Below are 85,714 nucleotides of genomic sequence, written 5' to 3'. Positions count from 1 at the left end.
TGCGGCGATTGCCTATGCCAAGGGCAAGAAGCGCACGCGGGCGATGGCCGTGACCTCGTCCATTGGGCCGGGGTCCACGAACGTGGTGACGGCTGCGGCGCTCGCGCATGTGAACCGGTTGCCGCTCTTGATTGTGGCGGGGGATGTGTTTGCGAACCGCAAGCCAGACCCTGTGTTGCAGCAGGTCGAGGATTTTGACGACGGCACCATCAGTGCTAATGACTGCTTCAAGCCGGTGAGCCGGTATTTTGACCGCATCACGCGGCCCGAGCATCTGCTGTCGGCGCTGCCCCGCGCCCTGCGGGTCATGACCGATCCGGCGAACTGTGGTCCGGCGACCATCGCATTCTGTCAGGACGTGCAGGCCGAGGCCTATGACTGGCCCGAAGAATTCTTTGAGCCCCGCGTGTGGTACATCCGCCGTCCGGCCCCCGATGCCGGCGAGCTGGCCCGTGTGGCCGAGGCGATCAAGGGCGCCAAGAACCCCGTGATCATCGCCGGCGGCGGTGTGATCTATAGTCAAGCCGAAGAGGTGCTGGCGGACTTCGCCGCCAAGCACAACATCCCCGTGGCCGAGACTCAGGCCGGTAAATCGGCGCTGCCCCAGAGCCATCCCATGAGCTTTGGGGCCAGTGGCGTGGACGGGTCGGCGGCGGCGAACGCTGTGTCGGCATCGGCCGATGTGGTGATCGGGGTTGGCACCCGGTTCCAGGACTTTACCACCGGCTCGCGGACCATGTTTGCAGAGGGCGCCAAGCTGGTCTCGGTGAACATCCACGGCTATGACGCGGCCAAGCACGGGGCAGAGGCCCTTGTGGCGGACGCGAAGGTCGCGCTGGAGCTGCTGACCGACCTGCTGGGGGAGTACCGCGCCGAAGCCTGTGATCCGGCGGCCCGCGAGGACTGGCTGCGGGCGGTGGATGCCTACTGTGCCCGTCCCGAGGATCAGGACGCGCTGCCCACCGACGGTCAGGTGATCGGTGCGGTTCAACGCGCCACCGGCGAAAGCGCGATTGCCATGTGTGCCGCGGGCACCATGCCCGGCGCGCTGAAGCTGCTGTGGCAGCCGAGCCAAGGCGGCTACCACATGGAATACGGCTATTCCTGCATGGGTTACGAGGTGGCGGGTGCCATGGGGCTGAAGCTGGCGCGTCCCGAGCGGGAAGTGATTTGCTTCGTGGGCGACGGTTCGTACATGATGGCGAACGCGGAACTGGCAAGCGCCGTGATGCGCCGCATTCCCTTCACCGTGGTGCTGACCGACAACCGCGGCTACGGCTGCATCAACCGCCTGCAGACCATGGGCTGCGGCGGCGAGCCCTTCAACAACATGTACGTGGATTGCAACATCGAGGTTCAGCCCGAGATCGATTACGTGGCCCACGCGGCCTCTATGGGCGTTCATGCGGTCAAAGCATCAGGCACTGACTCGCTGGAAGCCGAAATCAAAGCCGCCCGCGCGCGGAACATCCCCACAGTGATCGTCATCGACACCATCGCCAAGGACTTCCCCGGCACCGGCCTCGAAACCTCTGCAGGTGAGCACGGGTCCTTCTGGGATGTCGCCGTGCCAGAGGTCAGCGACCGCGAGAAACAGCGCAACCGCTATGCCCAGTACATCACCCAGATCGCAAAACAGACCGGAATGAACTGACGCGAACAAGGCGAAGGGGCAAGGACACCCCCCTTTTTGGCCCTCTAGCGGCTCTTGCTCCCCACAATTTTCTCGGGCGCACCTTAGCCCGAAGGAAGGATATCGAAATGGCTGATCTTTTGAAGAAACCCTTTGGCGACCACGGCAAGGTCCACCAGATTACACCGGAGTCGGCGGGCTGGCGGTATGTGGGCTTCTCACTGTATCGCCTGCGTGAGGGTGAAAGCGTGTCCGAGGTCACGGGTGATCGTGAGGTTATTCTAGTGATGGTCGAGGGCAAAGCGACCCTCTCTGCAGCAGGCAAAGACTGGGGCGAACTTGGCGAGCGTATGAGCGTGTTTGAAAAGACACCGCCCCATTGCCTTTATGTTCCCAACGACGATACATGGGCAGCGACAGCGACGACAGACTGTACTATCGCAGTCTGCTCGGCCCCCGGCATAGGCGCCCACGAAGCGCGTCGGATCGGGCCGGATGGGATAGAACTGACCCAGCGCGGCGAAGGCGTGAACACCCGCTACATCAACAACATCGCGATGGAAAACGAGGACTACTGCGACAGCCTCTTGGTGACCGAAGTGTTCACCCCAGCGGGTCACTGGTCATCTTTCCCCAGCCACCGCCATGACGAAGACGACTTCCCCCGCATCACCTACTTGGAAGAAACCTACTATCACCGCCTGAACCCTGCGGATGGCTTCGGCATCCAGCGCGTTTACACCGATGACGGGCAGCTGGATGAAACCATGGCCGTCAAAGATGGCGATGTGGTCTGCGTCCCTCGTGGCCACCACCCTTGCGGCGCGCCCTATGGGTTCGAGATGTATTACCTGAACGTCATGGCAGGCCCCCTGCGCAAATGGCGCTTTGTCCCAGCCCCCGAAGTCGAGCACATGTTTTGATACGACGCGCTCTGAACCAAAAAACGTGCCATGGGTTATCATTCGAGGCTTTCCTTGACGCGGCGCAAGCGCTTGGATGCGTTGGAGTGGAGCCTCGAAATGATTTAGGTCGCCCGTTCTTTGATGGGATCGGTGCTGCTGAGGCAGCCCGAATGGCTCAGGATCGCGGTCTGCGGCTTTTGGGACTTTCTGAAATCTATGGGTTTAACGTTTGGGACGATCATCGCGCTGCGCAAGTCATGTCCTTGGCAGATGTTGCAGAAGCAAGTGGTGCGGAAACGGTTAGCTTGATCCCCTGCGTTGATGATCGCTCAGTTACGCCTCTTCGGGATGTGCTGCGTGAGTTGGTTCCCCTATTCAAAGGGCGCAGTGTCATCCCCTTGCTTGAGCCGATCGGTTTCACGAGCTCTTCGATTCCGCATAAAGCCGAACTCGTTCGCGCCATTGACGCGTTGGATCCCGATCTGTTCCGAATGGTGCACGATACATTCCAGCATTGCATTTCCGGCGAAACGGAGCTGTTTCCAGAACTGACCGGCATGGTGCATATCTCCGGGATTTCCGCGGCTGATGCGAAGTTGGATCAAATACAGGATGCGCATCGTGTTTGGGTTGATGCCGATGATCGCTGCGGGAACGTCGATCAACTTCGGGATCTGTTGGGCGGCGGCTATCTTGGATCCATCTCGTTCGAGTGCACCGAAGATGGATTATGGGAAACTGATGGCCTGAACAAAGCACGTAGGTCATTCGAGTATATCGAGCGCGCTCTAGGCTGAATTCTTTTGGCTTTTCGTGCCTAGGACCTGCACTGACCGAGGCCAGTGACGGCAAACCGGCGGGTACGAGCCAAGGACTGATATACGCATGGTGGGGCACTGGGCCGCCTGATCGGCCGACATCTCAGTAGGCTGTATCAGGCTTCGCGCAAATTATACCCATCAAGCATCCGCACATTAATGGCTTTCAACAACGCCAATTAGACGAGGCCCGACGTGTAAAAGTAATCTGCGTCCGCTTTTTGATACACTAACGCTTTCCCCAAGATCGACGTTGCCCAAGTAAACAACATCACGCCTTTCCACACCCTGTGTTGGAGCCGCCAACTCTGCAATCTGGGAAAACGTAGGGAAGTACAGCAGTCCAACGGCATTGAAATCAAGCGTCGGGTTTGGAGTGTAGTCAAAGATTGGCGCGGCTCTTAGCTCAGCGCGCGCATCGCGAGCGATTTTTCTGGAAGCTTCGCTGAAAGCAAAAAATGTCTGAGGCGGTTTCGGTAGATCCTCCAAACCACGCAAGTTACTGCGCAAAAGCGAACGGTTTGACCCGCGTTCGTCGTGACGCAAGAAGCAGGTGATCATCTGAACGGTGGCTAGGACCCCATTTGCCCCGATCACCGTATGTGTTGATCCAACGCGTTGGGGTGCCACCTGAAAGATCGCTGAGGTCGTCAACGCTGTTTCACCCAGAACGGCAATGCCTTGGAAGCGAACAGAAGTCGCGCAAAAAGCTGCATAAACTGGATGCCCGTCATCGTCACGGAAGGCCATTGAACTACCGATAGCATCAGCGATCAGGCTCCAGTGCCTGTCACCACAGTGTCGCAACAGCCATTGTTCCGACACCCCAAAAGGCGTAAGCTGCGCCATGCCAAGGATGATCTGCTCCGAACAGGTCGGAGCAGAGCTTGCGCGGTCCAGTCTTACAACGTTCATGCAGAAACCTTGGTCATTTGAGCGGCAATCTGATCGGCCAAGTAGCGGCTGTCTTCCTCGATTCCCAAGAAGCGGCCAGAACCCCACGTGTTCAGCCACCCAAGACCGATAAAGTGCAAACCCGTTTGGGCCGTGACGCCGCGATCAAAGACGGGTTTGCCACGGTCGTCGAACACGTCTGCCTCGATCCAGCTGTAGTCCGGACGGAAGCCAATGGCCCACAGGACCGATGTGATCCCAGCATCCGCCAGATCCAGATCGGTGCGTTCGGCCTCCGGTTGCCAGACCTTTTCAAAGGGGGGCTCGGTTGGGGCATCGATCCCAATCTTCTCGATATAAGCGTCGATTTGGTTGCGGATGCCGACATAGGATTTGTCAGCGTCATCCAGATTTTTCGCCAGATCGGGCAGGAAAGACACCTGCGTCCCATTCATATTTGCCAGTGACCCGTACAGCTCGACCCCGTCGTCCAGATGCCAACGGCGCAAATCGATCTCTTTGCCGCCATCGCGCCCTGACATGTAGTGGTTCGTCTGGGTCATGGCTTTGTGCGGGTCGGGGTGGGTGTCGATCGTGATTGCGTAGTGCCCTGCGTCATAAAGCCAATCGGTCGCGTCACGCCCACGGTATTTACGGGGGCTGCGGGGTGCGGGGCCAACGGCCAAATGCACGTCGCGGCCGGCGCGGGTAAAGTCCTCCATCAACTGCACACCGGACTGACCGGTGCCGACGATCAGCACGCCGCCTTCGGGGAACTGGTCCACGTTGCGGTAGTCCACGGAGTGCATCTGGAAAATCTCGGGCGACAGGTTTTTTGCGTAATCCGGCTCGATCGGGGTGTCGTAGCCGCCCGTCGCGATCACTATCTGCTCGCACCGCCATGTCCCGACCGAGGTTTCGACAACATAGCCGTTATCCGCGGGGGTGACGCGGGTGACCTCGACACCTTCGCGCAGGTCGGGCTGGGTCATCTCGGCGAAGGCGTCCAGATAGTCGGTGATCTGATCTTTTAGCATGTAGCCGTCAGGGTCGGTGCCGCCGTACTCTCCGGAATAGTGAAAATCGGGCAGGCGACACTGCCAGTTCGGGGTCACAAGGCAAAAACTGTCCCAGCGGTTTTCGCGCCACGAATGGAACCGGGCGTGCCGTTCGAACACGACACTGCTGATGCCCTTTTGCTTCAGGCACCACGCTACGGACAGACCTGCCTGTCCGCCGCCCACAATCACCACAGGAACTTCGTTTGTTTGCGTATCTTTCATCGGGGGCCTCATTGGGTGATTTTCAAGCAAGTGACTTCGGGGGCCGCGTCCATGTCGAATTGGGCGACGCGGGCTTCGATCCGGTCCAGTTGCGCCATCGCGGACGAGCAGGCGAAGCCGTATTTTGCCGCGACGCGATTTGACGCCCGCTCCATCGCGATACGGGATCGGTGTAGGAAGTCCGGCAGCGGATAGGCGGTGCCGGGTGTGAACAGTTCGGCCACAACCGAGGAAGGGGAATAGAGCGCCTCTTCGGTGCCGTCAGGCCAGCGGACGGTCCAGTGGGTTTCAGGCATTTTGGCCTCCGAGATTGAGGTATGGGGTGACCGCGTGATCCCAGAACAGCGCAGCCTCTGACCCTTGGGTCAGGGTGAGAGCAGAGCCATTTGTGACCCGCCCAATGGGCGCTGCATGGATATCGCGATCGGTAAAGTGGGCGCAGACTTTAGCCACATCATCAGGGCGCACGCAGAGCAGATACCCAAAGCTGGGAAAGCTGTGCAGCCAGCGTTCTTTGGGGATGCCAACGGGCGGCGTGATGGCGGCGAGGTCAATGTCGATCCCCACGCCCGAGCATTCGGCCAGCATGAGCGCTGTGCCGACAATGCCCCCTTGGCTGATGTCTTTGCCCGCTTTGGTCAGGCCGTTTTCAGCGAGGGTTGGCAGGATCTCCAGATCACCGCGCAGGCACTCGGGCGGCGCCTCTAATGCCGCACAAAAGTTGTCAAAATTCCGATAAGCCCCGCGATGATCAATGGCGGTGATCAGAATGTCATCCGGCGCTGCGTCAAAGCTGGTGATCAAAGCGTTGGCGCGCCCAAAAACCGATGCAGACAGGCCCAGTTCTGCGGCGTCCAGATTAGTATGCCCCCCGACCAGCGGCACACCGTACGCTTCGGACGCGTCGCGCAGACCCTTTAACAAGGGCGCGGCGGCGTCGGCATTCGGGGCCCAGATATGATCGACCATCGCAACCGATCGCCCACCCATGGCGGCGATATCCGACAGGTTCACCATCATCGCGCACCAGCCTGCAAACCACGGATCGTCCTTGACGAACGCAGGGATAAAGCCTTCGCCCGCAAGCAAGTCATAACCGCCTGCGCGCGGCAACGGTGCAGCATCATCCCCAGGGCGCCCCAACGATTGAGCATTCAGGCCCAAAGCCAATGTCGCCTCAGCAATACCGGTTTTCGACCGGATTGCAGGATGTGTGTTCAGGCGCTGCGCGAGGTCTTGGAGGCTCATTTTCGGACCTGACGAAAGGATGGTCGGTGATACCAGCCCGCCACAGGATCGGCGCACGGCGGGTAGTGGTTCAGGTCAGCCTCCATTTTCATATGGGGCGTGCCGTGGATCATGACTTCGCCAAGGGGCTTCCAACGCAGGCGGCGGAACAGGATCACGTTTTGCATCTGGACATGCGCCAGAAACCGGTCGCATCCGCGGGCATTGGCGGTGCAAACGGCGAGCCGGATCAACTCGGCCCCTAGGCGTCCCACGTTGCGAAAGGTCTGATCAACGGCCAAACGTGACCCCCACCAAAGGCGCGGCGTCTCTTCGTGGATGCGTACGGTCCCGACAACCTGATCGGCTTCATGGGCATAGGTGGACAGTGCAACCAGATGGGTCGCGATTAGATCCGTTTCGTCGCGGTCGTGGTCGGGGAAAATACCTTGTTCCTCGACGAACACGCGATGGCGCAGGGATGCGGCGCCTGCGGCCTCGAACGGTTTGCTGGCCGCCCGAATGTAATAGCCGGGGCATTGAAACTGACGCGGTTCAAGCTCGATCATGCACTGGCCCTCGCGGGAACTTTCAGCTTTTCGTAGGTCGACAGGGCCGAACATGCCCCGCAGCGTCCGCAGCCTGCCTTCATGTCCGATGACAGGATGCCTGCCTCTGCGATCATCTGGCCAAGGGGTCTCAGGATAGAGGCCATGAATTCTGCACTCGGGGCAGGGTGGCTCTCCAGCGGCGTGCCCGAGATCGGCACGAAGGGCACAACAAAGGGATAGACCCCCATGCGGCACAGTTTCTCGCTCATCTCCAGAATGGCTTCGGGTGTATCGCCAAGACCCGCGAGGATGTAGGTCGAAACCTGACCGCGCCCGAACACCTTCACGGCAGCTTCGAAGCTCGAGAAGTACTTTTCCAACGACACGCTGGCTTTACCCGGCATGATCCGTTGACGGACCTCGGGGGTGACCGCCTCCAGGTGCATGCCCAAGGCGTCAATACCAGCGTCGAACATGCGCTGATGCCATGCGTCGTCTTCTGGCGGTTCGCACTGACCCTGCAGCGGCAGATCGACCACCGCCTTGATGGCACGGGCGCTGTCACACAGAACTTTCGCGCCGCGATCCTTGCCCGCAGGGGTGCCTGTGGTGAGGATCATGTGTTGCACGCCGTCCAGAACGACGGCGGCCTTGGCGACCTCGGCTAGTTGTTCGGGGGTTTTGTGCGCGATCGTGCGACCCGCCGCCAAACTTTGCCCGATGGAACAGAACTGGCAGGTCTTCTTGCGGCTCTCGTAGCGGATACAGGTTTGCAGGACAGTCGTGGCCAAAACGTCTTTGGAGTGCAGGGCAGCAATGTGGCTATAGGGAATGCCGTCTGCGGTGGACAGCTCATAGAACCGAGCCCGTTCGGGGAAACGGATATGCGCCACCTCGGCCCCGTCGCGCAGCAAGCGGGATGTGCCCGCGCTATCGGGTTGTTCCGCCAAAAACGGGCTGTCAAAGGACGGCGCGGTGTGGACGGGGATCATCACGGTGCGGTCGGCAATCATCACCGCCTTGTGGTCCGAGGGGCCCGCCCCGCCGCGGCGGCTTTGCTGCCCCGCGCGAGGATCGACAAGGCGCATCCCGTGGGTTTGCAGTTCGTTGATCAGGGTAGCGGTGTCATACATCTTCGTCTGCCTCCTCTGGGGTGGATAGGTCATCTGTCACGTGGCGTGTCAGCGCGGGCCTCATGTCGTGGTTCAGGCTCAGAAGTTCGGGGCGGGCATAGTGGCCGACGCTATCCATCATGCGTTTGCGCTTGGCGATCAGACGCATATCCAGATCGGCAATGGCGATGCCTTCGCCCTCGGTAATCGGGTCGGTAAGGTGGCGGCCTTCGGGACTTATGATGCAGGTCATACATCCGTCGCGCATGGCCTTTTGCAGTTTGGGATCAGGGTGCAGCGAGGTGATCTGATCCTCGGTTAGCCAACCAGTGGCGTTCACCACAAAACAGCCTGCCTCCAGCGCATGGTGGCGCATAGTCACTTCGATCTGTTCGCCAAATATCGGCCCGACCAGACTGCCGGGGAAATGGCCCGCGTGAATTTCCTCGTGCTGGGTCATCAGGGCGTAGCGGGCCAGTGGGTTATAATGCTCCCAACAGGCCAGTGCGCCCACGCGGCCCACGGCGGTGTCGACGACTTTCAGGCCTGCGCCGTCCCCTTGGCCCCAGACCATGCGTTCGTGATAGGTCGGCGTGATCTTGCGCCGTTTCAGCGCCAACGTACCGTCTGCGTCAAAGATCAGCTGTGTGTTGTAGAGCGAGCCATGATCCCACTCGTTCACCCCCAGAACCACCACAACACCGCGTTTGGCGGCGGCATCCGCCACAGCCTGCGTTTCCGGCGAGGGCACAACGACCGCCTCTTTCATGAGCTCCAGATGGGGGGCGCCCTGCTGCACGGGGGGTAAGACAAAGCTGAAATAGGGGTAGTAGGGCACGAAGGTTTCGGGAAAGACGATGAACTGCGCGCCTTTGTCTGCGGCCTCGGCGATGGCGTTCAACACGCGCTCGATGGTGCCGGCGCGGCCCGTCAGGTCGGGGGCAATCTGCACGGCGGCCGCGCGAATGGTGTCTGTTCTCATGGGCTTGGCTTTCAGGGCTGGGGTCAGCAGGGGCAAAGCGGTCGGAGCCGCTTTGCCGGTTCGCGGATCAGACGGTCCAAGTGTCGAGGATCACTGCGTTCGCCTTTTTGTGCAGCAGGATGCAATCCAGCACGTCTTGCGGCGCGATGGGCGTTATGCCGGGCAGCAGCGAAGGCTCGCCATGGCCATACAGAGCCTGAAGGGCAAAGCGGCAGGCGTAGACCTTGCCGCCTTCGCCCATGAACTTCTTCAGGTTAACAGCAAAGTTCTGATGGCCCGGGAATGCCTCGTCCCCCAAGGTCGGGAAACCGCGCTGGATGCCCAAGGTTACACCGGGGCCGTACAGCAGGATCGAGGTCTCGTACCCTTTGCGGTTCAGGCGGATGGCGTTCAGAATGTTGACCAGCCCGATCGAACCTTCGAAGGCGACGGTATGGAAGGTGACCAACGCCTTCTCGCCTTCGTCGGCTTTGACATCTTCAAAGACCTTTTCCTCGTAGTCGACGAAGAAATCGCCGTCTTTGTGCATTTCTTTGGTGACTTCGGGCATACCCTTGCTCCTGTCCTAGTATTGCGTTCGTAGGGACAGGCTGACGCGTCTGGATTGATGGAATCAAATTGCAGTCTATTTTACATACAATAATTTGGCGCCGATTTCGTAAAGACTCGGCCTATCTGCACATTTTCCCAGCAAAAGCGATCAATCTACATACATTGAAATTCCAACTTTCGAATGCATAAGCACAAATTCGGTCGCTCTCACGATCCAGACAATTTCCGCTTCATTGCCGAATCAATTTGATCTACAGAGAGGCACGTTCCAACCGAAGGGCCATCTGATGCACTGGACTCCGAACACCTTGGAAAGCGGCAAGCCCCGCTACCTCGCTATCGCCGACGCCATCGCGCAGGATATCAAAGAGGGCCGCCTCAAGGACGGGATGCGCTTGCCGCCACAACGCAAACTCGCCGATGCGCTGGGGATCGACTTTACCACTGTGTCGCGCGCCTATGCCGAAGCGCAGGCCCGCGGCCATGTGGAAAGCCACGTGGGGCGGGGCACGTTTGTCCGCGGCAGTGTGGTGTCGAACCGGCCTGATCCGGCGCGGGCCAGCGATGCGGATCTGTCGATGAACATGGCGCCCGAACCGACGGACCCCGAATTGCTGCGCAAGATGGAGGCGGGTTTGGGATATGTCTCGGCCAACCTGATTGACCTGCTGCGCTACCAGTCGCCCGTGGGGGCAGAAAGGGACAAGGTCGCGGCCTCAAGCTGGCTGTCGATGCGCGGCATGGTTCCGTCTTTGGAACGCGTCGCCGTGACGCCCGGCGCTCATGCAACGATGGCGGCGATCTTCTCGATCATCACCAAACCTGGCGATGTCGTCTTGTGCGAAGCGGTCACTTACCCCGGTGTCCGCAACGTCGCAGGCCGGTTCGGAGTGCGGTTGGTCGGGATCGAAATGGATGCGGATGGAGTGATCCCCGAAGCGCTGACTGCGGCCATTGCAGAGCATAAGCCCAAGGCGCTTTACCTGAATCCGACGTTGCAAAACCCGACCACGTTGACCACTCCCGCACAGCGGCGCGAGGCCATTGCGGGCATCATGCTGAAGCATAACCTCTTCCTGATCGAGGACGACGCCTACGGCTTCATCCCGTCCAAGGCGCCTGCGCCGATTGCATTGTCCGCACCGGAATTGACGTGGCATATTGGTGGCTTGGCTAAATGTATTGGGGCAGGTCTCCGGTTGGCGTACACGATCGCGCCGACGGCACGTTGCGCAATGCATCTGTCTCAAGCCATTCGGGCGCTTTCGGTCATGCCGTCGCCTTTGTCGATGGCGCTGACAACGCAGTGGATCGAGGATGGCACAGCGGATAGCATCCGCCGCTTCATCCGTTCCGAAAGCGCAGCACGGCAGGCGATCGCCGCCGAGGTTCTGAGTGGGTTCGAATATCTCTCTGCCGAGAACGCCTTCAATCTGTGGCTTACGCTGCCCGAGGGAGCTTCACGCGCCGATGTGGTTGCGCGTATGGCGCGGCGGCAGATCGGCCTTATGCCGTCTGACGCGTTCACGGTCCTTGGTGCGCCTAAAGAGAAACTTCGCGTTGGGCTTGGTGGCTCGATCACCAGAGATGGGCTAAAAGAGGCGCTGCACGGCCTCTCCAACGCTTTGGTTCCAAATACATTTATGGGTTAATCGGTTGATTTCACCTTTCCAAATCCGTGCATACCCTTTGCCCACTGAACAGCAACAAATCCCCCTTTTACGGGAGGAAGCATCGCCAAAGACAGCGCAATAGCACCCACGCTAATGATCAAAGCAAGCACTAAGGGAGCATCCACAAACGGTTTGTACATCAGGTGCATCTCCACGCCGGCAATGTGGCAAACGAGCAATATCACCACATATGCGGGTCCGTCATCCGCGCGCTGCGGTGTTAGGTCCAACGCGCACGACTCTCAGCTAGCTTTTACCTTCAGGTAGCCTCGAAACAATTTGCCATTCCCACATTTCGGGCAGCGCAAACGAAAGCCGTTCATGAGCGCTGTTCTGGTATCTCTACTTTCACACACGGAGTGTCTCCCTTGACTATGGCACGCAAGTGGCAAGAGCGAATGTCACTCGGACGCGACTTCTCAACACCATTACCTCGGTGAGCAAACCCAATCAATGCGACACATTAGTGCAATCAAACGTGCATACATTTTAATCCACTATTCGTCACCCAATGGAACTTGCTGCACATATCAGTGAAAGAAATTCACCTCGGGAATCCTGATGGCTAGAGCTTCTCGGCTTGAACCTGACTGGTTTAGCTTCCCCTTAGCGATCAGATGTGAGTCATCTCGTTTGGAAAGATGGATCAGGTCAGCGCCCTTTCTTTTATCCCTTCGGTCGCGGCTTCAGAGATACATTGAAGAAGAGTTGAGCGGGGCGCGGCGACGTTGCGCCGGAAATTATCATCATCAACAGGCGCACGGTGGGCGCGGCAGGCGCGGACCAAAGGACATGCGGAACCTACCCGCCAAGGACCGGCGCGCGGGGGGGGGCTCGCTCCGCATCAGGGATTTCTCAAGGGACTGGTCGCACAGGATCCTGACATCACTCTCTATAAGCTTCTCGAAATACTGGCCGATGCAGAGGGTAAGCTGGTGCGCCATTCTTCAATCGCAAAGCTGTTGTCCAGGCTGTTGGTCACTACGTCTGTGATGTTCTCGATATTTACGATGCCCATTGGGTTACCTCCTGCAAATCGGTGCAGTCGCGAACGTCTCCCGTCGTTCGTTGAGGGCGACCTTTGACGAAAACACGGATCAACCCAATGCGCCTGCGGGTATTAGGTGATACCGGAATGAAGCAATGACCCCGCTTCCAGCGGGATTTAGGGCACAGGGTATCAGCTGATACCTGCCAGATCATCGCCCACCCCATCCGCGCTGTGGCACTGCTCGTCCAGCTTATTGAATGGGAGGAAGTCATGCTTGAGAAGTTCACCCTCATGCAGTCCGAAATAGCGCAACGGCCCCATCTGTTGCGTCTGGGGGCCCTGTTTTCAGACACCGTGCTCGTCCAGATCGACGAAGAGGAGTTCTACCTGACCTTCGAAAAAGGGCATCTGTTCGACGTTACCCAAGGGCTCAGCCGAAAAACGCCGCGGACATTTGCGATGCGCACAGACGCCGAAGCGCTCTCCGAATTCTGGACTGCCCGGCCCAAGCCCGGCTTTCACGACATCTTCGGACTTGTGAAACTTGGCCGTGGCCGAATTGACGGCAATATCTTGGCATTAGTCAAAAATTTGCGGTTCTTCAAAGAAGTCATGGCATTGCCACGCGCCAATGAGGAGGCATTGGGATGACAATTGAACCCGTTTGCGGCCGCTACTTGACCGTTGATATCGACGGCACATCACAGCGCATCTATTTCGAAGAGGCAGGGCAAGGAAAACCCGTTCTGTGTCTCCACACAGCCGGAGCTGACACCCGCAGTGGCGTCATTTGATGAATACTTCGCAGGTGACGGACACGCACCGTCTCATCGCGTTCGACATGCCATGGCATGGAAAATCCCTGCCGCCCGAGGGCTACCAGACCCAAGAGTATCTGCTCGAGACCGACACATACATCAAAACTTTTCTGGCCGTCATCGAAGGGCTAGGGCGAGACAAACCGATTTTGGCTGGCTGCTCGATGGGGGGACGCATCGCTTTGCAGCTTGCCGCACTTCACGCAGAAAAATTCAGCGGCTTCATCGCGATTGAGGCGTCTGATTTCCAACCTGCGTAGTACGATATCGATTGGTTTCATCGCCCCGATGCGCACGGCGGGGAAATGGGTGCGGCCTTGGTCAGCGCGAATATTTCCCCGTTCGCGCCAGAGATCGAACGCTGGAATACCCTATGGATGTTCATGCAAGCGGGCCGGGCGTGTTCCGCGGTGACCTGAACTTCTATACCAAGGACGACAGTCTAATCGCGCGCCTGCCGATGATAGACACGGGTAAAACGCCCGTTCACATCATCGTCGGTGCCTACGATCTGACCTGCACTCCCGAAGATGCTCGACGCACGGCTGAACAGATCCAAGGGGCCACTTTGGCAGTCATGGACGAGTTGGGGCATTTCCCAATGAGCGAACATCCCGATGGCTTCTTGCCGTTCTTTCTGGAGGCTTTGGAGAAAGTTCACGAAGCGGCCTCATCGATCCCAGAAGTTGCTTGAGCGGAACAAAACTGAATGAGCGCCGCCATTATTTTGGCGGCCTCACTTTAGATGCGTGTCTCGGGTCGCGAGAAACCAAGGGACCGTAAACGCCGCAGCCCAGAACCAATCACCCCATGCGTTCGCCTAAGAAATCTATAAACACGCGCACCTTACTGGCGAGGTTTCTCCCGCTGGCATAGACGGCACTAATAGGGGTCTTTGACGGCAAAAGGGCATACTCAGTCAAAATCGGGACCAAGGCACCGTTCCCAAGGTCTTCCTCCATCATCCAGCGCGGCAACATCGCGATCCCCATGCCTGCCTTGGCCGCATTCTTCAAAACGAGCAGACTCGGCGCTTGGAGCCTAGGGGAGATGCCTATCTCCGCCTGCTCTCCAGCCGCCTCAAACCGCCAAACGGTCTGATCCACATCTGCCCGAAACGACAGACAGGCGTGACTTCTCAGGTCATCTGGCCTTTGGGGAACACCGCGCCGCTCTAAGTAGCTTGGGCTCGCAACGAGCACGGATCGGCTGGTTGTCAAACGCCGAGCGATCATAGTGGAGCTTTGTAGATGGCCCATGCGAATAGCCACGTCGATATTCCGGTCGACAAGATCCTCCATCGAGGCAGAGGGCAGAAGGCGCAATTTCAAATCCGGATATCGCTCTAGGAATTCCGGCAAAAGAGGCGCCAGAAACGTTGCGGCCAGATCCGCCTCTGCCGTAATCCTCAGGATCCCTCGTGGAGCGCTGTTCAAATTCGAAACGGCAAGCCGCGCAGCTTCCAGATCCTCGACAACCTGTCTGGCATGGACCAGCAGCACCTCTCCGGCTTCTGTCAGGTTTTGCCGCCGTGTTGACCGTTGAAGCAGCCGCGCCCCCAGATCCTGTTCCAAACGTGAAATCTGGCGCGATACTGCCGAGGGCGTGGTGTTCGTTACGCGTGCTGCGGCAGAAAAGCTCCCTACTTCGGCAACCAGAACGAACAGTTTCAGCAGGCTCAAGTCATCCATTCGTTCTTTCACGGCACATATCCTGTTCCAGTTGAGCGACTACCGCACCTATCCGCACAAATCATATCAGGGTCCAAGGCGAAAGATACGCCAGAAGATTACAAATCCAGAAAGGACCTCTTATGACCAAGACAATTCTCGTAACCGGCGCGTCTAGCGGCTTTGGGCGACGGATCAGTGAAACACTTGCGGCCTCTGACCACACTGTGGTCGCGACGATGCGCGCCACAGAAACCAAGAACCTTGAACACGCAAGATCCCTGCGCGATGCGGGCCTGTATGTGGTTGACCTAGACGTGACTGATACCAGATCGGTTGAGGCAGCAGTTGCCCACGTGATCGAAAACATCGGAAAAATTGACGTCGTCGTGAATAACGCGGGTGTAGCATCGGCGGGTGTGTCCGAAGCTTTTTCTGACGCGCAAATGGCCAAACTCTTTGATGTCAATGTGCTAGGACTGCAGCGCGTCACACGTGCGGTTTTGCCGTCCATGCGCGCTCAGGGCTCTGGGCTGATTGTGAACATCGGCTCCATTTTGGGTCGCGTAACCTTTCCGTTTTTTGGGATTTACGGGGCCAGCAAATTCGCAGTCGAAGCACTGAGCGAGAGCTATCGCTACGAGTTATCGCAACTTGGCATTGATGTGACTCTTGTTCAGCCCAGCGCCTATCCGACGCAGATGTATGCCAGCGCCGATCAACCGACGGATTTGGCGCGCGTGGAGTCTTATGGCGCGGTCGGCCAGATCCCTGCCGCCATGTTTGAGCAATTTATGTCAATGCTCTCGGGCGACGATGCCCCAAATCCGCAGGATATCGCAGATGCTGTCGCCAGCCTTGTCGACCAACCTGCAGGGCAAAGGGCCGCGCGTTTAGTGGTCGGCAACGGCTTTGGCGCGGATCAGATCAATGCCACAACCGAGCCGGTGCAGGCGCAAACGCTAGAGGCGCTTGGGCTATCTCACTTGGCCTTGGTCAAGGCCGCCTAAGGCGCCGGGTCGGGGCGTCTGCCCCGACCTGTGTCCACGCATCGCGCGCACAGTTCGAATTTCGGCATTGAAGGTGGGCGGTATTTCGGAGCGGTCTACAACCGTCTCCGCAGACCTTTTCGTGGGGCCATGTCAGCGGCCCCCAAAGCGTATAATTTTCTGTTTATAGACGTCGTTACAGTCGGACATGGTGGGCATACACACACATCACACGGGTTGCGCGTCAAAGACGCGCAAGAAGCTCGGTCTTTTTGGTAGAGAACTCTTCGTCCGTTAGAACACCCATCTCTTTCAACTGCCCTAGTTTTTCTAGCGCAGAGAAGATGGCCTCAACATCCTGCAGAGAGCCATGTACCGTTTGCGCCGAACTTGGCGCGGATTGGACAGGCTCTGCCTCCGCTCGCATAGAAGGTTCAGCCAAAACCTGCTCCGAAGTTGGCTGATCAAACTCCGACGAATGTGGCTCAACTCCGACCGGCTTTACCACGGGCAGATCCGCCAAACGCACCGTTCCGTACTGGCTCGTGAAAGTCCAACTCGCATCGCCCGATTGCTGCTGGCCCACACCGCCAATGCTGTGGTCAAGCGTGTCATAGACAGTGATCCGACCCTCTAAATTTGTCGCCAATCGGCGGCACGTAGGGAAGATCGCATAGCTTAGACCATTCTGACTCCCCGAAGAGGAGGGTTGCCCCAACTCAGCCGGCCACCAATTTCCGCCGGACCATGTCAGAGAGGCCCCGTTCCCTTGGGCCTGCCAGCTGCCAGTGTGTTGCAGACGTTCATATAGCGGCGATTGGGCATGCGCGTTCGAAATCTCGCCGCAGAGGTTGGACACTGTCGCTTGCAGGCCAGTGTTGAACATATCGCCTACCATGGTCATGCCGCCCAAGGACCATTGCCCCATGCCACCCAATTCGGGGATCGAAAATTGAGCCTGTGTCCCTCCGCCGCGGACAACTGCGTCGATCATCGCACGCACTGCTTGCTCCGAGAGGCCGTACCGATGGCTCAGATCGGTCAGAAGTGTAGTGCCCGCTGGTGTCAGTTGATCCATAAAACCTCGCCGATCACGCGGCGCCCCCAATAAAATATGGACCCGAGTAACATGCGCCGTGTCCCGCGAACACCCCGCGCGCACGTTATGTGAGCAGGCCGCCTCGGCGCACTCGACCAAAGGCTGCAAGGAGCGGAAAGTGCTCAGATCAATCCAAAAATATTTCAATTATCAAAATGCGATCAGCGCCAGACAGTCCGCACGCAATCCGCTGACTATTTGATCGAGAAATTCAGGCTTCCAGCCGTTGCTGTATCGGCACTCTCATCGCGTTCGCCAGTAGAGATCATCTCGCAATTTGCAACTAAATTTTGAACGTCTCGCAGCATGCCATGGCAACCTCTGCGAGAAATGCACAAAATTAATATACCTAAGCGAAATTAATCATTAGGATGGCTGACGTAACGAGTTTCGGGAAGTCAAATCATGCTCCAGCCAGTGCCATTGCGCCTTAGCCAGAGAAATCGGGCCAGCGAAGCTCAGATGCTTCGTACTCTCAACACTTTTGCGGTTGATCTGATGTCGATCCCCTCTGTGGATGACCTGTTTTGGTATGTCGCGCAGAATGTGGTGGGTAAGTTGGGGTTCGTCGACTGTGTGATCTATCAATCGAACGAGATGCAAACAGAGTTGACTCAAGTCGCGGCATGGGGCGAGAAGAATCCCTATGGCCGGAACATCATCAATCCACTGATTATCCCTTTTGGCCGTGGCATCACAGGGCAGGTAGCGCAAAGCCGCCAGCCTATTATCGTCGATGATCTGTTGAGCGATGTAGACTACATCGCAGACACCGAACCGGCCCGATCCGAAATTTGCGTCCCCTTGATTAGTGCAGGCCGCATAGCGGGCGTGATCGACAGCGAGCATCCCGATATCGCCGCCTTTGACGAGCGCGAGCTGGAAATCCTGAGCACTGTGGCCGCGATGACGAGCGCCAAGTTAGAGTTGCTGGCCGAAACCGAGCGCTCGCAGCGACGCTACGAAGATCTGGTGATCACTCACACCCAGCTAACCCGCGAGACGAAGAACAGGAAATCGCTGGAAGCCAAGCTGTTTGAGGCGCGCAAGCAAGAGGCAATTGGACGACTGGCGGGCCGGTTCGCTCACGAATTCAACAACTTGCTCACCGTGATTTCTGGGAACATCGAACTGCTCCAGTTGGATGCGCCAGAGGTGGGCGGGCACAACACCCTACATGATGCACGGATGGCGTCGGCGCGGGGCGAACAGTTGATTCGGGACATGCTCGCCTTTGCCCAGAAAACGCGGCTTGTGCCCGAAACCGCAGACTTGAACGCCTTGGTCTCGGCGTTCTGTTTCGAATGCGAGGACTCATTGGGGCGTCAGGTCGATCAAAATTTAGCGGCTGGCCTGTGGCCCGTATCCGTGGATCGATCAGCACTCGAGAACATGCTCCTCGCCCTTATTTTAAACGGGATCGAGGCGATGCCAGACGATGGTATTTTCGAGATAAAAACAGAGAACATTTTTTATACCCTGACAGAAGGGCGGAATAGCCCAGCCGATCTGACGCCGGGACGCTATGTGCGCCTTAGCGTTACAGATCAAGGTGTCGGAATTTCTCCCGACCTGTTAACTCAAATTTTTGATCCATTTTTTACAACCAAAACAGTTGGAGAAGGCACCGGTCTCGGTCTTTCGATGGTTTTAGGAGTCATGCGTCAGTCCGGCGGCACCGTCGCAGTACGCAGTGAGGTCGGCCAAGGCACGACCTTTGACCTCTACTTTCCAGCAGCCAGCGGTGTGAATGAATTTGTTACCTAGTATATTACATTGGAGGTTCGTTGCTTGTGGGAACTATAGTCGAAAAAAGGAATGCGAGCAGCGCAGGTACGGTTGGGGACCTGCCACTAATTGACATCAGCGGTATCAGAAGCGCGGACAACAGGCGGCTTCGGGAAATCGCAGATGAAATCGGGAATGCCGCACGGGAAATCGGCTTCTTCAGAATTATCGGACATGGGATCGATCTCGATCTGGTCGAAAGGACATACCAGCAGGCCCAGCAGTTCTTTGCCCTGCCAGAGGCATTCAAACGCCGCTATTACATCGGCCTGAGCACAAACCACCGTGGGTATGTCCCCTTTACCGAGAAAGGCGATTATCCAGATGAAGTGAACCGCAGCTACGAGGCGTTCGACCTTGGGGTAGATCTGCCCCATGACGATCCTGACTATTTGGCAGGAAACCGCTTGCTGGGTCCGAACGTGTGGCCAGGTGTCGTTGGCTTCAAGCAGACTGTGTCAGCTTATTACGCGCAAATTTCGGCGCTGGGTCGGATCATCAGCACCGCGCTGGAGCTGCACTTGGGACTGCCACCCGGTTCGATGACCGATCAGATGAGCAAACCCATCTCGCAGTTGCGTCTACTGCATTATGTGCGCCGCAACGCCGAGGTTGACACCAAGTCGGTCAACATGGGGGCGCACACCGATTATGAATGTCTCACCCTGCTACACACCCGGAACGCGGGCCTGCAGGTGATGACAGCCGAAGATGAATGGATCGATGTACCCGTCGATCGCCGTGTCTATGTCGTCAATATTGGTGATATGATGGAGGCATGGACCAACGGGCTCCTGCGCTCCACCCCGCACCGTGTTCTGAACCAAAGCCCAGAGCGGTTCTCGATGCCATATTTCGTTGCAGCAAACCATGGCACCGTGATCAGCCCTTTCCCCGAATTGGTCGGGCGAGGGGAAAAACCAAAGTACGCGCCCTTCAGGGCCGGAGATCATTTGGAGCGGATGCTGATCCGCGATTTTCCGTATTTAAGAAATCAAGTTCAGAAGGGTTCCACAGAAGGCAACCAGAGCGTCGAAAATCCCTTCGAAAAGAGAATGAACGGGAGTTCAGATTAAAATATGCCAAGTTTGGATGCGATGATTGCTGTAGCCCTAGCGGGCTTGGCCCTAAGTGCGACTCCGGGTCCATCAATGCTCTATGTCTTGTCTCGCACGGTCGGCCAAAGCCGTGCCGCGGGTCTGGCCTCTGCGCTTGGCCTGTGTTTGGGCGGAATTGTTCTGGCGATCGCGTCGGCCCTTGGGCTCGCGGCGGTGTTCCAACAGTCCGATTGGCTGGTCGTGGCCCTGCGCTACATCGGTTCGGCCTATCTGATCTGGTTGGGCTTGGACATGATCCGCAGCGCCAAAGCAGAGTCCCAAGTGACACTTGATGTCGACAGCGTTCAGAAAAGAAGCCTAGGCTCCATCATCTGGCAAGGTGTCGTCGTTGAGGTTCTAAACCCAAAAACGGTCTTGTTCTTTGCTCTATTCTTGCCCCCGTTCATCCATGCGGGGGATGCTCAGGGCGCCGTGTCCAGCGTGACATTGCAGTTGCTGGTCTTGGGGGCATTGGTCCCACTCACCGCCATCCCTTCGGATTTGGTGGTGGCTTACATGGGCGGCACGATGACACGTGTGCTGAACCGGCAAAAAGCGATGCGCGAACGGACCGCGTGGGCAGGGGGTCTGATCCTGATCGGGATCGCTCTGAACTTGCATCTACAACTTCTCTGACGCGATGAAACCGAACGCAGCGCTATAACCCCGCATGGCAATAGCGCTGCGTTTTTCTTCGTTTAAACCGACAGCTCTCCAGACCCGAAGGGCACGGCCTTTGCCCAATGCTCTGCAATCTCGCCAGCGCGGGTGAGCCAGATATTTTCCCGATTGTCGGCGATATGTGCCAAAGCGCGCCGCAGGTGACGCAGACGGAAAGGCTGCCCGACAATGTAGGGATGCAAAGCGATCCCCATCACGAGGCTCTGACCTTCCGACTGCTCCAACATCTCGTCGAACGTGTCGATAATCATGTCGGCAAAGTCGCTGCCCGACTCCTTGCGCGCCACGATGGCGGGGATATCGTTTACTTCTTGCGGGTAGGGCACGCTCAGCAGCGGGCCAGCGCGCGTGGTCATCCACATGGGCTGATCATCCATACACCAATTGAGCGTATAACGATATCCGGCCTCGACTAAGAGATCTGGGGTAACATTGCTTTCGGCGATCCATGGACTGAGCCAGCCCGATGGCACCACCCCTTCGGCCGCGCTCAGAATCTCGGTCGCTTGAGCAATCATCGCACGCTCTTCGTCCTCTGACATCGTGCTTTGGCGTTCGGAATTCGTGCGTCCGTGCCCCGCAATTTCATCCCCCCGTGCGCGAAATGCCTCCATCAATGCAGGCGCATATCCATACATCGCGCTGTTGGCCAAAACCGTTGTCGGTATCCCGAGGTTGTCCAACAGCTCCAGCATCCGCCAGGCCCCGACGCGATTGCCATAATCCCGCCATGCGTAATTCAGAACATCGGGCTGCGGACCACCTGGCGCCAGCTCTGCGCCAAGTCCTTCGCCAAACGCGAAATGTTCCAGATTGAGCCCGATATAGACCGCCAACCGCTTGTCCCCTGGCCATCGAACATCTGGCCTGTGCGTGATGGGCACATATCCAAATCGCCCGTGTCCAGCCAAGTTCATAGAGGCGCCTCTGCCAAGCCAGCACCGTCTAACAAAATCTCTGCGCTGTCGTTCCAGATCTGAGTTTCCAAAATGAGCCCATCGCGGACAGTGAAAATGTCGATGTAGCGATTGGTCTCGAAGGGTGTGCCGTCTGGCCATTCGCCGTAGAGATAGCCCGTGTTGAAGACCCGCACTTCTCCAGTCTCAGCATCCAATGCGGCATCTGTGCGCAAAAACCGCTTTTTCACCCACTTATACCGCTTTGCGTTAAAGGCCGCAGACTCCGCCGGTGACGTAAAATGTCGGCCACCTGTGAAAATCATCTGAAAGTCAGGCGCTATGAATCGCGAGGCGCCTTCAGGATCAGGCACCATAGAAAGCTCAAGGTAGCGTTCGACGATGGCTTTCGCCGCACTTACCGGATCACTGGACACAATTGGCCTCCCATCGATTGCTCTGAAACTCCTCACCACATGTAAGAGAGCATTCAAAACCGCGACCAGCGCATGTGATCAGAATACGCCAAAAGCGTCGCTATTTTTTCCAAACTGCCTTCGAAGTAGACGCTGCCCAACTGGCAACGCAGGACCACAGCCGAAGTTACCAGCTGCCAAAAATCGGCAGCCATCGCGAACAACTTGTGATGGGATGCACAAAGCAAAGGTACTTATTTACAAAGTATTAGCCTGCCATCCACAAGCATCGCTTTAACTCAACTGCAAGTATGGAGGGAAATCCGTCGGTGGCGGCAAAATTGCAGTGATCTTGAGCTGCGCGACAGTGCGGTGGCATGCCTTTTCCAGATGCATGGTGAGCATACTCGTCGCTGCAGGCAAAGAGCCAGACAGCGCGAGTTCGACGACCCTGCCTAGTTCGACAATTGATTGGGTGTCTGGCGGCAAACCCAGCGAAAACAGTGCCGATTGGCAGGCTTCTAACGCGACTCGGTTGGTAGCAGCATACTCGGTCAGATCCTCGTTCGCCGAGGTAAGAACCGTCATTTCAAAGAAACGGCGTTCAAGGGCAAACCAACGTTCCGGCGTCAGGGGCGCGCCAGCTGGCAGATCACGAACCTCTTGCGAAAATGCATTCAGCTTGTCCACCGGCAGCTTGGCCGAAGTCAGGGCCGCGACTTCGAGGATACTGCGCAGTTCGTACTTATCCTTGATCCGCTGTGACGTCAGCGGTGCAACGATCCAGCGGGATGTGCGGCTCTTTTGTACAAGCCCGCGTTCTTGCAGACGACCCAATACGTCGCGAATGATTGTGCGTGACACGCCATACTCTTCGGCCATTTGGGCCTCTAGCACGCGATAGCGCCCGAACACGGGGCAGCGAGTCACATGATACGCGACTTCGTCATACACACGCAGCCAGTTGGGCTTGCCCGACGACGCATCTAGGATTGAGGTATCAAGCTCCAGACTGCGCAGATCATCTCGCTTCACCTCTGCCGCAGGTCCCGCCACTAAAAATCCGCGGCCGCTGAACTTTCGGATCAATCCCTCGGCCTCGATCATTTCAAGAGCGCGCTTCACTGTGGCGCGCGACATTTCCAGCCGCTCGGACAGGGCACTCTCTTGCAGAACGAGCCCCTCATACAGATGCCCCTCAGCAATATTGTGACGGATGAAATCGGCCGCCACTTCGAACAGAGCAGCGCGCTTGTCCTGTTCATCTGCTTGGGGCGCTTTCTCTTTCACTGCGGTCATTTCGTGTCGTCCTACTGCTCTGTCGACAGCATACGCGGCGGCCACTGGCAGTGGAAGGTACTTTTAACAGCATGCAAAAATCATTTCCAACGGCCTTAAATTCAAGCGCACAGAAATAGCGCAAAACCACTTTTATCTTCATATAAACAGTTACTTAGAAGTCCTTGCCGCCTGCAAGCCGTGGATATTTTATGATTTTTGCATCATAAAAATCATTTTTTACTTTACGGCGAAGCGTGAATCGATGTTTGTATTTAAAAAATCGTTCAATGATAAAGCAGGGGATAGATGTGCTGACGTTAACGCGGGTTGGCCGCAGGTATGGCGACACGGTCGCGCTGGATGGCGTAGATTTCACAGTGCCCGAAAACACCTACATGTCGCTGCTTGGTGCATCGGGATCGGGCAAGACGACGCTCCTTAGGCTAATCGCCGGTTTCGAGGAGCCGGACGAAGGCGAGATCGCAATCCACGGCGAGCGGATCGACGGCAAACCCCCGCACCTGCGCGACATTGGATTTGTGTTCCAAAACTTTGCGCTGTTCCCACATTTGTCAGTTTCCGAAAACGTGGCCTTTGGCCTGCGCCACCGTGCACACGCGCCGCTGACCAACGAGACAGAGATCCGCGACCGGACAGAGGCCGCTCTGAAACTGGTTGGGCTAGATGGCTTTGGCCATCGTGGTGTTTCGGCGATATCTGGCGGGCAACGGCAACGCGTCGCCTTGGCACGGACACTGGTTTGCGAGCCCCGCATCGTGCTGCTGGACGAACCCCTTGGGGCGCTGGATGCCAATCTGCGCGCGCGGATGTGTGACGAACTCAAAGCCATCCGAGAACGTCTTGGCGTCAGCTTCCTGCACGTCACAGGCTCGGAAACCGAGGCTTTAACCATGGGCGACGAAGTTGCTGTGCTGGCGCAAGGGCGGATCATGCAGGCTGACGCGCCTGACACGCTCTTTGGTGCGCCGCGCAATGCCGAGTCTGCGCGTCACCTGAATGCTTGGAACATCTTCGACGCCGCCCTCTGCGGCAATGCGTTCGGTCACGGCCAGATCGCGGTGCGCTTTGATCAGATGGATGTGACTGCGATCGGCACTGCTCCGGACACCCGTCCTGCGCTGACGGCCACCTACCTAACCGGTGAATTCAATGGCCCAACGGCGCTGTCTTTCTTCCGCGCCGACGACGGCACTCTGCTGCAGATTGTAGATCACCTAAGCCAGCCACGCCTTCCCGATCTGGTCGAGGGCACGCGCTATGACCTTCATTTTGCATCCGATGCGGTGCGCCAATTCCACGGAGCCGCCTGATGTCCGCCATCTCGACGGAAACCGCCGTCCATTCCGCCCCATCCCCCGCTGAACTGCGAGAGAAGAAAGACCGCCGCCGCGCGATCACCTTGCTGACACCAGGCTTGCTTTGGATGACCCTTTTCATGGTCCTGCCGATGGCGATGGTCATCTATGTGTCGTTCTGGACGCAAACTACGTTTTCGGTGAACTCCACACTGACCACCGCCAGTTGGGAGCGGTTCCTGAGCTCATCGACCTACCTCGGGGCGATCTGGACCACCCTGCGGATCTGGCTGATCGTTCTGGTCGCGACCATTGTGGTTGGCTATCCGGTGGCGCTGTTCATCGGGCTCTTCGTTCGGAACAAGACGCTACAGACCGCGCTTCTGGTCGCCTGCGTCATCCCGTTCTGGACGTCTTTCCTGATCCGCGTGATTGCGTGGCGCCCGATGCTGGGGACCGAAGGCGCGATCAACATGATCCTGATGAAGCTTGGGATCATCTCGGAACCGCTGACGTTCCTGCTGTTCTCCGAATTCTCGGTGCTGGTCGGCATGACCCAGATTTACTGCGTGTTCATGGTCGGACCGATCACTTTCATGCTCGGGCGGATCGACGTCTCGGTGATCGAAGCGGCCCGTGACTTGGGCGCGTCCTTTGGCACCATTTTCCGCCGGATCATCCTGCCGCTGTCGATGCCGGGGGTCATGGTCGGATCGATCTTTGTCTCGGTCATGGTTCTAGGGGAGTTCGCGACCGCCGCATCCCTGTCGGGCCGCAAAACCAACCTCTTGGGCAACATTATCGTCAGCCAGGTTGGCTCCTTGAAATGGGCTTTTGCCGCTGTCGCTGGCGTCGTCCTCACCATCATCATCACCGCCGTGATCGCCCTCGCACTGCGTCTGGTCGATCTGCGAAAGGAAATGTGAGCCATGGAATCCCGTCTCCTGCGCCCAACTCTCGCCGCGTATACCGCCATCTTCCTGCTGTTCCTCTACGGTCCGATGATCGTGCTCGCGATCCTGTCGTTCCAGAGCATCGACGGCGGCCCGCAATTCCCGATCCGTGACTGGTCCATCTACTGGTACGAGCATCTTCTGGGGCTGGCCGAAACATCGCGCGTCTCGCAACTGCCCGTGGGCGATAGCCTGCTGCGCTCGATCGCACTGGCCTTTATGACCACGGTCGTCTCCACCACTCTTGGCGTCATGAGCGCCGAAGCCTTCCGCACACGGTTCAAAGGCTCGGGCCCTGCGTTCTACCTGATCATTCTTGGCATGATGGTGCCCGGTGTTCTGGTTGGCCTTGGCATGGCGCTCTTGTCGAACACGCTGGGGATCGCGCGGGCTTGGTGGGGCACATCCTTTGTCCTGCACGTGGTCTACACGTACCCCTTCGCCTTCCTCGTCATGCTGGCCGTCTTCAACCGCTTTGATCGCACCGTCGAAGAAGCCTCGCTGTCCCTTGGCGTCAGCCCGGCGCAAACGTTCCGCCGCGTGACCTTTCCAATCATCTTTCCGGGGGTGCTGTCGGCAATGCTCTTCAGTTTCACGCTCAGCTATGACGAATTCGCCCGAACCCTGTTCACGGCTGGCCGCGACCTGACCCTGCCGCTGGCGATCTACGGCACCTTCTCGGTCGAGATTTACCCCAACATCTTTGCCTTTGGCGTGCTCACCACGCTGTTTAGCTTCACCCTCTTGGTGATTTACGGCCTGCTGATGAAGCGCTTCACCGCCAAGGCATCCCGCTTTAGTGGACAGGAGGACGCATAATGATCGCGCTCGTCACAGGAGCTGGCAGCGGCATCGGAGCCGCCATCGCAGAACGCCTCGCCACTGATGGACATGTGGTTGCCGTGAACGATCTGTCACAGAAGGCCGCACAAGCGACAGTGGACCGGATCACCGCAGCGGGCGGCACGGCCACTCCATACGCCGCCGACGTCAGTGACGAGACCGCCGTGACCGACATGGTCGCCGCCATCACTGCAGACCACGGCGCGCCGGAAATCTTGGTGAACAATGCAGGCTTCGGCCATCAGGCGCTGTTCACCGACATCGAACCCGCCATGTTCGACAAGATTTTCGCGGTGCACGTGCGCGGCAACTATCTGTGCACACGGGCGTGCTTGCCTGCGATGTTAGAGGCAGGGCAGGGGCACATCGTCAACATCGCCTCGCAACTTGGGCAGATCGGCGGGGTAGAGCTGGTCCACTATGCAGGGGCCAAGGCTGCCATCATCGGCATGACGAAATCACTGGCACGCGAAGTTTCAGCCAAAGGGGTGCGCGTCAACGCGGTCGCTCCTGGCCCGATCAACACCCCGCTGGTCGAAGCCCTGTCCGAAGAGTGGAAAACCGCGAAACGCGCCGAACTGCCCTTGGGCCGGTTTGGCAGTCCGGCCGAGGTCGGCGGCGTCGTGTCCTTTCTCGTCTCTGACGATGCTGCGTTGTTCGTCGGGCAAACGCTCGGGCCGAACTCCGGCGACGTCATGCTCTGACCCCAGAAAATGAAAGTTTCCCAGATGGATAAACGTATTGTTTTGATCACCGGCGCTGGCATCGGCATTGGCCGCGCTGCCGCACTGACCTTTGGCGCGCAAGGGGATTATGTGATCGTCACCGACGTGCTAGACGACAAAGGCGCAGAGGTTGTCACCGAAATCGAAGCTGCTGGCGGGAGCGCCGAGTTTCACCACCTAGACGTCACCTCTACCGAGGCTGCAGACGCTCTGGTTGGCGATCTGAACACCCGCTTCGGCGGCGTCGATGTGATCGTCGCGAATGCGGGCATCGCCCTGCGCGTCCCCATGTCGGAAATGACCGACGAGACGTGGCACAAGACGATGGACGTCGATCTCTACGGTATGCTCCGCGTCATTCGTCCCGCCTTGCCCGCGATGAAAGAGGGCGCGTCGATCATCTGCCTGTCTTCGATCATGGGCACGAATTACGGCTGGGATGAACACGTCCACTACTCGACCGCCAAGTCCGGCGTCATCGGCCTGATCCGTGGTCTGGCCGTGGAATTCGCGGACAAAGGTATCCGCGTGAATGGTGTTGCGCCTGGTTACATCCGCACCGCGCAACTGCTGAACCCGGGCCACAGCCTTGGTCCGGACGCGGCAGAAATCGCATCACCTTACATCCCGATGAAGCGGCTGGGTGAACCCGCCGAGATCGCAAATGTCATCAAATTTCTCGCCTCGGACGATGCCTCTTACCTCACGGGTCAGGTCATCACCGTGGATGGGGGCCTGACTCCCGGCCGCTACTGAGAATGCAGCGGGCGAGGGGCGCCAAACGTCCCCGCCCATCCCAACCTCAACGTCAATTTCCATCAACAGGGAACGAGTAAATGACTTTGACTTCCAACCGACGCACCTTCTTGAAATACGGTGCCGCCGCTGGGGCAGCTGCCCTCGGCTCGGGTCTGCATCCGTGGACCCGCATGGCCTATGCCCAGAACCTGAGCGAACAGGAACTGCGCACCACTGGCCTTTCCACCACCGTGCAGGACCGCATCCTTGAGATGTTCAAAGCCCAGACCGGCGTTGCGTCCACCTCTGGCACCCCGTCGACCTATCCCGACGCACAGACCAAGATCCTGTCGGGCTCTTCGGATTATGACTGCTGGGAAATCATTGGCGAACGCCTCCCCGCCCTGATCGCAACCGATAACGTCGAAACCATCCCCGCCGCCGATCTGCCCAACTGGGCCTCGATCCGCGACACTTTTACCCAAACCAACCCCAAGTGGGACGCCCGCGCACAAATCTCGGGTCAAATCTGGGCTGATGAGGCGAAAACGCAGCTCTACATGGTGCCTGCCGTCTACAACTACGACTCGATCGGCTATAACCCCGAGGTTCTGTCCGACGAAGAGGCGAACACTTGGACTGCGCTCTTTGACGAGAAGTGGAAGGGCAAATCCGGCCTGAACGTCGACCCGCTGATCGCGATCGGCCAGGCGGTTCTGGCGATGAATTCGCTGGGTCTGCTAGAAGCTAAGAACCCCGGAAACCCGACCATGGCCGAGATCGACGAGGCCGCCAAGTTCCTGATCTCCAAGAAGAAAGACGGCCAGTTCCGTGCGCTCTGGGGTGATTTCGGCGAGCTCGTGAACCTGATGGCGTCGGGCGAAATGGTGGTGTGTGATGCGTGGCAGCCCGCTGTCATGGCAGTCAAAGCGCAGGGCAAGCCCGCGAAATACGCCAACCCCAAAGAGGGCTACCGTGGTTGGGCCATCGGCCCGTCGATGCTCAAGGGTACGCCAAACCGCGAAGCCGTGATCGCCTATGCCAATTTCTGGCTGTCGGGCGAGCCGGGTATCGCCGTGACCGAGCAGGGTTACTATTCGCCCTCCACCAACATCAAAGCGGCCATGGATCCCGACAAATACGCCTTCTGGTACGAAGGACAGCCGTGGAAAGGCGAGCCCGAGCGCGGCATCAATCCGGGCGACCTACGCGACGGCGGCTCGCTCGAAGAGCGCGCGTCGAACGTGGCCTACTGGCACCAGTGGCCGGACGAATACGACCACCTCATCATGCGCTGGGACGAGTTCCTGAACGCCTGATCCGGCGGCGGGCGCCTATACCTCATCCGGGCGCCCGCCCAACCCCCACGAATAACCTGAAAGTCGCGCGCCATGGTCTATGACCTCGAGCTGATTTCTGTCGGCAAAACCTATTCTGATGGCACTGTCGCCGTCTCTGACTTCGACCTCAAAGTGGAAAAGGGCGAGTTTGTCGCCTTTCTCGGGCCGTCGGGCTGCGGCAAGTCCACCACCCTGCGGATGATTGCGGGTTTCGAGAATATTACCAACGGCGAAGTCATGATGATGGGTCGCAACGTGACCCACGTGCCTCCTGAAAAGCGCCCGACCTCGATGATCTTTCAAAACTACGCGCTGTTCCCGCACATGAGCGTACGTGAGAACGTGGCTTTTGGTCTGGATGTCAAAGGCACGCCCAAGGCCGAACGCGACCGGAAAGTCGACCGCATCCTTGATATGTTCGACCTTGAGCCCTTTGCCGATCGCAAGGCCGATAAGCTGTCTGGCGGCCAGCGCCAGCGCATCGCCTTGGCGCGCGGCTTGGTGGTCGAGCCCGAAATTCTGCTGCTGGATGAACCCCTTGGCGCACTGGATGCAAACCTGCGACGCATCATCCAGAACGAACTCAAACTGCTCCAGCGCGAGCTTGGCATCACCTTTGTCTTTGTGACCCACGCGCAGTCAGAAGCGTTGGGCCTGTCGGACCGCGTGGTCGTCATGTCGAACGGCGTGGTCGAGCAAATCTCTCCGCCGCGCGAACTGTATCGACGCCCTGCCACCCCCTTTGTCGCGGACTTCATCGGCTCGAACACCGTGTTCGAAGGCACGCCCAAGGGCGCCGCTGGCACAGGATTTGGGCAGATCGACACGCCTTACGGCATAATGACGGGCTTGGGGCAAGGGAACGAGACGCTCGCCGTTGTTCCGGCCGAGGCTTTCCGTATCGTCCCAACGGGGACCCCGAACGAAATCCTGCTCCACGGCACGCTGGCAGAGCGACAGCTGGTGGGCGCTGTCGGCCATTTGAAAATCCGTCTGCCCGATGATCGCGACATCGCTGTCGAGGTTAGCGCAGACCGTCCAGAGGTGCGGACTTTGACACCCGGAGCACCTGTCACGCTCGGCGTTGATCCGGCGTCTGTCACCCTCATTCACGCTTAATACCCCAACAGGAGACTACCCCAATGGCAAAAGAAATTCTCGTCGGTTTCGGGATTGATGTGGACGCCGTCGCCGGCTGGCTCGGCTCGTACGGCGGCGAGGACAGCCCGGACGACATCTCGCGCGGCATGTTCGCAGGCGAGGTTGGGTCCATGCGTCTGCTGGACCTGTTCGACAAGCTGGACATCAAGACAACTTGGTTTATCCCCGGCCACTCGGCAGAGACCTTCCCAGAGCAGATGAAAGAGGTGGCCAAGCGCGGCCACGAGATCGGCATCCACGGCTACAGCCACGAAAACCCGATCGCCATGACCCCCGAGCAGGAAGAAGCTGTTCTGGACAAGTGTATCGACCTGATCACCGATATCTCGGGCAAGCGTCCGACCGGCTACGTGGCGCCTTGGTGGGAGTTCTCGAACGTCACAAACGAGCTGCTGCTGAAAAAGGGCATCAAGTACGACCACTCGCTGATGCACAAGGATTTCGAACCCTACCGCGTGCGTGTCGGCGACAGCTGGACCAAGATCGACTACACCGCCAAGCCCGAAGATTGGATGAAGCCGCTGGTCCGCGGCGAGGAAACCGACCTGATCGAGATCCCCGCGAACTGGTATCTCGATGACCTGCCGCCGATGATGTTCATCAAGAAATCGCCGAACTCTCATGGCTTTGTGAACCCCCGCGACATCGAACAGATGTGGCAGGATCAGTTCGATTGGGTCTACGAGAATATGGACTACGCGGTCTTCCCGATCACCATTCACCCCGACGTATCGGGCCGCCCCCAAGTGCTGATGATGCTGGAGCGTCTTTTCAAGCACATGGCCGCCCACGAAGGCGTAAAGTTTGTCACCATGGACGAGATGGCTGACAACTACGACAAGAAGTTCCCGCGGGGCTAATTATTGTCGTAGGTTTGGCGGGTGGCGGACCCTTCGCCGCCCGCCGTCTTCTGGAGGATAGGAGAGTGTCATGTGTTCACTTTGCGGAATTCTGGGATGTGACGATCACTGGACCAACGCTATCGCGCGACCCGGTGTCTACACGCGCAATCACGACAGTCAGTCGCGCCGCGCCGAAAGCGCGCGACGGATCAAAGCTGCGAACGAAATCCTTTCTTACAGGCGACTGAAACTCGATATCTGGCAGAGCCGGTCTTATGTCGTATCCTCGCCCACGGGGGCGTCCAGCGTGTTCGAAGCCCTGTCGCATCTGTGGCCAGAGGCCGAGGCACTCTCTGGCCGCGGGTTCGATCCTTTGGACGAAGGGCTGTTGTCGTGGATGGAAGAGAGGACCCGCTCATGACGCCGGTTGTTCTGCTGACAGGTTTCCTTGGGTCCGGAAAAACGACCCTGCTGCAACGGCTGCTGACGGATCCCTCGATGGCAGGCGCCGCCGTTCTGATTAATGAATTTGGCGAGGTGGGGCTCGACCACCACCTGCTCGACCGGATCGACGACAACGTCGTGCTGCTGAAATCCGGCTGTATCTGCTGTACCGTCCGAGGCGAAGTGGCCGACGCCTTGTCGAACCTGAATACCATGCGCGCCTCGGGTGAGATTGCTTTTGACCGTGTGGTGATCGAAACCACGGGCTTGGCAGATCCCTATCCTGTACTGCAAACCCTGACCGCCCATCCGGTCCTGCGCTCGCACTTCGTCAATGGCGGTGTCCTGACGACCGTCGATGCGGTAAACGCCAGCCTCCAAGTCGAACACCGCGCCGAGGCTGTGCGCCAGATTGCAGCCGCAGACCGGATCGTGCTGACCAAAACCGATTTGGCGACCCCAGAGCAGATCAGCAATATTCGCGCACGCCTTTTGCGCATCAATTCGGCGGCCCGCAGTGTCACGTCCGATCTGGATGTTCCCACGATCCTCGGGGGCTTTGGCCCTGCCACTTTTGCAGACACCCTGTCGTCCGACCATGTCTGCACACCGACCTGCGGTCACGATCATCACCACCATGGGCATCACCACCACGATGCTGATCTTGACGTCACCAGCTTCTCGCTCGTGATCGATGGCGCCATTGATTGGACTATGTTCGGAACGTGGCTTACGCTATTGCTGCACAAGCACGGCGACAGGATTTTCAGGGTGAAGGGCATTTTGGCACTCGAAGGCGAAGATAGGCCAATCGCGATTCACGGAGTGCAGCATCTGGTGCACGCACCGACGCATATGGACCATTGGCCCGCAGGCCCGCGCCAATCCCGTCTGGTGTTCATCATGGAAGGGATTTCTCCTGACGCGATCCGGCGCTCTTTCACTGCCTTTACCGGTCTCGCCGACGTGAGGGCCGCGGCGTGACCGGACCACTTCGCATTCTGACGACAGAAATTCAGCCTTGGCGGTTCCTCAAGGAGCGGGCCGAGGCGGATTTGGGGTTCCCGCTGGAATTCATCGAGACGGATTTCAACAGCGCCCAACGGATGGCTGCACTCGAGCCAGACAGCTACGACGTTTACGATCAATGCTTTCACAATCTGGACATCGTTTGGTACTGGCGTGCCGTCCAACCCATTGAGACGAAACGCATCTCCCAGTGGGACAATATCGATCCGTTCTCGCGCATCTCGCCCCCGAATGCCGGTCGCAATCTAGGGGACGTACCAGCATCGCGCCTGTATGTGCAGCAGGACCTGTCCCTGTCAGACGTGCCGTCGGCGCGGATTTCCATGCTGCCGACTTTCTATAACTTCGACAGCTTTGCGGTAAACGCCGCAGACATCGATATGGAGCGCGACATTCGCAGTTGGGCCGCGTTGCTCGACCCAAAATGGGCGGGGCAGGTGGCATTGGTTGACGAGCCCGCGATCGGACTTTTTGACTTGGCTCTTGCCTTGTCTGCCTCCGGGCAGATGACGTTCGAGAACATCGGAAACATGTCGGTCCAAGAGATTGACGGCGTCATCGACCGCGCCACGTCTTTGGTCCAGTCGGGCCACCTTAGCCCCTTCTGGCTGCGCGCCAGCGATCCGGTAGATCGTTTCCTGAGCGGCGAGTTAAAACTTGCCTCGATTTGGTCGCCAACCCTTGTTGAAATGAAGCGCCAAGGGCTGAATGTCCGGCAAGCTCATCCGACCGAAGGGTATCGCGCATGGCATGGCGGAATGTGTCTGTCGCGGTGTCTGTCGGGCGCGACACTGGATCGAGCCTATGACTGGTTGAACTGGTATCTGGACGGCCCTGCGGGCGCGATTGTAGCGCGCCAAGGCTATTACATGTCCGTGCCGGACCGCGTCAAAGAGTGCCTGCCCAAGGCGGACTGGGATTACTGGTACGAAGGCCTGCCTGCTGCCGAACCCCTGAACGACGTCGAAGGCCATATCGCCATTCCTAAGGGTCATGTGCGCTCGGGTGGATCGCGCACGGAACGCGCGCATCATATTGCCCTGTGGAACACCACGATGGACGAACACAACTACGTCGTGCGCCGCTGGAACGAGTTGGTGACCCTCGCATCTTCCAAAACACGGCCCAATCGCCGCGCAAGCTAAGAGAACTCCATGAAAAATGTGACACTGATCGCAACCGGCGGGACCATTGCCTCGTCGACCGACACCTCTGCGGGCGCGGTGAATGCCGGCCTCACCGGAGAGGCGCTGATGCGGAGCCTTCACGACCCCCTTGTCGGGATCTCCGTGACGGTCGAAAACTTCAAGGCCTCGGGCAGCTATGCTTTGGATTTGGCCACGATACACGCGCTATGCAAACGCATCGACGTGGTTCTGGCTGATCCCAAGGTCGACGGTGTTGTGGTGACCCACGGCACGGACACGATGGAAGAAAGCGCCTTTCTCGCGTGGCTTTTGGTGCAAAGCGAGAAGCCCGTCGTTTTCACAGGAGCACAGCGCCATGCAGGGCAACCCGACACCGATGGCCCGCGCAATATTTACGATGCGATCTGCACCGCAGCCTGCGCTGACATGGTAGGGGTCGGGCCCGTGATCCTGTTCGAGGGGGACATTCACGGCGCGCGCTACGTGACTAAGGCGCATACCTCGCGGGTCGATACCTTTCGCTCGGTTGGCCAGGGGAAGCTTGGCGAGATCGATCATGGAACTCTGCATATCTACGCCCGCCCTGCATTTGAACGCCGCATTTTGGCGCCGGCGAACTTGGACCCCGATGTCGAACTCATTGCTCTTGGGGTTGGCACGACGCCGCGTTTGATGGGACTTGCTGTACAAGCCGGCGCCTCGGGCATCATTTTGTCTGCTTTTGGTCGCGGCAATGCGCCCAAAGGGTTTGCAGCAGAGGCTGAAAACGCCATCGCTCGCGGGTGCCCAGTCATCGTCGCCTCGCGCTGCCACGAAGGACGCACCCGTGCAGTCTATGGCAAAGATAGCGGCGGCGTCACTCTAGAGCGTAGCGGCGCGGTATTGGCTGGGGATTTGTCAGGGATCAAAGCCCGTCTCTTGCTGTCCGCTTTGGTTGGCGCTGGGTTCAGCGGTGCGAAACTAACCGAGGTGTTTCAGGCATACACGTAGATCAGAGGAACCGGCCCAGAGGACTTAAACCTCTGGGCCGCCGCCTCACAAAGCCGTAGAGTATTCATTCAGATCAACCGCGCGCCCTTCGACCATAGAGCGCTGTGCCGCGAAGCCCATGAGCACGGCCCATTTCCCGTCCGCAAGCGTCACGTCTGGCGTCGCTTTGGCACCCCGCACCAATTCCAGAAAACCTTTGTGCTGGTAGAACGTCGACCCGTTGTGATCTCCTGCCTCCAAAAGCGTTGGATCGACGGGGATATCGCGCACTTCGGGGCCCTTGGGATCCCGAGGAGAGACGATCACTTGCGGTAGTGGCGCGGGACCTAGGCTCGCAGGCCAGAACCGCCCCGGTCCGGGAACCAGTGCCTCGATCTTGCCCTTTGGACCGACCGCCAATATTTCCTCTTGGTACCGCGAGCCTTCGGCGAACATGCACAGCTCGAGCATGGCGCGCACGCCGCTCTCGAATTCGACCATGACGTAGCCATGGTCAAACACATCGGGCCGCGCACCATCATAGCTCTCGTCCAAATGATTGGCCGCCTGTCCCCCATCGCCATAATGCGCACGGGGTCAGATCGCAGCGCAAGCCGCATCAAGTCAAAGAAATGGCAGCACTTTTCGACGAACGTTCCACCGGTGTAGCGGTTAAACCGGTTCCAAGCGCCGACTTTATCAAGAAAGGGAAACCGATGCTCGCGGATCGTCAGCATCTTGATCCCTCCGGTGACGGCCTCGACCTCTTCGAGGAATTTTGCGACGGGGGGCATGTAGCGATATTCCATCGCGACCCAAACCGGAGCCGGATAGCTCGCCGCGAACGCATCAATCGCCGCGACATGGGCAGGATCGGTGAACAGGGGCTTTTCGATAAGAACGGGCAGGGGGTTCTGAACGGCGATCTCCTGCAATTGCTCCACATGGCGAAAGTTCGGGCTTGCGATCAGGAGGCAATCGACTTCGGGGATATCGAGAAGGGCCTCAATGCTGTCGACGAACTGCGCGTCAGGCGCGAGTTGGCTCGCTTGCGCTCGCATTTTGGCGTCGGGCTCAAAGATCGCACCGACCGCCGTGTTGTCCAAGAGCGCGATATTGCGCAGATGTTCTTGGCCCATCATGCCACATCCGATGACGCCGTAAGTGATGGTACGGGTGCCACTATCGGGTAGCGTATCCGTGGTCATGGGGTCTCCTCCTCCCATATGTCAGATCAGGCGCTGCACGTAGAGCGCCTTGTTTGTGTCGTACCAAGTGCGGGAAAACTCGACCGCGGTAGACTCTTGTGCCCATGACAGGCGTTCGATGTAGGCAGTCGTCGCGCCGGGTTTCAGGGGAAATGCCTCTGGCGACCAATCGGGCACCTGACCGATTCCCACGCGGTCTTCGGCGCGGGTAATCCACAGCTGCAACGCGCGTTTGTAGGTCAGATAAAGCGAATCCTGCACCATCTCGCGCGGGACTTTTCCAGCCCCGCCATCAAGCCAAATCTCCTCGACCGCGATGATCTGATCGTCCAGAAATCTGAGACGCCGGAAGCGAGTGCCTTCGGTGGAAGTCCCGTAATTTGGCTGGTCTGGATCCTTCGGCAGGTAGTCCACGGACAGAATGTCAGCGGTCGGCAATCCGCCGCCGCCCTCTGCCAATTCCAGGCGAAACATTGAGTACACAGACTCGACTTGAGTGCTGGCTCGCACGTAGTTTCCCGACCCCTGTCGGCGTTCGAGCATTCCCTTTTTTTCTAGCTCTGCCAAGGCTTTGCGCAAGGTGCGAACTGTCGTGCCGTGGGCTTTGGCGAACTCGCGCTCGGGGGGCAATTTCTGTCCGTCTACCAACCGGCCTGCCGCGATGTCACGGATCACCAGCTCGCAAATCTGCATGTAAATGGGCAGCGCGTCCGCACGGCCTGCAGATTTTCTGCTTTTCTCCTGCATCTTTGCGGCTCCTCCACAGCATCAGCGTTCGAAAATAATTGATACACCATTGATCTACATCAAAGACAAAGCTATGCAAGTGGAAAGTTCGGAGGTTTTCAGGGAGGGAAACATGACGGTCGTACCCGTGACATCTGCCGATCTCGACGCTGTCGAGGTGGCCTGGTTTTCGGCGCTTTGCTCGGATGACTATCAGTTTCTGGGGGTGCCAGATGGCGACCTGCGTTCGTCGTGGGAGCATTGTTCGGACATCGTGAAAACGGCCGAGGCGCAGGGCTTTGGCAACATCCTGTGCCCGTCGTCGTATCAGGTGGGGCAAGACACCCTGAGCTTTGTCGCCGGATGCGCGCCGATTACCGACACCATGAACCTGCTGGCCGCCGTTCGCTGCGGCGAGATGCAGCCCATCATGCTGGCCCGCACGATCGCGACGCTGGATCACATGCTCAAGGGTCGTCTGACGGTCAACATCATCTCGTCCGACTTTCCGGGCGAAAAGGCTGACAGCGCGTTCCGCTACCAGCGCTCGCGTGAAGTCGTCGAGATCCTGAAGCAGGCGTGGACGCAGGACGAGATCAACTACCAAGGACAGGTCTACACCTTCGAAGGCCTGACCACCGATCCCGCCAGACCCTATCAGACTAACGGGCCGATGCTCTATTTTGGGGGCTATTCACCTGACGCGCTGGATCTGTGCGGCCAGCATTGCGATGTGTACCTGATGTGGCCCGAGAAATCCGAAGACATCGCGGACCGCATGAAGGCCGCGAACGCCGCCGCCGAGAAATATGGTCGCACACTGGATTACGGTTTCCGCAGCCATGTGATCGTGCGCGATACTGAGGCCGAGGCCAAAGAATACGCCCGCTACATCGCCAGCAAGCTGGACGATGAGTACGGCAAGGCGATCCGTGAACGGGCGCTGGATGCCACCAGCCTTGGGGTCAGTCATCAGGCGCGCAACCGCGAACTCGCCGATCTGGAAGGGTACATCGAACCCAACCTCTGGACCGGCATTGGCCGCGCTCGGTCGGGCTGCGGGGCGGCGATTGTCGGCTCGACCGATCAGGTTTTGACCAAGTTGGAAGAACTACAGAAAATGGGCATTCGCGCCTTTGTTCTGTCTGGCTACCCCCATATCGAAGAGGCAGAGCATTTCGGCACCCGTGTGCTGCCGCAGATGAAAACCTGCCAACTCAATCGGGTGTGGAACCGTGTGCCCTCGTCCACCCCCGCAACACCCCTCGGAGTAGGAGAGCGCCGCTAATGGACCGCGTTGAACTGGCCGAAGGCCTCAGCTTTTCCCGTCTAGTTTATGGCATGTGGCGGATCGGTGATGATCCCGATACCTCGGAAAAACATGTGCGCGCCAAGATTGATGCCTGTCTGGCCCAAGGGATCACCACGCTCGATCAGGCGGATATCTATGGTGATTACACCGCCGAAGCCGTGCTGGGACAGTCTCTGAAGGCCGATCCCAGCCTGCGCGGGCAGGTCGAGATTGTGACCAAATGCGATATCGTGGCGCCCTGCGGGAAATACGCTGATGTTGCGTGCAAGCACTACGACACCTCTAAGGCGCATATCGAAGCCTCGGTTGAGAATTCCCTGCGGGACATGGGCACCGATTACATCGATCTGCTGCTGATCCACCGACCCGATCCGCTGATGGACCATGACGAAACCGGCGCTGCGCTGGATAGTCTGATCGCAGCGGGCAAAATCCGCGCGGCGGGTGTCTCGAACTTTCGCCCTTGGGATGTAGAATTGCTGCAAAGCGCGATGAGAAACAAGCTGGTCACCAACCAGATCGAGATTTCGCTGGCACGGATTGATCCCTTTACCGACGGCGATCTTGCGTTCCACCAGCGCCAGCGCGATGCGGTTATGGCGTGGTCGCCCTTGGGCGGCGGCAGCCTGATGACGACCGACACTGCCTTGACCCGCTTGATGGATGGCTTCGGCAACGAATTCGGCGTGGACCGTGCGGCGATCGCCGTGGCGTTCCTGCTGCGTCATCCGGCGAAAATCTTGCCTGTTCTCGGCACCAATTCGCTGGAGCGGATCGCCAAAATCTCGGACGCGACCAAGGTCGACCTGACCCGCGTACAGTGGTTCCAACTTTACGAGGCAGCCTTGGGGCGGGAGGTTGCGTGATGCTGCAAAGCTTCGTTCCGGAACCCAGTAACGGTCGTGCGCTGCGTGATGCGTTCGGGCTGTTCGCGACAGAGGTGACCATCGTCACCACCTGCGGGCCAGAGGGGTGCGTTGCGATCACCGCGAACAGCTTTTCCTCGGTGTCCATAGACCCGCCGCTGGTTCTCTGGTCGCCCGCGCGGGCCTCGCGCCGCTATCCCCTGTTCGCAGAGGCAGAGCATTACGCGATCCACGTTTTGGCCGCAGATCAGCAGGAATTGGCGTGGGCGGTTGCCAAAGACGGCGGCGCGCTGCTCGCCACTGATCTGGACCAAAACGCGACAGGCGTACCGGTTCTGCCCCATTGCCTCGCGCGTTTTGACTGTCGGCGCAATGCAGTGCACGAAGCAGGCGACCACGCAATCATTGTCGGCGAGGTTCTTCAGGCTACGATGCAGCAAGGAGACCCGTTGGCATTCTTCAGCGGGCGCGTTGCACGACTCGATTTGAATTGATCGCAGCACCGCGCCTTTGGAGGAGGGCGCGGTGTACGAGTGCGATTGGGAGGAAAGTATGGTGCTATTCGACGGGTTGATCCGGCTGTCGTCGTGGATCAACGAACACCTGTTGAAGCTCGGCCGAGGCATCGGGGTCATCGCGATCGCTATCATGGTCGCTGTGACGCTGCTTCAAGTCTTTTGCCGTTATGTGCTGGGAAATGCCCTGCCGTGGCCGGACGAGGCGGCTCGGTTTTGCATGCTCTGGATGACAGGGCTGATGGCACCGACCGCATTTCGCCGTGGCGGGTTCGTGGCAATTGACGTTCTGCCATCGCTGCTACCGGGCCGAGTGGCCAACCTGCTAAATCTGCTTCTGCTTGGGATCAGCTTGGTGGTTTTGGTGATCGCTGTACAGATCGGGTGGAAAGAGGTCACAGGCCTTGGCGGACGCTTTGCGTCGGCCTCGCTTTATCTGCCCACCGCGCTTGATTTCAGCAGCTGGTACCGCATTCCTCGCAGCTGGATGATGATGTCGATCTTCGTCGGGGTCGCGCTTTTGGTTCTGGTGAACATTGAACTGATCCTGCGCAACTTTGTCCGGCTCGTGTCTGATCGCCCACTGCCCCCCATCCCGCTGGCCGAGACGCGAGGGGCGGAATGACATGCTGATCTGGTTCCTCCCTCTCTTCCTCGTGTTTCTGATGGTAGGCTTGCCGGTCTTTTTCGGCTTGCTCGCCGCACCAGGCATGTTGCTGTTCTTCAACGGCCAAGAGCGTGACTTGACGCTCCTGTATCGCAATCTTTACAACGGGATGGACAGCTTTCCTTTGATGGCGATCCCGTTCTTCATGTTAGCTGGCGAGATTATGAACCGCGGCGGCATCACCCATAGATTGGTCGAGTTCAGCCAAGCCTTCATGGGGCACCTGCGGGGTGGACTGGCCCACGTAAACGTCATGTCTTCGATGCTGTTTGCGGGCCTGTCTGGATCTGCTGTGGCTGACACCTCTGCGCTAGGATCGATGCTGATCCCCGCGATGGAGAAGCAAGGCTACACGCGCCGTTTTGCTGCTACGATCACGGCAGCCAGTTCGGTCATCGGGCCGATCATTCCACCGTCGGGCATCATGATCATCTACGCCTATGTCATGGGTGAAAGCGTTGCGGCGCTGTTCCTTGCAGGCATGGTACCGGGCCTGATGGTCGGCCTCGGACTTATGCTGCTGATAAAGGTCATGGCGAACCGCTACGATTTCCCCGTCGCCTCGCGCAAATACAGCTGGGGCGAAAGAGGCGATGCCAGCCTGAAGGCATTCTTTCCGCTGCTGACTCCGGTGATCATCCTTGGCGGGATATTGGCCGGTGTCTTCACCCCGACCGAAGCCGCCGCGGTCGCAGTCGCTTACGCGCTGTTCATCAGTATCTTTGTCCTGAAAACCCTGCGCCTGACAGAACTACCCGATGTGCTCGGACGGGCGGGGCTGACTTCGGCTGTGGTGCTCTTGCTGGTCGGTGCGGCCATGTCCTTCAAGACAGTGGTGTCTTTGTCCCACGCGCCGCAGATCATGGCTGATTACATCCTGACGCTGACCGAAAATCCGCTGCTTTTGCTGTTCCTGATCAACCTTTTACTCTTTGCGGTGGGGATGTTTCTGGACGCTGGCCCCGCGATTATCATTCTTGGCCCAATCCTTGGACCAGTGTTCACCAGCATGGGGGTCGACTCTGTGCATTTCGCGATCATTATGTGCGTGAACCTGACCGTGGGCTTGGCGACGCCGCCGATGGGATTGGTGCTGTTCGTCGCCTCGGCAGTGTCGGGCGAGCGGGTCACGACCATCGCCAAGGCTATTTTGCCATTTCTCGCGGTAGAGATCGTTGTGATCTTTTTGATCACCTATTTCCCCGCGCTATCCATGACGATCCCGCGTTTGACGGGCTTCGCGAACTAGAACAATTCAGAGCTATCAGGGAGGATATTATGCTCGGAACAACGAAAAAGGTGGCAGCGGCGCTGCTCATGACGGCAGCCCTTGCCAGTCCGGCTATGGCGCAGGACTACACGATCCGCGCCGTCGCCAACTCCAACGAAAATGACGAGGATTATGACGGCCTGCAGGTCTTTAAATCCTACGTCGAGAGCGCATCGAACGGTGCGATTGCGGTGGAAATCTACATGGGCACCCAGCTGTGCTCGAACGGGGCCGAGTGTCTGCAAGGCGTCGCAGATGGCTCGATTGATGTCTACATCTCTACCTCGGGCGGCGCGGCTGGCCTGTTCCCTTATGTTCAGGTGTTGGATCTCCCCTATGTCATGCAAGACGACCGCATCGCGGAAAAAGTGCTGTCGGGCGACTTCACCCGTACCATGCGTGACATGGCGCTCGAGGATTCCGGCGGCGCGATCCGTCTGATGACCATCGGCAACACCGGCGGCTGGCGCAACTTTGCCAACACCCAGAAGCGCGTGCAGACGCCCGCCGATCTGGAAGGGATGAAAATGCGGACCGTGGTCGCAGACCTGCCGCAGGAACTGGTCCGTGCATTGGGAGCAGCGCCCACCCCGATCCCGTGGCCAGAACTGTTCACCTCGCTGCAAACTGGCGTGGTCGAGGGCACCAAGAACGGCATTACCGACATCATGTCGATGAAGTTCCCAGACGCGGGGCTGCAATATGTGACACTTGATGGCCACGCCTACATGGGCGCGCTCTGGTGGATGTCCAACGAGACTTTCATGGGCATGCCCGAAGATCAGCGCCGCGTGGTGGTTGACGGCTTCTATGCGCTGCAGCAGGCGACCTTTGCTTCGCCCAAGCGCAAATCGATCCCCGCCTATGCGGAATTTGTCGAAGGCGGCGGTGACCTGTACGTGCCCACCCCCGAAGAAAAGCAAGCCTTTGCGGATGCCGTGCAGCCTGTGTACGACTGGTTCAGCGGCAATGTGACCGGCGGGGAAAAGATCTTTGACGCGCTGCAAACAGCAGTCGCCGAAGCCACTGAAGAGCTAGAAGCAGAGCGTTCGCGCGACATCCAGTAACGACACTCCGGTGCGTCTCGGATGGCCTGAGGCGCACTTTTTTGACCGGTTCGCGCACAGCGGTCGACCATGACCGCCCGATGGGCGGGACCAGGGAATTCTGTCTAGGACACCTCATGAACACCCTCATTTCTGCCCTGACCAACCCGCGCGACGCCCTCGCGCAGGGCAAGCTGCTTGGGCCCGGTGTGGCACTGACGGTCGTGCTGGCGATGGCTGCGCAGTTCCTGTCGAACCATTACGGCGCACCCGTCATGCTGATGGCGATCCTGCTCGGCATCCCGTTCCATTTCCTGTCAGAGCATGAAACCACTGGACCGGGGATCAGCTATGCGGCCAAGGGGCTTTTGCGGATCGGTGTCGCGCTCCTTGGGCTGCGGGTCTCGCTAGACATGGTGCGGCAGATCGGATGGAGCTTTGTTCTGGTGATCGCGCTATGTATTGCCGTTGTAATCCTAGCCTCCGTATTCCTTTCGCGCGTCGTGGGCAAAGACCGCGCGTTTGGCTTTCTCACTGGGGGCTCCGTCGCGATCTGCGGGGCCTCTGCCGCGATGGCCATCTCGTCGATCCTACCCCTGCGCGACACAGCAGAGCGGGATTTGTCCTTTACCGTGATTTCGGTGACGGCCTTTTCTACTCTGGCGATGATCCTCTATCCAATCGTTGCGGACGCGTTCGGGCTGAACGCGCACGAAGCCGGACTTTTCCTTGGCGGGACAATTCATGATGTCGCCCAAGTTGTCGGGGCAGGCTATTCCGTATCGGACGAAACCGGAGACATCGCGACTGTGGTGAAGTTGATCCGCGTGACGATGCTGGCCCCCGTTGTGCTGATCGGTGCACTTATGATGCGGCGCCACGCGCCAACTGGGACCAGCAGACCGCCCTTGCTGCCGGGCTTTGTCGGGGCGTTCCTGATTTTGGCCGCGCTGAACTCGTTTCATCTGGTGCCAGAGGCCGTCAGTGCACCCGCCGCAACACTGTCGCGCGCCTTGCTCGTGACCGCTGTCGCCGCCGTGGGCATGAAAACCTCGCTCGCGAAACTTGCGGATGTCGGCGGGACAGCCATCGCACTTCTCGCCGTTCAAACGGCCGTTCTTGCGGGTTTGGTGTTGGCGCCCCTGCTATTCGGGTGGCTCTGATGGCAGAGCAGAGACGCATAAGGGCAGCTAATGCCTAAAAAGTCGCCAACTTCCTAAGCTTTGATCTCATCACGTAAAATTCGGGGCCGCGGCAAGTCTTTTTGCACGCCGCGCCTATGAAGCAAGGCGTCCCAACGGTTTCTCTGGTCAGGCATAATAACAACAAACGATGAGAAAACTTATGACGACCAAGCATACGGGGGCCTCCCCCGTCCTGTCCGTGCGCGACCTTTCGGTGGCGCTGCCCGGGAAACACGACCGCGCCTATGCGGTCAAAGAGATCAGCTTTGATCTCATGCAAGGCGAGATCCTTTGTATTATTGGGGAATCCGGTTCTGGCAAATCGGTGACCGCAAACACGGTAATGGGCTTGTTGCCCGATGTTATGACCATCGAAAAGGGCTCGATTGAGTTCAAAGGCCGCGAACTGCTGAACCTGTCAGAGCCCGAACTGCGCAAACTGCGCGGTCGCGCGGTTTCGATCATCTTCCAAGACCCATTGTCTGCATTGAACCCCCTGATGACGGTCGGCGACCAGATCCGCGAGGTTTTGGACGCCCACGCCATCGGCACCAAGGAGAGCCGCGCCGACAAGGTGGTCGAGATGTTGACCGAGGTCGGCCTGCCTGATCCGCTGCTCATCCAGCATCAGTATCCTTTCCGCCTGTCCGGCGGTCAACGTCAGCGCGTGATGATTGCCATGGCCTTGGCGCTGGACCCTGACATCTTGATCGCGGACGAGCCGACAACGGCGCTGGATGTGACCACGCAGGCGCAAATCCTCGACCTGATCGCCCGCATTCAGAAGCGCAAAGGCATGAGCGTCATGTTCATCACCCACGATTTCGGCGTTGTCGCCGAGATTGCGGACCGCGTGATTGTGATGGAAAAGGGCAACTTGGTAGAACAAGGCCGCGCTGCCGAGGTTCTGACAGCGCCCCAGCACCGGTACACTCAAAAGCTGATCGCTGCCGTTCCCAAAATGCGCGAAGAGGACCGCGCCCGCGAAGAGATGCGCCCCGTCGCAATGGAAGTGCGCAATCTGCACAAAACCTACCGCACCCGCAGCGGATTTCTTGGCCGTATGCGCGAGGTCAAGGCCGTGGATGACATCAGCTTTACCCTTCACCGCGGCGAGACGATTGGGATCGTCGGCGAGTCCGGCTCCGGAAAATCGTCGATGGGGAAGGTCCTGATGAAGCTGATCTCAGCCGACAGCGGCGAAATCCGCTTTCAGGGCAAGAACACGCTGGACATGGACGAAGAGAACTTCCGCCACTTGCGCCCACGCATTCAGATGATCTTTCAGGATCCCTATGCCTCGCTCAACCCGCGCTTTACCATTGGCCAAGCGCTGACCGTTGGTCCCATCGCACATAGCCTACTAACCCGCGTGGATGCCCGCAAAAAAGCCGAAGGTCTGCTGGAACTGGTCGGCTTGGACGCGTCGGCCTTTGACCGCTATCCGCACGAGTTTTCGGGCGGTCAGCGCCAGCGCGTCGGCATCGCCCGTGCGCTCATGTTTGATCCCGAAGTCATCGTCGCTGACGAAGCCGTCTCTGCACTGGACGTGTCCATCCAAGCACAGGTTTTGGAGTTGCTTGATAAAATCCGGCGTGAACGCAAATTGGCCATGATTTTCATCACCCACGATCTGCGTGTGGCGAGCCAGATCAGCGACGAAATCATCGTGATGCATCGTGGCAAGATGGTCGAATATGGACCGCCAAGCCAAATTTTCCAGCGGCCAGAACACGAATACACACGTTCGCTAGTTGCTGCGATCCCGGGTTCGGCTGCGGCCTGAGACGCAGACCGTAAGGACATATGAAAAGGGGGCGATGTGTATCGCCCCCCTTTTGCATGTCGTGCCTAGGTTCATCTTCGACCGCAGTATGCCATGCTTGGGCAGTGATCTGTCCCATTTAGCAGCGACGGCCTTAGCAGCACTCACACGACCGAAACCGCATAACAAGGCCCCCCAAGTCGCTTGGGGGGTCAATCCATCACACTTGGGATGGTTCAGCCTGCTCTGGTTCAGGGCTGCCAAGACGTTTGTGAGTGCCTGTAAGCTTCATGACGAAGACAAAGAACACTGGCGCAAAGATCACGCCTAACACGGTGGCCGAGATCATTCCGCCAACCACATTGATGCCGATCGCGTTTTGGCTCGCGGCCGAGGGACCGGTGGCGATCGCCATCGGGATGACCCCCATGGTGAACGCCAGCGAAGTCATCAGGATCGGACGGAACCGCAAGCGGCAAGCCTCGACGGTGGCGTCGATCAGGCTGTAGCCCTCGGTGATCAAGTCCTTTGCGACCTCGACGATCAGGATGGCGTTCTTGGCCGACAGCCCAACGATAGTGATCAGCCCCACGGTGAAGAACACATCATTGGACAGTCCAGTCAGCGTCACCGCCGCCACTGCCCCAATTGCTCCCATCGGCACGATCAACATCACTGACAGCGGAATTGACCAGCTGCCGTAGAGGCCCGCAAGAAAGAGGAAGACAAAGAGCACCGACAGGCCGATCAGTATCGGCGCTTGGCTACCACTCTCGATCTCTTGCAGCGACTGCCCAGTCCATTGATAGCCAAAGCCCGGCGGTAGGTCTTCGGCAATACGCTGCATCTCGGCCAGAGCCTCGCCCGAGGAATAACCCGGCGCAGCTTCGCCGTTGATGCGGATCGACGGATATCCGTTGTAACCGACGATCTGAGACGGGCCGAACCCCCATTCAGCGGTGGCAAAGGAGGACAGCGGCACCATTCCACCCTGTACGTTGCGAACGTTGAGCTTTAGCACCTCTTCGATGTTGCTGCGCGCCTTGGCCTCGGCCTGAACGATCACGCTCTGCATCTTGCCATTGTTCGGGAAGTCGTTGACGTAACCTGATCCCAGTGCGACCGAGATGGTTCGATTGATTTCACCAAAGGTGACGCCAAAGGCATTCGCCTTTTCTCGGTCTACGTCGAGACGCAGCTGCGGCCCCGGTTGAAGCCCTTCGATATACATCTGACCGAGGATCGGACTTTCCGCGCCCGCGCCCATGATCTGCCCCGCTGCCTGTTGCAGCGCCGCGTTGCCCAGATTAGCGCGGTCCTGAAGCCGGAAGCTGAATCCGGAACCTGTGCCGAGTCCCTGGATCGGGGGCGGAGAAATCGCGAAGGCAAAGGTGTCGCGGATCGAGAAGAGCATACCTGACAACCGTCCCGCCAAAGAGGCAGCACTCAGTTCCGGACTTTCGCGCTCGGCCCAATCCTCCAGCGTGACAAAGCTGACAGCAGAATTCGGACCCTGACCAGAGAACGAGAACCCTTGGATCGTCACCACGTCGGCCACACCCTCGGTCCCCAATGCAAAGGCTTCGGCCTGTTTGGTGACTTCGCGCATCCGGAAGGATGTCGCCTCGGGCGGAGACTGCATTGAGGCGATCAGGTAACCTTGGTCCTCTTGCGGCAAGAAAGCCGCGGGGATCTGCACATAGACATATCCAAGCCCCGCAACCAGCGCGGCATAGATCACCATCATCCGCCCAGAGCGGCGTACCATGCTGCGGACGCCTCCGGCGTATCCCTTTGAAGCGCGGTCAAAGTTGCGGTTGAACCACCCCGCCGGGCCCCTGCGGGCATGGCCGTGGCCCTTGGGGATCGGCTTCAAAAATGTCGCGCAGAGCGCTGGGGTCAGCGAGAGCGCAAGGAATGCCGAGAAGAAAATCGAAACCACCATGGTCAGCGAGAACTGCTGGTAGATGATGCCAACCGATCCGGGAAAGAAGGCCAGCGGGATGAACACCGCCATCAGTGCCAGCGTGATGCCGACGATGGCGCCAGAAATCTGGCCCATGGCTTTCTTCGACGCGTCGCGGGGCGATAAGCCCTCTTCGGACATGATACGCTCGACGTTCTCGACCACAACAATGGCGTCGTCGACGAGAATACCAATGGCCAAAATCATCGCGAACATGGTCAGCACGTTGATCGAGAAGCCCGCCCCCAGCATCACCGCCAATGTACCCGCCAGTGCGATTGGAACGACCAACATCGGAATAAGGGTGTAGCGCAAGTTCTGTAGGAAGATGAGCATTACCACGAAGACCAGAGCCACCGCTTCGAGTAGGGTGTGCACAACCTTTTCGATGGAGGCCGACACAAAGGGCGTGGTGTCATAGGGAATGGACGCTTCGACCCCCGCAGGGAAACCCGCCGAAAGCTCGTCCAACAAGGTTCGAACCCCTTCGGCCGTCTCGAGCGCATTGCCAGTGGGCGACAGTTGAATGCCGATCTGTGCGGCTTCTTCGCCGTTCAAATAGGCTTTGAAGGAGTAGAACTCGGCGTCCATCTCGATGCGCGCTACGTCAGAAAGACGCACGATAGAGCCATCTTCGCCAGCGCGCAGGACGATCTGACCAAACTCTGCAGGGGTGCGCAATTGGCCAGTGACCTGAAGCGTCGCTTGGGTCTGTTGGCCCTCGGGCGCGGGATCGACACCAATAGCTCCTGCCGCAACCTGCGCGTTTTGCTCGGCAATCGCAGCCGTGATGTCAGTCACAGACAGATCTAGGCCCACAAGCTTGGCTGGATCGATCCAAACCCGCATCGCACGCTCCGCAGAAAAGAGCTGCGCTTTGCCGACACCATCGACCCGTCGGATCTCATTCAAGACAAAACGTGTTGCGTAATCCGCGAGCCCGACGGAGTCATACCCCGACCCCGGAGCTGCAGCGAGCGAGACGAACATCAGGTAGCTGCTGCCTGCCTCTTCGACCAGAAGCCCTTGTTGTTGCACCTGAGCGGGCAGGGCAGACTCCACGCGGCGCAATCTGTTTTGCGTGTCCACGACGGCCTGTGAAATACTGCTGCCAGACACAAAGGTGACTGTGATCGTCACCGCGCCCGTCGCCTCTGACGTGGACTCAAAGTAGAGCAGGTTTGGAATGCCGTTCAGCTCTTCTTCGATGGGTCGTGTAACCTGTTGATAGAGGTCCTCGGGCGAGGCTCCGGCAAAACGGGTTGAAATGGTGACCTGCGGCGGCGCGACATCAGGATATTGCGCAACGGGTAGCGACGGCAAGGAGAGCACCCCAGCCAGCGAAATGAAGATTGCGATCACCCACGCCAAAACAGGGTTGTCGATAAAGAAACGTGCCATCTATCGCGCCTCAGTTCGTGCCAGCGGGCGCGTCAATGGCGCGGGCACATGTTTCCGAAGGCGTGGTCTCATCCGCGGCGGGATCGCTCCAGCACACTGGCGTCACCGGCGCACCAGGTCCGATTTTCTGGAAGCCGTCGACAATGACGATGTCCCCAGGAGCTAAACCTTCTTCGATAATCAGGGTGTTGTCATCATTGGCTCGCCCCTCTGTAACGGGGCGCGGCGCGACAGTGCCGTCCTGTACCAGCATCAGCTGCGCCTGCCCCGACGCATCGCGGCGCAACGCCTGCGCGGGCACGACCAGCGCGGCCTCTCGCACTGCCTGCGCGACGCGCACACGAACATACATTCCGGGCAATAGAACGCCTTCCGGGTTCGGCACTTCGGCCCGTAAGGTCACCTGACCGCTAGACCGATCAACCGATGCCTCGGCAAAGAGTAGCTTTCCGGGATGAGGGTAGAGTGAACCATCATCGAGATACAGTTGCACCTCGGCAGCACCCGGAGCCAGTTCCGTGATCTCTCCTGCTTCCATCGCGCGACGCAAACGCAAGAGCTCCGAGACCGGCTGTTGCATGTCCGCATAAACCGTATCGAGTGCTTGGATCGTGGTCATGACCTCTCCTTGCGCGCTCACAAGTGCACCTTCTGTGGTCAGCGCGCGTCCGGTGCGACCGGCGATGGGGGCGCGAACGGCAGCATAACCAAGGTTGATCTCAGCAGCACGCAACTGGGCTTGTGCTTCGGCCAGCGCGGCGTTGGCCTGAAGCACGGCGGTCTCTGCGCTGTCCAGATCGGCACGGCTTGCGACATTCCGTGAGCGCAGGGATGCCAGCCGCGTCTCGGTCTGGCGGGCGTCGGCCAGCCCTGCCTCGGCCCGAGCAACAGTGGCACGTGCGGCATCGACAGCAACCTCGTAGGGCAGGGGATCTAATTCATATAGAACATCCCCCGCCTCGACAGTGCTCCCTTGGGTAAAGACACGCCGCTCAACAATTCCGCCGATGCGAGGCCGGACCTCAGCGACGCGTGTTGGGCTGATACGTCCGGGCAGCTCTTGGGCAACCTCGACGCGCTGCGGCTCGGCGATAACGACGCCGACAGAGGGCGGAGGATACCCCTGAGCACTGGCTGCAACAGGAAAGAGCGCGAGGAAAGACAAAACAGGTAGAGCGGCGCGGCGTTTGCGCCAAAGGGTCGGAAACATAGTAAAACTCCGGAGGAGGGGCCGCCGTTCGGCCCCCCGGGGGTCGAAGGGTGCCTGCGAGGCCATCGCTGGCGGGGAGGATTGTCAGAAAAGCAAGGGGCGTCAGCCGCCCGGGCGAAAGCCAGTAGAGAGCCGGTTCGCGCGCCATATCATGGCAGTCAGTAGCGATAGCGACATCACGATCAGCGGGGGCACTGCGTAACCAAATTCGCCGTGCAACAAAACCGTCAACGCCGCAGCGCCCATGAGCGCTGCGCCTAGCAGTCCACCAAGAAAGCGCGTGCGCCGCAGCAGGATGAGCAGTGCGGCCGACCATTCAAGCAGCCCAGTCACTAGATGAAAGCCCGCCGGATAGCCCCAGCGCGCGTAATCGGCCAATATCTCTGGCGAGGCAAAAACATTAAGCGTACCGCCAAGCAGAAAGAACGCAGCAAGCAACCACGTGATCAACGCCCGCCAAGGAAGAGATTTCATAGGCGTCTCCTATTGCGTGGAGCTGGCCCCCGAGATGGGGCCAGCCCACCAACGTTAGGCCAGATTGGATTCAGCGAATTCGTAGTTCGCGAGGTTGTCGAGGAAGTTGCTCACGTAGTCGGGCCGGCGGTTGCGGAAGTCGACGTAGTAGCTGTGCTCCCACACATCGAGGCCCAAAAGCGCAGTGCCTTCGCCGGTTGCCAAGGGGTTCACGCCATTCGCGGTCTTGGTCACGCCGAGGCTACCGTCTGCGTTTTGAACGAGCCAAGCCCAACCGGAGCCAAACTGTGTGGTCGCAGCGGTTTTAAAAGCTGCCTTGAAATCATCGACCGATCCAAATGACTCGACCAGCTTCGCCTCGAGCGCACTGGGGATGCCGCCACCGGTCGGGGACAGAGCATTCCAGAAATGGATGTGGTTCCAGTGCTGACCGGCTTGGTTGAAAACGCCTGCCAGCGCATCGTCCGCATAGCTCAGCGCAATGATCTCCTCGAGCGATTTGCCCTGCAATTCTACATTCTTTTCCACAAAACCGTTCAGCGCGGTGACGTATGCCTGATGGTGCTTGTCATGGTGCAATTCGAGCGTTTCTTGGCTCATTCCGCGCTCGGCGAGGGCGGCGTGAGAATAATTCAGCGCGGGAAGTTCAAAAGTCATTCGAGGCTCCTATGGACGCGACGCTTGCGTGATGGCGCGCGCTTGGTTATTTAAACAAGTAATGACTTTGAAAAACATTGAGGCGAATATGTCAAGCAATGACTTGGAAAAAGAAACGTGGTCGCCACGGGCTCCGTCCGAGCGGTTGCTGATGACGCTGAAAATGCAGGGCCCCCAAACCTCGGCAGAAATAGGCCGGAGGCATCGCATTACCGGAGAGGCGGCGCGCCAGCAGTTGATGAAGCTGCACGATGACGGGCTAGTAGAAGAAGAGCGCCGCAGTGCAGGACGGGGACGGCCCGCGACCTACTGGCACCTGACCGACAAGGCCCAAGCGCGCTTTCCCGACACCCACGCGGATCTGACCGTCGATATCCTGCGCAGTATTTCTGAAGTACTCGGCCCAGACGCCTTGGACCGCGTCATCAAAGAGCGAGAAGCAACCACGCTTGCGCGGTACCGACAGTCGCTGTCCGAATGCAGGACCACCCGAGAGCGATTAGAAAAACTCGCAGAGTTGCGCACCGCCGAAGGCTACATGGCAGAAGTTGTCGAAGAGGACGGCAACCTTCGCCTCATCGAGAACCACTGCCCGATCTGTGCAGCAGCCGCGTTCTGCCAAGGCTTCTGCCGCGCCGAGAAAGCCGTATTCCAAAACGCGCTCGGGCCGGATGTTGAGATCCAGCGTGACGAACACATCGTTGGCGGCGGTCGCCGCTGCACCTATCTTGTCCGCGAGTAGTATTCGTTTCCTCGTATCGACAACCTATAAAGCCCCGACACCGAGACCCTGTTTCTCTACCACTGCCGCCATGTTTGGCGCGCAAGCCGCTATGTAGTTTTCTGCCATTAGGCTAGGAGGGAGCATGCCTGAGTGGCCGCCACGCATGTACTGGCGGGGCCCGCGCTCAGTTCTCGCACAAACAACGGCTGACGCGCTCAGCTTACTGCAGTGCGGCCGGCGTTCTGAGCATACTTGGGTGCAAGTGCACGTAGCGGACGATACGTCAGCGCAAGAGCTATGCGGGGGCATGATATGGTCGCCCACATGGCCAAAGCCCCAAGACAAACATTCCCCATGAGCTGTCAGCGCCCAGACTGCCGAAAAATCGAGCATTGATTGTGTTTTACAATTATCTAGTTGTGAAACACAATCTTTTTGTTGCGCCGCATCCAATCCAACCAAAAGATGAATCTAAGACAACAGAGAGACACCATGACCAAACCACCAACCCCCTCAGAAAACGAGGCACAGCCCTTTACCGTCGCGGGCCTGCGCATGGACGTTCTGGAGGGCGCCTTCAGTTGGTACATCCGCGCAATTGATGCAGTCGTCTCTCGCGATCTGGATCAACGCACCGCTCATCTCGACGTGGCCAAAGGCAAGGGCAAGATTACAGCCTTGCTTTTGGTCGATGGGCATCCGGGAATCCGCCCCTCTCAGATCGCAGAAGTCCTGATGCGCGACCGGCCAGCAACGGGCAGGATCATCGACCATCTGGTCAAAGCCGGTGACATACGTCGCGAGAGCGATGCCGAGGATCAGCGCGCACAAGCCCTGTACATCACAGACAAAGGCAGCGCTTTGGCCCAAGAGGTCCGCGACATCATCCGCGAGCAACAGGATGATTTCTTTGACTTTATCCCCCCCGAGGATCGCGATGAATTTATGCGGATGCTTCAGAGGGCGTATATCAACATGAGGAACAAACTGAAATGAGCCGCAAGGTTGCCCTGATTTCCGGTGCCAGTCGCGGCATCGGCGCAGCGACAGCGCAGAGCCTATTCAATGCAGGATGGGCCGTGTCTCTGGGAATGCGCCAACCGGTCATGCCGGAATGGGCTGAAACCGACACAGATCGCGTCCACTTGTTCCCTTATGATGCGACCGACAAGAACGCAGCAGACAACTGGGCCAAGGCTGCATCAGGTCAGTTCGGCCAGATCGACGCGCTGATTGCGAGCGCCGGAATTATGATCCCCAAAACGCCGATCGAGATTAGCGACGCAGAAATGACCGAAATGCTCGAGATCAACGTGCACGCTCCGCGCCGTTTGGCAGCCGCGTGTTGGGAAGCGCTCGGCGCGTCGGGTCGCGGGCGCATTATTCTGCTCGCCTCTCTGTCCGGCAAACGGGTGAAATCTGCGATGGCCGGCTCTTATTCGATGTCGAAATTCGCTGTGGTCGGGTTGTCTCATGCCTTGCGCCAAGCGGGCTTTGATCAGGGCATCCGATGCACGGCTGTCTGTCCGGGATTTGTCGCGACCGATATGGCGGCGTCGATATCCGACCGCGCGGCCAACACCATGACCCAGCCAGAGGATCTGGCCCGCGTCATTCACATGCTGATCGACCTGCCCAACGAGGCCAGCGTCGCCGAATTCGCCGTAAATTGCCAGTTGGAGGAGCGTTACTAATGCCCGGCCCCTTTGTAGTACCTGTTCACGGCGATGTTGATCTGCCGAAACAAGTCGACGTGGTTGTCATAGGCGGCGGCATCATTGGTTGCTCGACCGCGCTCGAAATGGCCGAAAAGGGCCTGAAAGTCGCCCTCTGCGAAAAAGGTGGCATCGGTCACGAGCAGTCCAGCCGCAATTGGGGCTGGGTCCGGATCACCCGCCGCGACCCACGCGAAATCGCCTTGATGGCCGAGGCACTGCGCATCTGGCCCACGCTTGCCGAGCGCACGGGCCGCGATTTGGGCTACAAACGTTCCGGCATCGCCTTTGCCTGCGGCACGGCAAAAGATTACGCCGAGCACGAGCGCTGGCTCGAACACCTCAAGGACTACCAGTTCGACAGCAAAATGCTGTCCCGCGAAGAATTCGAAGCCATGACGCCGGGCTTCAACTTGCCCATCGAGGGCGCGCTCTACACCTCCGCCGACGGGCGGGCAGAGCCGCAAAAGGCCGCGCCTGCGATCGCCGAAGCTGCTCGTGATCGCGGCGCCCACGTGCTGACCGAATGCGCGGTACGCGGGATCGAGACCAAGGGCGGTGCGGTCTGCAGCGTGGTTACCGAACGTGGCGAGATTAAATGCGAACAGGTCGTTCTAGCGGGCGGCGCATGGTCCAGTTTGTTTGCACGGAACACCGGCCTGCGCCTGCCGCAACTGAAAGTGAAAAACTCGGTCATCCGCACCAAGCCACTAGAGGGCGGACCCGAACACGCCATCTGGTACGACGGCTTCGCTGTCCGCAAACGTCAGGATGGCGGCTACACCATCGCGGATGGCTTTCGGAATATCGTCGATATCGTCCCCGACAATTTCCGTTACATGATGGACTTTTTGCCAGCTTTGGGCGTGCAGTGGAAAGCGCTCATGCTGCGCTTTGGTGGGCGCTTTTACGACGAGGCGCGGCTGCCAAACAAATGGTCCCTGAACGAGGCCAGCCCCTTTGAATATAACCGCGTTCTGGACCCCAAACCCGCGTTTTCATTACAGGACCAAGCGCTTGCCAACCTGCGCAAAGCGTTTCCCGTCTTCGAAAAGGCCGAGATCGCGCAGCGGTGGGCAGGGGCGATTGACGTGACCCCCGATGCGATCCCCGTGATCTCTGGCGTCGATGACATTCCGGGCTTTTACATCGCAACTGGTTTCTCCGGCCACGGCTTTGGTATCGGCCCCGCGGCTGGCCGCCTCATGTCTGATCTGGTGCGCGGTGCGACCCCCTTGGTCGACCCGACGGCCTTCCGCTTCTCCCGTTTCTCCGACGGCTCGAAGATCGAGATCATCAGCGGCTTTTGACCCCTTTCGCGCGGCACTGGTGTGCCCGCGTCCCAGAGAACGTGCGCTCTGCGCCGGCGGCGTTCTCTCCTCCTCCTTTTGTGCGCAACAGGGAAATCAAGATGACTGACGAGAAGAAAAATTCCGCACATCTCAATCGCCGTCAGGCGCTGATGATGATGGGGGCTGCTGGTGCGGCCTTGATGACGCCTATGGCAATTGGTCGTGACAAGGCCTTTGCCGCAAACGCAGATGCGACCGGACAGCTGGTTCTGGCATTTTCCCAAGAGCCGACCGTCTTCAACCCGTTGATGCCTCACATCGAAGTGGACGAAGGCCTGTATTACGCGGTCTACGACACGCTGTTTGACTTTGATCCCGATGGCGAATTCTTTCCCATTCTTGCCGCCGAAGTCCCCACAGTTGCCAATGGCGGTATTTCGGCGGACGGTCTGAACTGGACGCTGAAGCTCAAGGAGGGTGTCACTTGGCATGACGGTACGCCCTTTACGGCCGAGGATGTAAAATTTTCGCTCGAATTGACCGTAGACCCCGATTTCCGCTCGTTCCGCTCGACCGGCTATAAGCTGATGCAGGACATCACCGTCGTTTCGGACACCGAACTGACATGGACCATGAGCGAACCCTTCGCCCCCATGGCGGCCATTCTGGCGTCGACCTACATCGTGCCCAAGCACGTGTTCGACGGGGTTGAGGACAAGAACGCCACCATCCTGAACACCGCGCCGATCGGAACCGGTCCGTTCAAGTTCAAAAACCGCATGGCGGGCGATCACATCGAGCTGGAAGCAAACGCCGACTACCACATGGATGGCCCGTTCCTGAAGACGCTGATCATCAAATACGTGCCTGACCTGAACGTTATGTACACCCAGTTTAAATCCGGCGACATTGACGTCATTGGCCTGCAGTACATCACCCCCGATCATTTGGCCGAAGCCGAAGGACTAGAAGGCAAAGAGGTCACAGTCGCTGGCACCGCGACCTTTGAATCCATCGGCCTGAACATGACCCGCCCGCAGTTTCAGGACAAAGCCGTGCGTCAGGCGCTGTATCTGGCGATCGACAAAACCTCGATCATCGACGCGCTCTATTACGGCGTGCCCACCCCGACCGAGACCTACATGCCCCAGCAGTCGTTCTACTATAACGACAGCCTGCCCAAGCACGAGTTCAACATCGAAAAAGCAAACGCGATGCTGGACGAAGCGGGCTGGGAAAAGGGTTCGGACGGCATCCGCGCCAAGGACGGCGTTCGCCTGTCCTTCTCGAACTCGACCACCGCTGGCAACCACCTGCGGGAACAGGCACAGCAGTTCATCCAGCAGACCTTTGCGATGATCGGCGTTGAAATGACGATCAAGAACTTCCCACCCGCGGTCATGTGGGGTGACTACTGGATGAATTCCGAGTTCGACACAGTGGTCGTTGGCCTGAACACGCTGGCTGGCGCGGACCCTGACACCTCGGACTATTTCATGTCCACCATGTCGCCCGCGCTGGGTGGGTCGGGGCAGAACACCTTTGCCTACCAGAACCCAAAGGTCGACGAACTGCTGACCGCCGGTGCACAAAACTTCGTCCCCGAAGAGCGCAAAGCGATCTACGAAGAAATGCAGGCTGTAATCCGCGAAGACCTGCCTTTCCTTCCGATGTTCCAATACGCGGTGGTCAAAGGCTGGAAAGACGACGTGACCGGCCCAACCCCCAACGTGAACAACCGGATCGACTCGTGGAACGTGCGCGACTGGAAACGCACCTAAGCGATCGTTCATGGGTCAGCCGCCTCTTGCGCGGCTGACCACCTAGACCTTGCGTACATTAAGGGGACGTCATGGCCCGCTATCTTCTGTCACGGCTCGGACAGAGCCTTATCCTATTGTTTATTGTGTCCTTTATCGGGTTTGCGGTTCTGACGCTGGCCCCCGGTGGCCCCTTGTCGCAATTCGCGCTCAGTCCGGGCATGACACAAGAACAGATCGACAAGATCGCGAGCCAAATGGGTCTGGATCGCCCTGTCGTCGTCCAATACTTTGACTGGCTCAGCCATCTGCTGATAGGCGATTGGGGCACGTCCTATCGCGACGGCCAGTCGGTGCTGCATGTGATCGGCAGCCACCTGTTTGCGACCCTGCTCTTGATGGGCACGGCGACCGTGATTTCCGTCACCCTTGGCAGCAGCATCGGCATCTATAGTGCCCTGCGCCGGGGCGGAGCGTTCGACTATACCATGACGGTTTTTGCGATGGTTGCGCTGTCGATCCCGACGTTCTGGTTCGGTCTGATCGCGATCTACATCTTTTCCCTGAACCTAGGCTGGCTGCCCGCAGGCAACATGTACACCGTCGGCGATGGGTCGGTTCTGGACTACATCAGCCACCTCATCATGCCCGCCACCGTTCTGGCGCTCGTCGATGTGGCAATCTGGAGCCGCTACATGCGGACCTCGACCCTGAACGTGGTGAACCAAGATTTCGTCCGCACCGCCAAAGCCAAAGGGCTGACCGGTCGCCGTGTCCTCTTCAAGCACATCGTCGGCAACTCGCTGGTTCCGATGATCACACTGGCTGGCCTGCAACTGCCGATGGTCCTTGGCGGTGCGCTGGTGACGGAAACCGTGTTCACGTGGCCCGGCATGGGGCGGCTGTTCCTCGATAGCCTTGGTTATTCGGATTACCCCGTGGTCATGGGGCTCTTGATGGCCTCTGCCATGCTGGTTCTGGTCGGCAACCTGCTGGCTGACATCACTGTTGCGCTCATCGATCCGCGCATCCGTCTTGATTGAGGAGCTGCCCATGACAACCCTTTCTACCAACTCTGACGAACGCAAACCCTTGATCAAATCGCGCGCCCTGCGCCGGTTCCTGAGCCACAAGTTGGCCCTGATTGGCACGGTCATGGTGCTGACGTTAACTTTTGCCTGTTTCGTCGGCCCATACCTGCTGCCCTACGACGAACTCTACATCGACCTGATGTCGCGCTTTGCCCCGCCGGGTACGAACGGTCACTTGTTTGGTACAGACCCGTTGGGTCGTGATATTGCAGCGCGCCTGTTCCATGCGGGGCAGATTTCCATGGCGGTCGGGTTCGCCGTGATGATCATTGCGACGTGCATCGGATCTGTGATCGGCGTGATCTCGGGATACTACGGCGGTGCTGTGTCTGCCGTACTGATGCGCGTCGTCGATGCCTTTCTTTCATTTCCGTCGGTCTTCCTGCTGCTGGCGCTGGCAGCGTTCATCCAGCCCGGCCCTGTGATGATCGCACTGATTATCTCTGCCACCAGCTGGATGGAAGTCGCCCGCATCGTCGAAGCCGAAGTCAAATCCCTGCGCAATCAGGACTTTGTCCAAGCCGCCCACATGCTGGGGCTGTCCAACCGCTGGATCATGTTCCGCGAGCTGCTACCCAATGCCATTGGCCCCATCATCGTCGCCGCGACCCTGACAGTGGCCCGCGCGATCCTGCTAGAAGCGTACATCTCTTTCCTTGGCTATGGCATCCAGCCGCCGCTTCCCAGCTGGGGCAACATGCTGAACGGCGCACAGCAGTATCTGGCCACTGCACCTTGGCTGGCCATCGTACCGGGTGTTGCCATCACGATCGCGGTCGCTGGCTTCAACTTCATCGGGGACGGCCTACGCGACGCCTTTGACAGCCGCAGTGATTTGGGCTGAGCCACACCATGCCCAAGTTCTCGGAGTTCAAGGACACCCTTTGGTACGCGACCGCGCCCGATGCGCCAAAGACGACGGCGCTGAAGGGGCCGGTCAAAGCAGATGTCTGCATCGTCGGGGCGGGGTATTCCGGGCTGACCACCGCGCTGGAACTGGCACGGGCAGGGGTCTCGGTCGTGGTTTTAGAGCGCGAAGAGATCGGCTTTGGCGGATCGGGCCGCAACGCCGGACACTGCACACCGACTTTCACCCACTTCAGCCTACCGCAATTGCGCAATCACTTGGGTACCCCATGGGCGGACCGCCTGATCCAACGCCAGACCCGCGCCAATGACAAAGTGGCAGCGATGATCAATCGATACGGCATCGACTGCGAGTGGGAGCAGAACGGCTATGTCCAAGGGGCGCTCTTCCCCTCGCACCTCAAAACCCTGCGCGGCCATATGGAGAGTTACAATGCCGTCGGGGCCCGCACGCGTATGCTGGACCGTGAAGAAGCCCAAGAGATCACTGGATCGCCGCGCTTTTACGGTGGCTGGTTCCACGAAGAGGCGGGCGGCATGAACGCTTTGGCGTATTCACGTGGGCTTGGCCGCGCCGTGCAGCAAGAGGGCGGTGTGATCTACACGAAAACCTCCGCCGAAAGCTGTGACCGTCAGGGCCAAGCTTGGGTCGTCAAAACGCCCCAAGGGGCTGTCCGCGCCGAAAAAGTGATCTACACCACAGGCGCCTACACCGTCGCGGGTTGGCCGAAACTGGATCAAACATTCAGGATCATGCGGGTCTTCGTTGCCGCAACGCAGCCCTTGTCTGCCGAAGCGCAGCGGATCGTTCTGCCCAAACGGACCACGATCCAAGACGGGCGCGGCGACATCTATGTCTACAAGTACAATCACGAAAACCGGATCGTGGCCTCCATGTTCCCGATGGGGGCCCGCGGCAGCGACCCCGCTTTGACTCGAAAGATCCTTTCAGAGCGTCTGAAATGGCTGCACCCTGATCTACGCGAAGAGCCGCGCTGGGAGTTCTTCTGGTTCGGCGAGTTGGACATGCAGCGCCGAACCGTGCCGCGGCTTTACGGTTTAGCGCCTGGTGTGATCGCGATGACAGGCCTTTCGGGGCGAGGAGTGCCAACGGGGTCCATGATCGGCGGCATTCTTGCAGATTGGGCCAATGGTACGCCAGAAGCTGATCTGGACCTGAAACTCGAACCCCTGAGCCGGCAACCGCTCTACATGAGCGTGGCGCCGCAGGCCGCCCTGCGCAGTTATCGGATCCGCGACAATCTGCGAGCGAAAAGCCAGAACGCGCCGCTCCCCCCTTTTGCATGAGATAGGAGAAACTTCATGCCCGGACCGAAAGTCGAACCGGTCGAAAGTAGCACCACATTGCCGGATCAAGTCGACGTGGTGGTCATAGGCGGCGGCATAGCAGGAGTCTCTGCCGCATTGGAATTGGTCGAGCGGGGCAAGACTGTCGCCCTCTGCGAAAAGGGCCAGATCGGGGCCGAGCAATCTAGCCGGAACTGGGGCTGGGTCCGGCTAACACACCGCGATCCGCGCGAGATGCCCCTGATGATTGAGGCCGTGCGACTGTGGAAACAGATGGACGAGCGCACAGGGCAAAAGACCGGCTATGTACAATGCGGCGCGACATACACAGTGACCTCTGAGGCCGCGCTCGAGACCGAACGCCGAAGTGCAGACGACTTGCAGGCCTACCAGATTCCCGCAAGGATCCTAAGCGCAGACGAGGTCAAAGAGGCTTTTCCCGGATTGGGATTGTCGATCAAGGGCGCCCTGCATAACCCGCAGGATGGGCGCGCAGAGCCTCAGGCCGCGGCCCCTGCAATCGCACGCGCGATCATGGCCAACGGCGGCACGGTTCATCAAAACTGCGCAGTCCGGACTCTGGAGACAAAAGACGGCAAGATCTCTGGCGTCGTCACCGAGCATGGCACCATCAAGTGTGATGCTGTGCTTGTAGCAGGCGGTGTCTGGTCGCGGCTTTTCCTCGGCAACCACGGAATTGATCTGCCCGCACTCTGGACCAAGGGCAACGTTCAGCGCACCGAACCTATCCCTGATGGGCCCGAAGGCACGCTGAAGCACCCCGATTTCACGATGCGGAAGCGCCGCGATGGCGGCTACACCATCGCCTCGGCCATCCCTAGCCGATATCAACTGACCCCCGACAGCTTCCGACTGCTAGGGAAATTTCTACCCACATTGATGAACGAATGGAGACGCTTGAGCCTTGGCATCGGGACCGCGTTTTTCGAGGCGCTGCGCATGCCGAAACGCTGGAGCGCCACTGATATCACCCCGTTCGAGAAGACGCGCATCTTGGATCCAGAACCCGACACCAAACTACTGGACAAAGCGTTGGCGACGCTCACTGGATTTTACGCACCCTTCAAAAACGCTAAAATTGCCCAGCGGTGGGCAGGTTATATCGACGTGATGCCTGACGTGATTCCCGTGATTTCCGATACCAAAGACGTGAAAAATGGAATTCCCGGTCTCTATGTCGTGGCCGGATTCTCTGGTCATGGCTTCGGGCTCGGGACAGGCGCAGGGCGGCTGGCGGCCGATCTGATCACGGGGCAGGGCCCATGTGTAGATCCCACGCCATTTCGGCTCAGTCGGTTCTCGGACGGTTCCAAGATCGTGCCGATGGGGGGCATTCTACAACGCTAGCGCGTAGAAACAGCCTGCACGGCCACTCTAAGGGCCCGAGTTCCGTCAAGTCCGGAAGCCGCTCGGCAAAACGGGGTTTGCGTCAATCCGTCGCGTCATGCATGCTCGGTGCATGACGTTTATCGACTACGGACATAACCTCTGGCTCGTTGCAATTTCGTTCGTCGTCGCACTGGTGGCGGGCGCGACCGGCCTTTGGCTCACCAAAGACCTTTCGAAAAAGACCGTGCTGCAGCGCAAACTCTCGGTGGCCTTGGCTGCGATTGCGCTGGGGGGCGGAATTTGGTCGATGCACTTTGTCGCGATGCTCGGGCTGCGGATGCCGATGCTGTTCTACTACGACGCCGCAATAACGCTGGTGTCTGCACTGATCGCCATCCTGATCGTCACTTCGGCGCTTCTGCTGCTGCATTTCCGTAAGCGGACCAAAACAACAATCTTGATCGCGGGCACACTGGTTGGCGCAGGCGTGCTGGCCATGCACTACGTCGGCATGGCGGGGATGCAGTTGTGCCAACCAGTCTATACCCCGAGCGGCGTTATAGGATCTTCGATTTTAGCGATTGGCCTATGCATTCTTGCCTTTGCGGTGGCCTATGGGCGGCGGTCCAACCGGAATATCCTGATTGGGACACTGTGCTTTGGCGTAGCTGTGACCGCTGTGCACTTTCTCGCGATGTCGAGCACAAACTTTGTCGCGCTCGAGCGGACCCAAGAGATCGGTCCCCTGATCAGCAAAGAAGTTATGGCGATCGGTGTGATCCTAAGCAGCTTTGTGATCTTTGGCATGTTTCTGTGGGTAGGCTCGACCGTCTTGGTTCCGGTTGACCCAAACTCCGCTGACCCGGTCGCCACCGACCTTGCGGACCAGCCTACCGAGACCACCCCAGCCAGCCCTGAAATATGGGTGCCCTGCGAACGCGAGGGCGCCAAGGTCCGCGTGGCGGCAGGGGAGGTGGCCTTTGTCCGCGCGGACGGGCACTACACCCAGATTTACACCGCCGAAGGGCGCTACTATTGCGCGTGGCCCATCACCGAGGCGACCAAACGCCTCGTCCCTGAGGGGCTGATGAAGGTGCACCGCAGTTATCTGGTGAACCCCTCCAAAGTCGTCCACTTCGAGCGCAAGAAAGACAAAGGCCGCGTCTCCTTTGGTCCTTCGAATTTGCCCGAGGTGCCCGTCAGCAGGTCCCACTTGAAAGAAGCTGAAACCGCCTTTTCCTGAGGGCGAGCCTTCGCGCACCCTATCCTCTTGCCAACCATCTCGTGCCCCGACCGCTGGGGCCCGCTGTCGTTCGCTCAGCTCGGCGCATTTCGTGCAGCAAGCAGCGCATTTCGTGCAAAATGCTCGGAAATAAAGCGTTTTCAGAAGCCATAGACCCTTCCGGCCGCCAGCCTTCTCCTCGCCAGAATGATTGCTCAGGGAGGAGTGACGATGATTCCAGCGGCGTTCGAATACTACCGGCCAAAGGACATGGAGGGGGTTCTCGCGGTGCTTACAGAGCATGGTGATGACGCACGTGTCCTTGCCGGCGGACACAGCCTGATACCGATGATGAAGCTTCGCATGGCCGAGGTCCCACACCTGATCGACCTGCAAGAAGTCGCGGGCCTTGGTGGGATTTCCGTCAGCGATGGCACCGTGCGCCTTGGTGCGATGGTGACCCAGTCAGACATCATCTCTGACGCGGTTCTCGCCGACGCAGCGCCCATCATGCGCGAGGCGTCTCTTCAGATTGCCGACCCGCAGGTGCGCTACATGGGGACCGTTGGCGGTAACGTGGCCAATGGGGATCCGGGCAACGATATGCCGGGTCTGATGCAATGTCTTGATGCGGTCTTTAGCTTGGTCGGTCCTGACGGAGAACGCGACGTCGCGGCCCGCGAGTTCTACGAGTCCGCCTACATGACTGCCCGCGAGGACGATGAAGTTCTGACGGCTGTCTCCTTCAAGGTGCCTGAGGGCGGCTACGCCTATCAGAAGCAGAAACGTAAGATTGGCGACTACGCGACCGCCGCTGCCGCCGTCCAGATCGTCAAAGAGGGCGGCACCTGCGCACGCGCCTCCATCGCCATGACCAACCTGAGCGACACGCCAGTCTATTCAGAAGCCGCTGGCGCCGCGTTGGTAGGCACGACTGTGAGTGACAGCGACATCGACGCGGCCGTGCAGGCGATGCTGGGAGACATCGATCCTGCCGAAGACAACCGCGGCCCCGTCGAATTCAAACGCCATGCAGCCGCTGTGATCCTGCGCCGTGCCATCGCACGCGCTTGGTCGCGCGCCTGATCGGGAGGAAACCATGTCCAAGAAAATGCACATCCAGCTGACCGTGAATGGCGAGGTGCAGGAATTTCTGGCCGAACCACGAGAGCTGTTGATCCACACCCTGCGGGAACGCCTGAACATCACCGGCCCCCATATCGGGTGCGAAACCTCTCATTGCGGGGCCTGCACCGTCACCCTGAACGGTAAATCCGTGAAGTCCTGCACTGTGTTCGTGGCGCAAGCCGACGGCGCAGACATCACCACCATCGAAGGGCTCGGCAATCCGGACAAACTGCACGTGCTGCAAGAGGCATTCAAAGAGCACCACGGCTTGCAGTGCGGGTTCTGCACACCCGGCATGATCACCCGCGCGTCCAAACTGCTCGAGGAAAACCCCAGCCCCACCGAAGAAGAAGTGCGGTTCGGCATGGCGGGCAACATCTGCCGCTGCACAGGCTACCAGAACATCGTGAAATCCATCCTCGCTGCTGCGGCAGAGATGAGCGCATCCAAGGAGGCCGCGGAATGAAGGACGAAGCAGAAGTCACACGCGAAGACCGCGTCGAAGCGCTGGGTGGCATGGGCTGCAAGCGCAAGCGTGTCGAGGATGCTCGGTTTACACAGGGCAAAGGCAACTATGTCGATGACATCAAACTGCCTGGCATGCTGTTCGGAGATTTTGTTCGGTCGCCCTATGCTCATGCACGGATCAAGTCGATTGACACATCCGCAGCATTGGCTTTGGACGGGGTTGTTGCGGTCCTGACGGCGGATGATCTGCGGCCCTTGGGTCTGCACTGGATGCCGACTTTGGCAGGCGACAAGCAGATGGTTCTGGCCGACGGTAAGGTTCTGTTCCAAGGTCAAGAGGTCGCCTATGTGGTCGCCAAGGACCGCTACATCGCCGCCGACGCGGTCGAACTGATCGACGTGGACTACGAAGAACTGCCCGTGATTGTCGATCCGTTTGAATCGATGAAATCGGACACCGTTCTGCGCGAGGATCTGGTGGCCGAGGACGGATCGCTGCCTGATGGCGCTCACGGCCCGCGCAAGCATCACAACCACATCTTCACATGGGAAGTCGGCGAGAAAGAAGCCACCAGCCAAGTCATCGACAGCGCTCAGGTCGTCGCCGAAGAGACCATGTACTACCACCGCACGCACCCGTGCCCACTGGAAACCTGCGGCTGCGTGGCCTCGATGGACAAGGTGAACGGCAAGCTGACGCTCTATGGCACGTTTCAGGCGCCCCACGCGATCCGGACGGTGGTCAGCCTGATCTCCGGTATCGAAGAGCACAACATCCGCGTCATCTCGCCTGATATCGGGGGCGGCTTTGGCAACAAGGTCGGTGCTTATCCCGGCTATGTCTGCTCCGTCGTGGCTTCGATCGTCACCGGCGTTCCGGTGAAATGGGTCGAAGACCGCATGGAAAACCTGATGACCACCGCCTTTGCCCGCGACTACTGGATGAAGGGCAAAATCTCGGCTACGCCCGAAGGCAAGATCACCGGCCTTTGGTGCGAAGTGACCGCGGACCACGGCGGTTTTGACGCCTGCGCGGACCCGACCAAGTTCCCCGCAGGTTTCATGAATATCTGCACCGGCTCGTATGACATCCCGACCGCGTATCTGGCCGTTGACGGTGTCTACACCAACAAAGCGCCGGGCGGGGTCAGCTACCGCTGTTCCTTCCGCGTGACAGAGGCGGTGTACTTCATCGAGCGGATGATAGAGGTACTGGCGATCGAGATGAACATGGACGCCGCCGAGCTGCGCCGGATCAACTTCATCAAGAAAGAACAATTCCCCTACCAGTCCGCACTCGGCTGGGAATACGACAGCGGCGACTACCACACCGCGTGGGACAAAGCGTTGAAGGCCGTCGATTACGAGGGGCTCCGCGCGGAGCAGGCCCAACGGGTCGAGGACTTCAAAGCTGGAAAAACACGCAAGCTGATGGGTGTCGGCCTGTCCTTCTTTACCGAAATCGTCGGAGCAGGTCCGGTCAAGAATTGCGATATCCTGGGCCTCGGTATGTTCGACAGCTGCGAAATCCGCATCCATCCCACTGGATCGGCGATCGCACGTCTAGGCACCATCTCGCAGGGTCAGGGGCATGCGACGACCTTTGCGCAGATCCTCGCCAGCGAGATCGGCCTACCAGCGGACAGCATCACCATCGAAGAGGGCGACACAGACACCGCGCCCTATGGTCTGGGAACCTATGGTTCGCGCTCGACCCCTGTGGCTGGGGCGGCGACCGCCATGGCTGGCCGGAAAATCCGCACCAAAGCCCAGATGATCGCGGCCTACCTTCTCGAAGTGCATGACGACGACGTGGAATTCGACGTGGACCGCTTTGTCGTCAAAGGTGCCCCCGAGAAGTTCAAGACCATGAAGGAGATCGCTTTTGCGGCCTACAATCAGACCATTCCGGGGATCGAACCGGGTCTGGAGGCGGTCAGCTACTACGATCCGCCCAACATGACCTACCCCTTTGGGGCCTACATCTGCGTGATGGACATCGACGTGGACACGGGTGAGGTCGACATCCGCCGCTTCTATGCGCTGGATGACTGTGGCACCCGCATCAACCCGATGATCATCGAAGGGCAAGTCCACGGTGGTCTGACCGAGGCGCTTGCCGTCGCTCTGGGCCAAGAGATTGCCTATGACGACATGGGTAATGTCAAAACGGGCACGTTGATGGACTTCTTCCTGCCCACCGCATGGGAGGTCCCGAACTACGAGACCGACCACACGGTCACCCCGTCGCCCCATCACCCGATCGGTGCCAAGGGCGTTGGCGAAAGCCCCCACGTGGGCGGTGTTCCCTGCTTCTCGAATGCGGTGAACGATGCCTTCCGCGCCTTTGGCCTGCGGCATACGCACATGCCCCACGACCATTGGCGGATTTGGAAAACCGCCAACAAGCTAGGGCTGCACGGGTAACAGAGCTTCGGTGCGTATGGCTGAGCGGCCTGTGCGCACCGACCGCCCGGGGGAGGCATGGCCTCCCCCACACCCCCGCACTCAAATCTCGCATTGCGAACGGCAAGAGGCTCTGATGAAGGACTATCGTGCACTACAAGCGTGTCTGCAGACATTGGGCTATGTCGCATCCGACGATCTGTCTGTCGCGCTGCATCTGGCCCTGCAGCTTCAGCGTCCGCTTCTGCTCGAAGGCGCAGCGGGTGTCGGCAAGACCGAGGTTGCCCGTGTGCTTTCACAGGCTCGCGAGACCCAGTTGATCCGTCTGCAGTGCTACGAAGGGTTGGACGCCGCGCAAGCCATCTACGAATGGAACTACCAGCGCCAGCTCTTGGCCATTCGCGCCGCTGCGGAGCGGGGCGAAGACACCAAAGGCATCGAAGAGCGCATCTTCTCTCGCGATTACTTGCTTGAACGCCCGCTGCTGCAGGCGATTACACAAGAGGTCTCGCCCGTTCTGCTGATTGACGAAATCGACCGCGCAGACGAGGAATTCGAAGCATTCCTGCTGGAGATGCTGGCGGAATATCAGATCACCGTGCCCGAACTCGGCACCATTCAGGCGGTCAGCAAACCGATTGTCATCCTGACTTCGAACGGCACCCGCGATTTGTCCGATGCCCTGCGCCGCCGCTGTCTGTTTGCCTACGTGGACTATCCCGACCGCACTACAGAGCTGGCGATCCTGAAGGCACGTTGCGCAGGCATCGAGGACCGCTTGGCCGAGCAGATCGTCGGCTTTGTCCAAACCCTGCGCAAAGAGGATTTGGAAAAGGTCCCCGGCATCGCAGAGACACTGGACTTTGCGGCAGCGCTCATGGGCCTCGGGATCGGGGATTTGACCCGCGATCCGGCCATCCTGCAGAACACACTGACAACATTGCTCAAAACCCAATCGGATCGCGCCGCGATCCCGACCGAGGTGGCGCAACGCATCGCGGGGAAAGCTGCATGAGCCGCGTGACCCGCTTTGCCGCCCGCGATCCGGGCCCGACTGCGCGGGTCGCGGGATTTCTGGCGCACCTGCGCGACAACGGCCTGCGCCTTGGGGCCCAAGAGACCCAAGTCGCGCTGACCGCGCTCACCCATGTCGAGTCCACACAGCCGATGCTCGCCCGCGCGGCGCTCAAGGCGGTCTGCACAGGGACCAAAGACGAAGCCCAAAGATTTGACGCGCTGTTTGACTCCTACTGGATGGATATGGGCCGCGTTCGGCAAAAAGTCGTGCCCAGTGCGACTCCGCAGAAGTCGCAGGACTCCCTGCACTCCTCTCGGGATGGGGTGGGCGAGGATATGGGCGGCACAGGCCAATCCACCGCACCGGACGGCGGCGACGAGGAGGCGGATCGCGATGGCGAGGGTAAGCTGATCGCAAGCCAGATGCGCAATCTGTCCCGCCGCGACCTGCGCGATCTGGTCCGCCCCGAAGATATTGCTGAAGCCGAGGCTGTGGCCCGCCGTCTGGGCCTTGCCTTGCGGGACAAACGATCACGTCGCCGGATCGCAGCGCGGCGCGGCGACAGGCTTCACTTCCGCAAAACCATCCGCCGGAGCCTATCGACCGGTGGCGAACCCTTGCGCCTGTTCCGCAAACAACGGCCCGACCGCAGCCGGAAGATCGTCGCGCTCTGCGATGTATCAGGCTCTATGGGCGTCTATGCGCAGGTCTTCCTCGCGTTTCTGGCTGGCCTGATGCGCGGGGACAGCACAGCCGACGCCTATCTGTTTCACACCCGCCTCGTGCGTATCACCGAAGCACTGCGCGACAAGGACGCCATGCGCGCCATTGGCCGTATGTCCCTGATGGCCGACGGGTTCGGAGGCGGATCGAAAATCGGCGAGAGCCTGAACCGTTTCGCCGAGACCTATGCCCGCCGGTTTGTCGATGGTCGCAGCGTCGTCCTTATCCTGTCCGATGGGTATGACACCTCGACGCCGGACCACATTGAACAAGCCCTCGCGCGACTGAGCAAACGGGGCTGCCGCATCATCTGGCTCAACCCTTTGAAAGGCTGGAAAGATTACCAGCCCATCGCCGCCGGCATGGCCGCTGCGATGCCCTATCTCGATCTTTTTCAACCTGCAAACACGCTAGCCGATCTGGCTGCGCTCGAACCGGAGTTGACCCGCCTATGACCCCCGCAGAGATCATTCGATCCGACCTTGCTGACGTGGCGCAGAACCTCAGGTCCCGTCAGGAACCCTTTGTTTTCGCGACGATTGTAAGGACGGCTGGCACCACTGCCGCCAAACCGGGCGCCAAAGCCATTCTAGACGCCCAAGGCACGATCCTGCACGGTTTTCTCGGCGGTGGATGCACGCGCGGAGCCGTCAAACGCGCGGCGCTCGCTGCAATCAAAAGCGGTGTGCCCCGATTGATTTCGGTCACCCCAGAAGAGCAGCTGACCCAGCGCGGCGTCACCGCCGGGGCCGAGGTGGACGGGGTCACTTTTGCCCGCAATGGCTGCCCGTCTCGGGGGACGATCGACATCTTCATCGAGCCCATTCTGCCCATGCCTGAACTCGTTGTCCTTGGCGGGTCGCCCGTCGCACAGGCATTAGCCGCACTGGCGCCTCAGTTTCACTGGTCCGTCGAAGGCGCCTTGTCAGAGCCCCTGACCGTGCCGCGCATGCGCGCGATCGTTGTGGCCACCCAAGGCCAAGGCGATCTGGATGCGCTCACCGCGGCACTGAAGTCGGGGGCGAAACATGTGTCGTTCGTGGGCAGTCACAAGAAATTCGCCAGTCTCGCTGCCAAACTGATCGACGCCGGTGTGTCATCATCAATGGTGGAGCAAGTCTCGGCCCCGGCTGGCCTCGATATCGGAGCCGTCACACCCGAGGAAATCGCGCTCTCTATCCTGGCAGAACTGATCCAAGTGCGCCGCAAGCCTATAGGGGATCAAGCCGATGCCTAAGACTGACATCTGTGCCACGTCGCAGCCCCAAACAACAGAGCGGCCAAAGCCCGAAGCGCTCGGATTGCTCGCGCGCCTTCGGAAAGTCTTTTCGATGACTGACGCGCAGGCCCAAACGCTGGCGCAGATCAAATTCCCATGCTGTTAACCAAGAGGACGATTTATGGAACTCAAAGATGAAATCAGGATCTCGGCCCCCAAGCGCGTGGTCTACGACGCCCTGCAAGACCCTGAAATCCTGAAGCAATGCATCCCCGGCTGCGAAGAGCTGATCAAGAAGTCCGATAACGAACTCGAGGCCAAGGTCGTGCTGAAAGTCGGGCCGGTCAAGGCCAAGTTCAGCGGGGATGTGACGCTGGACACCACAGGCGCGCCGGACTCGTTCTCTTTGACTGGCCAAGGCAATGGCGGCGCAGCGGGACACGCCAAGGGCGGCGCCGACGTCACATTGACGGAAGACGGAGATGAAACGATCCTGACTTACAACGCCAAGGCAGAGATCGGCGGCAAGCTCGCTCAACTCGGAAGCCGATTGATCCAAGGGACAGCCCAGAAGCTGGCGGGCAAGTTTTTCAAATCCTTCGGCGAAGCGGTCGAAGAAGAAAAAGTCTCCTAAGCCTATGGTCCTGACTTAGTCTCGCCGGATTGCCCTGCCACTTTCAACAGCGTGGCTCGGCACTTCGGAGAAGGGTTCATTGTGGCGGACCAGCATGTCACAGACTTGGAAGGGTGGCTGCGGCAATCTCTTCGAACCCCGTTTGTTTGTCTAAGGGTGCTCGCGCTAAAGCGAGTTGCGAGGTTTGATCGGGCGATTGACGAAAGAGCTAGAGCGCCTTGCTCTTCGTGGCATGGTATTAGCGCGGGCAAGAGGCAAAGCGAGAATACTCTCAGCCGGCGCTCTCAATTTCGGTTTTTCAAATATTTGCGTGCTCTGACTCCGATAGAGAGCACAAAGCGCACAGTTGCTCGAAGGACCGCAGCGCCAAGGTTCTTTCTCAGTGCTCCTGTAACGACAGCGCAATCCTCGGGTGGGTAGTCGAAAATCAACGGGCTTCAGACCCGCACCTCGCCTTCGGAAAGGTTGCTCACAGAGTACTTTCTTCGACGGAATGCCAGCTGTGCCGCGTGTAAAGTGCGAACACAGGACTTCACATGACACTTACACGTTTTCAAAAATTCGGCCTTCTTGGCATCGCCGCAGCAGCTTCACTCGGCGGCTTCTATCTTTCTGAAATGTCGGCGCAGGGGCGTAATTTGCAGACGCCAGCGGCCCAAATCGACGTTAAACGGGACTTCGATGTGCCTATGGCCGAGGCGCAAACAGATGCGATTGTCACGGTGGCGAACGCGTTTTTAGATACGCTAAACACAGAACAACGCGCAGCGGCAGTTTTCGACTTTGCGGACAACACTCAGCGCGCAAACTGGTCTAATTTTCCGGACGGGCCAGTCGTGCGTCAGGGGGTAATGCGCGGCAATATGAGCGAAACGCAACTTGATGCCCTCAACACCCTGCTGCGCACCGCCCTGAGCGAAGAGGGCTACCAAAACGTCTTGTACCAGTTGGCCGCAGAGGAGAGTTTGGAGAACAGCCCGAGTGAGCCGAATTTTGGAGACGACTTCTAATACGTCTCCTTTCTTGGCGAACCTGCTTTGGACGCGCCTTGGATGTTCCAGTTTGGCGGTCACCACCTTGCAATCAATGTCACAGTGTTTGGGCCGGACCTCAGCTTTTCTCCGATGCTGACAGGCGGTGAGCCGCTGCGCATCAACATGAACGACGAAACCGTCTTTATCACGGCACAGGAAACCACAGCCGCAGCCGCTCTGATCCACAGCTTGAGCGAAGCCCAGAAGAAAGAGGCGGTCCGCAGCGACAAAGCGATCAACCTGTTGCTGGGGCCAGGCGAGTTTGGATCAACCCTCGCCCCCGAGGGTGTCAAAGGGAGCGATCTAACCGATTCACAACGGGCGCTCCTCATGGATGTGATCAAGGCCCGATTGGGGTTCATCAACGCAGATGACTTTGCAGCCAAGATGGCTGTAGTTGGGTCACAATTAGATGACACCTACTTTAGCTGGAGGGGACCAGAAGCCCCCCCTTGGCGCAGCATATTTTCGAGTGACGGGGCCGTCAGTCGTGATGGAATACGCCCCGCAAGACTTGGACGCGGACCCGACCAACCATGCACACAACATGTATCGTGACCCGCAGAATGACTACGGGACCATGTGGATTGCGACAGAATGAAGTGGCTCTGTTTCGTCGCTGCAGCGGGCCTAAGCGGCCCACTTGCAGCCCATCCGCACAGTAGCGTGGACCAGCAGGTGCATCTTGCGGTCGGGACCGATCATACAGAAGTCACCATCCGCATCATCCCAGCGGCAACCGAGGGCGACCTGACGCGCGAGGTTCTGGATCTGGACCAAGACGGCGAGTTGGACAGCGCCGAAGCACGAGTGTTTCAAGACACGGTGCTCGCAGCTCTGGAAATTTCATGGAACACCCAGCCGATCACTCTTGTCGATCCAAAGATCAGCGCCGCCCCGTTGGAGCGATTGGAGGCAGGGCAGGGGCAAATCGAGATAACGGCCACCTTGTCAGTAACAGCGGCAATGGAAACCGTTCACTTGACCATGACGTATGATGGGCCTGGGGCGGACTGGCTCATCCAACCCTATTATTTTGAAGACTTGCGAGATGGGCCTTTGCCCCGCATCCTGCGGTTCGAGGATAGCAACCGGATCGAGTTGCGCTCCACCCATTAGGCAGAGCGCGGGACCGCAGGACCATCTACGATCATCATAGGACACCCGCGAGAGCACCGTTCGACACGGCTTTCAATCCCGTAGATCTGGCTGATCAAGGCTGGTGTTAGAACCTCGAGCGCGGGGCCGCTGGCCAGAATGCGTCCTTGAGACAGGGCGATCGCCGTCTCGCATGCCCGCATGACTTGGTTCAGGTCGTGGAGCGCGAGGATCATCACCGCGCCTGTTTCGGCAGCATAACTGCGCAGGGCCTCCAGAACCTCGTACTGACGATAAAGGTCCAGCGCCGAGGTTGGTTCATCCATGAGCACCACCTTGGGGCGTGTCACCAGAGTTTGTGCGATGGACACGGCCTGCCGCTGCCCGCCGGACAGTTCTGGCAACTGACGCTCGGCCAGATGAGCGATCCCAAAACGCTGAAGGACATTGTCCACCGATGCCAATTCAGAGGCCGACAGACGCCACCCGCCCGCACCTTGCTTCAAGGCCAGAATAATTGACTCGTAAACAGTCAGCGCCGCCGTCATAGCCGTATCTTGGGGCATATATCGCAGATCATCCTTGGTCGCGCCCGTCAGCCGGACGGCGCCCGTCCCGCGCATTTGCCCTGAAATCCGGCGAAACAGGGTTGATTTCCCCGCGGCGTTGGCACCGACCAAGGCGGTCAGAACGCCGCCCTTCAATGCGGGCGTCGACGCATCCTCTAGGATAGTGCGGCGGCCGTAGCGCGCCCCGATCTGATCAAGCGTCAGAGTTACCATGATTTGCGTCCTTTGGTCAGGGTAAGCGCCGCAAAGAACGGAACGCCGACAAGTGCAGTGATAATCCCGATCGGCAGAACAGCACCGGGCAGGATAGCCTTGGACAAGACAGAGGTCGCTGACAGGATCGCGGCGCCCGAGAGCATGGCACCCGGAAGGAAGAAACGCTGATCCTCTCCGAGCAAAAGACGCGCCACGTGCGGCCCAACAATGCCAATGAACCCGATTGTCCCGACAAAGCTTACAGGGACTGCGGCCAGCAAAGAGACCAGAAACAGTGTTTCTAGACGCAATCGTTTGACCGGAACGCCCATCGCGGCAGCGCGCGTCTCGCCTAAGCGTACAGCGGTCAAGGCCCATGCGCGTCGGGCAAAAAGCGGAGCGCAAACCGCAAGAATTATGGCGGTGACAGCCACTTTGCCCCAAGTGGCCTTGGTCAAGCTGCCCATGGTCCAGAAAACCACCGCAGACAGCGCTTGCTCGGACGCAAAATACTGCAACAACGCCAACGCCGCGTTGAAACTAAAGACCAGCGCGATACCAAGCAGGATGATCGTTTCGACCGTAACGCCCCGTAGGGTGCTGAGCCCAAAAATCAGTAGCGACGCGGCCATTGCCATGGCAAAGGCATTGATCGGCACCATCAGCGCAATTGCGGCGGGAAAGAGGGCAACCCCTAGTACCATCGCAATCGCCGCCCCAAAACTGGCCGCCGCAGACAGACCCAAAGTAAACGGGCTGGCCAAAGGGTTCGCCAAAATAGTCTGCATCTGGGCCCCCGCCAACGACAGGCTCGCTCCGACGGTAACAGCCAGCAAGGCCATGGGCATGCGGATATCCCAGATGACCACACGCATTTGCAGGTCAGCCGATGACGGCATGAAAAGCGTGCGCAGTACATCCGGCAAAGGATAACGGGCGGGCCCCAGTGAGACGTCCACAGCTACGGACAACACCAGCAAAGCCAAGAGCCCGCCAAGGACGGCAATCCTACGGGCTGTCAAAGTGCGGTAGCTCTTGGCGTTCTCGGAAGAAGACATGAGGCTCAGAGCGGTCATTCAGACCTCCAGAAAAAGAGGGCGGCTCGCAAGCCGCCCTTTGAGATTAGTTGGTTGCAGCGGTGGGCAGCGAGACCCAGTAACCGGGGTGGTAATCCACCGGCAGAAAGCGCTCGTGCAGCTCGACCAGCGTGGCTTCGGGGTCGAGATCCGCGAACAGCTCTGGCTGGATCCAAGTGGCCAGACGCTGAACCGCTACAAAGCTGTAGGGGTTGTTGTAGAATTGATGCCAAATGGCGTGAACATCGCCAGTCTCGACCGCTTTGACGCCGGTGAAGGCGGGGCGCTCCATCAGTTTGGCCAGTTTGGTCTGCGCAACTTCGATGTCAGAACCGGGCCCTACGCCAATCCAGTTACCACCGGGCACATAGGCATCCCAGTTACCACCGGTCACGACAATCTGATCAGGGTTCGACGCGATCACCTGCTCGGCGTTCACGGTGCCAAAGGTGCCAGGGACAAAGGGCTTGGCCATATTCTCGCCGCCCGCCAGCTCAACAAAGGTACCGAAGTTGCCGTTGCCAAAGGACATGCAGCAGTCTTCGGAATAGCCGCCAGCGCGTTCAACAAACACAACAGGGCGTTCCAGATCAGACTGCGCCTCGATCACGTCAGTCACGCGGGCCAGTTGCTCGGCGTAAAAGTCGTTGAACTCCGCGGCGCGCTCGTCTTTTCCAAAGAGCTTGCCAATGATCTCCATTGAGGACGCGGTATGCTCGAACGGCTTCTCGCGGAAATCGACATAGACAATCGGAATACCGACTTTGGCTAGCTTCTCCTCATAGCCCGCCTCGTCGGTCGCGGCCTTGGCTTCGAGGTTCATGATCATCACGTCGGGGTTCAAAGAAACCGCCTGCTCGATGTCAAAGGTACCATCTTTGAACCCACCAAAGGACGGAATATCAACCAGTTCAGGGAACTTCGCAGCGTAAAGATCGTAGCTCTCGGGCGAGGCTTGGCGGAAATCATCGCGCCAGCCCACCACACGCTCGAACGGGTTTTCCCCGTCCAGAACAGCAGCAAAGAAAATCTGGCGGCCTTCACCAAGGATGACCCGTTCAACCGGACCATCAACAGTTACATCGCGGCCTGCGATATCAGTCACCGTGATCGGCTCGGCCAGAGCAAAACCTGCGGAAACAAGGGTCAGCGCACCTGCGCCAAGCATCAATCGGAACGTCATGTCAGCATCCTTGGAAATCGAAACTCATGACCGGATAAAAAAACCTACTATTTTAGTCAAGATAAAGTTGACAAAAATAGTCACATTACGGATTTGACATACAAAACAGATTTGAGACGGACAAAGACATGGTAGCTTCGAACCGCGACATTCGGGATGACATCAAGGAATACTGGTCTGACCGTGCCGCCACCTTTGATCAAGATCCGGGGCATCGCATTCAAGACGGCGCAGAGATGCAGGCGTGGCGCGGCCTGTTCACGCGCCATCTAGGTCCCGCACATGGACGCCGGTTGCTGGATCTGGCATCCGGCACAGGAGAAATCGCGCGGCTGTGCTGCGATATGGGGTTTAATGTCACCGGCCTTGATTGGGCAGAGCCAATGCTTGCACTGGCGCGCACCAAATTGCCCGATGTCACTTTTATTCAAGCGGATGCAGAGCGCACGATGCTGCCCACGGCCAGCTTTGATGTGATCGTCACGCGGCATCTGATCTGGACGCTGGTTGATCCAGCTGCCGCATTCACTGAATGGCATAGACTGCTTGTGCCCGGCGGGCAGCTCGTGGTGGTCGACGGCGACTTTGTGTCACGAAACTGGTGGACGCGCTGGCTATCACAAGCCAAGGCGGTCACCCCCAGCACCACGCGGCATCAGTCGATCCTACGCCGCGTGCACTTCTCTGATGGTGCCCGGTCCGATGCCGTTGCGGACCTCATACGCGACACAGGCTTCGAGAAAATCGAGATTGATACAAACCTGAGCGCGATACACTTGGCCCAAGCCCGTCAATTGGGATGGCGCAAGGCGCTTCTGCGGCAATCGGAACATCGATACGCGATAGCAGCGCGCAAGCCCTGAGCCCTTCGAAACCAAAGTGTTTTGCTTACCTTTGGCTCACTTCGCGCCCAGTTTGACAGCGTTTCACCGATTTATCTAAGGCGAACTGGGAAAATTATTGACTACATGGTCAAAAAGCGGCGTCCTAGACACAAGGTCTACCGAGGAAACGCCATGTCAGAGAAGCTCAAAACACACTTCACAGGGCTCGAGTTCGTCAATCCGTTCATCTTGGCCTCTGCGCCACCGACGGAAAGCAAACGTAAAATCCTGAAGGCGTTCGAGGCCGGATGGGGCGGCGTTGTGACAAAAACCATCGGCCTGCATCCGGTCGAAAATGTAGCCGGCCCCAAGACGATCTACCAGCGTGCAAGCGACGAGAAACCTTATGTGTCGCGCTACAAACGCCCTGATACCGTCTCGCACTCGTCTTGGAATTGGGAACTGATTTCCGACCAGCCGCTAGAGCAGTGGCTGCCCGACCTCGAAGAAATCAAAAGCACGTATCCCGACCGTATGCTGATTGGCTCGATCATGGCAGGCGCGGGCAGTGACGAAGAAATGGCGAACTGGCAGAAACTGGCCAGAGCCTGCGTGGACGCGGGTTGCGACGCGCTAGAGCTTAACATGTCGTGCCCCCACATGGACCGCAAAGACATGGGCGCGAACATCGCCAACGATGAGGACATCATCCGCTCGGTCCTCAAGGCCGTGACATCCGCCGTGAGCGTACCGATCTGGGTAAAGCTGACACCATCGACTTCGACCCTCGTCGATGCGGCGGGTGCAGCCTACGAGGCGGGCGCATCGTCAATTTCCTTGTGCAACACCTTCCCGTCCTTGCCGCTGATGGACCCTGAAACCATGAAGTTTGAGGTCGAGGTTGACGGCTTGGTGACATCAGGGGGCCTTGGAGGTCTCGCCATTTTGCACCAAGCGCTGCAGCGCGTGTCCGACATCTCTCGCGCCTATCCTGATGGGGCGATTTCGGGCATCGGTGGCATCAAAGGATTCCGAGAAGCATTTAACTTCATCGTTCACGGTGCGGGCAATCTACAGGTCTGCACCGCCGCGATGGAAGAAAAGGGAAGCGGCGGTGTTGGGGTTCAGTTGATCAAAGAGCTAACCACTGATCTGACAGACTACCTGGATCGCAAGGGGTATTCCTCGATCGAGGAATTCCGCGGCATTGCCCGCGAGCGGATCGTCGAACATGCTCAAGTCCGCCGCAAAAGCGAGACTTACAACGGCGGCTACGCTCAGTCGGCCTAACTTGGATAAACCTAAACGGCAGAGCCTTCAGGTGATCCTGCGGCTCTGTCACGCAAAATTTCACAAAATTCCAAGGCCACTGGCTGCAAAGGTTCTTTGCGCCGCGTGACGAGCCCAAAGCCCGAGAGCCGGATTTCCGGCCTGATGTCGATCACGGTAAATAGGCCTGCTTTTTGGTGCGCCTGAACCACGGCTTCGGGCAAGAGTGCAACGGCATTCGACTCTTGTACCAGGTTCAAGATGAGCAGGATCGAAGAGCACTCGATGAAATCCGCAGGGCGTTGCAGGCCGGCTCGGTCGAATGCCGTATCCAGCACCTGCCGCGAAGGGTTGCTGGCGGGTTGCAGAGCCCACACGCAATTCTGTAAATCGCGCAGCCGCCGCGCACCGGTCGCCGTTTTGTGACCTGCACGGGCCACCACGACCAAACGCTCTTCGGCCAAGGGCTCAAAGGCAAAAACGGTCTTGTGGCGGTCGGCGCTAAAGCGCCCAACAGCGAGGTCCAGCCGTCCTGCCTCTAACTCTGCTAGAATACCGTCGCTGGTCTCTCCGTGCAGTTCCACTAAGAGTTGAGGACGGCGAGCTTTGATTTCCGCGACGGCGCGGGCGACCAGATCCGGCGCTGCGCCTGTGATCGCTCCGACGGAGAGACGGCCGTAGCCACCTTCGCGGCGGGCCGAGAATTCGTCGGAAAACCGTTTAAGGCGAGAGAGTTGCATCCGTGCATTGGCCACAGCGAACTGTCCCAAGGGCGTTGGCGTCAGACCTCGGGGGCCACGCTCGAACAAACTGGCCTGAAAAATCTCTTCGACGTCGCGCAGCATTTTGGAAGCTGTCGATTGCGTCATGTTCAGAGCCTCGGCGGCGCTGTGGGTCGTACCGTGATCAGACAGTGTCACGATTAACGAAAGATGTCGGACCTTTAGGCTGGCGGTGATGTCCCGATCCAGATCGAAACTCCTCCTTACAGAGCGGCCAGAGCAATCGCGTTTCGCGGTCGCAGAGCCGGATTTATTCATTGGAACGTTATCACCGCGCTAGATAGCGTCAACGGCGGAGGAGGTCCGGAGAGGGCCTTGGACATAGGTGACGCCACGCAACCTGTTGGTTTCAGGCCGAACCATTCCAGCTTTCACTGGCATTTCACTGAGCAGGCACAATCGCCCCTCAGTTGATCCAGAAAATTTGAGGAGGAGATTCATGAAATTCCCTAGAACCGTCATGGCGTCGGCCATGGCGATTGCAACTTTTGCTAGTGCCGCATGGGCCGAGTTTCCCGAGCGCCCGATTCAAATGGTTGTCCCGTGGGGGGCAGGGGGCGGCACAGACGCCGTTGGACGTCTGCTTGGCGCCGAGATCCAGAAAGAGTTGGGGGTTCCGGTCAACGTCGTAAATCGCACCGGCGGGTCTGGCGTGGTCGGCCACAGCGCAATCGCAAACGCTGACCCAGATGGCTACACTATCGGGATCATGACGATCGAGATTGATATGATGCATTGGCAGGGCCTAACGGACCTGACCTACGAGGACTACGATATCCTCGCCATTGTTAACTCTGATCCAGGTGGCGTGATGGTGTCTGCGGATGCAGGCTACGACAGCGTCGAAGCGCTGCTAGAGGACATCAAATCCCAACCCGCAGGCACGTTCAAAGCGTCAGGCACCGGCCAAGGTGGCATCTGGCATGTGGGTCTGGCCGGCTGGCTCTTGTCCGAAGATTTGGCTCCCGACTACGTAACCTTTGTCCCCAGCCAAGGGGCAGCACCCGGCCTGACCGATATGGTCGCGGGCGGGGTGGACATTGTACCGTCGTCGCTGGCCGAGGGTCGCTCCATGATCGACGCAAACCGCGTGGTTCCTTTGGCGAGCATGTCTGCAGAGCGTCAGAACGCCTTTCCCGATGTTCCGACCCTGGCGGAAACCACAGGATCGGACTGGACCGTCGCCGTGTGGCGTGCGGTTGCGGCGCCTGACGGGCTCCCTGATGACGTCAAAACCAAGCTGATGGATGCCGTCGAGACTGCCTACAATTCTGAAGAGTACCAGACCTTTATGAAGGACCGCGGATTTGGCCTGCGGTGGGCGCGCGGCGATGAGGCCACTCAGATTGTTGCCGACGACGATGCCGCCTTTGGCGAGGTGATGAAGGCCGCTGGATTGGCTGCGGAATAACCTTTCACGAAAACACATCGCGGCCGGAGGGTTAGACAGCCCTTCGGCCCCTTGCCCGGGTTACGGGGCCGCACATGAGGACAGCAGAATGCGCGTAACGGACTTGACCCTAGGGCTATTGACCCTGCTCGGGGGCATCGCGATCTATCTTTCGGCACTGGGGTTCAAGGCCATCCCCGGACAGGCCTATGGGGCGGGCACCATGCCCCGTGCAATAGCCCTGGTGACCGTACTGACTGGGATATTCCTGATCTTCAAAGCCGTAGTCGCTGGCGAGCGGATCCCCGGCCTCGTGCTGGCCGACTGGACAGGCCAGCGCGGCCCCATGGCACGCGCAGCGTCTGTCTTGGTCCTGATTGTGGTCTATATCCTGATCTCGCCAATAGTCGGCTTTCTGCCCACGGCCTTTGCGGTGATGGTGCTGGCAATGCTGATCCTTCGGGTGCGCCTACTGATTGCCGCGCCCGTCGCATTGGTGGCCGCCATCGCTATTCAGCAGAGCTTTGGCAAGCTGCTGCTTGTGCCACTGCCGCGAAGCCCTTTTCTGACATTCCTTTGGTGACGCCACCATGTCCATGATCTTTGAGGCCGCTGGCCTCGTTTTCCAACCATATGTTTTACTGGTGATCTTCGCCTCAGCGGCCTTTGGCATGTTTGTCGGAGCGATCCCCGGGCTGACCGCGACGATGGCGACTGCGCTCTTGGTGCCTGTGACGTTCTTTATGGAGCCTGTGCCCGCGATCGCCGCGATCGTGACGGCGACCGCTATGGCCATTTTCGCAGGCGACATTCCCGGCACTTTGCTGCGCATGCCGGGTACGCCTGCCAGTGCGGCCTATGTCCAAGACGCCTACGCCCTGACACGCAAGGGACGGCCTGAATCTGCCTTAGGCGCATCGCTAGTCTTTTCCTCCCTCGGCGGCATTTTCGGGACGCTCGTTTTAATCACGGCCTCGCCTGTCTTGGCCGAAGTGGCGCTGAAGTTTTCTTCTTTCGAGTATTTCTGGCTGGTTGTGCTAGGCCTGTCCTGTGCGGTTTTCATCTCACCGGGCTCTCCGGCGCGGGGCCTGATTTCGCTGTTTATTGGGCTCTTTGCGGCCACGATCGGCCTAGAAAACCCCGCAGGAGAGCCGCGTTACACCTTTGGCAACGTCGAACTCATGGGCGGTGTGCAGTTCATTCCCGCGATGATCGGCTTATTCGCGGTTTCCGAGGTGATCCGCGCCTTTATTCATCGCGGCACAGACGAAAAGCCCCCGCCAACAGGCAAGCCTGGCATATTCAGAGAGCAAGCGCGCAATCTCACCCGCTATCCAGTGCAGGCCCTGCGCGGCAGCGTTTTGGGCACCGCCATTGGTGCCTTGCCAGGCGCAGGAGCGGATATCGCCGCTTGGATCAGCTATGCGGTATCCAAGAAATTCTCGAAAACGCCAGAAAAGTTCGGCAGCGGCCATGTCGAAGGCTTGGTCGAGTCTGGGTCATCCAATAACGGCGCGATGTCAGGCGCTTGGATCCCTGCACTCGTTTTTGGCATTCCCGGGGACTCGATTACGGCGATTGTCATTGGTGTCTTGTACATCAAAGGTATCAACCCCGGACCGATGGTTTTCATCACGCAACCGCAGATGATTTACGCGGTGTTCATCGTGTTTCTGGTGGCGAACCTGATGATGCTGCCGCTGGGGTGGCTCGCGATCAAGGGCGCACGCCAAGTGCTCTCGATCCCGCAGCGTGTACTGATGCCACTGATCCTCATGTTCTGCATGGTTGGATCGTTCGCTATCAACAATTCCGTCTTTGGTATTTGGCTGATGTTTGTTTTTGGCATCATCGGATTCCTGATGGAGGAGAACGACATACCAATTGCCCCTGCGATCCTTGGTCTCGTCCTTGGACCGATGCTGGAGCAGAACTTTGTCACGTCGATGATCAAATCGGACGGCAGCTTCATCGCGTTCTTCGAACGACCCATTGCAGCGGGATTGGGACTTTTCACCATCGCGGTTTGGTTCCTGCCGCTGATCTTGGCGCTCGTTCGCCGGAAAGCTCAGCCAAGTGGAACCCAAAGCACTCAGGGCAACTGATCGAAACCACAAGCCCGTTGGGTCCGTCCTACCCCCAACGGTGTCTTTCCAGTTTGATCAGTGAGCAACGTTGGCGCTGCAATGTGTCGTGCAGCGCCAACGTTCAATTTACCTTCAGGCAGCCGGCGCCTTGAGCAAGACTTTCAGCGCGCCTTCTTCTGCTGCGTTCCCAAATACCTCATAGGCTTCGACAATCTCGTCCAGATCAAAGCGGTGGGTGATCAGGGCTGATGGGTCGATCTGCCCGTCTCAACCGACCGCATCAATTGCTGCATCGTGTCGGTGTTCACCAGACCCATCGAGATGCTGATGTTCTGAATCCACATCCGTTCTAAAGCGAGATCCACTTTTGTCCCATGAACGCCGATATTCGCGATCCGGCCGCCGGGCGCGATAATATCCTGACAAAGCTCAAAGGTCTTTGGGATGCCCACGGCCTCCATCGCGACGTCGACGCCAACACCATCCGTCATCGCCATGATTGCTTCGGCGGCATTGCCTTCGGACACGTCAACCGCATCGGTCGCCCCGAACTGGCGGGCTAGGGACAGACGTTTTTTGTCCATATCCACCATGATGATTTTGGCCGGAGAATAGAATCCAGCGGTGAGCAGCGCCGCCATTCCGACAGGGCCAGCGCCCACAATCGCAACCGTATCGCCGGGCGAAACTTTGCCAGCCAGCACACCAATTTCGAAACCAGTGGGCAGGATGTCTGACAGCATCACCAAGGCCTCTTCGCCCATACCTTCGGGGATGCGGTGCAGACTGAAGTCACCATGGGGTATGCGGACATACTCTGCTTAGGTGCCATCGATCAGATGACCCAACTGCCACCCCCCGCCGTCCAGACAATGGGAATGCATGCCCTTGCGGCAGTTTCGGCAGGATCCGCAGGCGGTGATGCACGCGATCAGCACGCGATCGCCGGGTTTGAAGCCGCGAATGCCAGCACCGACTTCCTCGACCACGCCGACTCCTTCGTGGCCCAGTGTTGTGCCCGGCGCGATTGTAGGCACGTCCCCCTTGAGGATATGCAGATCCGTCCCGCAAATCGTGGTCGCGGTGACTCTGACGATCACGTCCGTCGCCGATTGGATCGAGGGTTTTGGCTTCTCGACCCATTCCTTTTGGCCGACACCATTATAAACCAAAGCCTTCATTCATCCGTCCTCCCTTGGATTGTGTCGAAGCAGGGTAGGCAAACCGTGACGGGCGGTATTGAACGTTCACGCGCCTGCTTTTGAAGGTTTCTGGCAGATGTCTGTTTCGTTCAAAGCGCCACTCAGGATCGTTCAATACCTCGTTTTGCGGCCCGATTAGCCTTGGTGATCAGCACCGGCGCCGCGGCAGAGGAGGCCGCACCGGTCGCGATGACATTCGAAGGGAGGAAGACATGACAAACAAGATTGATGCCCTGATTATTGGTGCAGGCGTTGCGGGCCTGTATCAGCTTCACCAGCTGCGCGAACTGGGCCTGACTGTTCATGGGGTCAAGGCCGGCTCTGACGTAGGCGGCACGTGGCACTGGAACCGCTATCCCGGCGCCAAGTTCGACAGCGAGAGCTACATCTATCAGTACCTGTTTGACGAAAAGCTGTACAAAGACTGGACATGGTCCGAGCGTTTCCCCGCACAGCCTGAAATCGAGCGCTGGATGCACTACGTGACGGACAGGCTCGACCTGCGCAAGGATATCACTTTTTCATCCAAGGTCACCAAAGCGGTCTACCGCGAGGATGATGGACGTTGGACAGTCGAAACAGACACTGGCGAAACCTATGACACTCAATTCTTGATCGGATGCACAGGTATGCTGTCTGCCCCGCTGACGGACCGGTTCAAGGGTCGGGACACATTCACAGGCCAGATTGTCCATACGGGCCGCTACCCCAAAGAAGGGCTTGATCTAGAGGGCAAGCGCGTTGGCGTGATCGGCATTGGCGCCACTGGCATTCAAGTGATCCAGACCATCGCGCCGGTCGTTGGGTCGATGACGGTCTTTGTCCGCACCCCGCAATATGTCCTGCCCATGAAGAACCCAAAATACGGCCCCGCCGAGGCCAAAGCTTATAAAGCGCGCTGGGATGAGCTGACCTCGAACCTGCCCAAGACATTCACGGGTTTCGAATATGACTTCGAACACACTTGGGCCGACTGCACCCCAGAACAGCGGCGCGCGATCCTCGAGGAAATTCATGCAGACGGGTCGCTCAAGCTCTGGCTCGCCAGCTTTGCCGAGATGTTCTTTGATGAGGCCGTCTCCGAAGAGATTAGTCAGTTTGTTCGCGAAAAGATGGAAGCTCGCCTCAAGGACCCAAAACTGATCGATATTCTCGTTCCGAAAAAGGGCGATTACGGGTTCGGCACACACCGCGTCCCGCTCGAGACAAACTATCTGGAGGTCTACCTGCAGGACAACGTCCAAGCGGTGTCCGTCAAGGAAAACCCCATCGCCGAGATCGTGCCAGAAGGCGTGAAGCTAGAAGACGGCACGGTGCACGCTTTGGACGTGATCATCATGGCCGTCGGCTTTGATGCGGGATCAGGTGCGCTGGCGCGGATCGACATTCAGGGTCGGAACGGCATGACGCTAAAGGGAGAGTGGGACAAAGACATTCGGACAACCTTGGGGCTCCAGAAATATGGATTTCCCAACCTCTTTATGACCGGTGCCCCGCTCGCGCCGTCGGCGGCTCTGTGCAACATGACCACTTGCCTGCAACAGCAGACAGAATGGATCACGGACTGCATCAGGGCAATGCGTGACAAAGGCGCCGCTGTGATCGAACCCACCGCCGAGGGCGAAGACGCATGGGTCAAGCACCATGACGAAACCGCAAACGCGACCCTGATTGCCAAGACAAACAGCTGGTACACTGGCTCTAACGTGCCCGGAAAACCCCGCCGCGTTCTGTCCTACACTGGCGGCGTTGGCACCTACCGCGCCAAGTGCCAAGAGATCGCAGACAAGGGCTACGAAGGCTTTGCCATGAGCGGCGCCCCCGAGATGGCGGAACCGGCGGAATGATCTAGCATCTGGGGGTTCGGCGCGCCGTGACCCCCAGCCAACACTAGAGCGCTTGCCGTCGAAAGACGGCGGGCGTTTTGCCATAGGCCGCACGGAACATTCGCGTCAGGTGCGCTTGATCTGAAAATCCGCAGTCTACGGCGATCGTCTTGATTGGATTGTGTGTGGTTGCCAGCATCTCGCGTGCCTTCTGCAGTCGGCGCGCTGTAACAAACGCATAGGGCGGCTTGCCAAAACTGCGGCGGAACTGCCGCGCAAACAGGCAAGGTGTCAAACCCAGCGCATTCGCCATAGTTTTCAGGTCTAACCCGGAGCCCAGGTGCGCCTCGATATAGGCGATGATCGTGCGCATCTGCGCCGTGGTCAGAGCGCCTTCGTTTCGACGTTCGGGCGTGCGGACCTCGGCATATTGGCGCAAAAGATGCACGCAGAGCCCCCTCGCGATGCTATCGACATAAAGCGCGCCGCCGATCCCTTGAGCCGCTGCTTCTCGGGCGATCATCTCCATCGCGTGGGTCATCACAGGATCATCAGTGCGTAAAATGTCCGCAAGAGACACTTCGGCCACGTTGCAATCCAGAACTTCGCTCGCCACCTCTGCCACGAGGGCTCCGGATAGGTAGACATGTGTGACGTCGATGGGCTCTTTCCAGTTCCACGACACTTGCTGCGCCCGTGTCAGCAAAGAGGCCGCGCCAGGCCCCAAGGTTTCCTTGGTCCACCGTCCGTCAAAGCGCCGCTGCATTGGCGTCACACCGCCGCGATATCCCACCAGCATAAAGTCCTTCATCTGCGGGACGATCACGTCCTGACCCGCGTAATGATAGGCACGGCAGGCCACATTCTTCCATCCCAGCCCGTCGCTGGCCAGCAGCACGCGGCCAGGCACCCAGTTGGGCAGTTCTTCGTAACTTATGTACTCGCGCAACACGCATCCTCCTCCCAAAGACATGCGAGACAGGGCGGGGGCAAGTACGCCGCCCCCGCCAACGAGCGATCAACTGTTCCGGATCGCCTTGTAGACCGCGCTTTCGAAATCGAGATAGCCCACGAAGGAGGTCGGGTCGCCAAACGGGAGGATTTGCGTCGCCCAATAGCCGCC

At 58.8% G+C, this 85,714-nt stretch carries 82 protein-coding genes and 3 pseudogenes (1 of these 85 running past the window's edge); 57 read left to right on the top strand and 28 right to left on the bottom strand.

The window, feature by feature from the left end:
• The 3 genes from iolD to N4A58_RS16665 all read left to right on the top strand — a co-directional run.
• The coding region (iolD, locus tag N4A58_RS16675) for a 3D-(3,5/4)-trihydroxycyclohexane-1,2-dione acylhydrolase (decyclizing) (protein ID WP_293711569.1) at positions 1–1,654 on the top strand (1,654 nt) is incomplete at its 5' end.
• Between the two features lie 107 nt (positions 1,655–1,761).
• On the top strand, positions 1,762–2,556 hold the full coding sequence (gene iolB, locus N4A58_RS16670) for a 5-deoxy-glucuronate isomerase (RefSeq protein WP_293711566.1): 795 nt from the start codon (positions 1,762–1,764) through the stop codon (positions 2,554–2,556).
• Complete coding sequence (locus N4A58_RS16665) at positions 2,514–3,335, top strand: TIM barrel protein (protein ID WP_293711563.1); 822 nt, start codon at positions 2,514–2,516, stop codon at positions 3,333–3,335. The genes iolB and N4A58_RS16665 overlap by 43 nt, the downstream gene beginning before the upstream one ends.
• Positions 3,336–3,512: 177 nt before the next feature.
• Here the strand turns inward: N4A58_RS16665 and N4A58_RS16660 are convergent, their stop codons facing one another.
• The 8 genes from N4A58_RS16660 to N4A58_RS16625 form a co-directional block, all read right to left on the bottom strand.
• The gene (locus N4A58_RS16660) at positions 3,513–4,205 is read right to left on the bottom strand and encodes a Pnap_2097 family protein (protein ID WP_293711561.1); all 693 of its coding nucleotides are present in this window, start codon (positions 4,203–4,205) and stop codon (positions 3,513–3,515) included.
• Between the two features lie 62 nt (positions 4,206–4,267).
• A complete protein-coding gene (locus N4A58_RS16655) occupies positions 4,268–5,533 on the bottom strand; it encodes an MSMEG_0569 family flavin-dependent oxidoreductase (protein ID WP_293711558.1) in 1,266 nt (421 codons plus the stop codon).
• 8 nt (positions 5,534–5,541) lie between these two features.
• The gene (locus N4A58_RS16650) at positions 5,542–5,829 is read right to left on the bottom strand and encodes an MSMEG_0570 family nitrogen starvation response protein (protein ID WP_293711555.1); all 288 of its coding nucleotides are present in this window, start codon (positions 5,827–5,829) and stop codon (positions 5,542–5,544) included.
• Positions 5,822–6,781 carry a sll0787 family AIR synthase-like protein gene (locus tag N4A58_RS16645; RefSeq protein WP_293711552.1) on the bottom strand — a complete coding sequence of 320 codons (960 nt, stop codon included), beginning with the start codon at positions 6,779–6,781 and terminating at the stop codon, positions 5,822–5,824. Before N4A58_RS16645 ends, N4A58_RS16650 begins: the two co-directional genes overlap by 8 nt.
• Positions 6,778–7,329 (bottom strand): MSMEG_0567/Sll0786 family nitrogen starvation N-acetyltransferase, encoded by a 552-nt coding sequence (locus tag N4A58_RS16640; RefSeq protein WP_072703813.1) that lies wholly within the window; start codon positions 7,327–7,329, stop codon positions 6,778–6,780. The genes N4A58_RS16645 and N4A58_RS16640 overlap by 4 nt, the downstream gene beginning before the upstream one ends.
• On the bottom strand, positions 7,326–8,444 hold the full coding sequence (locus N4A58_RS16635; RefSeq protein ID WP_293711547.1) for an MSMEG_0568 family radical SAM protein: 1,119 nt from the start codon (positions 8,442–8,444) through the stop codon (positions 7,326–7,328). Before N4A58_RS16635 ends, N4A58_RS16640 begins: the two co-directional genes overlap by 4 nt.
• On the bottom strand, positions 8,437–9,405 hold the full coding sequence (locus tag N4A58_RS16630) for a Nit6803 family nitrilase (protein WP_293711544.1): 969 nt from the start codon (positions 9,403–9,405) through the stop codon (positions 8,437–8,439). The genes N4A58_RS16635 and N4A58_RS16630 overlap by 8 nt, the downstream gene beginning before the upstream one ends.
• Before the next feature lie 67 nt (positions 9,406–9,472).
• On the bottom strand, positions 9,473–9,955 hold the full coding sequence (locus N4A58_RS16625; RefSeq protein ID WP_293711541.1) for an MSMEG_0572/Sll0783 family nitrogen starvation response protein: 483 nt from the start codon (positions 9,953–9,955) through the stop codon (positions 9,473–9,475).
• A 286-nt stretch (positions 9,956–10,241) separates the two neighbouring features.
• Between N4A58_RS16625 and N4A58_RS16620 the strand changes: the two genes are divergently transcribed.
• A complete protein-coding gene (locus N4A58_RS16620; protein ID WP_293711580.1) occupies positions 10,242–11,609 on the top strand; it encodes a PLP-dependent aminotransferase family protein in 1,368 nt (455 codons plus the stop codon).
• On the opposite strand, the gene N4A58_RS16615 is transcribed toward N4A58_RS16620, so the two are convergent.
• Positions 11,606–11,860 (bottom strand): DUF983 domain-containing protein, encoded by a 255-nt coding sequence (locus N4A58_RS16615; protein ID WP_367177041.1) that lies wholly within the window; start codon positions 11,858–11,860, stop codon positions 11,606–11,608. The genes N4A58_RS16620 and N4A58_RS16615 overlap by 4 nt on opposite strands.
• Before the next feature lie 992 nt (positions 11,861–12,852).
• Between N4A58_RS16615 and N4A58_RS16610 the strand changes: the two genes are divergently transcribed.
• Both N4A58_RS16610 and N4A58_RS16605 read left to right on the top strand, forming a co-directional pair.
• A complete protein-coding gene (locus N4A58_RS16610; protein ID WP_367177040.1) occupies positions 12,853–13,272 on the top strand; it encodes a hypothetical protein in 420 nt (139 codons plus the stop codon).
• Positions 13,269–14,133: pseudogene (locus tag N4A58_RS16605) on the top strand (alpha/beta fold hydrolase). The gene N4A58_RS16610 and the pseudogene N4A58_RS16605 overlap by 4 nt, the downstream one beginning before the upstream one ends.
• Before the next feature lie 109 nt (positions 14,134–14,242).
• Here N4A58_RS16605 and N4A58_RS16600 read toward each other — a convergent pair.
• A complete protein-coding gene (locus N4A58_RS16600) occupies positions 14,243–15,142 on the bottom strand; it encodes a LysR family transcriptional regulator (RefSeq protein WP_293711538.1) in 900 nt (299 codons plus the stop codon).
• Between the two features lie 110 nt (positions 15,143–15,252).
• Here N4A58_RS16600 and N4A58_RS16595 point away from each other — a divergent pair, with 110 nt between their 5' ends.
• Entirely contained in the window at positions 15,253–16,119 is an 867-nt protein-coding gene (locus tag N4A58_RS16595; protein ID WP_293711535.1) for an SDR family oxidoreductase, read from the top strand.
• A gap of 223 nt (positions 16,120–16,342) precedes the next feature.
• On the opposite strand, the gene N4A58_RS16590 is transcribed toward N4A58_RS16595, so the two are convergent.
• Positions 16,343–17,176, bottom strand: coding sequence for an SHOCT domain-containing protein (locus N4A58_RS16590; RefSeq protein WP_293711532.1), 834 nt, complete (start codon positions 17,174–17,176; stop codon positions 16,343–16,345).
• 483 nt (positions 17,177–17,659) lie between these two features.
• Between N4A58_RS16590 and N4A58_RS16585 the strand changes: the two genes are divergently transcribed.
• From N4A58_RS16585 to N4A58_RS16575, 3 genes are read left to right on the top strand one after another with little or no spacing between them, the layout of a single operon-like run.
• Complete coding sequence (locus N4A58_RS16585; protein WP_293711529.1) at positions 17,660–18,964, top strand: ATP-binding protein; 1,305 nt, start codon at positions 17,660–17,662, stop codon at positions 18,962–18,964.
• 26 nt (positions 18,965–18,990) lie between these two features.
• Positions 18,991–20,061: a 2-oxoglutarate and iron-dependent oxygenase domain-containing protein gene (locus N4A58_RS16580; RefSeq protein WP_293711526.1), complete on the top strand. Its 1,071-nt coding sequence runs from the start codon at positions 18,991–18,993 to the stop codon at positions 20,059–20,061.
• 3 nt (positions 20,062–20,064) lie between these two features.
• Positions 20,065–20,718, top strand: a complete 654-nt coding sequence (locus N4A58_RS16575; protein ID WP_072703707.1) for a LysE family translocator — start codon at positions 20,065–20,067, stop codon at positions 20,716–20,718.
• Positions 20,719–20,780: 62 nt separating this feature from the next.
• On the opposite strand, the gene N4A58_RS16570 is transcribed toward N4A58_RS16575, so the two are convergent.
• From N4A58_RS16570 to N4A58_RS16560, 3 genes are all read right to left on the bottom strand, one after another.
• Complete coding sequence (locus N4A58_RS16570) at positions 20,781–21,599, bottom strand: polysaccharide deacetylase family protein (RefSeq protein ID WP_293711522.1); 819 nt, start codon at positions 21,597–21,599, stop codon at positions 20,781–20,783.
• A 77-nt stretch (positions 21,600–21,676) separates the two neighbouring features.
• Positions 21,677–22,096 (bottom strand): nuclear transport factor 2 family protein, encoded by a 420-nt coding sequence (locus tag N4A58_RS16565; protein ID WP_245780510.1) that lies wholly within the window; start codon positions 22,094–22,096, stop codon positions 21,677–21,679.
• Between the two features lie 273 nt (positions 22,097–22,369).
• Positions 22,370–23,374 (bottom strand): GntR family transcriptional regulator, encoded by a 1,005-nt coding sequence (locus N4A58_RS16560; RefSeq protein ID WP_293711517.1) that lies wholly within the window; start codon positions 23,372–23,374, stop codon positions 22,370–22,372.
• Between the two features lie 290 nt (positions 23,375–23,664).
• On the opposite strand from N4A58_RS16560, the gene N4A58_RS16555 reads away from it, so the two are divergent.
• The 12 genes from N4A58_RS16555 (at position 23,665) to N4A58_RS16500 (ending at position 34,885) form a co-directional block, all read left to right on the top strand.
• Complete coding sequence (locus N4A58_RS16555; RefSeq protein WP_293711514.1) at positions 23,665–24,687, top strand: ABC transporter ATP-binding protein; 1,023 nt, start codon at positions 23,665–23,667, stop codon at positions 24,685–24,687.
• Entirely contained in the window at positions 24,687–25,598 is a 912-nt protein-coding gene (locus tag N4A58_RS16550; protein WP_293711511.1) for an ABC transporter permease, read from the top strand. The genes N4A58_RS16555 and N4A58_RS16550 overlap by 1 nt, the downstream gene beginning before the upstream one ends.
• A gap of 3 nt (positions 25,599–25,601) precedes the next feature.
• Positions 25,602–26,444, top strand: a complete 843-nt coding sequence (locus N4A58_RS16545; protein ID WP_293711508.1) for an ABC transporter permease — start codon at positions 25,602–25,604, stop codon at positions 26,442–26,444.
• Positions 26,444–27,172: an SDR family oxidoreductase gene (locus N4A58_RS16540; RefSeq protein ID WP_293711505.1), complete on the top strand. Its 729-nt coding sequence runs from the start codon at positions 26,444–26,446 to the stop codon at positions 27,170–27,172. The genes N4A58_RS16545 and N4A58_RS16540 overlap by 1 nt, the downstream gene beginning before the upstream one ends.
• 24 nt (positions 27,173–27,196) lie before the next feature.
• Entirely contained in the window at positions 27,197–27,949 is a 753-nt protein-coding gene (locus tag N4A58_RS16535) for an SDR family NAD(P)-dependent oxidoreductase (RefSeq protein ID WP_293711502.1), read from the top strand.
• Positions 27,950–28,029: 80 nt separating this feature from the next.
• Entirely contained in the window at positions 28,030–29,250 is a 1,221-nt protein-coding gene (locus N4A58_RS16530) for an extracellular solute-binding protein (RefSeq protein ID WP_293711499.1), read from the top strand.
• A gap of 72 nt (positions 29,251–29,322) precedes the next feature.
• A complete protein-coding gene (locus tag N4A58_RS16525; RefSeq protein WP_293711496.1) occupies positions 29,323–30,390 on the top strand; it encodes an ABC transporter ATP-binding protein in 1,068 nt (355 codons plus the stop codon).
• 23 nt (positions 30,391–30,413) lie between these two features.
• The gene (locus N4A58_RS16520; protein ID WP_293711493.1) at positions 30,414–31,292 is read left to right on the top strand and encodes a polysaccharide deacetylase; all 879 of its coding nucleotides are present in this window, start codon (positions 30,414–30,416) and stop codon (positions 31,290–31,292) included.
• A 70-nt stretch (positions 31,293–31,362) separates the two neighbouring features.
• Positions 31,363–31,695 carry a hypothetical protein gene (locus N4A58_RS16515; protein ID WP_293711490.1) on the top strand — a complete coding sequence of 111 codons (333 nt, stop codon included), beginning with the start codon at positions 31,363–31,365 and terminating at the stop codon, positions 31,693–31,695.
• A complete protein-coding gene (locus N4A58_RS16510) occupies positions 31,692–32,702 on the top strand; it encodes a GTP-binding protein (RefSeq protein ID WP_293711487.1) in 1,011 nt (336 codons plus the stop codon). Before N4A58_RS16515 ends, N4A58_RS16510 begins: the two co-directional genes overlap by 4 nt.
• Positions 32,699–33,892 (top strand): extracellular solute-binding protein, encoded by a 1,194-nt coding sequence (locus tag N4A58_RS16505; protein WP_293711485.1) that lies wholly within the window; start codon positions 32,699–32,701, stop codon positions 33,890–33,892. Before N4A58_RS16510 ends, N4A58_RS16505 begins: the two co-directional genes overlap by 4 nt.
• A gap of 9 nt (positions 33,893–33,901) precedes the next feature.
• Positions 33,902–34,885, top strand: a complete 984-nt coding sequence (locus N4A58_RS16500) for an asparaginase (protein ID WP_293711483.1) — start codon at positions 33,902–33,904, stop codon at positions 34,883–34,885.
• A gap of 45 nt (positions 34,886–34,930) precedes the next feature.
• On the opposite strand, the pseudogene N4A58_RS16495 reads toward N4A58_RS16500, so the two are convergent.
• Both N4A58_RS16495 and N4A58_RS16490 read right to left on the bottom strand, forming a co-directional pair.
• A pseudogene (locus N4A58_RS16495) lies at positions 34,931–36,072 on the bottom strand (Gfo/Idh/MocA family protein).
• Positions 36,073–36,093: 21 nt separating this feature from the next.
• Positions 36,094–36,819 carry a GntR family transcriptional regulator gene (locus tag N4A58_RS16490; protein WP_293711481.1) on the bottom strand — a complete coding sequence of 242 codons (726 nt, stop codon included), beginning with the start codon at positions 36,817–36,819 and terminating at the stop codon, positions 36,094–36,096.
• 112 nt (positions 36,820–36,931) lie between these two features.
• Between N4A58_RS16490 and N4A58_RS16485 the strand changes: the two genes are divergently transcribed.
• The 8 genes from N4A58_RS16485 to N4A58_RS16450 all read left to right on the top strand — a co-directional run bounded on the left by N4A58_RS16485 (position 36,932) and on the right by N4A58_RS16450 (position 45,444).
• Positions 36,932–38,086: an LLM class flavin-dependent oxidoreductase gene (locus tag N4A58_RS16485; protein ID WP_293711479.1), complete on the top strand. Its 1,155-nt coding sequence runs from the start codon at positions 36,932–36,934 to the stop codon at positions 38,084–38,086.
• Entirely contained in the window at positions 38,086–38,976 is an 891-nt protein-coding gene (locus N4A58_RS16480) for an aldo/keto reductase family oxidoreductase (protein ID WP_293711477.1), read from the top strand. The genes N4A58_RS16485 and N4A58_RS16480 overlap by 1 nt, the downstream gene beginning before the upstream one ends.
• Entirely contained in the window at positions 38,976–39,470 is a 495-nt protein-coding gene (locus tag N4A58_RS16475; RefSeq protein WP_293711474.1) for a flavin reductase family protein, read from the top strand. Before N4A58_RS16480 ends, N4A58_RS16475 begins: the two co-directional genes overlap by 1 nt.
• Positions 39,471–39,528: 58 nt before the next feature.
• Positions 39,529–40,116 (top strand): TRAP transporter small permease, encoded by a 588-nt coding sequence (locus N4A58_RS16470; RefSeq protein ID WP_293711472.1) that lies wholly within the window; start codon positions 39,529–39,531, stop codon positions 40,114–40,116.
• A 1-nt stretch (position 40,117) separates the two neighbouring features.
• Entirely contained in the window at positions 40,118–41,407 is a 1,290-nt protein-coding gene (locus tag N4A58_RS16465) for a TRAP transporter large permease (RefSeq protein WP_293711469.1), read from the top strand.
• 68 nt (positions 41,408–41,475) lie between these two features.
• A complete protein-coding gene (gene dctP / locus N4A58_RS16460; protein WP_293711574.1) occupies positions 41,476–42,495 on the top strand; it encodes a TRAP transporter substrate-binding protein DctP in 1,020 nt (339 codons plus the stop codon).
• 116 nt (positions 42,496–42,611) lie between these two features.
• Positions 42,612–43,637: a YeiH family protein gene (locus N4A58_RS16455; RefSeq protein ID WP_293711466.1), complete on the top strand. Its 1,026-nt coding sequence runs from the start codon at positions 42,612–42,614 to the stop codon at positions 43,635–43,637.
• A gap of 181 nt (positions 43,638–43,818) precedes the next feature.
• The gene (locus tag N4A58_RS16450; protein WP_293711463.1) at positions 43,819–45,444 is read left to right on the top strand and encodes an ABC transporter ATP-binding protein; all 1,626 of its coding nucleotides are present in this window, start codon (positions 43,819–43,821) and stop codon (positions 45,442–45,444) included.
• Between the two features lie 199 nt (positions 45,445–45,643).
• Here the strand turns inward: N4A58_RS16450 and N4A58_RS16445 are convergent, their stop codons facing one another.
• From N4A58_RS16445 to N4A58_RS16430, 4 genes are all read right to left on the bottom strand, one after another.
• Positions 45,644–48,790 (bottom strand): efflux RND transporter permease subunit, encoded by a 3,147-nt coding sequence (locus N4A58_RS16445; RefSeq protein WP_293711460.1) that lies wholly within the window; start codon positions 48,788–48,790, stop codon positions 45,644–45,646.
• Between the two features lie 10 nt (positions 48,791–48,800).
• On the bottom strand, positions 48,801–50,000 hold the full coding sequence (locus N4A58_RS16440; RefSeq protein WP_293711457.1) for an efflux RND transporter periplasmic adaptor subunit: 1,200 nt from the start codon (positions 49,998–50,000) through the stop codon (positions 48,801–48,803).
• Positions 50,001–50,102: 102 nt separating this feature from the next.
• Entirely contained in the window at positions 50,103–50,474 is a 372-nt protein-coding gene (locus N4A58_RS16435; protein WP_293711455.1) for a DoxX family protein, read from the bottom strand.
• A gap of 54 nt (positions 50,475–50,528) precedes the next feature.
• Positions 50,529–51,131 (bottom strand): superoxide dismutase, encoded by a 603-nt coding sequence (locus N4A58_RS16430; RefSeq protein ID WP_293711453.1) that lies wholly within the window; start codon positions 51,129–51,131, stop codon positions 50,529–50,531.
• A gap of 88 nt (positions 51,132–51,219) precedes the next feature.
• On the opposite strand from N4A58_RS16430, the gene N4A58_RS16425 reads away from it, so the two are divergent.
• The 21 genes and pseudogenes from N4A58_RS16425 (at position 51,220) to N4A58_RS16330 (ending at position 72,209) form a co-directional block, all read left to right on the top strand.
• The gene (locus N4A58_RS16425) at positions 51,220–51,873 is read left to right on the top strand and encodes a metalloregulator ArsR/SmtB family transcription factor (protein ID WP_293711451.1); all 654 of its coding nucleotides are present in this window, start codon (positions 51,220–51,222) and stop codon (positions 51,871–51,873) included.
• A 474-nt stretch (positions 51,874–52,347) separates the two neighbouring features.
• Positions 52,348–52,851, top strand: coding sequence for a MarR family transcriptional regulator (locus N4A58_RS16420; protein WP_092464884.1), 504 nt, complete (start codon positions 52,348–52,350; stop codon positions 52,849–52,851).
• Positions 52,848–53,549, top strand: coding sequence for an SDR family NAD(P)-dependent oxidoreductase (locus N4A58_RS16415; protein ID WP_293711440.1), 702 nt, complete (start codon positions 52,848–52,850; stop codon positions 53,547–53,549). The genes N4A58_RS16420 and N4A58_RS16415 overlap by 4 nt, the downstream gene beginning before the upstream one ends.
• Positions 53,549–54,880, top strand: coding sequence for an FAD-binding oxidoreductase (locus N4A58_RS16410; protein WP_293711437.1), 1,332 nt, complete (start codon positions 53,549–53,551; stop codon positions 54,878–54,880). Before N4A58_RS16415 ends, N4A58_RS16410 begins: the two co-directional genes overlap by 1 nt.
• A gap of 101 nt (positions 54,881–54,981) precedes the next feature.
• On the top strand, positions 54,982–56,643 hold the full coding sequence (locus N4A58_RS16405) for a peptide ABC transporter substrate-binding protein (RefSeq protein WP_293711435.1): 1,662 nt from the start codon (positions 54,982–54,984) through the stop codon (positions 56,641–56,643).
• A 71-nt stretch (positions 56,644–56,714) separates the two neighbouring features.
• Positions 56,715–57,665 carry an ABC transporter permease gene (locus tag N4A58_RS16400; RefSeq protein ID WP_293711432.1) on the top strand — a complete coding sequence of 317 codons (951 nt, stop codon included), beginning with the start codon at positions 56,715–56,717 and terminating at the stop codon, positions 57,663–57,665.
• Positions 57,666–57,675: 10 nt separating this feature from the next.
• Positions 57,676–58,557: an ABC transporter permease gene (locus tag N4A58_RS16395; protein WP_293711429.1), complete on the top strand. Its 882-nt coding sequence runs from the start codon at positions 57,676–57,678 to the stop codon at positions 58,555–58,557.
• 8 nt (positions 58,558–58,565) lie between these two features.
• On the top strand, positions 58,566–59,888 hold the full coding sequence (locus N4A58_RS16390) for an FAD-binding oxidoreductase (RefSeq protein ID WP_293711426.1): 1,323 nt from the start codon (positions 58,566–58,568) through the stop codon (positions 59,886–59,888).
• A 15-nt stretch (positions 59,889–59,903) separates the two neighbouring features.
• Entirely contained in the window at positions 59,904–61,256 is a 1,353-nt protein-coding gene (locus tag N4A58_RS16385; protein ID WP_293711424.1) for an FAD-binding oxidoreductase, read from the top strand.
• Between the two features lie 112 nt (positions 61,257–61,368).
• On the top strand, positions 61,369–62,481 hold the full coding sequence (locus tag N4A58_RS16380) for an MHYT domain-containing protein (RefSeq protein WP_293711421.1): 1,113 nt from the start codon (positions 61,369–61,371) through the stop codon (positions 62,479–62,481).
• A gap of 210 nt (positions 62,482–62,691) precedes the next feature.
• Positions 62,692–63,546, top strand: coding sequence for a xanthine dehydrogenase family protein subunit M (locus N4A58_RS16375; RefSeq protein ID WP_293711571.1), 855 nt, complete (start codon positions 62,692–62,694; stop codon positions 63,544–63,546).
• 13 nt (positions 63,547–63,559) lie between these two features.
• Entirely contained in the window at positions 63,560–64,054 is a 495-nt protein-coding gene (locus N4A58_RS16370) for a (2Fe-2S)-binding protein (protein WP_293711418.1), read from the top strand.
• A complete protein-coding gene (locus N4A58_RS16365; RefSeq protein WP_293711415.1) occupies positions 64,051–66,483 on the top strand; it encodes an aerobic carbon-monoxide dehydrogenase large subunit in 2,433 nt (810 codons plus the stop codon). Before N4A58_RS16370 ends, N4A58_RS16365 begins: the two co-directional genes overlap by 4 nt.
• 115 nt (positions 66,484–66,598) lie before the next feature.
• Positions 66,599–67,477: a MoxR family ATPase gene (locus N4A58_RS16360; RefSeq protein ID WP_293711412.1), complete on the top strand. Its 879-nt coding sequence runs from the start codon at positions 66,599–66,601 to the stop codon at positions 67,475–67,477.
• Entirely contained in the window at positions 67,474–68,658 is a 1,185-nt protein-coding gene (locus tag N4A58_RS16355) for a VWA domain-containing protein (RefSeq protein ID WP_293711409.1), read from the top strand. Before N4A58_RS16360 ends, N4A58_RS16355 begins: the two co-directional genes overlap by 4 nt.
• Positions 68,655–69,440: an XdhC family protein gene (locus N4A58_RS16350; RefSeq protein WP_293711406.1), complete on the top strand. Its 786-nt coding sequence runs from the start codon at positions 68,655–68,657 to the stop codon at positions 69,438–69,440. Before N4A58_RS16355 ends, N4A58_RS16350 begins: the two co-directional genes overlap by 4 nt.
• Positions 69,433–69,588: a hypothetical protein gene (locus tag N4A58_RS16345; RefSeq protein WP_293711403.1), complete on the top strand. Its 156-nt coding sequence runs from the start codon at positions 69,433–69,435 to the stop codon at positions 69,586–69,588. The genes N4A58_RS16350 and N4A58_RS16345 overlap by 8 nt, the downstream gene beginning before the upstream one ends.
• 15 nt (positions 69,589–69,603) lie before the next feature.
• On the top strand, positions 69,604–70,056 hold the full coding sequence (locus N4A58_RS16340) for a CoxG family protein (protein ID WP_293711400.1): 453 nt from the start codon (positions 69,604–69,606) through the stop codon (positions 70,054–70,056).
• 536 nt (positions 70,057–70,592) lie between these two features.
• Positions 70,593–71,525: pseudogene (locus tag N4A58_RS16335) on the top strand (DUF3500 domain-containing protein); the annotation flags it as partial.
• Positions 71,503–71,691, top strand: a complete 189-nt coding sequence (locus N4A58_RS20950; protein ID WP_367177037.1) for a DUF3500 domain-containing protein — start codon at positions 71,503–71,505, stop codon at positions 71,689–71,691. The pseudogene N4A58_RS16335 and the gene N4A58_RS20950, both read left to right, overlap by 23 nt.
• Positions 71,688–72,209 carry a hypothetical protein gene (locus N4A58_RS16330; RefSeq protein ID WP_293711397.1) on the top strand — a complete coding sequence of 174 codons (522 nt, stop codon included), beginning with the start codon at positions 71,688–71,690 and terminating at the stop codon, positions 72,207–72,209. The genes N4A58_RS20950 and N4A58_RS16330 overlap by 4 nt, the downstream gene beginning before the upstream one ends.
• Here the strand turns inward: N4A58_RS16330 and N4A58_RS16325 are convergent.
• From N4A58_RS16325 to N4A58_RS16315, 3 genes are read right to left on the bottom strand one after another with little or no spacing between them, the layout of a single operon-like run.
• Positions 72,206–72,970, bottom strand: coding sequence for an ABC transporter ATP-binding protein (locus N4A58_RS16325; RefSeq protein ID WP_293711394.1), 765 nt, complete (start codon positions 72,968–72,970; stop codon positions 72,206–72,208). The genes N4A58_RS16330 and N4A58_RS16325 overlap by 4 nt on opposite strands.
• Positions 72,964–74,028, bottom strand: coding sequence for an iron ABC transporter permease (locus N4A58_RS16320; protein WP_293711391.1), 1,065 nt, complete (start codon positions 74,026–74,028; stop codon positions 72,964–72,966). Before N4A58_RS16320 ends, N4A58_RS16325 begins: the two co-directional genes overlap by 7 nt.
• 46 nt (positions 74,029–74,074) lie before the next feature.
• Positions 74,075–75,211, bottom strand: a complete 1,137-nt coding sequence (locus N4A58_RS16315; RefSeq protein WP_293711388.1) for an ABC transporter substrate-binding protein — start codon at positions 75,209–75,211, stop codon at positions 74,075–74,077.
• A 128-nt stretch (positions 75,212–75,339) separates the two neighbouring features.
• Between N4A58_RS16315 and N4A58_RS16310 the strand changes: the two genes are divergently transcribed.
• Complete coding sequence (locus tag N4A58_RS16310; RefSeq protein WP_293711385.1) at positions 75,340–76,074, top strand: class I SAM-dependent methyltransferase; 735 nt, start codon at positions 75,340–75,342, stop codon at positions 76,072–76,074.
• 153 nt (positions 76,075–76,227) lie between these two features.
• A complete protein-coding gene (locus N4A58_RS16305; protein ID WP_072703555.1) occupies positions 76,228–77,325 on the top strand; it encodes a tRNA-dihydrouridine synthase in 1,098 nt (365 codons plus the stop codon).
• Between the two features lie 11 nt (positions 77,326–77,336).
• On the opposite strand, the gene N4A58_RS16300 is transcribed toward N4A58_RS16305, so the two are convergent.
• A complete protein-coding gene (locus N4A58_RS16300) occupies positions 77,337–78,344 on the bottom strand; it encodes a LysR family transcriptional regulator (RefSeq protein WP_293711382.1) in 1,008 nt (335 codons plus the stop codon).
• Positions 78,345–78,525: 181 nt separating this feature from the next.
• Here N4A58_RS16300 and N4A58_RS16295 point away from each other — a divergent pair, with 181 nt between their 5' ends.
• The 3 genes from N4A58_RS16295 to N4A58_RS16285 all read left to right on the top strand — a co-directional run bounded on the left by N4A58_RS16295 (position 78,526) and on the right by N4A58_RS16285 (position 81,581).
• Positions 78,526–79,497, top strand: coding sequence for a tripartite tricarboxylate transporter substrate binding protein (locus N4A58_RS16295; protein WP_293711379.1), 972 nt, complete (start codon positions 78,526–78,528; stop codon positions 79,495–79,497).
• A gap of 88 nt (positions 79,498–79,585) precedes the next feature.
• Positions 79,586–80,059 (top strand): tripartite tricarboxylate transporter TctB family protein, encoded by a 474-nt coding sequence (locus N4A58_RS16290; RefSeq protein WP_293711377.1) that lies wholly within the window; start codon positions 79,586–79,588, stop codon positions 80,057–80,059.
• A 7-nt stretch (positions 80,060–80,066) separates the two neighbouring features.
• Complete coding sequence (locus N4A58_RS16285; protein ID WP_293711374.1) at positions 80,067–81,581, top strand: tripartite tricarboxylate transporter permease; 1,515 nt, start codon at positions 80,067–80,069, stop codon at positions 81,579–81,581.
• Between the two features lie 221 nt (positions 81,582–81,802).
• Here N4A58_RS16285 and N4A58_RS16280 read toward each other — a convergent pair whose 3' ends face one another.
• A complete protein-coding gene (locus N4A58_RS16280; protein WP_293711371.1) occupies positions 81,803–82,306 on the bottom strand; it encodes a zinc-binding dehydrogenase in 504 nt (167 codons plus the stop codon).
• 78 nt (positions 82,307–82,384) lie between these two features.
• Positions 82,385–82,744 (bottom strand): alcohol dehydrogenase catalytic domain-containing protein, encoded by a 360-nt coding sequence (locus N4A58_RS16275; RefSeq protein ID WP_293711368.1) that lies wholly within the window; start codon positions 82,742–82,744, stop codon positions 82,385–82,387.
• A 233-nt stretch (positions 82,745–82,977) separates the two neighbouring features.
• Here N4A58_RS16275 and N4A58_RS16270 point away from each other — a divergent pair, with 233 nt between their 5' ends.
• Entirely contained in the window at positions 82,978–84,612 is a 1,635-nt protein-coding gene (locus N4A58_RS16270; protein WP_293711366.1) for an NAD(P)/FAD-dependent oxidoreductase, read from the top strand.
• 43 nt (positions 84,613–84,655) lie between these two features.
• Here N4A58_RS16270 and N4A58_RS16265 read toward each other — a convergent pair whose 3' ends face one another.
• Both N4A58_RS16265 and N4A58_RS16260 read right to left on the bottom strand, forming a co-directional pair.
• Positions 84,656–85,540, bottom strand: coding sequence for a helix-turn-helix domain-containing protein (locus N4A58_RS16265; protein ID WP_293711363.1), 885 nt, complete (start codon positions 85,538–85,540; stop codon positions 84,656–84,658).
• A gap of 69 nt (positions 85,541–85,609) precedes the next feature.
• Positions 85,610–85,714 carry the 3' end of a serine hydrolase gene (locus N4A58_RS16260; protein ID WP_293711360.1) on the bottom strand. Its footprint extends 1,095 nt past the window's final position, so only the last 105 of its 1,200 coding nucleotides appear in the window; the start codon falls outside the window, past its right edge; the stop codon is at positions 85,610–85,612.

Origin of the sequence: Donghicola sp., assembly GCF_025210255.1 — a bacterium.
GTDB classification, from domain to species: domain Bacteria; phylum Pseudomonadota; class Alphaproteobacteria; order Rhodobacterales; family Rhodobacteraceae; genus Donghicola; species Donghicola eburneus.
Note: the sequence above shows the minus strand (reverse complement) of the source record. Positions and strands in the feature narration are given on the sequence as shown.

Coding starts and splice junctions, on each gene's coding strand:
- iolB (WP_293711566.1), top strand. CDS start 1,762: ATGGCTGATCTTTTGAAGAAACCCTTTGGCGACCACGGCAAGGTCCAC.
- N4A58_RS16665 (WP_293711563.1), top strand. CDS start 2,514: ATGGCGCTTTGTCCCAGCCCCCGAAGTCGAGCACATGTTTTGATACGA.
- N4A58_RS16660 (WP_293711561.1), bottom strand. CDS start 4,205: ATGGCGCAGCTTACGCCTTTTGGGGTGTCGGAACAATGGCTGTTGCGA.
- N4A58_RS16655 (WP_293711558.1), bottom strand. CDS start 5,533: ATGAAAGATACGCAAACAAACGAAGTTCCTGTGGTGATTGTGGGCGGC.
- N4A58_RS16650 (WP_293711555.1), bottom strand. CDS start 5,829: ATGCCTGAAACCCACTGGACCGTCCGCTGGCCTGACGGCACCGAAGAG.
- N4A58_RS16645 (WP_293711552.1), bottom strand. CDS start 6,781: ATGAGCCTCCAAGACCTCGCGCAGCGCCTGAACACACATCCTGCAATC.
- N4A58_RS16640 (WP_072703813.1), bottom strand. CDS start 7,329: ATGATCGAGCTTGAACCGCGTCAGTTTCAATGCCCCGGCTATTACATT.
- N4A58_RS16635 (WP_293711547.1), bottom strand. CDS start 8,444: ATGTATGACACCGCTACCCTGATCAACGAACTGCAAACCCACGGGATG.
- N4A58_RS16630 (WP_293711544.1), bottom strand. CDS start 9,405: ATGAGAACAGACACCATTCGCGCGGCCGCCGTGCAGATTGCCCCCGAC.
- N4A58_RS16625 (WP_293711541.1), bottom strand. CDS start 9,955: ATGCCCGAAGTCACCAAAGAAATGCACAAAGACGGCGATTTCTTCGTC.
- N4A58_RS16595 (WP_293711535.1), top strand. CDS start 15,253: ATGACCAAGACAATTCTCGTAACCGGCGCGTCTAGCGGCTTTGGGCGA.
- N4A58_RS16590 (WP_293711532.1), bottom strand. CDS start 17,176: ATGGATCAACTGACACCAGCGGGCACTACACTTCTGACCGATCTGAGC.
- N4A58_RS16585 (WP_293711529.1), top strand. CDS start 17,660: ATGCTTCGTACTCTCAACACTTTTGCGGTTGATCTGATGTCGATCCCC.
- N4A58_RS16575 (WP_072703707.1), top strand. CDS start 20,065: ATGCCAAGTTTGGATGCGATGATTGCTGTAGCCCTAGCGGGCTTGGCC.
- N4A58_RS16560 (WP_293711517.1), bottom strand. CDS start 23,374: ATGACCGCAGTGAAAGAGAAAGCGCCCCAAGCAGATGAACAGGACAAG.
- N4A58_RS16550 (WP_293711511.1), top strand. CDS start 24,687: ATGTCCGCCATCTCGACGGAAACCGCCGTCCATTCCGCCCCATCCCCC.
- N4A58_RS16545 (WP_293711508.1), top strand. CDS start 25,602: ATGGAATCCCGTCTCCTGCGCCCAACTCTCGCCGCGTATACCGCCATC.
- N4A58_RS16540 (WP_293711505.1), top strand. CDS start 26,444: ATGATCGCGCTCGTCACAGGAGCTGGCAGCGGCATCGGAGCCGCCATC.
- N4A58_RS16535 (WP_293711502.1), top strand. CDS start 27,197: ATGGATAAACGTATTGTTTTGATCACCGGCGCTGGCATCGGCATTGGC.
- N4A58_RS16530 (WP_293711499.1), top strand. CDS start 28,030: ATGACTTTGACTTCCAACCGACGCACCTTCTTGAAATACGGTGCCGCC.
- N4A58_RS16525 (WP_293711496.1), top strand. CDS start 29,323: ATGGTCTATGACCTCGAGCTGATTTCTGTCGGCAAAACCTATTCTGAT.
- N4A58_RS16520 (WP_293711493.1), top strand. CDS start 30,414: ATGGCAAAAGAAATTCTCGTCGGTTTCGGGATTGATGTGGACGCCGTC.
- N4A58_RS16515 (WP_293711490.1), top strand. CDS start 31,363: ATGTGTTCACTTTGCGGAATTCTGGGATGTGACGATCACTGGACCAAC.
- N4A58_RS16510 (WP_293711487.1), top strand. CDS start 31,692: ATGACGCCGGTTGTTCTGCTGACAGGTTTCCTTGGGTCCGGAAAAACG.
- N4A58_RS16500 (WP_293711483.1), top strand. CDS start 33,902: ATGAAAAATGTGACACTGATCGCAACCGGCGGGACCATTGCCTCGTCG.
- N4A58_RS16490 (WP_293711481.1), bottom strand. CDS start 36,819: ATGCAGGAGAAAAGCAGAAAATCTGCAGGCCGTGCGGACGCGCTGCCC.
- N4A58_RS16485 (WP_293711479.1), top strand. CDS start 36,932: ATGACGGTCGTACCCGTGACATCTGCCGATCTCGACGCTGTCGAGGTG.
- N4A58_RS16480 (WP_293711477.1), top strand. CDS start 38,086: ATGGACCGCGTTGAACTGGCCGAAGGCCTCAGCTTTTCCCGTCTAGTT.
- N4A58_RS16475 (WP_293711474.1), top strand. CDS start 38,976: ATGCTGCAAAGCTTCGTTCCGGAACCCAGTAACGGTCGTGCGCTGCGT.
- N4A58_RS16470 (WP_293711472.1), top strand. CDS start 39,529: ATGGTGCTATTCGACGGGTTGATCCGGCTGTCGTCGTGGATCAACGAA.
- N4A58_RS16465 (WP_293711469.1), top strand. CDS start 40,118: ATGCTGATCTGGTTCCTCCCTCTCTTCCTCGTGTTTCTGATGGTAGGC.
- dctP (WP_293711574.1), top strand. CDS start 41,476: ATGACGGCAGCCCTTGCCAGTCCGGCTATGGCGCAGGACTACACGATC.
- N4A58_RS16455 (WP_293711466.1), top strand. CDS start 42,612: ATGAACACCCTCATTTCTGCCCTGACCAACCCGCGCGACGCCCTCGCG.
- N4A58_RS16450 (WP_293711463.1), top strand. CDS start 43,819: ATGACGACCAAGCATACGGGGGCCTCCCCCGTCCTGTCCGTGCGCGAC.
- N4A58_RS16445 (WP_293711460.1), bottom strand. CDS start 48,790: ATGGCACGTTTCTTTATCGACAACCCTGTTTTGGCGTGGGTGATCGCA.
- N4A58_RS16440 (WP_293711457.1), bottom strand. CDS start 50,000: ATGTTTCCGACCCTTTGGCGCAAACGCCGCGCCGCTCTACCTGTTTTG.
- N4A58_RS16435 (WP_293711455.1), bottom strand. CDS start 50,474: ATGAAATCTCTTCCTTGGCGGGCGTTGATCACGTGGTTGCTTGCTGCG.
- N4A58_RS16430 (WP_293711453.1), bottom strand. CDS start 51,131: ATGACTTTTGAACTTCCCGCGCTGAATTATTCTCACGCCGCCCTCGCC.
- N4A58_RS16425 (WP_293711451.1), top strand. CDS start 51,220: ATGTCAAGCAATGACTTGGAAAAAGAAACGTGGTCGCCACGGGCTCCG.
- N4A58_RS16420 (WP_092464884.1), top strand. CDS start 52,348: ATGACCAAACCACCAACCCCCTCAGAAAACGAGGCACAGCCCTTTACC.
- N4A58_RS16415 (WP_293711440.1), top strand. CDS start 52,848: ATGAGCCGCAAGGTTGCCCTGATTTCCGGTGCCAGTCGCGGCATCGGC.
- N4A58_RS16410 (WP_293711437.1), top strand. CDS start 53,549: ATGCCCGGCCCCTTTGTAGTACCTGTTCACGGCGATGTTGATCTGCCG.
- N4A58_RS16405 (WP_293711435.1), top strand. CDS start 54,982: ATGACTGACGAGAAGAAAAATTCCGCACATCTCAATCGCCGTCAGGCG.
- N4A58_RS16400 (WP_293711432.1), top strand. CDS start 56,715: ATGGCCCGCTATCTTCTGTCACGGCTCGGACAGAGCCTTATCCTATTG.
- N4A58_RS16395 (WP_293711429.1), top strand. CDS start 57,676: ATGACAACCCTTTCTACCAACTCTGACGAACGCAAACCCTTGATCAAA.
- N4A58_RS16390 (WP_293711426.1), top strand. CDS start 58,566: ATGCCCAAGTTCTCGGAGTTCAAGGACACCCTTTGGTACGCGACCGCG.
- N4A58_RS16385 (WP_293711424.1), top strand. CDS start 59,904: ATGCCCGGACCGAAAGTCGAACCGGTCGAAAGTAGCACCACATTGCCG.
- N4A58_RS16380 (WP_293711421.1), top strand. CDS start 61,369: ATGACGTTTATCGACTACGGACATAACCTCTGGCTCGTTGCAATTTCG.
- N4A58_RS16375 (WP_293711571.1), top strand. CDS start 62,692: ATGATTCCAGCGGCGTTCGAATACTACCGGCCAAAGGACATGGAGGGG.
- N4A58_RS16370 (WP_293711418.1), top strand. CDS start 63,560: ATGTCCAAGAAAATGCACATCCAGCTGACCGTGAATGGCGAGGTGCAG.
- N4A58_RS16365 (WP_293711415.1), top strand. CDS start 64,051: ATGAAGGACGAAGCAGAAGTCACACGCGAAGACCGCGTCGAAGCGCTG.
- N4A58_RS16360 (WP_293711412.1), top strand. CDS start 66,599: ATGAAGGACTATCGTGCACTACAAGCGTGTCTGCAGACATTGGGCTAT.
- N4A58_RS16355 (WP_293711409.1), top strand. CDS start 67,474: ATGAGCCGCGTGACCCGCTTTGCCGCCCGCGATCCGGGCCCGACTGCG.
- N4A58_RS16350 (WP_293711406.1), top strand. CDS start 68,655: ATGACCCCCGCAGAGATCATTCGATCCGACCTTGCTGACGTGGCGCAG.
- N4A58_RS16345 (WP_293711403.1), top strand. CDS start 69,433: ATGCCTAAGACTGACATCTGTGCCACGTCGCAGCCCCAAACAACAGAG.
- N4A58_RS16340 (WP_293711400.1), top strand. CDS start 69,604: ATGGAACTCAAAGATGAAATCAGGATCTCGGCCCCCAAGCGCGTGGTC.
- N4A58_RS20950 (WP_367177037.1), top strand. CDS start 71,503: ATGACACCTACTTTAGCTGGAGGGGACCAGAAGCCCCCCCTTGGCGCA.
- N4A58_RS16330 (WP_293711397.1), top strand. CDS start 71,688: ATGAAGTGGCTCTGTTTCGTCGCTGCAGCGGGCCTAAGCGGCCCACTT.
- N4A58_RS16325 (WP_293711394.1), bottom strand. CDS start 72,970: ATGGTAACTCTGACGCTTGATCAGATCGGGGCGCGCTACGGCCGCCGC.
- N4A58_RS16320 (WP_293711391.1), bottom strand. CDS start 74,028: ATGACCGCTCTGAGCCTCATGTCTTCTTCCGAGAACGCCAAGAGCTAC.
- N4A58_RS16315 (WP_293711388.1), bottom strand. CDS start 75,211: ATGACGTTCCGATTGATGCTTGGCGCAGGTGCGCTGACCCTTGTTTCC.
- N4A58_RS16310 (WP_293711385.1), top strand. CDS start 75,340: ATGGTAGCTTCGAACCGCGACATTCGGGATGACATCAAGGAATACTGG.
- N4A58_RS16305 (WP_072703555.1), top strand. CDS start 76,228: ATGTCAGAGAAGCTCAAAACACACTTCACAGGGCTCGAGTTCGTCAAT.
- N4A58_RS16300 (WP_293711382.1), bottom strand. CDS start 78,344: ATGAATAAATCCGGCTCTGCGACCGCGAAACGCGATTGCTCTGGCCGC.
- N4A58_RS16295 (WP_293711379.1), top strand. CDS start 78,526: ATGAAATTCCCTAGAACCGTCATGGCGTCGGCCATGGCGATTGCAACT.
- N4A58_RS16290 (WP_293711377.1), top strand. CDS start 79,586: ATGCGCGTAACGGACTTGACCCTAGGGCTATTGACCCTGCTCGGGGGC.
- N4A58_RS16285 (WP_293711374.1), top strand. CDS start 80,067: ATGTCCATGATCTTTGAGGCCGCTGGCCTCGTTTTCCAACCATATGTT.
- N4A58_RS16280 (WP_293711371.1), bottom strand. CDS start 82,306: ATGCTGTCAGACATCCTGCCCACTGGTTTCGAAATTGGTGTGCTGGCT.
- N4A58_RS16275 (WP_293711368.1), bottom strand. CDS start 82,744: ATGAAGGCTTTGGTTTATAATGGTGTCGGCCAAAAGGAATGGGTCGAG.
- N4A58_RS16270 (WP_293711366.1), top strand. CDS start 82,978: ATGACAAACAAGATTGATGCCCTGATTATTGGTGCAGGCGTTGCGGGC.